Here is an 81,509-nt window from a genome sequence, read left to right on the forward strand (position 1 = left end):
GCTGCTCGCGCTCGGCGAGGGCGAGGTCGGCGGCGCGGGGCAGTTGGCGGCCGAGCCGTTGGTCGCCGTCACCAGCGAGTTCAGCAGCACCGCGTTCGGGTCGTCGTACAGCGAGAACACGAAGGAGCCGCCGAGCCCGTTGCAGTGCGCGTAGTCCATCTTGGCCTGGATGGACCTGGTGTTCTCCCCGGACCAGAAGTTGGTGCCCTCGTAGAAGTAGGCGGCCTGCGAGGCCGGGTCCCAGTAGGTGTCGTTGGCGTTGTCGACGACACCCAGCAGTTCCTTGTACATCCGCACCCCGGCCACGTTGCCGGAGTTCGGCGCCCCCTGCGCGGGCCCACTGGCCGGTTGGAACAGCCCGTGGTTGGCGCCGGCCGCCACGCCCGTCCAGCCGCGGTAGTACAGCGGGACGCCCATGTTCAGCTTGTTGGCCGGGAAGCCGCCGGGGATGCCGTACGAGGGGTCGCCGACCGTGTAGGCCTTGATCGCCTCGTCGATGGAGTACTTGGCGTTGCCCGGCGGGATGTTGTTCGACGGGTCACCGGGGTTCTGGTAGATCGGTGTCTGATGGTTGGTCGGGCCCTGCGTCTCCCAGCCGCCGTGCATGTCGTACGTCATCGGGTCGCCGAAGGTCAGGTACTGGGCGATCTTGTCGGTCTCGACGTGCTGGATCTTGTCCTGGCCGGCGGGCAGCGCGGCGCTCAGTGCGTAGGTCTTGCCGTCGGCGGCGCCCTGGGCGTTGAGCTCGCTGCGGAACTCGGCGAGCAGTGCGGTGAAGTTCTGCTTGTCGTTCGGGGAGGAGTGGTTGCCGGTGTGGCCGCCGCCGCCCGGATACTCCCAGTCGATGTCGAAGCCGTCGAAGATGCCCTTGCCGGTGCCGGGGCCGCCGTAGCCGCCCTGGGCGGGCAGATTGCCCTTGATGAATATGTCGACGCAGGAGGAGACGAACTTCTTGCGGGAGGCGTCGGTGGCGGCCGCGTCGGAGAAGTACTTGGAGTACGTCCAGCCGCCGATCGACAGCAGCACCTTCAGCTTCGGGTACTTGGCCTTCAGTTCCTGGAGCTGGTGGAAGTTGCCGGCCAGCGGCTGGTTCCAGGTGTCGGTGGAGTTGTCGACGCTGTTGCCGTTGGCGAAGGTCTTCGCGTAGTCGGCGTAGTAGTCGCCCGCGCCGTCGCCGGCGTTCGGGTTGTTCTCGTCCTGGGAGGCCGCCGAGTTGGCTTCGAAGCAGGTCAGGTTGGTGGGGTCGATGTTGGCGAAGTCGTACAGCAGGTAGTCGAGTTTCCCGGCCATGCCGTTGGTGTCGACGTTCTTCAGGTAGTAGGCGTTCTGGTAGATCGACCACTGGTCGAAGTAGGCGATCTTCAGGCCGCCGCTGGTGGCGGGGGCGCCGGTGGTGTTGGACGGTCCGGCGGTCGCGGTGGGGGCTCCCAGCAGCGACATCGCCCCGGCGAGCAGGGTGGCGGCCGCGGCGGTGACGGCCCAGATCCTTCTGTTGTTGCGGTGCATGCGGATGTGCCTCTCCTGTCACGTGGGGATGCAGGAACGCCGTCGGACACCCGGTCGGGGAGCGGCAGACGGGGGCAGAACACGGTCGATGCCCGGATCGGGCATGCGTTGCAGCACCACGAGGCGGGCGGTGGGGGCCGCCCGTCATGGGCACGACCCAGATTGGACTGGACCACTGGGGGTGTCAATCGGGTCTGCACCAAGGAATGGCAAAGGCCCGGAGGCTGATGCCTCCGGGCCTTTCGCTACTGAGTAGCGGGGACAGGATTTGAACCTGCGACCTCTGGGTTATGAGCCCAGCGAGCTACCGAGCTGCTCCACCCCGCGTCGGTGAAACCACTGTAGCACGATCACGGGGTGGAACATCAAATCGGTTTTCCCAGCTCAGCCGGTGGGCGACGCCCCCGGCGAACCTGACGGCGCGCCGGACGGCGCCGGCGCAGCACCGCCCGAGCCGTTCTTCGGCTCGGCCGCCAGCGCGGCGTCCAGCGCCTTCTGCAGCGCCTGCTGGGCCTGGCCGTACGCCGCCCAGTCGCCGTTCTTCAGAGCGGTCTGACCGTCGGTGAACGCCTTCTGGGCGTCCGCCAGCGCCTTCGCCAGCGCCGGGTTGTCGCCCGGCGTGGGCGTCGTCGGCGGGGTCGGCGTGGTGCTGCCGCCCGGATCGGCGGGGGCGGTCGGGGTGGTGGCCCCGGCGCCGGCCGAGCCGAGCACCTTGGTCAGCGCCTTGTCCAGGGTGTCCTCCAGCGCCACGTTGTGGTCGCCGTACACCGCCAGCACCTTCTTCAGCACCGGCACCTTCGCGCCGCGCGCCACCAGGTACACCGGCTCGACGTTGAGGATGCCGCCGCCGACCGGCAGGGTCAGCAGGTTGCCGTACACCACGTCCGAGTCGGCGCCGTTGCGCAGCAGGGTCAGCTGGTGGGCGACGTCGGTGTCGGAGTTGAACTTCGCCTGGGTCAGCGCCGGGCCGAGCGCGCCCGATTCGGAGGTGATCCGCAGGATCCGCAGCTTGCCGTAGTCCGGGCCCGGGTCGGCGTCCGCGGTCATGAACGCGGCCAGGTTCTTCCGGCCCGAGGGCACGAACGAGGTGGTCAGCGAGAAGCTGGCCTTCTTCGCGTCCGGCATCCGCACCGTCAGGTAGTACGGCGGCTGCACCTCGTCGGCGTTGACGGTCGGGTCGACCGGCACCTCCCAGATGTCAGTGCCGTTGAAGAACGCCGTGGCGTCCGTCATGTGGTACATCCCGAGCAGGTCGCGCTGCACCTTGAACATGTCCTGCGGGTAGCGCAGGTGCGGCAGCAGCGTGTCCGGGATGTCCGCCTTCGGCTGGACGGTGCCCGGGAACGCCTTCATCCAGGTCTTCAGCACCGGGTCGGACTCGTCCCACTGGTAGAGCGTCACCTCACCGGTGTACGCGTCGACCGTGGCCTTCACCGAGTTGCGGATGTAGTTGACCTCGTTGACGGCGGTCAGGGTGCGGCCGCGCTGGTCGGTCAGCGAGTCCTTGGTGGCATCGCCGAGCACCGTCTTGGACGAGAACGGGAAGCCGTCGGAGGTGGTGTAACCGTCCAGCACCCACACCAGGCGGCCGTTCTCCACCACCGGGTACGGGTCGGCGTCGATCGACAGCCACGGCGCGACCTTCTCCACCCGCTCCTTCGGGGTGCGGTCGTAGAGGATCTTCGCGCCGTCCTTGATCGCCCCGGAGTAGAGGATCTGCGGCTCGGCGAACTTCACCGCGTACGCGGCCCGGGTCAGCGGGTTGTCCAGCGAGACGCCGCTGCCGCCGGTGTACTGGTACGTCCGGTCGGGGTCGGAGTCCCGGGTGTAGTCGATCTCGTCCATGCCGGGGCCGACGATCGAGTACGTGCTGGACTTCTCGCCGTAGTACACCCGCTGCTGGTAGTCGCCCAGCGCCCCGGTGGTCGGCAGCGACTGCTGGGTGTAGACCGGGTTGCCGTTGGCGTCCACCTGGTTGCCCTTGGCGGCGACCACGCCGTACCCGTGGGTGTACTTGAAGTGGTCGTTGATGAAGTTGCGCTGCTGCACGCCCGTCAGGTCCAGCTCACGCACGCCCAGCACGGTGTCCTGGTCGCCGTACCGGTCCACGTCCAGGGTCTTCGGGAACGCGTAGTACTGGCGCAGCGCCTGGTTCTGCTGGAACGTCGGCGACACCACGTTCGGGTCCAGCAGCCGGATGTCGGCCACGGTCTGCGCGTCCTGCTTCAGCTTCTCCGCGTCCGGGGTGACGGTCGGCGAGTACTGGTCCGGCTGAACGTCGGCGATGCCGTAGGCCTGCCGGGTCGCGTCGATGTTCCTCTGGATGTACGCGGTCTCCTTGGCCTGCTCGTTCGGCTTGACCTGGAACTGCTGCACGATCGCCGGGTACAGCCCGCCGACCAGCACCGCCGACAGCGCCATCAGCCCGAAGCCGATCAGTGCCGGCGCCCAGGTCCGCCGCACCGGCGTCAGGAAGAACAGCACCGCGCAGATGATCGCCACGAAGAACAGGATCGTCTTGGCCGGCAGGAACGCGTTCGCGTCCACGTAGCGCAGACCCGTCCAGCCCTCGACGCCCTTGTACGACTCGCTCTTCACCGCCAGCGCGTACCGGTCCAGCCAGTACGCCACCGCCTTCAGCAGCACGAACACGCCCAGCAGCACGGCCAGATGACCCTGCGCCCCGGCACTCGCCCGACGGCCCGGGCCCTGCAGCCGAAGGCCGCCGTACAGGTAGTGCACGGCCGTCGCCGCCAGCAGCGACACGATCACCGCGCTGAACGCGAAGCCCAACAGGAACTCGTACCACGGCAGTTCGAACGCGTAGAACGAGACGTCCAGGTGGAACTGCGGGTCCTTCTGCCCGAACGAGGTGCCGTTGATCCACAGCATCCACGTCCGCCACTGCGCGCCCGCGGCCGCGCCGGCCGCCAGGCCGACCAGCAGCGACAGCCCGATCAGCAGCCACTTGCGGAACGGCGCCACGCCCATCCGGTAGCGGTCCAGGCTCTGTTGCTCCACCGACATCGCCGCCAACGGCGGCCGCAGCCGGTACGCCAGCCACAGGTTGAACCCGACCACCAGCGCCATCAGCAGCCCGAACACCGCGAACAGGCCGATCTTCGCGCCCAGTTGCGAGGTGAACACCGAGCCGTACTTGACCGACTTGAACCACAGCCAGTCGGTCCACAGGCCGGCGAACATGACGAACAGCAGGAACAGTGCCGCCAGCACGCCGACCGTCAGCAGCAGCACCTTCGTCCGGCGCGGCGGCGGCCCGACTCTCGCTCGGAAACCCGGATCGGAACGATCCGGCATCTGGAAGGTCAAGACGCCACCTCAGCTGTTGTTGTCGTTGGGGATGACGGTGCCGCGCCGTGGACGGGCGGACACCGGACTCCAATGCAACTTAAACAGTCTTTACCGGAGTTCCCGGACACTGCGTCGGAGTTGGAGACGGCCCCCCCGGACATGTGAGGATGGCCCCATGTCCGACTCCCCTGACCTGACCTCCGCCGCCTCCGGCATGCCCGCCGCCACCCCCCTCACCCGGGCCGCGCTGGAGATCGACGAGCACGCCGCCACCCTCGGCTGGGACAACCCCGCCCGCCTGTTCGCCCTGGTCGACAACGCCCAGATGCGCAAGGCCAATCCGCGGCTCGCCACCCAGCTCGGCCTGGACGAGAACCCGACCGGCCTCACCCCGGTCGAACAGGAGGAGATCCCGCCGGGCACCGAACTCGACCGCTTCCTGGGCACCATCGCCTGGCCCGACGGCGTGGTCGGCTGCGCCCTGGTCGTCGAACGGCTCATGCTCCCGCCCGGCGCCGAATCCTCCCGCCCGAAGAACGCCACCGAGCAGGAGATCAACGACTGGGTCGCCGGCCACCCCCAGCGCCAGGAAGTCCGCATCACCGCCGCCGTCCTGCGCGACGGCGCCCGCGAGGTCGCACTGCGCCTGCGCGAGAAGGACATCGCCCGCGAGGTCCTCACCGGCCCCGACCTGGTCCCCAACCTCACCCAGGCCCTCCTCGCCACCTTCCAGTAACGAGAGGGTGCGAAACCAGGGAGAGCACCACCAGGGGCGCGGGGAACTGCGCGAAGGGGAACGCACCCGTCAGCAAGATCGCGACACAGGACAATGACCTGCACTTGATCGCGACCTTGCGGAGCAGTTCCCCGCGCCCCTGGTGGTGCAGCCCGCTGCATTTCGCGCCCCGCGTTTCGCGTCAGCGGTTGCAGCTGGGCAGCGCCGCCTTCTCCCCGCTCCGGATGGAGTCGAGGGCCTTGACCGCCCCCGCGAGGTTGTCGACCTTGACCAGCGTGAGGCCGGAGGGCGTGCCCTTCGTTGCCTCGGCGCAATTCTCGGCGGGGGTGAAGAAATACTCGGCGCCCTTGTCCCGCGCGGCGATCAGCTTCATCTGGATGCCACCGATCGGCCCGACCGTGCCGTCGTCGTCGATGGTGCCGGTGCCCGCCACGAACTTGCCGCCGGTGAGGTCGGTGGGGGTGAGCTTGTCGACGATGCCGAGCGCGAACATCAGGCCGGCGCTCGGGCCGCCGACGTCCTGCAGGCCAATGTCGATCTTGAACGGGTAGACGTGGTCGACGCCGGGCGTGATGCCGACGATGGCCCGGTCCTCGCCCTCCGCCTTGCCGGTGGTGATGGAAACCTGCACCTGGTCGGCAGGGTTCGGCGTCGGGCCGGTCTTGGCGTGCGGGATCACCGTGAAGACGGTGGTCTCGCCGGGCTTGTGCTTCATCACCTGCTCGGCGACCTGGGTCCGGCTGGTGATCGCCGTCCCGTCCACCGCGACGATCTGGTCGCCGGCGTGCAGCTTGCCTTCGGAGGGGCCGCCGGAGGTCACCGAGGAGACGATGATCTGCGTGGTGACCGGGATGTCCAGCTGCTTCAGCGCGGCGGTCTTCGCGCTGTCCTCGGAGGAGGCGAACTCCTCCGCGTTCTGCTGCTGGGCCTCCTGGTCGGTCTGGCCCTTCGGGTACACGTTGTCGTGCGGCACCACCAGCACGTCGCCGCGCATCCAGCCGACGATCGCGGAGATCAGGCTGGGCTGGTAGTTCGCCCCGGTGACCTGGACCGTGGTCATGTTGAGGTGGCCGCTGGTCGGGTAGGTGTCGCGTCCGGTGATGGTGATCACCGGGGTGCCGGTCTTGTCCTGCACGCCGAGGGTGTTGTACGTCGGCCCCGGGCTCATCTCGGTGTACGGCACCTTCATCAGGACCGAGGCACAGAGCAGGCCTATCAGCAGCAGGGTGGCGGCGAGCATCGTCGCCGATCGGCGTGGCATGGCACGACAGTACGGGAAGTCCGGGCCGCGATGCACCGCTGTGCGGCCCGCCGATCTGCCCCGCCAGTGCCTCCCGCGAGGCTATTTGCCGCCGGAGCGTCCGCTGCCGGTGCTGCGTTCCATCGCGGCACGGAAGCGTTCGTGTTCGGCGAGCGAGGACGGGTCGGTGATGGAGCGCGGCGGTCGTGCCGCCCATCCCGCCCACACCGAGGCCAGTAGTCCGGCCACTACAGGAATGATCAACCAGGCAAGCGCAGCCATTTTCGAACTCCCCACAGGCTCGTCATGCGTATCAGCAGATTAGCCGCCTACCGGAGGAACGGCGCGTGCGGTGTCCGAGTTACGGTACGGCGTGGCGCGCCCACCGTTCCGAGATACCCCCGAACGGGGAACGAGCGGGGCGCGGAGCGGACACGGGTGGTCAGCAGGACCCCGATCCGACCCATTCCTCCTCGCCGTCGGCGAAAACCTGGTGTTTCCAGATCGGCACCTCGTGCTTGAGGTCGTCGATCAGCCGCCGAGAGGCCTCGAACGCCTCGCCGCGGTGCGGGCAGGAGACCGCGACGATCACCGCGATGTCGCCGATCTCCAGCCGGCCGGTGCGGTGCACCGCCGCCAGCGCCCGGACCGGGAAGTCCGCACAGACCTTCTCGGCGATCCGGCGCAGCTCCCGCACGGCGGTCGGGTGGGCGCTGTACTCCAGCGCCGCGACCGCCTTCCCGCCGTCGTGGTCGCGCACCGTGCCGACGAACAGCGTGGTGCCGCCCGCCGCGTCGTCACCGACCGCCGCGTGCACCTCGTCCAGGGAGAGCGGCGTCTCACGAACGGCGAGCAGCCGGATCGGGTCGTGGTTCTCGGACATGGCCCCCATCATTCCGCATCCGAGCGGGGCCCCGGCAGCGGGTTTCGCACCGCGGAACGGCCGTCCGCGGTGCGAGGGAGCCAGGTCAGATCCGGCGGTGCTTGCGGGCCCGGCGGACCAGCGCCGCCGTGCCGATCAGCGCCACCGTGGCACCGGCCGCGCCCAGGCTGGTGGCGGCCTCCTTGCCGCCCAGCCGGCGCCCGGCCACGGCGTGCTTGCCGGACACCTGGGCGAGCAGTTCGGCCAGCACCTCCTCGTTGGTGTGCTTGGGCCGCCAGCCCGCCTCGTGCAGCCGGCTGCCGGAGACCACCCACGGGTACATGGTGTAGGCGAGATCACCGGCCGGGGCCGGAGTCAGGCCGAGGCGGTGCAGCCGGGCGGCGGTGCCCAGGGCCAGCGAGGCGGGCAGTTCCATCCGGCGGATCCCGGACAGCTCCTCCACGTCCTCCTGCTCCAGCCAGCCGTCGCAGCCGACCGTCACCTCGCCCTCGACCAGGCCGAGCGCCGCGTACTCCAGCGCCGAGGTCAGGTCGTCCAGGTGGCAGAACTGCCAGCACGGGCGGGAGCCGGCCACCACCAGCAGGCGCGGGGCCTCGAAGTGGCGGGTGAGCACGGTGTCGATGCCGGGGCCGACCACCACGGCCGGACGCAGCACGGTGATCTGCAGCCCGGGGTGGGCGCGCGGGGCGCGGCGGGCGAGCCGTTCGATCTCCAGCAGGTCGCCGACCAGCGAGGCCTCCTCGGTGGCCCGCAGTTCGGAGTCCTCGGCGAGCGGGACCTCGTTGTCGGCCAGCGCCCCGTAGACCATCGCGGAGGTGCACAGCACCACGCGGTGCACGCCGGCGGCGGCCGCGGCGGTCAGGACGGTCTGGGCGCCGCGCACGTTGTAGGCGCTGCGGGTGCGCGGGTCGGACTCCATGCCGAGGTCCATCGCCAGGTGCACCACCACGTCCACGCCGGACAGCCGCTCGGCCACCGCCGGGTCGCGCACGTCCAGCACCCGCCAGTGCACGCCGGGGACTTCGCCGCGGCGGTCGTCCACCGCGAGCACCCGGCGCACGTGCGGGGAGCTCACCAGGCGCTGGGCGACGCGCTCGCCGAGCACGCCCGCGGCGCCGGTGACGGCCACGGTGAGCGGTTTGCCGCCGTAGGCTGGAGGCGGCGAACCGGCGTCGGCCGGCACGTCCTCGCCCTCGGTCAGCCCAGAGCGAACGTCCGAAGGCGGGGAACTCACCGGCCATCCTCCACGGTTAGCTTAAGTGCGTACGTACGAGTGTCACGCACTGTCCATCCTGCCCGAGGCTCGGCCCCAGCGGTGCACCCGGCGCGGTCGGCCGCGAGACCATTGAAACCTCCCGGAGCCTCCGGGCAACAGAATTTCCCGCCACACCCGCGTGACGGCCGATCAGATCGAGGACCCCGTGAGCGACCTCCCCTTCGGATTCGGCGTTCCCCCCGAGGAGCCCGAGGACGGCAAGAACAAGGGCAAGAAGGACGGCGAGCAGGGCGACTCGACCCCGCAGCCGTTCGGCTTCGGCAACGGAAACCCCTTCGGGGCGCTGTTCGGCATGGGCGGCGCCGGCGGGGCGGGCGGCGACAACCCGTTCGCCGCGATGATGGGCGGCTTCAACCCCAACGACCTGGGCGCGGCGTTCCAGCAGCTCGGGCAGATGCTCTCGTTCGAGGGCGGCCCGGTGAACTGGGAGCTGGCCAAGAACATCGCCCGGCAGACCGTGGTCGCCGAGCAGCCCGAGGGGAAGACCAAGGACCGCTCGGTGGGCGCCGCCGAGCGCACCGCCGTGGTCGAGTCGGTCCGGCTGGCCGACCTGTGGCTGGACTCGGCGACCGAGTTCCCGTCCACCTCCTCGACGGCCGTGGCGTGGAGCCGCGCCGAGTGGATCGAGGCCACCCTGCCGGTGTGGAAGGACCTGGTCGACCCGGTCGCCGAGCGGGTCGGCAACGCCATGGGCGGCGTGCTGCCCGAGGAGATGCAGGCCGTGGCCGGGCCGCTGATGGGCATGATGCGCTCCATGGGCGGCGCCATGTTCGGCACCCAGATCGGGCAGGCGCTCGGCGCGCTGGCCGCCGAGGTGCTCGGTTCCACCGACGTCGGCCTGCCGCTCGCCCCCGCCGGGAAGGCCGCGCTGCTGCCGCAGAACATCGCCGAGTTCGGCGACGGGCTGAACGTGCCCGCCGAGGAGGTCCGGCTCTACCTGGCCCTGCGCGAGGCCGCCCACCAGCGGCTGTTCGCCCACGTGCCGTGGCTGCGGGCGCACCTGTTCGGCGCCGTCGAGGCGTACGCGCGCGGCATCAAGGTCGACACCTCGCGGATGGAGGAGCTGGTCGGCCAGCTCGACCCGAGCAACCCGGAGGCCCTGCAGGACGCACTGGCCGGCGGCCTGCTGCAGCCCGAGGACACTCCCGAGCAGAAGGCCGCCCTGGCCCGGCTGGAGACCGCCCTCGCCCTGGTCGAGGGCTGGGTCGACGCCGTGGTGCACGCCGCCGCCACCCCGCACCTGCCGCACGCCGCCGCGCTGCGCGAGACGCTCCGCCGCCGCCGCGCCACCGGCGGCCCCGCCGAGCAGACCTTCGCCACCCTGGTCGGCCTGGAACTGCGCCCGCGCCGCCTGCGCGACGCCTCCCGCCTGTGGGCCTCGCTCGCCGACGCCCGCGGCGTCGAGGGCCGGGACGCGCTGTGGAGCCACCCCGACATGCTGCCCACCGCCGCAGACCTGGACGACCCGGACGGCTTCGTGCACCGCGACACCACCGCCGAGGCCGAGGGCGGCTTCGACTTCGACGCGCTGAACAGGCTGCTCGGCGAGGCCGCGGGCGGCGGCGCCGGGAAGCCCGACCTGACCAAGGGCGACGCCGGGTCCGCTTCCGACTCCGACAAGTCCACCTCCGGCGAGGATTCCGGCAAGGATTCCGGCAAGGACGAGGACGGCCGGGAGGGCGACGCCAAGTGACGTCGCTGCACACCGACGCCGTCCGCGCGCTGACCGACTGGGCGCCCGACGACGGCGGCCAGCAGGAGCTGCGCCGCGACTACCTGGCGCACCTGGCGGCCCACCCCGACGGCCTGTGGCGGGCCTGCCTGCCCGGACACATCACCGCCAGCGCGCTGGTGGTCGACCCGGCCGAGGGACGGGTGCTGCTGACGCTGCACCCCAAGGTCGGGAGGTGGCTGCAGATGGGCGGCCACTGCGAGCCCGGGGACGGGACGCTGGCCGCGGCGGCGCTGCGCGAGGCGGTCGAGGAGTCCGGCATCGCCGAACTGGAGCTGCTCGCGGTCGGCGGCCGCACCACGCCGGTGAAGCTGGACCGGCACCACGTGCGCTGCATGGGCAAGGACCGGCCGGAGAACATCCACCTGGACGTGCAGTACGTCGCCCTCGCCCCGGCCGGAGCGCGCGAGCTGATCAGCGAGGAGTCGCTGGATCTGCGCTGGTTCGGCTGGGACCAGTTGCCGGCCGACACCGACCGCTCGGTGCGGGACTTGGTGGCACGGGCCCGGGCGCTGGTCTGAGCCACTCGCTCTCGACCCCCGCGGGCCCTGAAGGGTCCGGCGGGGGTCGTCGTGCGTCGGGCGGACGTCAGGTGTTCCGGGCGCCGGGGATGTGCGGCAGCCGGGCGGCGGAGGCGACGCCCTCCAGGTAGCCGCGGGCCCGCTCGGTGCGGGGGTAGGCGTCCAGCAGGGCCCAGAACCGGGGGCCGTGGTCGGGCACCAGCAGGTGGGCGAGCTCGTGCAGCAGCACGTAGTCCACCACGTACTCGGGCATGCCCTGGAGGCGGTGGGAGAGCCGGATGGTGCGCTCGCTGGGGGTGCACGATCCCCAGCGGGAGTTCTGGTTGGTCACCCAGCGGACCTGCTCGGGCTCGGCGCGGCCGCCCAGGTACAGCCCGGACAGTTCGGCGGCCCGGGCCTGCAGGGCCTCGTCGCCGAGCACTCGGCGCTTCTCCTGCGCGGCCAGCTTGTCGAGCATCTGCGCCACCCAGCGCTGTTCCTCGGCGTGCGACATCCGGGCCGGGATCAGCACCACGGTGCGGTCGCCCTCGCGGTAGGCGGAGACGGTGCGGCTGCGGCGGGCGCTGCGGCGCACCTCGACCTTGCTGCGGTCGATGGCCCGCTCGGGGCCGCGGGCCCGGTCGGCCTCGGTGCTGACATGCGCACCGGGCGCCGCGGTCGTGGACCCGGAGGCTGCCCGGGCACGCCGACGCGACGCCGACCGATGGGAGTCGCGTTCGGCTGCCATGGCATGGACGTTACCCCGTCCTCGCGACAGAAGTCCGGCACCGGGACGGCGCGGCCCCGGGGACCACCCGGGCGCGTTGTCCACAGGCTGTGCACGGTGATGACCGGATTTTCGGTACGGGCCTGTGGACAACGCGCTTTCGTGTCCGGAAGGTCGCGGGCAAGCTGCGGTCACCAGTTGATCCGACGCCTCGACCGGGACGCCGGAGACCGACGCTTGGAGGACCGACATGCGCCCCGTGATCAAGCCCGCCCTGTCCCGGCTCTGGCGGGAGAAGCAGACCCTGCAGTTCGGCACCGTCCGGCGGCACGCCCGCCTGATCGAGGGCGTCGACCGCAAGCTGGCGATGTTCCTGGAACTGATCGACGGCACCCGGGACGGGCCCTCGGTGGTCGCCGCCGGTAAGCGGCTCGGCCTGAGCGCCGAGTACTGCCAGGGCATGCTCGACTCGCTCGCCCGGAGCGAACTGCTGGACGACACCGAGGCCTTGAGCAGGGTGCTGGAGCTGTACCCGCCGGCCCGCCGCGAGTTGCTCGGGCCCGACCTCGCCTCGCTCTCCCTGGTGCACCCCGCCCCCGACGAGGCCGCCGCCGTGGTGCAGGGCCGTGCCACGGCCCGGGTCGAGGTGCGCGGTGCGGGGCGGGTCGGCGCGGCCGTCGGCACCGCACTGGCCGCCGGCGGCATCGGCGAGGTCGCCGTGCTCGACCGCGGCCGGGTCACCGTCCGGGACTGCGCACCCGGCGGCTTCCCTCCGGGGGATGTCGGGCGGCTGCGCGCCACCGCCGCCCGCGAGTTGGTGCACCGCGCCGTCGGCGCCCCGGTCGGCGAGCGCTACCGGCGCCCGCCCGCCACTCCCCCACCGCCCACCCTGGTGGTGCTCGCCCCGCGGGACGGCTCCGCCGCGTACACCGGCGCCGCGGTCGACGCCCAGGAGTTGATGCGCGCCGGCATTCCGCATCTCTACACCGGGGTGCTCGAACACCTCGGCGTGGTCGGCCCGTTGGTCGTCCCCGGGGCCTCCGCCTGCGGCAGCTGCGCCACCCTGGCCCGGCGGGACGAGGACGAGGCCTGGCCCCGGCTGCTCGCCCAGCTGATCGACGAGGGCCCCGGCCGTCCCCGTGCCCCGGCCTGCGACGGCGCGGTCGCCGCCTCCATCGCCGGTCTCGCCGCCCTGCACGTCCAGCTGTACCTGGACGGGGTGTTGCCGCCGAGTGTGGACGGCTGGTGCGAACTGTCCGCGGCCGACGGCATGGTGCGGCGGCTGCGGCTGCGCAGCCACCCCGACTGCGGTTGCCTGTGGCAGTCCGTCACACCCGCCCAAGCGGGCACAATGGCATAGGACATGCCTTCGGGCCCGTCCGGCGAGACTCAGCCGTTCCACCGCACGCCCCTTCCCGGTGCACCGCCTCCGGGGCGCGCGGCCCCGGCCGGGAGAAGCGCCGGACGGGCCCGGGAGTCCACGCACCACCGCCGGCGGGGGGCCGCCGGTCGGTCCGGCTGATCTGGAGGTCCGGTGAGCGATCTACCGCGCAAGGCAGTGACCGGCACGGCGCGACCGGCCGCCCGCCCACGCCCGGCGGCGGCCCGGCGGCGTGTGGCGACGGCTGCTTGGGCGACGGCGGCAGCCGCTGCCGACTGCTCGGTCCGAACGGGGGCGGCAGATGTCTGAGATGCCGCGCAAGGCGGTCTCCCGGACGGCCCGGCTGGCGGCCCTGCCGCTGAGCTTCGCCGGCCGTGCCACGCTCGGCCTGGGCAAGCGGCTCGGCGGGCGTCCGGCGGAGGAGGTCGCGGCTGAGCTCCAGGCCCAGACCGCCGAGCAACTCTTCGCCACCTTGGGCAAGTTGAAGGGAGGGGCAATGAAGTTCGGGCAGGCCATGTCGGTCTTCGAATCGGCCCTCCCGGAGGACGTGGCGGGCCCCTACCGGGCGGCACTGACCAAGCTCCAGGACTCCGCCCCGGCCATGCCGACCCGCACCGTGCACTCCGTACTCGCCGCCGACCTGGGCGACGACTGGGCGGCCAACTTCCGCTCCTTCTCCGACCAGCCGTCCGCCGCCGCCTCCATCGGCCAGGTGCACCGGGCCGTCTGGCAGGACGGCCGGGACGTCGCGGTCAAGGTCCAGTACCCGGGCGCGGGCGAGGCCCTGCTCAGCGATCTCGGCCAACTCGCCCGGCTGGCCCGGATGCTGGGCCCGCTGATCCCCGGGATGGACATCAAGCCGCTGATCGCCGAGCTGCGCGAGCGGGTCACCGAGGAGCTCGACTACCAGCTGGAGGCCGAGTCGCAGCAGCTGCACGCCCAGGAGTTCGCCGACGACGCCGACATCCGGGTGCCCCGGGTGGTCGCCCAGTCCGGGCGGGTGCTGGTCACCGAGTGGCTGGACGGCAAGCCGCTGTCCCAGGTCATCTCCGACGGCACCCGGACGGAGCGCGACCGGGCCGGGCAGCTGCTTGCCCGCTTCCTGTTCGCCGGCCCGGCCCGCACCGGGCTGCTGCACGCCGACCCGCACCCGGGCAATTTCCGGCTCGTCAAGACCGGCCGGGCCGCCTCCAGTTGGCAGCTCGGCGTGCTCGACTTCGGCACCGTCGACCGTCTCCCCGGCGGCCTTCCCCGCCCGATCGGCACCTCCCTGCGGCTCGCCCTGGCGGGCGATGCCGGGGCCGTCTACGACCTGCTCAAGCAGGAAGGCTTCGTCCGCCCCACCATCTCGCTCGACCCGGACGCGGTGCTCGACTACCTGGTGCCGATCATCGAGCCCACCCGCGCCGAGCAGTTCACCTTCAGCCGCGAGTGGATGCGCACCCAGGCCGCCCGAATCGCCGACCCGCGCTCCCCCGCCTACAACCTGGGCAAGCAGCTCAACCTCCCGCCCTCCTACCTGCTGATCCACCGGGTGACGCTCTCCACCATCGGCGTGCTCTGCCAGCTCGGCGCGACCGTCCGCCTGCACGAGGAACTCCTCCACTGGCTCCCCGGCTTCGCCGAGAACGAGGGCGACCAATGAGCCGCTGAAGAAGGTGACGAGGGTGCGGGTGACGGAGCGTCCACAGTGGGAACAGCCGTTCCCGGTGCGGTTCCTGATCGTCGGGGAGGACGAGGAGGACGGCCACCAACTGCTGGTCGGCCGGTGCGCCGCCGTCGAGGGGCTGTTCGCCGACCCGCCGCCGCCACCGCGCGAGGTCCTGGTACTGCGCGGCTGCACGCGGGGCCTGGCGGCGGGGTGGCTCGGTGCTGCCTTGATCACCGGGCGGTCGGGGGCCGGGCGCGAGTACCGGTGGGAGCTGCTGGACGCCGAGATCCTCGTGGTCGGGCCGCACGCCGCCGATCCGACGCTGGTCGACGTGGTGGTCGGGGCGGCGGTCGGCCTGGTGGACGACTTCCGCTTCGCGCAGGACCCGTGCGGACGCTTCGAGTTGCTGGGCAGTCGGAACGAGCGGCTGGCGGCGTGCGCGGAGGTGACGGGGCTGCTGACGGCCCGAGCCGGGCCCGCTCGATCGCCGGTGCGGCTGATCGGCTGTGAGCCCGCCGAGCCGCTGCGGGTGAAGGTGGACAGCGGATACTCGGGCTGGCCTGCCTGCACCGAGCTGTGGGCGCTGGACGACACCGGCCGGGTGATGGCCCGCGTCCACACCGGGCCGGCCATCGACCGCACCTGGCCGTCGGTGCTGCGCGGCGGCCTGCTGGACGTGCAGTTGTCGGTCTCCCCCGAAGATTTGCCGGGCTCCGCGGCCCGCGAGGTCTGGCGGCAGTGGCAGCCGGGGCCGCCCGAACAGCCGGGCAGCTGGCGCGGGTCGAGCGTCGCCGCCAAGGAGGCCTGGCAGTCGCTGGCGCTGAACCGGCTCGAACCCGGTCCGGACCGCCCCGGCGGCGAGTACCACCTGGCGGGCGCGGGTGTCGAGGACTCGACCGGCCTGCACTGCGCCCTGGGCGAGCGGTCAATGGCCCGGGCGGCTACTACGGGCGGGAGTGGAACGGCTTCAAGGACTGTTTCGGCGGCGGCTTCGGGCCGGTCCCGCCGTTCACCCTGGTCTGGCACGACTTCGCCGCGACGGAGCGGGAGTTGGCGAGCGAGGCGGATCCGGCGACCGGACTGAGTTACCCGGAGGAGCTGGCCCGGCTGATGGAGAGCCGCCGGATCCGCGTGATCCGCGCCTGACCGGCCGTCGAGAGCGGCCGCGGCCGACCGCCGGTCAGGAACGTTCGCCCGGCAGCGGCCCCGCCGTCGGCCAGGCCGTCCGGACGCGGGTGGCGAGGGTCGCGCAGAACCGGCCGAAGACCGGGAGGGCGGTGTCCGCGTCGGCGAGGGCGGCGACGGCCCTGAGGCGGTGCGCCAGGCGCCGGCGGGCGGTGGCGTTGCCCCAGGTCCAGTCCGCGTGGTGCAACCGGGCCAACTGGTCGGCGATGCCGCGCTCGGCCTTGGGAACGAGGGCGTCGCCGCGCAGCAGCCAGCCCACGCAGGCGTCGGCGAGCTCGGCGTCGGTGGGGGCCTCGGTGCCGGTGGCGGCGCGCCAGGCGGTGCGGTAGGCGGCCTCGGCCTCGGCGAGTACGTCGGCGGGTGGGGCGGTGGAGCACCAGCAGGTGGGGAAACCGATCCGCAGATAGGCGAGTTCGGCCGCGCCCGGGCCGAGCGAGGACTGCTCGAAGTCGATGAACCGGACGCCCTCGGCGGTGTGCAGGTCGTTGCCGGGGCAGGGGTCACCGTGCAGCAGGGCGTGCCGGGCTGGGGTGGCGGAGAGCCGGGCGAGCAGCGCCTCGGCCTCGGCGCGGGCGCCGGGCGGGGCGGGGACGTCGAGGGCGCGGGCCAGCGCGAGGAAGCAGCCGAGGTCGCGCCCGGTCGGGCCGGTCCAGGCGGGCAGCGCGGTGCCGGGGGCCGTCCCGGCCAGGTCGTCCAGGTCGGCGGGGGCGCTCGCGTGCAGCCCGGCCAGCGCGGCGGCGTAGTCGATCTGCCAGCCGGGGCCGGGGGTGCGGTGCTCCAGGCGTTCCAGCACCACCACGCGAGCGGCGGGGTCGGTGCCGAGCAGGGCGGGCACCACCGGGCGACCGGCGCGGCCGGCCCGCCGGGACGCGAGGGACAGCGCGGCCGCCTCGCGGGCGTAGCGGTCGTCGGCCCCGGGCGAGTCGATCAGTTGCTTCACCACCACCGGGACGCCGGAGAGTTCGGCCCGCCAGACCCGGGAGCGCGGACTGCTGACCAGGCGGCGAACCTTGCGCGGCGAACCGAGTTCGGCGCGCAGCCGCTCGCCGAGCGGAAGGGAGGACCACATGCGGCACATCCTCGCACGCCCCGTTCGAGCAGCGAACGACAGTACGACCCAGCGAAGTTGGGTGGGCAGCGGGCCCGGACGCGCCGATGGCCGGCTCCCCGGCAGGGAGTCGGCCATCGGCGTTCAGGGGTTGGTCACCGGCATGGGCGCGGGGCCGGCCGGCGGGGTGGAGCGTCCGTCACATCAGGGCGACGGCAAGGGCCTTGCGGGCGCGCAGGGAGGCCTGCTCGGCCTTGCGACGCAGTCGCGTCGCGCGCATCACCCGCAGGCCGAGGCGTTGCTCCTCGGCCTCGTGGAGGCGTTCCTGCATATGCGCACGTGCCAGGGATTCTTGGAGGAGATTCATCTCAAGGGTCCTGTTCTGGATCTGGAGTTCAGTGGTCTGCTCGGAGCGGACGGTCGGATCGATGCCGGCGGGGTTCATGTGGTGGTCCTGCTCGTGGTGCGTAGTGGGGAAGGGACGGGACAGTTCGGAGTCGGCCTTGGCGGCCGCGAGACGTACCGAGTCGCGCAGTGCGGTGTCCAGCGGGGGCTGCTCTCCCCGGCGGACGGCTGCGGCTTCGGTGCGGGACCGGGCTGCGGGGTTCACGCCATGACCTCGGTCTTGCGCGGACGGCCACGGGGGCGCTTGCGGGCGACGACGACGCCCTGGACGAAGAGCTCGCCACCCCAGACGCCCCACGGCTCGCGGCGCTCGAGCGCGCCGGTGAGGCAGGCGGCCTTGACGGGGCAGGTGCCACACAGCGACTTGGCGTACTCGACGTCGGCGGGCGTCTCCGCGAAGAAGACCTCCGGGTCGAAGGCCCGGCACGGAATGGGAAGCCCGAGCGAGTCAGCCTCGTCGATGGCGGTGAGCTGCATGAGTGTTACCTCCGGGGGGTCGGCCTGGTCGGCCTTGATGGTCTTGTCGGGTACGGACGGGAGGGGCGGCGGTGTGATGACCGTGGACACTTTGGGCGTCTTCCTCGTCTTCTTGTTGGGTCCGGCCGGGCTCGTTGTTCGAGATCGGCCGGAGGCCCCGTGGGGCCTGGGTAGGTCGTGCGTACCGGACAAAACAGAAGGGCCGCGGAACCCGGTTGCTGGGTTTCCGCGGCCCTGGAGGCACCGCCCTGACGGGTTGCGTCAGGGTCGTTCGCTCCAGGGTCCAGGCCCGCGGAAAGCCTGCTTCCGGACGGCTCCGGCGCCGCGAACGGCGGCCGTGGCCAGAATGATCTGCTGCTTCTGCTGCTTGACTCCGGCACCGCCGACGGCCGCATAGCGCCCATGGGCCGCTTCTGCCGCAACTGCCTTCGGTGCCTTGGTCGGTCGCTCGTCGGACAGCGCAATGCCATCGACAAACATCGACCGGTCACGGGACGAACCCACCTCGACACGGGTGCCCTCAGCATCGCCACGACCACTGACAAGGCAGTGCTCGGCAACCAGCAGGACTCCGGCGTTGCCGCCGGCCACGTCGAGACCCAGACCCGGCACGAGGACGCGCGTGGGCATGGCGAGGGTGGACATCGGGTCGGTCATTTTGGTGATCGTCTTCGTCGACACTGAACTCGCCTCCTCTCGGCGTCTCGCGGTGCCCAGTCCCCCGGGCTCCGATATCTGGTTGATGGTCAGCGCATGCAGAAACAAGCCCTCTGCGAGCGTTGCGGTCTCGTCCCCTTGACCGCTCCGGCAGGCTATTGCGCCGTACACGCGGCGCGCAAACTATTTTTCCGGCGAGTTTTCCGGTGAGTTCTCGGCCTGCTCCGCGGCCTCGCCCCCGGGTGAGTCCGGTACCGGCTCCCCGTCGGGCTCCCCCACGAGCTCCGGACTCTCCCCCGCACACAACAAGAGCACGTCGGAGCCGTACTTGTCCAGCTTCATGGCCCCCACCCCGGAGATCCGGGAGAGCTCCGCGAGGCTGCTCGGCACATCCTCCGCGATGGCCGTCAGGGTGGCGTCGGTGAACACCACGTAGGCCGGGACGCTCTGCTCCTTGGCGCGGGCCGAACGCCACTCGCGCAGCCGCTCGAACAGCGCCTCGTCCATGGTGGACGGGCAGCCCTCGCAGCGGCGGAGCTTGCGCTCGACGGCGTCGGTCAGGGTGCGGTCGCAGACCCGGCACTTGACCGGGCCGCGCACCCGGCGCGCGGCCGGGCGCTCCGCGCCGGGCTCGACGCCCCCGCGCCCGCCGCGGGTGCGCTGGCCGGAGCTGGAGGAGCCGGGGCGCAGGCCGTCCAGGAAGCGGGTGGGCTTGCGGGAGGCGCGGCCGCCCGGGGAACGGGACAGCGACCAGGAGAGGGTGAGGAAGCGGCGGGCCCGGGTGACGCCGACGTACAGCAGGCGGCGCTCCTCCTCGACCTGCTCGTCGGTCTTGGCGTAGATGATCGGCAGCGTGCCCTCGGTGAGGCCGACCAGGAACACCGCGTCCCATTCCAGGCCCTTGGCGGCGTGCAGCGAGGCCAGCGTGACGCCCTCGACGGCGGGGGCGTGCTGGGCGGCGGCCCGGGCGTCGAGTTCGGCGACGTAGGACGCGAGGTCGGCGCGCTCGCCGGCGGCGGCGCGGGCGGTCTCGAACTCCTCGGCAAGGCGCACCAGCGCGTTCAGCGACTCCCAGCGCTCGCGGACGGCGCCGGAGCCGGCCGGGGCGGTGGCGGAGAAGCCGCGGGTGGCGAGCACCGCGCGGACCTGGGCGGCGAGATCGGGCGCGCCGGCGGTGAGCGGGTCGTCGGCGGCCCGGGCGGCGCCCTTGAGCAGCACGCCGGCCTCGCGGACCTCGGGCCGCTCGAAGAACCGCTCGGCGCCCTTGAGCTGGTAGGAGATGCCGAGGTCGGCGAGCGCCTGCTCGTACACCTCGGACTGGCTGTTGGTGCGGAACAGCACGGCGATCTCGCTGGCCCGCACGCCGGTGCCGAGCAGGTCGCGGATCAGCCGGGCGGTGGACTCGGCCTCGGTGGGCTCGTCCTGGTACTCGCGGTAGACCGGCTCGGGGCCGGCCTCGCGCTGGGAGATCAGCTCCAGGCGGTGCTGGGCGGCCTGGCCGCGGGCCTGGGCGAGCAGGCCGTTGGCCAGGTGCACCACCTGCGGGGTGGAGCGGTAGTCGCGCACCAGCTTGACCACCGTCGCCCCGGGGTGGCGGTGACGGAAGTTCAGCAGGTAGTCCGGCGTCGCCCCGGTGAAGGAGTAGATGGTCTGGCTGGCGTCGCCGACCACGCAGAGGCTGGCGCCGCCGTCGCTGCCCGTCCACTGCTCCAGCAGGCGCTGTTGAAGCGGGGAGACGTCCTGGTACTCGTCGACGGTGAAGTGGCGGTACTGGGCGCGGACCCGGTCGGCGATCTCCGGGCGGTCCTCCAGGATGGCGGCGGTGAGCAGCAGGACGTCCTCGAAGTCGATCAGGCCGCGGTCGCGCTTGGTCTGCTCGTAGGCGGCGTAGACCCGGGCGATCTCGGCCGGGTCGCGCGGGGCCTCGCGGCCGGACTTGGCGACCGCGGTCGGGTAGTCGTCGGGGACGACCTGGGTGACCTTGGCCCATTCGACCTCGGCCGTCAGGTCGCGCAGTTCGGTGCGCTGGACGCGCAGGCCGCTGCGGCCGGCCGCCTCGGCGACCAGCTGGACCTTGCGCTCCAGCAGCCGGGGGACCTCGCCGCCGATGGCGCGCGGCCAGAAGTACTGGAGCTGGCGCAGCGCGGCGGCGTGGAAGGTGCGGGCCTGGACGCCCTCGGCGCCGAGCTGGCGCAGCCGGCCGCGCATCTCGCCGGCGGCGCGGGCGGTGAAGGTGACGGCGAGGACCTGGGCGGGCTGGTAGACGCCGCTGCGCACGCCGTAGGCGATCCGATGGGTGATGGCCCGGGTCTTGCCGGTGCCGGCGCCGGCCAGCACGCAGACCGGGCCGTGCAGGGCGGTGGCCACGGCGCGCTGTTCGGGGTCGAGCCCGGCCAGCACGGCGTCCGCTCCGAGGGGGGCGAAGCCGCCGGGGCGGTGCTGCTGGCTGGGGCCACCGAGGCCGGGGAGGTCTTCCTGCATGCCTTCCATCCTCGCAGGCGCGCCGGACAGTCCGGACGGTGTTGTCCACAGCCCCGCTCGGATGATCGGATCGACCCACTGTTACCCGCCCTGGAATGGGGGCGGCCCGCCGGACGTTTGCTCCGTGGGCTGCACGCCCCCGTTCGTCGACCGAAGGAGTCCCTCACCATGTCCGGCACCGTCACGATGTACAGCACGACCTGGTGCGGCTACTGCAACCGCCTCAAGAGCCAGCTGGACCGCGAGGGCATCGCCTACACCGAGGTCAACATCGAGCAGGACCCGGCCTCGGCGGCCTACGTGGAGTCGGTCAACGACGGCAACCAGACGGTCCCGACGGTCGTGGTGGTCGGCGCCTCCGGCGAGCAGAACGTGATGACCAACCCGAGCCTGCGCCAGGTCCAGGCCGCGCTGGTCTGACCCGGTGGGCGGCCGGGGCCCGGTCAGTCGGCCGGGGCCCGGTCGCCGAGTTCGTAGAGCAGCCGGGCCCGGTCGGCGGCGTAGCGGGTCTCCACCACCCGGATCGGTCCGCGCCGGTCGCGGGTGACGCGGGTGTTGACCAGCAGCGGCACGCCGGGGCCGAGCCCGAACCAGGCGGCCTCGGCGGGGTCTGGCATCCGTGCGGTGAGGTGGTCGGTGGCGGCGGTCTCGGTGCGGCCGAGGTCGGCCAGCGTCCGTTCGTCGCCGCCGGGGGTGGGCAGGTCCTCCATCAGCGGGGTGCCGGCGGCCAGTCCGGGCCGGTAGTGGCTGTCCTCGATGGCGTAGGGCTCGTGGGCGACGCGGCAGAGCTGGCGGCGCATCATGACGCTGTCGTCGGGCTGGAGTCCGAGCCAGTCGGCGATGTCGCGGCGGGCCCGGACGGCCCACACCTCGTACTCGAAGCTGAGGTCCAGTCCGGCCGCCCGGGCTTCGGCGGTGTAGGTCTCGGCGCCGGCCGGCAGGGCGCCGCGGCGGTGCGGCCGGGGGTAGACCCGGTGGTCGTGCCGGGTTCGCCGGCGCAGGTAGGTGCCCTTGCCCTGGACGCGCACCACCCGGCCCTCGTTGACCAGGACGTCGATGGCGAGGCGGACGGTGTTGCGGGCCACCCCGTACTGCTCCTCCAGTTCGCTCTCGACGGGGAGTCGGCCGCCGCCCTCCCATTCACCGGAGTCGATGCGGCGGCGCAGGTCGGCGGCGATGCGCTGGTACTTGGGCGGGGTCGCGGCGGCGCGGGGGATCGTCACGCGAGCGAATGTAGCCAGGCCGTTTGTGGCATTTCAGCCGAACCTGGCATCCGCGGTCGCGGATCTGTTCGGGAGGTCCCGGGGATTCCGCCCCGGAAGATTCGAACATTTCCGGTCGGCGGAGCGGGACCCGGTCGGCCCCCGGAGTCGCCCGGAAGCGCGACAGGGGCGCGCGGAATGCTCCGCACGCCCCTGTACCCGGCGCTCTCACCAGCGGGCGGCCGCCGGCAGCGGTTCGCCGTACCAGAGTTCGACCAGGTGCCGGGCGATCGAGATGCCGGACGGCGGCAGGATCTCGCCGGCCGCCATGCCCGCCCGCAGTTCCTCCCGGCTGAACCAGCGGGCCTCGGACAGCTCCTCGCCGTCCACGGTGATCCCGGTGCCGTCGGGGTGCGCCCGGCCGAGGAAGCCGAGCATCAGGCTGGACGGGAACGGCCAGGGCTGGCTGGCCACGTACTCGACCTCGGCGACCCGGACGCCCGCCTCCTCCAGCACCTCGCGGCCGACCGTCTGCTCGATCGACTCGCCGGGCTCGACGAACCCGGCCAGCGTCGACCAGCGGCCCTCCGGCCAGAGCGCCTGCCGGCCCAGCAGGCAGCGGTCCTCGCCGTCGGTGATCAGCATGATCACCGCCGGGTCGGTGCGCGGGTAGTGCTCGGCCGCGCAGGAGGTGCAGCGGCGCAGGTGTCCGGCGCCGGCCTTCTCGGTGCGGTGGCCGCACCGGGAGCAGAAGGTGTGCAGCCGGTGCCAGTGCTCCAGGGCGACGGCGTGCACCAGCAGTCCGGCGTCCCGGTCGGAGAGCGAGCCGCCGACCTCGCGCAGCCCGGCCGGGCGGGCGTCGCCGTCCAGCCGGCCGGGCAGCGACTCGCAGTCCAGCGCGAAGTGGTGGACGCCGTCGTCGTCGGTGCCCAGGAAGTAGCGGTCGCCGTCCTGCGGGGCCTCGAAGGAGGGCAGCAGCACCAGTTCGGTGCCGCTGCCGGTGTCCACCACGAAGGCCTCGCCGCCGGCGATCGGCAGCACCTTGGTGGTGGGGTGGCTCCAGGCCGCGGCCAGCCACGGCTCGTCGAGTCGGCGGTGCGCCGACCGGTCCACCCCGGCGCGGGTCAGCGCGAGGTGCTTGGTGTCAGGGGCGCTGCTCAACTCGTCCATCCCCGTTCGCTTCGGTACGGCAGGTGCGGCTTCGCTTCGGGGCGTGTCCTCACGGCCGGAAGTTCTCCGCGAGGTCGCCCCACAGGTACGCGGAGGTCTCGACGCCCTTGCGGAGCAGGTCGAGTTCCACCTTCTCGTTGATCGAGTGCCAGCCGTCCGAGGGCACCGAGATGCCGAGGAACAGCACCGGCGCGCCCAGCACGTCCTGCAGGTCGGCGGCCGGGCCGGAACCGCCCTCGCGGGTGAACAGGATCTTCTGCTCGAAGGCCCGGCCCATCGCCCGGACGGTGGACTGCAGGGCGGGGTGGTCCAGCGGCGTCAGGCACGGGCGGGTGGCGCCCGGGAAGACGATCTCGTACCGGATGCCCGCCGGGACCTGCGCGGAAACCCAGGCGGCGACGGCCTCCCGGACCTTCTCCACCTCCTGTCCGGCGACCAGTCGGAAGGACAGCTTGAGGTGCGCCTCGGCCGGGACGATGGTCTTGCCGCCGGGGCCGGTGTAGCCGCCCCAGATGCCGTTGACCTCGGCGGTCGGCCGGGCCCAGACCCGCTCCAGGGTGGTGTAGCCGGCCTCGCCCAGGGTGCCGTGCGACTTGGCGACCTTCAGCCACTGCGCCTCGTCGAAGGGCAGTTCGGCGAACAGCGCCCGTTCCTGGTCGGTGAGTTCGACGATGCCCTCGTAGAAGCCGGGCACCGCGACCTTGCGGTCCGCGTCGTGCAGGCCGGCGGCGAGCGCGGCGGCCACGTCGGCCGGGTTGGGGACGGCGCCGCCGAAGGACCCGGAGTGGATGTCGCTGTCCGGGCCGTACAGGTCGATCTGGCAGTCCGCCAGGCCGCGCATGCCGGTGCACACGGTCGGGGTGGTCTCGGACCACATGCCGGTGTCGGAGATGATCACCACGTCGGAGGCCAGCCGGTCGGCCTCGCGGCGCACCAGGGCGGCGAAGTTCGGCGAGCCGGACTCCTCCTCGCCCTCGATCAGCAGCTTGAGGTTGACGGCGGGCGCGGTGCGGCCGGTGGCGGCGAGGTGGGCGCGCACGCCGAGGGTGTGGAAGAAGACCTGGCCCTTGTCGTCGGCGGCGCCGCGCGCGTACAGCCGGCGGCCGATCACGGTGGGTGTGAACGGTTCGGTGTCCCAGCCGTCCTCCTTGGCGGCGGGCTGCACGTCGTGGTGGCCGTAGACCAGCACGGTCGGCGCGCCCTCCTCGCCGGACGGCCACTCGGCGAACACCGCGGGCAGCCCGTCCGTCTCCCACACCTCGGCGACCGGGAAACCGGTCGCGCGCAGCTTCTCGACCAGCCACTCGGCGGAGCGGCGGACCTCTCCGGCCCGGTCGGGGTCGGCGGAGACGGAGGGGATGCGCAGCCAGTCGGCGAGGTCGGCCAGGAAGGTGTCCTCGTGCTGGTCGATGTAGGAGCGGACGGCGCTGTCCGGGGTTTTCGTCATACGGACGACTTTAGTTCGCCCGGGTGGGTCCGTGCCCACGACCTCCCTCGGCCGTGAGCACGGTCACCCTCCCTCTGCCGGGGCCTCAGGCGACCCGGCGGCTCAGGGCGATCTTGGAGCGGGTGAGCAGCGCCGCGAGCAGCACCGCCACCACCGGCAGGCCGATCACCATCGCCGCCAGTTCGATCCACGGGATCGCGATCACCGCCTCTGGGGCCGGCTGGCCCGGCATCGCCCACTTCGCCTGGTCCTGCGCCTGGAAGATGCGCAGCGCGATGGAGGGGACGGCACCGCAGAACAGGCCGAGCACCGAGCCCATCGCGGCGATCACACCGCACTGGAAGCCGGACAGCCGGCGCCGGATGCCGCCGCTCGCGCCGACCGCGGCCAGCGTGGCGAGGTCCTGCTGGGAGTCCGCCGCGGCCAGACCGGTGGCGATGCCGGCCGCGCCGAGCGCCACCAGTCCGGCGAACACCGTCAGGCCGACGGTGATCAGGTCGACGTCCGGGTGGAAGCCCCGCTCGACCGTGATCATTGCGTTGTCGTCCAGCTTGGCCAGCGAGCCGTTGGCCTTCTGGTAGGCCTTGTCGGACGGCTCCGCGGCGGGCATCCAGAGCGAGCCGGCCGCCCGGGTGCCCAGGCCGATCTTCTCGGCGGTCTGGCGGGTCATCATGGCGTTGCCGAACGGCGCCGGGACGTGCACCTCGACCGCGTCCGCCAGCAGGTGACGCTCCGCCGGCCGATAGTTGTTGTCCTCGCGCATCTTCTTCTGGTCGAAGGGGTCGGTGACCAGCAGGTCGACCTTGCTGTTCTCCACGTAGTCGGGCCGGAACACCAGGATCTTGCCGTCGGCGAGGGCCTTCTCGGCGGCCTGGTCACGCACCCCGAACAGGGTGTGCAGCAGGGCCGCATCACCGACCAGGGTCTCGCCGAACATGGTGCTCCGGCGCTCCCCGCGGTCCCGGTTCACCGCGCAGCGGGGGTCGGTGTGCAGGCGCTCGTACTCCTCGGGGGAGCGGGCCCCGTCGGCCGGGCAGCGCTTGGACTCCGGCAGCACGACCTGGACCCAGCCGCAGGGCGCGCCGGGGTTGCACTTGGCGGTCGGCGTCACGTCCCACACGTCGGCGCGCTCGCCGAGGTCGGGGATGTTGCCCTCGACCACCTCGCGCATCATCGGCAGCCGGTTCTGGTCGGCGGTCGGCCCCCAGCCGGCGTACAGCGCGACGGTGTTGGGAGGCGCCGACGGCATGTACTCGCGGCGCTGCTGCTCGGTGCTGCTGGTGGTGTAGATACCCACGGCGACGGCGCCGGCCACGGCGGCCATCACGGCGGCCACCGCCGGGGCGGTGCGGCCGCGGTGGCGCACCGAGTCGCGCAGTGCGAGGCGCGGGCTGAGCGGCAGGTGGCGGCCGAGCCGGCCGAACAGGCCGATCAGCATCGGGGTGCACATCAGCATGCCGATCTCGGCGATCACCGAGCCGCCGAGCAGGCCGTAGACCACGGCGGTACCGGTGGCCGCGCAGGCCAGCGCCAGGGCGGCGCCGCCGCCGATCATGATCAGGCCGAGCACGGCGACGATCCGGCTGGGGGGCTTGCTGCCGCCGCGTCCGGTGAGCGCCACCACCACGTCCTGTCGGGCGGCCTGGACGGCGGGCACCACGGCCGCGAGCAGGCCGGTGACCAGGCCGACCACGACGATCGCCAGCAGGTCGAGCGGCTGCAGGTCGAAGTGGCCGAAGCGGCGTCCGGCGAACTGTTCGGCGTTGTCGCGGAACACCGCGACCAGCAGGATCGCGAGCGCCAGGCCGGTCAGCGCGCCGGTCACACCGAGCACCACACCGCCGCCGAGCACCACGGCGCGCACGTGCCCGCGGTCGCCGCCGCCGGCGGCGAGCAGGCCGAGCTGGCGGCGCGAACGGCGGGCGCCGACCGCGAAGGCCGGTCCGGCGAGCAGCACGATCTCCAGCAGGGCCATGCCGACCACGGTGCCGCCGATCGCGACGGTCACCTTGTCGACGCCGCCGTAGTTCTGCCGCCCGGGCTGCTGGTACAGCGGCACCTCGGAGCGCGCGGGCGGGTGCATCAGGACGGCCTTGGAACTGACCGCGAAGCCGTACTTGTTGAGCTCCAGCACCTTCGGCCAGTCCAGCGCGGCCGCTCCGGCGGGCAGCTGGACCAGCCAGCTTTCGCGGCTCTCCGGGACGGCCGCCCGTTCCGGGTCCGCCTGCGCCAGCGGGGCGATCACGCTGCCGGGACGGGCGAACAGTTCGGCGCGCTTGAGGTCGGCGGGGATCTCGACGACGGCCGTGATGGTGAACGGCGTGGACTCCAGGCCGCGGATCGCGGTGGAGTCGCCGAGCCGCAGCCCGGACTGGTTCAGGAACTCCTGGGTGGCGGCGATCTCGTTCGGCTGGGCCGGGGCGGTGCCGCGGATCCTGTTCACCATGCCGTGCCACACCGGGTCGGCCAGGTCGACCTCGACGGCCTCGGCCGTCATCCGGCCCTCTTTGGTGGTGACCGTGGTGCGCGGTCCGGCGGGCATCGGCACCAGCTTGGTGCCGGCCGGGAGCAGTTCCTTGATCAGGTCGACGGGCTCGGTGCTCGCGCTGCGCTGTTCCTCGGGCGTCTTCGTCCGCGGCTGTCCGTCGGGGCCGGGCCCGCCGGTCTGGGTCTCGTCGTCGGGGTTGGGCGCCTGCAGAACGATGTCGCCGCGCTGGCCCACGGCGATCCGGGCGTCGGCGGTGCCCATCACCCGGGCGACCTTCTCGGCCGGTTCCAGCTGAGCACTGCGGGCGACCACGTCGACGCCGGCCACACCGAGGATCGGCAGGCCGATCATCGCCACCACGAGGGCGCTGCGGCCCTTGGCGCGCATCGCGTCGCGCCGGGCGATCCGCAGGGCCGCCCGCCAGGCGGTCAGCCTCACTGGTCGCCGTCCTTGAGCGCGTTGGCGGCGGCGGTGACCAGCAGGGTTCCGGCGTCCTGCCGGGCGGTCTCGTCGACCAGCCGGCCGTCGCGCAGGAACACCACCCGGTCCGCCCAGGCGGCGTGCCGGGCCTCGTGGGTGACCATCATGGCGGCGGCTCCGGCGTCGCAGCGGGCGCGCAGCACGGCGAGCACGGACTCGCCGGTGGTGGAGTCGAGGGCGCCGGTGGGCTCGTCGGCGAGCACCAGGCGGCGGTCGCCGATCAGCGCGCGGGCGATGGCGACGCGCTGCTGCTGGCCGCCGGACATGTCGTCGGGGAAGCGGTCGGCGAGTTCGGGGATGCCGAGTTCCTCCAGCGCGGCGAGCGCTTCCTTGCGGGCGGCGCGGGCGGATATGCCGTCGAGTTCGCGGGGCAGGGCGATGTTCTCGGCGGCGGTGAGCGCCGGGATCAGGTTGTAGTCCTGGAAGACGTAGCCGACGGAGCGGCGGCGGACGGCGGCGAGCTTCTTGCGGTCGAGGCTGCCGAGCACGATCCCCTCGACCAGCACCTGGCCGTCACTCGGACTGTCGAGGCCGCCGGCCAGGGTCAGCAGGGTGGACTTGCCGGAGCCGGAGGGTCCCATCACGGCGACCAGCTCGCCCGGGTACACCTTCAGGTCCACGGCGCGCAGCGCGTGCACCTCGGCCGCGCCGTGGCCGTGCACCCGGCTCACCCGGTCCAGGTGCAGCACGGGCTGGGCCGGCTTGAGTTGTTCGGTCATCACTCCCCCAGGAGTTTCAGAGGCGGCCGCGTGCGCGGCTCTTGACGGCGCGGCGCTCGGGCGGCGCGGCGACGGGTTCGGCCGTGGCAGCGGCCTGTCGCTCGGCGTGCTGGCCGAGCCGGGATTCGCAGTGGTCCAGCCAGCGGATCTCCGCCTCGGTCTGGAAGATCAGCTGCTCCAGCACCAGCAGCCAGGCCAGGTCCGCGCCGTCGCCGGTGTCGGCGGCCAGTGCCCGGCCCTTGAGCCGGGTGTAGTCCTGCAGTGCCTTCATGCTGTGCCGGCGCTGGCCCTGGACGACGCCGGTGACGTCGACTCCCGGGACGGTCACCGCCATCGCCAGCTTGATCGCCAGTTCGTCGCGCGGCGGGTTGGTGCGCGGCACCGGGGTGTCGAACCAACGGCGCAGTTCCGTGCGTCCTTCGTCGGTGACGGCGTAGAACTGGTGGCCCTCGTCGTCCTCGCCGGCGGACTCGACCAGGCCGTCGCGCTCCAGTCGGCCCAGGGTGGTGTAGACCTGGCCGACGTTGAGCGGCCAGGTCGACCCGGTGCGGGCCTCGAACTCGGAGCGCAGTTGGTAGCCGTAGCGCGGGCCCTGGTCGAGCAGGGCGAGCAGACCGTGACGGATCGACATACTGAGTATGTATACCCGGTATGGACCTGCCCGCTCAAGCCGCCCCTCCGGTCGCACCCACCCGGTACCGTCGGCTCCGTGACCACTCTGCGGATCGCCACGTACAACCTGCTGCACGGCCAGCCGCTCGCCGCCGACGGCAGCCCCGCGCCCTACCCGATCGAGCCGGGCGGCCCGCTGGCCGAGGCCGTCGCCGCGCTGGACGCCGACGTCCTCGCCCTCCAGGAGGTCGACCGCGGCCAGGAGCGCTCCGGCCGCACCGACCAGGCCGCCATCGCCGCCAAGGCGATGGGCGCCGCCGACTGGCGCTTCGCCGCCGCGCTGCACGGCACCCCCGCCCGGTCGGCCGGCTGGGTCACCGACCCGGCCGTGCCCGGCCTCCAGGTGTACGGGCCGGCCGAGGCGGACGACGGCGCCGACCGGCCCTCGTACGGCACGGCGCTGCTGACCAGGCTGCCGGTGCTGCACTGGCGCGCCCGCCGGTTCGCGCCGGCCCCGTTCGGGCTGCCGCTGCGGGTGGCCGGGCGGCGCGGGCTGACCGCGGTGCCGGACGAGCCGCGCGCGGCGCTGGCGGCGGTGCTGGCCGGGCCGGCCGGGGAGTTCACCGTGGTCGCCGCGCACCTGTCGTTCGTGCCGGGCTGGAACGTCGCGCAGCTGGCCGCGATCCGGCGCTGGATCGCCGACCTGCCGCAGCCGTACCTGGTGCTCGGCGACTTCAACCTGATCGGCGCGGTGCCGCGCACCGTGCTCGGCTCGGCGCACGCGATCCAGCGCACCGCCGCCCGCGAGCGCGTCCGCACCGCGCGCCGCACCCGCTTGCAGGGCTGGTACGACCTGGCGCGCACCCCCACCTATCCGTCACACCGGCCGACCGTGCAGTTCGACCACATCCTGGGCATCGGCGTGCCGCGCAGCACGGTCGGCTCGGTGTCGGCGCCGCGCACCGGGGTGTCCGACCACCGGCCGCTGGTGGTGGAGATCGACGTCTAGAAGATCTGCCCGACCGGGGCCTCGGCCTGCTGCTGGACGGGCAGCAGCAGCGGGTCGAACTGGAGCATCAGCATGGCGGCGTCGTCGCCGAGCTTGTGCCCGACGTGGCGAACCACGTCGTCGTGCAGGCGGCGCAGCACCTCGACGGGGCCGCTGTCGGCGAGCAGCGGCAGCCGGTCGGTGAGCGGGTAGAAGGCGCCGCGGTGGTCGCGGGCCTCGATGACGCCGTCGGTGTACAGCAGGATGCGGTCGCCGGGTTCGGTGGTCAGCCGCTGCAACGGGGGGCAGACGTCGCCGGGGTCGAGCACCCCGAGCGGTGGGACGGTCTCGTCGGCGGCCAGCAGCCGGGGCGAGTCCTCGCCGCGCAGCAGGACGGGGGCGGGGTGGCCGCAGTTGGCGATCTCCAGGGCGCCGTCGGGGCGGACCCCGAGCAGCACCAGGGTGACGAACTCCTCCTCCACGCCGGGGTGGTCGTTCTCGTGCAGCGCGCGGTCCAGGCTGACGGCGAGCCAGCCCGCGACCCGGTCCAGCGAGGGTTCCTGGTGGGCGGCCTCGCGGAACGCGCCGAGTACGGCGGCGGCGGTCTCCACGGCGGCCAGGCCCTTGCCGCGCACGTCGCCCATCACGGCGCGCACCCCGTGCCGGGTGTTGACCACCTCGTACAGGTCGCCGCCGATCGAGGCGTGCGCGGCGGCCGCCGCGTAGCGGACCGCGGCCCGGACCGGCCCGACCCGTTCGGGCACCGGACGCAGCAGCACCCGGCGGGCGATCTCGGCGACCAACTGGGCCTCGGCGAGGGCGAGTTCCTGGCGCAGCCGGAGGGTGGCGCTGAGGTGGCCGATGCCGGCGATGAGCACGATCGCGGCGACGGTGGCGGTGTGCACGGACTCCCCGAGCACCCCGTGATAACAGGCCATGCCGAAGGCGCACAGTTCGGCGAGCGCGCCGATCAGCAGCGGGTACCAGGTCCGCCGGGAGACCACGGCGGCGAGGGCGGGGACGGCGGTCAGTGCGGGTTCGACGGTGACCTGGCTGTTGGTCAGCAGGTCGAGGGAGACGACCAGGGCCATGCCGATCAGTGGCAGGGCGTGCGAGGTCTTGGGCCATGTGCCGGTGACGGTGTTGGGTACCGGCCCTGGGGTGGGGCCGTGGAGGACGTCCCTGATCCATCCGGTCGCGCTCAACGTCGGTCTCTCCAGCGGAAGGTGCGGGTGCTGCTCGGCACCTGCGGGTCTGACGGGAGGTCAGGGGGTCGGGGCCCTGACGGCGGCCGGAGTACGGGAGGATGACCGGTTACCGACCCCACAATAGGCACGAAACGTGCAGGGCGCACAGGTTTCGCTTGATCTCGTGACGAGTTGAATGCTCTGAGTGACTCTTTTCTACCTATTCCCGATCAGAAGATCGCTCAACTCTTTTCGGCCAGGAAGTCCTGACGGTGTTTCGATCCGGCCGCTGCGCACGTAGCAGAACGAGGCCGTGACCTGCTCCACCGGAACGCCCGTCTGCTCGGCCCAGGCGAGCCGGTAGACGGCGAGCTGCAGGGGGTCGCCGCTGTCCTCCCGGCCGGTCTTCCAGTCCACCACCTCGTAGCGCGGTGACCCTGCGCCACGGTCCGCGTCCCGGTAGACCGCGTCGATCCGGCCGCGCACCACCCGTCCCGCCAGCACCAGTTGGAACGGCGCCTCGACCCGGTGGGGGGTGCGGCCGGCGTACGGGCCGCGCAGGAAGGCCTCCTTGAGGCGCTCCAGGTCGCGCTCGTCCTCGATCTCGTCGATGTCGGCGTCCAGGCCGGGCAGCGCCTCCGGGCCGAGCAGCAGCGGCTGGTCGAAGCGGGCCTGCACCCAGGCGTGGAAGCGGGTGCCGCGGCGGGCGGCGGGCGCGGGCGGGCGGGGCATCGGGCGGGCGAGTTCGCGGGCGAAGCCGTCCGGGTCGGCGGCCAGCCGCATCAGCTCGGTGGCGGACAGCGAGGCGGGCAGCTCGACCTCCCGGACGGTGCGCCGGGAGCGCTCCAACTCGCCGATCAGCGCCGTCAGGTCGCGGTCCCAGGAGGCCACCAGCCGCATGTCCTCGACGCCCATGGCCTCGGGTTCGGCGGCGGGCGCCCCGGCCAGCCGGTGGCGGACCACGTCCGCGACCCGGCGGCGGGCGTGCTGCGCGGACGGGTCCAGCGGCAGCGGCCAGGGGGTCTCCACGGACACGTCGAACGCCGGGTTCTCGGCGTCCGGAAGCGGTTCCCCGGCCCAGTGCTCGACCTCGCCGTTGCCGGGCCGCTCGGCGTGCGCGCGCAGCTTCAGCAGGAAATCGGACGGCCCGCGCCGGCGCTTCTGCGAGGGCCCCCACCAGTGGCCGGAGGCCAGCAGCAGCGACCGCGGGCGGGTGAACGCGACGTAGCCGAGCCGCAGTTCCTCCACCTCGGCGTGGTGGGCCATCTCCTTCTTGAACAGGCCCATGCCCTTGGCGTTCCACGCCGGGTCGGCGGGCAGTGTGGCGGCGTCGCCGCGCAGCGCGTGCGGCAGCACCTTGCGGGTGGAGGTCCAGCGCTCCCGGCCCTGCCCGGACGGGAAGCCGCCCTTGACCAGGCCGGGGACGGCCACCACGTCCCACTCCAGGCCCTTGGACTTGTGCGCGGTGAGCACCTTGACGGTGTCCTCGCCGCCGGGCAGCCCGGCGTCCAGGCCGCGCTCGTACTCCTGGGCGGCCCGCAGGAAGGCCAGGAAGGCGGCCAGGCCCGGGTCGCCGTCCAGGTCGGCGAAGGACGCGGCGATGTCCAGGAAGGAGTGCAGGGTCTCCCGGCGGCGGGCGGCCAGCGCCAGCGGGGAGGCGGACAGCTCGACCTCCAGGCCGGTGACGGCCAGCACCCGGTGCAGCACGTCCATCAGCGGTTCGGCCAGTGCCCGGCGCAGGTCGCGGATCTCCCGGGCGAAGCGGGCGAAGCGCACCCGCGCCTCCGGGGAGAACGGCAGCTCGTCGGGCTGCTCGGCGTCCACGAAGGTCTCCAGCGCGTCGGCCAGCGAGACCACCTCGGTGGGATCGGTCTCGGCGACGGCGGCGGCGAGCGGGTCCTGGTCGCCGAGCCGGGCGGTGCGCACCAGGTCGGCGGCGCGGCGGCCGAGCAGGGCCAGGTCGCGCGGGCCGATCCGCCAGCGCGGGCCGATCAGCAGGCGCACCAGGGCGGCGTTGGCGGTCGGGTCCTGGAGTACCTCGCAGACGGCCACCAGGTCGGCGACCTCCGGGAGTTGGAGCAGCCCGCCGAGGCCGACCACCTCGACCGGGACGCTGCGCGCCACCAGTGCGGCGTGGATGTCGGGGAAGGCGGTTCCGGCCCGGCAGAGCACGGCGATCCGGCCGGGCGCGGTGCCGGTGCGCACCAGGTGGGCGATCGAGTCGGCGAGCCAGTCCACCTCCTCGGCATGGGTGGGCAGCAGCGCGGCCCGCACGTACCCGTCGAGTTCGGCGCCGGGCGCGGGCCGCAGCGCCTCCACGCCCTCGTGCATCTCCCGCAGCGGGGCGGCGAGTTCGTTGGCGAAGGCGAGCAGCCGGCCGCCGCTGCGGCGGTTCTCGCTGAGCGCGAAGCGGTGCGCGGGGCTGCCGTCGGCCTGCGGGAAGTGGTGCGGGAAGTCGTCCAGGTTGGCGACCGAGGCGCCGCGCCAGCCGTAGATCGCCTGGCAGGGGTCGCCGACCGCGGTGACGGGGTGTCCGGCGCTCCCGGGGCCGCCGAACAGGCCGGCCAGCATGAGGCGTTGGGCGACCGAGGTGTCCTGGTACTCGTCCAGCAGCACCACCCGGTACTGCTCGCGCAGCAGCCGGCCGACCTCGGGGCGCTGCTGGGCGAGGCGGGCGGAGGCGGCGATCTGGTCGCCGAAGTCGAGCAGGCCGAGCTTCTGCTTGCGGGCCCGGTAGTCCTCGACCAGGTGCAGCAGTTCCTGCCGGCCGCGGGCGGCCTTCGGGACGGCCCGCAGGTCCTCGTTGGAGAGTTTCACCGCGGCCAGCGTGTCGAGCAACTCCTCGTCCCAGGCCCGCAGTTGCGAGGGTTCGACCAGGTGTTCGGCCAGTTCGGAGTCGAGCGCGATCAGTTCGGCGACCAGCGAGGAGAAGGTGCCGGTGAGCGCCGGGTAGGGGCCGCGGGCCTGCCGCAGCACCCGGGCGGCGAGCTGGAAGCGGGTGGCGTCGGCGAGCAGGCGGACGTCGGGTTCGATGCCCAGCCGCAGGCCGTGTTCCTTGAGCAGGGTGCCGGCGAAGGCGTGGTAGGTGGAGATCTGCGGGTCGCCGAGCGAGTCGTCCTCGCGCACCCCGGCCCGCAGCAGCGAGGCGCGGACCCGTTCGGCGAGCTCCCCGGCGGCCTTGTTGGTGAAGGTCAGGCCGAGCACCTGTTCGGGGCGCACCGCCCCGGAGCCGACCAGCCAGACCACCCGGGCAGCCATCACGGTGGTCTTGCCGGAGCCCGCGCCGGCCACGATCACGCCCGGGGCCATGGGCGCGCCGATGGCCGCCAACTGCTCGGCGTTGAACGGGATGCCGAGGAGTTCGCGGAGCTGGGCCGGGTGCTGCAACGGCTCAGTCGACGACATGCCGGCCGTCCCGCTGCGCGGAGCAACTGCCGCGGAAGGCGCAGCGGCCGCAGCGCTCGCCCGCGGTGGGGGTGAACCGCTCGGCGAGCACCCGGCCGGCGGTGTCGGCGAGCAGGTTCTCGATCCACGGGTCGCCGTCGGGCGGCAGCTGCCGCTGCACCTTGGGGGCGTCCGGCTCGCCCTTGGCGGGCTCGCGCAGGTGGACCAGTTCGGCGCCGCCCGGGACGGCGCCCTGCTCGAAGCCGGGCAGGCCGTCGAGCGCGCCGCCGCGCACCGCCAGCTGGTAGACGGCGAGTTGGCGGTGCTGGGGCAGCGACTTGTCGGTGGGGATCTGCTTGCCGGTCTTGAAGTCGACCACGTAGGCGCGGCCCACCGAGTCGGCCTCGACCCGGTCCATCGAGCCGCGGATCCGCACCGCGACACCGCCGACGTCCAGGGTGAGGTCGAAGCCGTGCTCGGTGGCGACGGTGGTGCGCTCGCGCTCCAGCACGTGCCAGCGCAGGAAGCGCTCCAGGGCGGCGCGGGCCTCGGTCTTCTCCTGCTGGGACTTCCACGGCGCGTCGAAGGCGAGGGCGTCCCACACGGTGTCCAGGCGCTCCATCAGGACGGCCAGGTCGGCGGGGGTGCGGCCGGAGCCGACCTCGTCGGCGAGGGCGTGCACCACGTTGCCGAAGCCCTGGGCGGCGGAGGCGGTGTGCCCCGCCTTCACGTCCTTCTCCAGGAACCACTGGAGCGCGCAGGACTCCAGCTGCTCCAGGCCGCTGCCCGACAGCCGCACCGGCAGCCCGGGCTCGTGCAGCGGCTCCGGGGCGGCGGTGGCGTCCACCAGGCCCCACCACTGGTCGGGGTGGGCGGCGGGGACCAGCGGGCGGCCCTCCTCGTCGAGGGCGGCGGCGAGGGTGGCGAGGCGTTCGGCGGCGGCCCGGCGCAGCTGCGGGGAGCGGGCCGGGTCGACGGTGACGGCGCGCAGCTCGGCGACCAGCGCGGACACCGCGAGCGGGCGGCGCGGGCGGGCGGTCACGTCGGCGACCTTCACCTGCGGGACGCGCTCCAGCACCCGGCCGGTGCGCGGGTCGAGGGTCTCGCGGTACAGCTCGCGCAGGAACCGGGAGGGTTCGTCGCCGTCCTCGGCGGGGGCCTTGACGGCGGTGACCACCAGGCGTTCCTTGGCGCGGGTCGCGGCGACGTAGAACAGCCGGCGCTCCTCGGCGAGCAGCGCGGCGGCCGACAGCGGTTCGGCGAGGCCGTCGCGGCCGATCCGGTCGGCCTCCAGCAGCGAGCCGCGGCGGCGCAGGTCGGGCCAGAGTCCCTCCTGGACGCCGGCCACCACGACCAGGCGCCACTCCAGGCCCTTGGAGCGGTGCGCGGTCATCAGCCGCACCGCGTCGGGGCGCACGGCGCGCACCCGCAGGGTGTCGGCGGCGATGTCCTGGGCCTCGACCTCGGCGAGCAGGTCGAGCGCGCCGCGGTGGCCGGAGACCCGTTCCTCGGCGCGGGCGGCGGTCTCGAACAGGGCGCACAGCGCGTCCAGGTCGCGGTCGGCGTTGCGGCCGGCCGCGCCGCCGCGCAGCGCGGCCCGTTCCAGGCGTTCGCGCCAGCGCCGTGAGCCGTCCCACAGCTCCCACAGCGCGTCCTCGCCGGACGCGCCGCCGGCCAGCAGTTCGCGGACCTTGCGCAGCAGCACGCCGAGTTCGTAGGCGCGGCGGGCGTACGGGGCGTCCAGCAGGGCGAGCAGTTCGGGCTGCTCCAGCGCCTCGCGGACGAGTTCCTCGGCGGGGCGGACCACGCCGGCCACGCCGTCCTCGGCCAGCGCCCGGCGTTCCTCCTCGCGCAGGGTGCGGCCGAGGCGGCGCAGGTCGGAGCCGTCCAGGGCGGCGAGCGGGCCGGTGAGCAGGGTGTGCGCGAGGTCGGCGGTGAGCGCGCCCTCGCCCTCGGCGCACACCCGCAGGGCCAGCAGCAGCGGGGTGACGGCCGCCTCCTCGCGCAGCGGCAGGTCGTCGCCGTCGATCTCCAGCGGTACGCCGGCGGCGGCCAGCGCGCGGCGGACGCCCGGTATCGACCGGGAGCCGGCCCGCACCAGCACCGCCATCTCGCCCCACGGGACGCCGTCCTCCAGGTGGGCGCGGCGCAGCAGGTCGGCGACCGAGTCGAGTTCGGCGCCGGGCGTCGGGTAGGTGTACACCTCGACGGCGCCGCCCTCGCGGGAGGGCAGCAGGGCGCGGTGCGCGGCGAGCTTGTCGGCGGGGAGGCGGCCCATCGGCATCCGGCGGGCGAGTTCCCGGGAGGCGGCCAGCAGCACCGCGCCGGAGCGCCGGGACACCCGCAGCACCTTGACCTCGGCGGCCCGGCCGTCGGTCTGCCGGAAGGCGTCGGGGAACTCCAGGATGCCGTTCACGTCGGCGCCGCGGAACGCGTAGATCGACTGGTCGGGGTCGCCGACCGCGACCAGGTCGCGGCCGCCGCCGGCCAGCCGCTGCAGCAGCCGCACCTGGGCCGGGTCGGTGTCCTGGTACTCGTCGACGAACACCACGTCGTAGCGGCTGCGCAGCTGTGCGGCGACGTCCTCGCGTTCGGCGAGCAGCACGGCGCGGTGGACGAGTTCGGCGTAGTCGAGGACGCCGCGCAGGTCGAGCACGTCCAGGTACTCGGCCAGGAAGTGCGCGGCGGCGGCCCAGTCGGGGCGCTGGACGCCCTCCGCGAAGCGCAGCAGTTCCTGCTCGCCGAGGCCGAGTTCACGGCTGCGGGCGAGCACCGCGCGGACTTCGTCGGCGAAGCCGCGGGTGGTCAGGCAGGCCCGCAGGTCGAGCGGCCAGCGGATGGTGGCGGTGCCCGCCCTGGCGTCCTCGGCGCCGCCGGCCAGCAGTTCGCGGACCATCACGTCCTGCTCGGGTCCGGACAGCAGTCGCAGCGGCTCGGCGTACTCCTCGGGCGACTGGTGGGCGCGCAGCAGGGCGTAGCAGAACGAGTGGAAGGTGGTGGCCTGCGGGGCGGTGGTGCCGATCCGGGCGGTCATCCGGTCGCGCAGTTCCATCGCGGCCTTGCGGCTGAAGGTGAGCACCAGCACCCGCTCGGGGGCGGTGCCGTCGGCGATCCGCCGGGCGACCGCCTCGACCAGCGTGGTGGTCTTGCCGGTGCCGGGCCCGGCGAGCACCAGCAGCGGCCCCGACGCGTGCTCGACCACCGCCCGCTGGAAGTCGTCCAGCACGGGCGGGTCGGGCTGCGCGAGGGGGCTGCGCACCAGGCGGAACGGTGAGGTCACTGCGGTCCAGGGTCGTACGGCGGTTCAACGGCGGGCGGTGGGTGAGGGTGGGGCCCGCCGCATCGAGCCTACGATCCTGCACCCACAGACCCCTCCGGCGCACGTTCCCCGGTCAGGCTCCTGCGCTGCCGTCCCAGCGGGCCGCCCGCAGATCGACCCGCGGTTCGCCGGCCACCGTGCGCAGCGGGGTACCCTCGGCCCGGTACTCGGGCAGCGCCCGGTGTTCGTGGCCGGGCAGCGGCCGCCCGTCCGCGCGGATCACCCGCCACCAGGGCACCGAGCCGCCGTACAGTGCCATCACCCGGCCGACCTGGCGGGGGCCGCCGCGGCCCAGGTACTCGGCGACGTCGCCGTAGGTCATCACCCGGCCCGGCGGGATCCGCTCGGTCAGGTCGAGCACCGCCTCCGCGTACGGCGGGATCTCGCTCACGTCGTCCGGCTCGGTCATCCGACGTATTCTTCCCCATCCGGTCGATTTCCCGCACCCCCGGCGGGCAATGCGGCACGCGGGATACCGCCCCTGGACCGCACCGGGGTTCCGGGCATGGCAGCATCTTCGGGGCAGTGCGACACGCGAGGAAACAAGACCAGATGACCGGGACGGCTGAATTGAACGTGGACAAGGGCTCCGAGGAGTCCGCCACCGACGGTTCCGCCGAGCGGGGCCACGACGCCCCGCCGGTCGACCTGCGCCACCGGGCGCGGGACGCGCACCACACGGGGGAGGACGCGGTGGCCGCTCAGCTGCCGCCGGACGACGGGTCGGACCGTCCGGGCACACCGGACCGGCCGCCGGAGCGACCGGACCAGCACAAGAACGGGCAACCCGACGGGCAGCCGGCCGAGCCCTCGGAGGAGCCCTCGGACGGGCCTTCGGAGGAGCCCTCGGAGGAGCCGTCGGAGGAGCCTTCGGACGAGGAGCAGCCCGAGGCGGAGGAGCCGGCCGGCGAGTACCTGGCGGTCGACGAGCCGCTGCTGCCGCCGCGCGCCCACCGGCCCTCGGACCTGCTGCGGTTCCTCGCCGGTCTGCTCGGCATCGTCGCGGTGTTCGTGCTCGCGCAGGTGGCGGTCTCCACCACCAGCGGCATCGAGAACGACATCACGGTCAACGCCAAACGCATCCCCGACCTGCTGTCCACGATCTCCGCGCTGGTCTCCTCGATCGCCGTGCTGGCGGTGCCGCTGGCGTTCGCGGTCGAGCGGCTGATCAAACGCGACGGCCTGCGGGTCGCCGACGGCGTACTCGCCTCGGTCCTCGCCTACGGCGTCTCACTGGGCGTCGACTGGTGGGTGGCGGCCAGCGCCCCCGAGGAGATCCGCAACGCGCTGACCCAGTTCCCGCCGGGCCACGAGGAGACCCTCACCGACCCGGTGCACGGCTACCTCGCCCCGGTGATCGCGTACATGACCGCCGTCGGCATGTCGAGCCGGCCGCGCTGGCGGGTCGCGCTGTGGATCGTGGTGATCCTCTCCGGCGCGACCGAGCTGGTCAACGGCTACACCACCCCGTTGTCCCTGCTGCTCACCGTGCTGATCGGCTGGTCGGTGGCGTACGGCACGCTGTACGCGATCGGCTCGCCGAACATCCGGCCGACCGGGCAGCACCTGATGATCGGCCTGCGCAAGGTCGGCTTCACCCCGTCCGCCGCGCACACCGCCCCCGACGGCCCCGGCGGCACCCGCCGCTACCTGGTCGTCCAGCAACACGGGCCGCTGCTCGACGTGCACATCATCGACCGCGAGCAACAGGCCTCCGGCTTCTTCTACCGGGCCTGGCGGCGGCTGCGGCTGCGCTCGGTCGCGGTCCGCCGCAGCCCGCAGTCGCTGCGCCAGGCACTCGAACAGGAAGCGCTGATCGCCTACGCGGCCGCCGCTTCCGGGGCCCGTGCCCCGCAGCTGGTCGCCACCTCCGAGCTCGGCCCGGACGCCGCGATCCTGGTGTACGAGAACGTGGCCGGCCGCACCCTGGACGAGCTCGCCGACGAGGAGGTCACCGACGCGGTGATGACCTCGTTCTGGACGTCGGTGGCCACCCTGCACGAGCGCCGGATCGCGCACCGCCGGCTCACCGGCGAGTCCCTGCTGGTGGTGGACGACCGCACCGGCTGCCTGATCAACCTGTCCGGCGGCGACATCGCGGCCGGCGACCTGACGCTGCGCATCGACGTCGCCCAGCTGCTCACCACCTTCGCGCTGCGCACCGGCCCGGAGCGGGCCGTGGCCGCCGCCACCGAGGCGCTCGGCCCGGCCCGGATCGCCGAGGCGCTGCCGCTGCTCCAGCCGGTCGGCCTGAGCCGGCAGACCCGCGGCGACCTGCAGCGGATGACCAAGGAGCGGAAGGCCGCCGCGCAGGCGCTGGCACTCAAGCAGGTCGCGGCGGGCGAGCGCACCCAGCAGCAGGCCGAGGAGGACATCGCGCAGGCCGGCGAGGACCTGCTGTCCAAGCTGCGCGGGCAGATCCTGCAGATCGCCCCCGAGGCGCCGATGGCCCCGGCCAAGCTGGAACGGCTCAAGCCGAAGACGCTGATCATGGTGGTGGCGCTGACCTTCGCCGCCTACCTGGCGCTGACCACGATCCGGCCGGACCAGTTCAAGGTCTCCCAGATGAACTGGGCCTGGGCGGCGGCCGCGCTGGCCGCCGCCGGCGCCTCGTACGTCGCCGCGGCGATGAGCCTGACCGGTTTCGTCCCGGAGAAACTGCCCTTCGGCCGGACGGTGGCCGCGCAGCTCGCCGGATCGTTCGTGAAGCTGGTCGCCCCGGCGGCGGTCGGCGGCATCGCACTGAACACCCGCTACCTGCAGAAGGCCGGCATCCGCCCGGTCCAGGCGGTCGCCTCGGTCGGCGCCTCGCAGCTGGCCGGGCTCGGCGGCCACCTGCTGCTGCTGTTCGCCTTCGGCCTGATCACCGGCACCCAGACCAACGGCGACCTGGGCGCCTCCCGGGCGGTGATCATCGGGGTGCTGTCCGCCGCGGTGCTCGCCCTGGTGGTGGCCGCGGTCGCCCCGCTGCGCCGGTTCGTGGTGACCCGGGTCCGCTCGCTGTTCTTCGGCGTGATCCCGCGGATGCTCGACCTGATGCAGACCCCACGCAAGCTGATCACCGGCTTCGGCGGCATCGTGCTGCTGACGCTGTCCTTCACCGCATGCCTGGACGCCTCGGTGCAGGCCTTCGACGGCGGCGCGCACGTCACCTACGCGGCCGTCGCCGTGGTGTTCCTGACCGCCAACGCGGCCGGTTCGGCGATCCCCACCCCGGGCGGCATCGGCCCGGTCGAGATCGCCCTGATCGGCGCCCTGACCGTGGCCGGCGTCCCCGCCACCGCGGCCACCCCGGCGGTGTTCCTGTACCGCCTGCTGACCTTCTGGCTCCCCGTCCTGCCCGGCTGGATCGCCTACAACGTCCTCCAGCGCAAGGGCGCGCTCTAGGGCCTAGCTCTTCGGGTACGCGGCGGCGATCCGGGCCAGCATCTCCTCCCAGGGCGTCGGCGTCAGGCCGAAGGTCTCGCGGGTGGCGGTGTCGTCGAGCACGAACGGGCGCTCGAACTGGTAGGCGGTCTCCCGGGCGGCACGGATCGTCGGGTTGACCAGGCCGAGCAGGGCGAGCACCGGGCGTGGGATGCCGGTGACCTTCGCGGCCGGCCGCCCGGCGGCGGCGCACAACTCGGCGATCACCTGCCGCTGGCTGCGTGGCGCGTTGCTCGGCACGTGCCAGGCCCGGCCCCAGGCGCGCTCGTCGGCGCCGACGGTGACCAGCAGGCGGGCGACGTCCTCCGGGGCCGTCCAGCTGTGCGGCGCGTCGGGGTCGCCGAGGACCTGCACGGTGTGGCCGGCCAGGGCGCGGGAGAACGCCCGGTCGTCGAGCGCGCCGAGCGCGTTCGCCGCCAGGTAGTCGGAGCCGCGCACCTCGGTGACCCGTACCCGCCCGGCCTGGTGCGCGGCCAGCGCGTCGCGCCACATGGTGGCCCGCACCTCGCCCTTGGTGGAGACCGGCCGCAGCGGCGTGCCGGGGCTCATCGGCCCTTCCACCACGCCGTAGCCGTACAGGTTGGAGACGGTGGCCAGCACCGCGCCGCCGCGCTCGGCGGCGGCGAGCAGCGAGGCGGCCAGCGGTGGCCAGACCTCTGGCCAGCGGTGGTAGGGCGGGTTGGCGCAGTTGTAGAGGACCTCGGCGCCCTCGGCGACGGCACCGAGCGCCTGCTGGTCCGACGCGTCCAGCTGCTGCCGCCGCACGCCTTCCAGCGGGGCGGCGGAGGCGGCGCTGCGGGTGACCACCACGACCTCCTCGCCGCGCTCGGCGAGCAGCCGTGCGGTGGCCGAGCCGACCGGCCCGGCCCCGACCACCACGTGCTTGCCCATCGGACTCCCCCGCTCTCTCGAACATCCGCGCCACTGCCGACGCAGGTGTGCTGTTCCGCACCCATGGTCACGCAAAACCGCCCGACCGGGGGAATTCCCCTGGTCGGGCGGTTCGCTGAATGCCTGTCAGCGCACGGCGCGGCGTTGGGCCTTCGTCAGTAGACGGGCTTCTCCGGCTCGATCTGGTTGACCCAGCCGATCACGCCGCCGCCCAGGTGCACCGCGTCCGCGAAGCCCGCGGACTTGAGCACGGCCAGCACCTCGGCCGAGCGGACACCGGTCTTGCAGTGCAGCACGATCCGCCTGTCCTGCGGCAGGTCCTGCAGGGCGTTGCCCATCAGGAACTCGTTCTTCGGGATCAGGCGGGCGCCCGGGATGTTGACGATCTCGTACTCGTTGACCTCGCGGACGTCGATGATGTCGATGTCCTCGCCGCTGTCGATCCACTCCTTGAGCTGCTTGGAGGTGATCGTGGAGCCGAGCGCGGCGGCCGAGGCCTCCTCCGAGACGACACCGCAGAACGACTCGTAGTCGATCAGCTCGGTGACGGTCGGGTTCTCGCCGCACACCGCGCAGTTGGGGTCCTTGCGGACCTTCACCGAGCGGTACTGCATCTCCAGGGCGTCGTAGATCATCAGCCGGCCGACCAGCGGCTCGCCGATGCCGGCCAGCAGCTTGATCGCCTCGTTGACCTGGATCGAGCCGATCGAGGCGCACAGCACACCCAGCACGCCGCCCTCGGCGCAGGACGGGACCATGCCCGGCGGCGGGGCCTCCGGGTACAGGCAGCGGTAGCACGGGCCGTGCTCGGCCCAGAACACGCTGGCCTGGCCGTCGAAGCGGTAGATGGAGCCCCACACGTACGGCTTGCCGAGCAGCACCGCGGCATCGTTCACCAGGTACCGGGTGGCGAAGTTGTCGGTGCCGTCGACGATCAGGTCGTAGCCGGAGAAGATCTCCATCACGTTGTCGTTGTCGAGGCGCTCCTCGTGCAGCACCACGTTGACCAGCGGGTTGATCTCCTTGACCGAGTCGCGCGCGGACTCGGCCTTGGAACGGCCGATGTCGGACTGGCCGTGGATGATCTGGCGCTGCAGGTTCGACTCGTCGACGGTGTCGAACTCGACGATGCCGAGCGTGCCGACACCGGCGGCGGCCATGTACATCAGGGCCGGCGAGCCGAGGCCGCCGGCGCCGACGCAGAGCACCTTGGCGTTCTTGAGCCGCTTCTGCCCGTCCATGCCCACATCGGGGATGATCAGGTGGCGGGAGTACCGGCGGACCTCTTCGACGGTGAGCTCGGCGGCCGGCTCGACCAGGGGTGGCAGCGACACGGGGACTCCGATGGTCGTCAGTTTCTCGTTCGACTACGCCAACAGTGTCACGTGCCGGGGGTATTCCAAGACAGCAGGTCCACTTTCTGAGATGGCCGGCGTCGGATGGCGAGACTTCGCACCCGGCGCCGAACCCCCTGGTCAGGCCGCGCCCGCCCCGATCAGACCCGGCAGGCGGTCTCCAGCCAGACGTCCCCGAGCGACTCCTCCAGCGGCACCTGTGTCCGCCATCCGAGACGGTCCCGGGCGGTCCGGACGTCCGCCTGCCGCCAGTGCACCGGCTCGGCGGCGGCCCGCGCCTCGGCCGCCCGGGCACCCTCCGTGGCCGTCTGCTGCGCGGGCAGCACCACCTGGCGGGCGTCCTCGCTGATCGTCCCCTCGAAGCCGGACGCCCGGACCAGCAGGTGCGCCGCCTCCCGCGCCCGCACCGCGTGGCCGCTACCGATGTTGATCACCCCGGTGGCCGCGGACACCGCCGCCGCCTGGATCGCCCGCGCCACGTCCCGGACGTCCACGAAATCCCGGTAGCCGGACAGGTCCGGCATCCGCACCTGGGCCTCCTCCTGCTCCAGCGCCCGCCGCAGGCCCTCCGCCAGCCGCCCGAACAGCGAGGCCGTCGGCGACCCCGGGCCGACCACGTCGAACACCCGCAGCACCAGCGCGTCCAGCCCCGAACTCAGCACCAGCTCGGTGCCCGCCAGCTTCGACACCCCGTACGGCCCGACCGGACGCGGCTCCGCGCCCTCCGGGATCGGCCCGCCCGGCTGGGTCGGCCCGTACTCGGCGGCCGACCCGACGTGCACCAGCCGGGCGGGCTCCCGGCTGCGCCGGATCGCCTCGCAGACCGTCGCCACCGCCAGCGTGTTCGCCCGGATCAGCGCCCGGGACGTCCCGTACGTCGCCCCCGCGCAGTTGATCACCACCTGCGGGGCGACCGCGTCCAGGAACCGGGCCAGCGCGCCCGGACTGCCCGCGGCCAGGTCGAACCTGATGTCGGCGGAATCGCCCCGGCCCAGCACGGTCACCTGGAGCCCCTCCTCCGCCAGCAGCCGGTCGGCGACCCGCCGGCCGATGAACCCGTCGGCTCCCAGCAGCAGCACCCTCATCGGGCCCAAGTCCTTCCATCAGGCCCGGCACCGGCCGGGCAACGAGATTCGATCGACAAGTCGGAGTACGCCCCCGGCCGGGTGCTCAGCGGCCAGGCGTGCCCGGCCAGCAGGACGGCCGGGCCGAGCGCGGCGGCCAGCACCGGGCCCGGCGGCGGCGCCCCGAGCCAGTGCGCGGGGCCGGGCAGCGAGAGGACGGCGGCGCCGGTCGCGGCTGTCAGCACGGCGACCGCGGCGGTGCCGGGCCGCCCCGCGCCGCGCACCACACCGGCCAGCAAAGGCAGCACGCCGCACACCAGCAGCGCGGCCCACGCGGTACCGCCACGCCCACCGACCCCCGCCCGGGCGAGTACCGCAAGCACCGCCAGCTGCGCCAGCACGGCCAGCGGCAGGACGGGGCGCAGCCGGGAGCGGAACTCCCGCAGCGTGGCGAGTGCCGTCTGCCGCTGCCCGAACCGGCGCAGCCGGGCCGCGCCCCACCCGGCGCTCGCACCACCGAGGGCGACCACCAGCGCCGTGCCGGGGGCGGCGGCGCAGAGCAGGGCGAGCAGCAGTCCGCTGCCGGCGCCCTCGCCGAGCGCGGCCCAACGGGAGGACCACCAGGACGACCGGCGCCCGGCCCGCACCGGATCGTCGAGCAGCCCGTCGTCCGGCTGCCACCCGACGACCGCCCCCGGCGGCGCCGCACCCGACGGGACGGCGACCAGCGCGTGCCCGCCCGCGCCGGCCAGCACCGCCAGCACCCCGCCCGCCACCCCGCCGAGCGCGGCGGCCGGCAGCAGCGGCAGCAGGTGGACGGCTGCGCCGCACAGCGCGGCGGGCAGTCGCCGCGGGGCCGGAGCGGGCGCCAGCGGTTCGGGGGGCGGCGGGCGGCGCGGCACCCGGGCGTACAGCTCCTCGGCGAGGCCGAAGACGTCGGCGTGCCGGTAGCGGGCGGCGCCGTCGGCGGCCAGGCCGGCGTCCTCCAGGGCGGCGGCGATCTCCAGCGGGTCCACCGCCCGCTCGCACAACTCGCGGTTGGCGTCCAGGAGTTCACGCACCGGGTCGGCTGATGGCGAAGAGGCGGTCACACGGCCTCCGCGAGCGCGGGCAGCGAGGTCCCGCCAGCCGCCACCCAGTACTCGGCGGGCCGGGCGAACGGCCGCGCCGGAACGCCGGGGCGGGCCGGGAACGCCGGGTGGCGGGAGATCAGTTCGAGGTAGATCTCGCGGAACGCGCCGACCACGGGCTCGACGCCGAAGCGTTCCTGCGACCGCAGCCGACCGGCCAGCCCCAGCCGGGAGCGCCGCTCGTGGTCGCGCAGCAGCGCCAGGCAGGCCCCGGCGAGGGCGCGCGGGCTGCGCGGCGGCACCAGCAGCCCGGTCGGGCCGAGCACCTCGCGGGCCACCCCGACCTCGGTGGCGACCACGGCCCGGCCGCTGAGCATGGCGTCGGCGAGCAGCCGGGGGCTGCGCTGGGCGAGCGCGCTGAACACCACGGCACTGCCCGCCGCCCAGGCCGCGGCCAGGCTCTCCGGCCGCCCGGCGAACTCGACGGCCCCGGCGACGCCGAGCCGCTCGGCGATCGCCTCGCAGTGCGCCAGGTAGCCGGGCGCGCCCTCCTCGCCGTACATCCGCAGCCGGGCGTCGGGCAGTTCGGCGCGGACGTGCGCGAAGGCGTGCAGCATCAGTTCGGGGTCGCGGCCGGGTTCCAGCGCGCCGGCCCAGACCAGGGTGGGCGCCTCGGGTTCGGCCCCGGCGGCGGCCCGTCCGGTGGCGGGGGTGCCCTCGTGGATGACCCGGGTGCGGGCGGGGTCGCCACCGCAGTGCCGCTGCCACTGCTGGTCGTAGGCGCTGCCGGGGGTGAGCACGGCGGCCTGCCGGTAGGTCTCCTCGGTGAGCTGCCGGAAGAACGACAGCAGCAGGGCCCGCACCGGCCAGCGGTAGGGGGCGGAGCGGTAGCCGCGGTACTGCTCGCGCAGGTGCAGGCCGTGCTCGGTGACCACGAACGGGACGCCGTGCACTTCGCGGGCGACCAGCGCGGGCAGTGCGGCCGGCCCGCCGCCGACCACGTGGCACAGATCGGCGCCGCCGAGCCCGGCCGGGCCGGTGCCGTACCAGGGCGCGGACAGCGGCCGCAGGCACTGTTCCAGCAGGTCGGCCGCGACCAGCACGTCGCAGACCTGCGGCTGGCCGCCGGCGGTGTCGGCGCCGGGCATCCGCCAGATCCGCTCCAGCGCGCGGTGCGCGTGGCCGGAGGCGAGGAACGCGGGCAGCGCCTCGTCCTCCCGCCCGAGCGCGGCCAGCCGGTACAGCGCGGGCCCGAACCCGGCCCGCTCCCCGGGCATCACCAGCGCGCGGACCAGCTCCTCGTACGCCCGCACGTAGGCCCGGCGGCGCAGCGCGGCCGGCCCGCGGCCACCCGGGCGGCGCCCCCACATGGGCAGTTCGTGGACGCCGTGCAGGCCGCGCACCCCGGTGGGCGGTGCGGGACGATCGCCGGGGAGCAGCCGGTAGAGCCGGAACTCGTGCTCGGGCAGGCCCTCGACCAGGCGGCCGCACCAGCCTCCTCCACCACGCTGCGCGTTGGTGTGACCGCCCTCGGTGAGCAGAGCTATGCGCACGACGCCTCCTGAGCACGAGCGTTTCGACGGGTTCCGGCCCTACGACACAGGAAGTGCGTCCGTGCTCGACGGCCCTCCGGCCGGCGTTCGCTCCCCCGCGTCCGCCACCGTCGCCGTCTCGCCCCCCACACCTGTTCGGTCCGACAACACGACGGTAGAGCGCCGGGCCGGACCCCTTGGGGGCCCGGCCCGGCTTGCCACCTGATCGAGTGAACGGCCGTGACCTCGCGCGTCTCGGCCGCGTTCTCGCCCGAAGCGCCCGGTGCACCCAGTGCGCCCGAAGCGCCCGGTGCGCCTCACCGGCCGTCAGCGTCCGTCGTCGGCCTCCACGAGCAGTTCGCGCACCGCGCGGGCCACCGGCTCGGGGTGCTCCAGCATCGCCACGTGCCCGGACTCGGGCAGCACCAGCAGCCGGGCGTCCCGGAACGCGGCGCAGGCCCGCCGGGCGGAACGGTAGGAGACCAGCTTGTCCTTGAGCCCGTACACCAGCAGTACCGGTACCTCGACCTGCCGGGCCTGCCGCCACAGCGACTGCTCGCCGCGCTCGGTGTAGGCGCTGACGATGCCGCGCGCGGACCCGGCCAGCGCCTGCAGCGCGTACGGCAGCGCGGTACGGCGCCGGTACTCGGCGACGGCGCGGGCCCGGCGGTGCGCGGGGATGCCCTCGGGGTCGCCGTAGACCAGCCGCAGCAGTTCGGCGGTGGCGCTCTCCGGGTCGCTGGCGGCGCCGCGGCGGCGGAGCAGTTCGGCCACGCCGGGGACGGCCAGCAGCCCGGTGGGCCAGGCGGTGCGCTGCGGGGGCAGTTCGGGCAGCGCCGGGGAGATCAGGGTGAGGCTGCGCACCAGGTCGGGGCGGAGCGCGGCGAGCCGGACGGAGACCGCGCCGCCGAGCGAGTTGCCGAACAGGTGGACCGGTCCGCGGCCGGTCTCCTCCAGGTAGCCGATGACGGCGCGGACGTGGCCGGAGACGCTCAGGTTGCCGTCCAGCGGCGGCGCGGACCAGCCGAAGCCGGGCAGGTCGACCGCTTCGCCGTCGACGTCCTCGGAGAGCTGTTCGAGCAGCTCCAGCCAGTTGTCGCCGGAGCCGCCGAGCCCGTGCACGAACAGGGCGGGCGGGAGTCCTTCGCGGGGTTCGGTGTGGCGGCTGACGGCCACTGCCGCTCCGGGCACCTCGACGGTGCGGTAGGGCTCCAGGGCGGCGAGAGGATGCTGGGCGGCGCTCATGGAGGACGATGGTAGTGAGGACGGCCTGCCACCGGCGCGATTCGGGCCGGTCCCGACCCGTTACTGGGTCCGTCCGGACCTGTGGACACCGCTGGTCCGGGCCGTATTGTGGGCTCCCGACAAGGGCGGTGGTGCGCTTTACTCGGCTTCACCCGCGCAACAGCGGGTTACCGAAAAGTAGAATCAACACCTTGCAGCCCATCGCAGACCGTGAAGTGAGGAGCGCCGTGACGGCCATCCAGGAGGCGCAGGAGCGTCCGCGCGGTGCCCGCCTGCCGCGAAGCGCCCGCCGTGAACAACTGCTCGGAGCCGCCCAGGAGGTGTTCGTCGCCCAGGGCTACCACTCGGCCGCCATGGACGACATCGCCGAGCGGGCCGGCGTCAGCAAGCCGGTCCTGTACCAGCACTTCCCCGGGAAGCTGGAGCTCTACCTCGCGCTGCTGGACAAGCACTGCGACGCCCTGGTGGACGGCACTCGGGCGGCGCTGGAGGCGACCAACGACAACAAGCAGCGGGTCGCCGCCACCATGGAGGCCTACTTCCACTACGTCTCCAGCGAGTCCGGCGCGTTCCGGCTGGTCTTCGAGTCGGACCTGACCAACGAGCCGGCCGTGCGCGACCGGGTCGAGCGGGCCACCGACCTGAGCGCCACCCTGGTCTCCAAGGTGATCGCCGAGGACACCGACCTGCCGGAGGCGGAGGCCAAGCTGCTCGCGGTCGGCGTCTGCGGCATGGCCCAGATCACCGCCCGGTACTGGCTGTCCCAGGAGTCCGAGATCCCGCGCGACGAGGCGGTCCGGCTGATCGCCAGCCTGGCCTGGCGCGGCCTGAAGGGCTTCCCGATGCACCCGGCCCCGGAGGGCTCCGGCGCCACCGGCGAGTGAGCGCCGATTCGGCCCTGAGCGGACCGACCCGGGACGTTCGCCTCCCAGCCGCTCCCCTGCCTTAAGGTGAAGCCCGTACGGCGCGCCGCCCGCGAACGGCGGTTCGAGCGCGCGCGGCCAGCTACCGGAGGGACGGAAGCCGTGGAGGTCAAGATCGGCGTGCAGAACGCGAACCGGGAGATCGTCCTGGAGAGCGCGCAATCTGCCGAAGAGGTCGCGGACGCGGTCGCCAAGGCCCTGGACGGCAGCGCCAAGGTGCTCACGCTGTCCGACGAGCACGGCCGCAAGGTGATCGTCCCGGCGGACCGCCTCGCTTACGTCGAGATCGGCGAGCCGTCCGTCCGCAAGGTCGGTTTCGGCACGCTCTGAGCACACAGCACGGCGCCCCGTTCCCCCACCTGGGGGGACGGGGCGCCGTGCTGTGTACCGGAGGCCCCGGGCGGGTAGGCGGTGGGTGCTCCAGCGCCGCACAACCCCGGGAGGCAGCCGTGTGGGAGACGACCGCGTTCGTCCTGATCGGCTTCGCCGTCGGGTTCGGTGCCCTGCTGGCCCGGCCCGGGCTGTTCCCCGGGTCGCGCGCGCTGCCGGTCGGCACCGCCCTGGTGTCCGCCGTGCTGGCCGGGCGGCTCACCCACTACGTGATGGACGGGCACGCCCCGGCGGTGCAGCTGGCGGTGTCGGCCGTGGTGGCGGTCCTGCTGGTGTCGGTGCCGGCCCGGCCGGACCTGTCGCCCCGTCGGCCCGGCGGCGGGCACCGCCACGCCTGACGACCGCTCAGGACGCCAGACCGAGCGCGGCCATCCGCTTGGTGTGGGCCTCGGTGATCCGGTTGAACATCTTGCCGACCTCGACCAGGTCGAAGCCGCGCACGTGCGCGCCGCCGACCAGCAGGTTCGACAGCGCGTCCCGCTCGGCGACCACCCGCTGCGCCTGGCTGAGCGCCTCGCCCATCAGCCGCCGGCCCCACAGCGCGAGCCGGCCGCCGACCCGCGGGTCCTCCTCGATCGCCTGCCGCACCCGGTCCACCGCGAACTCGCCGTGCCCGGTGTCGGCCATCACCCGCAGCACCAGGTCGCGGGTGTCGTCGTCCAGCCGGACCGCGACCTCGCGGTAGAAGTCGGTCGCGATGGCGTCGCCGACGTACGCCTTGACCAGGCCCTCCAGCCAGTCGGACGGGGCGGTCATCCGGTGGAAGGCCTCCAGCGGCTCGACGAACGGCTCCATCACCGCGACCGGGTCGGCGCCCACCTCGGCCAGCCGGTCGTGCAGCAACTGGTAGTGCTGGAACTCGGCGGAGGCCATCCGGGCCAGCGCGGCCTTCTCCGCGATGCCGGGCGCGAACTTGGCGTCCTCGGCGAGCCGCTCGAAGGCGCTCAGCTCGCCGTACGCGAGCGCGCCCAGCAGGTCGAGCACCGCCGCGCGGTACTGCGGGTCGGCGGCCCGGGCCGTCCAGGGCCCGATCGAGTCGGTGATCCCGTCACCGGGTTCCTGAGTCTCCATGGCACCTGACCTTAGTGGTCCCGACGGGTGCGAGGACCGCCCGCCGCCGTCCCGCCACCCGGGCGCGGCCGGTCGGAGTATTCGCCGTCACGTGTTCGAGTCGTCGCTTGACTGTATGGTAGGTAGCGAGGCCAGGTGTAACCCCGCGCGGCCCGTCCGTTCAACGGCAGGCCGCGCAGTCGTACCCGGTGGCGTTCCGCCGCCCGGTGCACCGCACCCGGCGCTCACGTACGCGGATGCCCGGTCGGAGACCCGATCGGCTCCGACCTGGCCCGAGCCTCGGGCCCAGGCACCGCATCAGGCCGAGCGAGGGCCGCCGCGGACCGCGCCGCGATGCGCCGGGCCGCACGCCCCCGTCAACGGGACGCCCTCCCCCGCGCCGCCCGCCCGACGCGCCCCTCACCGGGCAGCGCGGGCACGGCAGGACGCGCTCGAACTCGGCCCCTCCACACGGAAGAGGCAGCACCCTGTCCACCACCGCCGAACCCACCAAGACGACCTTCCGGGAACTCGGAATCCTCCCGGAGACCGCCGAAGCCCTGGAGGCCGTCGGCATCGTCCACCCCTTCCCCATCCAGGAGATGACCCTGCCGGTCGCACTGACCGGCCACGACGTCATCGGCCAGGCCAAGACCGGCACCGGCAAGACCCTCGGCTTCGGCCTCCCGCTGATCGAGCGGGTCGTGGTCAAGGCCGACGTCGCCGCCGGCCGGGCCACCGCCGAGCAGCTCACCGACAGCCCGCAGGCGCTCATCGTGGTGCCCACCCGCGAGCTGTGCACCCAGGTCACCAACGACCTGCAGACCGCCGGCAAGGTCCGCAACGTCCGCGTCCTCGCCGTGTACGGCGGCCGCGCCTACGAACCGCAGGTCGAGGCCCTGAAGAAGGGCGTCGACATCGTCGTCGGCACCCCCGGCCGCCTGCTCGACCTTGCCGGCCAGCGCAAGCTCGACCTGTCCCAGGTCCGCGCGCTGGTGCTGGACGAGGCCGACGAGATGCTCGACCTCGGCTTCCTGCCCGACGTCGAGAAGATCATCACCATGCTGCCCGCCAAGCGGCAGACCCTGCTCTTCTCCGCCACCATGCCCGGCCAGGTCATCTCGCTGGCCCGCCGGTACATGAGCCAGCCCACCCACATCCGGGCCGCCGCGCCGGACGACACCGGCACCACCGTCGCCAACATCGAGCAGCACATCTTCCGTGCCCACTCGCTCGACAAGGTCGAGATGGTCTCCCGGATCCTGCAGGCCGACGGCCGCGGCCTCGCGATGATCTTCTGCCGCACCAAGCGCACCGCCGCCGACGTCGCCGACCAGCTCACCAAGCGCGGCTTCGCGGCCGGCGCGGTGCACGGCGACCTCGGCCAGGGCGCCCGCGAGCAGGCGCTGCGTGCCTTCCGCAACGGCAAGGTCGACGTCCTGGTCTGCACCGACGTCGCCGCCCGCGGCATCGACGTCGAGGGCGTCACACACGTCATCAACTACCAGTGCACCGACGACGAGAAGACCTACCTGCACCGGATCGGCCGCACCGGCCGGGCCGGCGCCTCCGGCACCGCCGTCACCCTGGTCGACTGGGACGACATCCCGCGCTGGCAGCTCATCAACAAGGCGCTGGACCTGCCGTTCAACGACCCGGAGGAGACCTACTCCACCTCCCCGCACCTGTACGAGCTGCTCCGCATCGCCCCCGGCACCAAGGGCATCCTGCCCCGCTCCGAGCGCACCCGGGCCGGCCTCGCCGCCGAAGAGGTCGAGGACCTCGGCGAGACCGGCGGCCGCGGCCAGCGCTCCGGCCGCACCGGTGGCGGACGCGGTGGACGCGGCGCAGCCCCCGAGACCCCGGCTCCCGCCGAGCGTCCGGCCCGCCGCAGCCGCGAGCGTCGCCGCACCCGCGGCGGCAACTCCCTCGCCACCGGCACCAACGCTCCGGCCGCCCCCGAGGTGACCACCGCCGAGCAGCCCGCCGCGCCCGCCGCGCCCGCCCCGGGCGAGGGCCGCAGCTCGCGCCGCCGCAACCGCAACCGCCGCAACTCCGCTGCCGCCGCCCCGGCCGTGGTCGAGACGGCCGCGGTCGAGACGGCTGCGGTCGAGACGGCTGCGGTCGAGACGGCTCCGGCGCCGGTGATCGAGGCCGCCCCGGTGGTCGTCGCGGAGCCGGTCGCCGAGACCCCGGCGGTCCGGGCCCCGCGCAAGCGCACCCGCAAGGCTGCCGCCGCCCCGGTGGTCGAGGTCGTCGTCGAGGCCGCCCCCGCCGAGCCGGTCGCCGAGACCCCGGCCGCCCGCACCCCGCGCAAGCGCACCCGCAAGGCTGCCGCCGCCCCGGTGATCGAGACGGTCGCCGAGGTCGTCGTCGAGGTCCCGGCCCCGGTGGTCGTCGCGGAGCCGGTCGCCGAGACCCCGCGCAAGCGCACCCGCAAGGCTGCGGCCGCGCCGGTGGTCGAGGAGACGGTCGAGGCCCCGGCGCCGCGCAAGCGCGCGACCAAGAAGGCTGTCGCCGCTGTCGAGGTCGTCGCCGAGGAGGCCGCCCCGGCGCCCCGTAAGCGCGCGACCAAGAAGGCTGCCGCCGCCGAGGTCGTCGCCGAGGAGGCCGCTCCGGCCCCGCGCAAGCGGGCCACCAAGAAGGCTGCCGCCGCCGCCGAGGTCGCCGCCGAGGAGGCTGCCCCGGCGCCGCGCAAGCGGGCCACCAAGAAGGTCGCCGCCGCCGCCGTCGAGACCCCGGCAGAGGAGATCCCGGCGCCGCGCAAGCGGACGACCAAGAAGGCTGCCGCCGCCGAGGTCGTGACCGAGGAGGCTGCCCCGGCCCCGCGCAAGCGGGCCACCAAGAAGGCCGCCACCGCCGAGGTCGCCGCCGAGGAGGCCGCCCCGGCGCCCCGTAAGCGGGCAACCAAGAAGGCCGCCGCCGCCGAGGTCGTGACCGAGGAGGCCGCCCCGGCCCCGCGCAAGCGCGCCACCAAGAAGGCCACGGCCGAGGAGATCCCGGCCCCGCGCCGGACCCGCAAGACCGTGGAGCAGTAACCCGCACCACCTCACCCGCCGGGGAGGGCCCGACCACCACCAGGTCGAGCCCTCCCCGTCGGCATTCCCACCCGCACAGGCCCCGCGCGCCGCCTGGCAGGGCCAGCGCCGTGCTGCCCCCCGATTCGCCGTCGGCTGCCGGACACCTGCCGCGCAGGGTGGCTCACCATGCCCCGCCCCGGGCAACAGCCGCCGAGCCGCGCCTCGGTGGCCGACGGGGCGCGCAGCCATCGACAGCGGACGCGCCACCTGGCAGGGCCGGAGCCATGCTGCGCAACAGTCGGCCCCGCTCCGCCCGACCCCGCGTCAGCAGTGGCCCCGTGCGCGTCGCCGCCCCGCCCATCCGGCCGTCGCCCCGGCCCCGTCCGACGGCCCTCGGCGTTTCGTCCCGCTCTGCCCGTGGCAGCCGGATGCGTGCTGCGTAGGGTGGCTCCGGGTTTTCGGGTGATCTGCCGGGAGGGCATGGAGTTATGAGTACGCCGCCGTTCTTGAAGCTGCCGGGGTGTGTGCGGGCCGTCCGGGTCGGTGGGCTGGCGGCGTTGCGGGGGGAGCCGGTGGGGGCGGTGCGGGGGACGGCGTTGCTGGTGCCGGGGTTCACCGGGAGCAAGGAGGACTTCATCGCGTTGCTGGAGCCGCTGGCCGAGGCCGGGTTCCGGACCGTCGCGGTGGATCAGCGCGGCCAGTACGAGTCGGGCGGCCCGGACGGCCCGGAGGCGTACACGGTGCAGGCGCTGGGTGCGGATGTCCGGGCGCTCTCCGCGGAGCTCGGGGCCGGGGGCGAGCCGCTGCACCTGCTGGGGCATTCGTTCGGCGGTCAGGTGGTGCGGGAGGCGGTGCTGTCGGCGTCCGACGAACTGCCGTGGGAGTCGCTGACGCTGATGTCCACGGGTCCGGGGGCGATCGATCCGGCGGAGGCGGCGCGGACGAGGCTGCTGCTGGACGCGCTGGAGTCGATGGACCTGGAGTCGATCTGGCAGGTGATGCGGCAGATGGACGGTGAGCGGGTGCCGACGCTGGATCCGGAGATCGCGGAGTTCCTGCACCGTCGCTGGCTGGCGAACCTGCCGCAGGCGCTGAAGGTGGCGGCGGCGCACCTGGTGGCGGCGCCGGACCGGGTGGACGAGTTGGCGGCGGTCGGGCTGCGGACGCTGGTGCTGTCCGGCGAGCGGGACTACGCCTGGCCGGTCGAGGAGCAGTCGCGGATGGCGGAGCGCCTGGGCGCGCTGCGCACCGTGGTGCCCGGCGCGGGGCACTCGCCGAACGCGGAGCGCCCGGCCGAGACGGCCGCGGCCCTCGCCGCGTTCTGGTCCGCGCAGGAGGTGTAGCGCGCGGCGCGCCGATTTCCCGGCGAATCCGGGCCACCAGCAGGCTTTCTGACGGTTTGTCAGAAGTCGGCTCCGGTTTTCGCGCGACAAGGATCGTTAGCTCGGGTAATATTTGACTCAGTCCGGAATCAGAACCTACGACGGCCGCACCCTCCTCCGGCCGTCGAAATCACGGATTTACCGGCGGGCAACCGCCAGGTAGCAGCGTCGCGGCACAGTGAGACAGGGGCATCGTCGCCTCCTTCCGGCTGCCGCACCGTAAGTGCCGCTGAAGAAGTCCTGCTTGAGAGTGGGGGGAGCGACAGGTGACTGCACCTGCCGGACGTCCGACCCAGCCAGTGCCGGCGAGCCATCGCGCGATGGCCTACCGCCGGCCGAGTCCGCCTCGGAGCCCGAGGGCGGGAAGGGAGAGGCCCATGCGTTTCGAGATCCTTCGCCTGGATCACGCCGGAGCGGAGACCGATCGGCTGATCGCCGACGCGGCGACCGTCTCCGAGTACCTGAGGACCGCCGCGCAAACCGGCGAGCGCCTGTACATCCGGCCGTGCAAGGCCGTGTGACCGGACGCGGACGAGCCGCCGAGCCGTCCGACGTTCCGATACCCGGCTGACGCCCCGTCACCACAGGAGACCCCTGGGACGACGGGGCGTCAGTGTGTTCGGGGGCCGCGACCTGCGGGGGTTTGGCGCCGGGTCACCCGGGACATCAACCCTGCCGGACCCGGGCCGTTGCCGGGGCGGCTCGTGGCGGACTCCTTCCGGGTGATCGTCCTTGACGCAGCAGTCCGGAGGGAGGACCGTTGTCGGTTATGAGGGGCGAGCCAAGCTGTCCGCGATGTGCCGGTCGGGTCCGCGCCCCCGGCCTCTTCTCCGACACCTGGCAGTGCGACCGGCACGGTGCCGTGCACCCGATGCAGCCGGTGCTGCCCCCCAGTGTCGAGGCGTTGAACGTCGCCGTGAACCGCTCGCAGGTGCCCGTCTGGATGCCCTGGCCGCTGCCGGTCGGCTGGCTGTTCACCGGGATCGCGCACGCGGGTGACGATCTGTCGGGTGCGCGCGCCACCGCCGTCGCCTGCTCGGGGCCGGCCCCGCTCGGCGGGTTCGGCGAACTGGTGCTGGTGGCCGAGGAGCTGGGCATCGGCCTGGGCGCCCGCTACGCGGGGTTGGACGGGCCGGACCCGGGCGACTCGGTGGCGCTGTACAAGCCGGCGGACGCCAAGCTGATGGCGGCCGGCCGGCCGACCCCGATGTTCCACGTCCCCGGCGCCCCGGACGACCGGGCGGTGTACGTCGGCGAGGCGCGCGGCCTGTGGCTGTGGGCGATCGCCTGGCCCGAGCAGTCAGCGCTGTTGATGCACGACGAGCTGGTGCTGACGGACCTGCGCGACGCGGGGGCCGAACTCGGCCTGCTGCCCTGCGGGGCGCTCTCCCCCCGCCTGCTCGGCTGACCCACTCCCCCCGCCCCGCGCGGCTCCCTATCCTGGGCGGCATGCGTATCGATCTGCACGCCCACAGCAATGCTTCGGACGGCACCGACTCCCCGGCCGAACTGGTCGCCAACGCGGTGGCCGCGGGCCTGGACGTGGTGGCGCTGACCGACCACGACACGGTGGCGGGGTACGGCGAGGCGACGGCCGCGCTGGCCGGGACGGGGCTGACCCTGGTGCCGGGTGCCGAACTCTCCTGCCAGGTGGGCGGGATCAGCATGCACCTGCTGGCGTACCTGTTCGACCCGGCGGAGCCGGCCTTCGCGGCCGAGCGGGAGCTGGTGCGCACCGACCGGTTCCGGCGCGGGCGGGCGATCGTGGAGCGCTGCATGGAACTGGGCGCGCCGATCAGCTGGGAGCAGGTGCAGCGGATCGCCGGGGCCGGCTCGGTGGGCCGTCCGCACATCGCGTCCGCGTTGGTGGAGGCGGGCGTGGTGGCGAGCGTCTCGGACGCGTTCACGCCCGAGTGGCTGGCCAACGACGGGCGGGCGGACGTTCGCAAGCACGAGACCGACCCGGCGCTCGCGGTGCGGCTTGTGCGGGCGGCGGGGGGCGTACCGGTTTTCGCTCACCCCGGAGCGGACAAGCGCGGCCGGACGGTTTCGGACCAGGTGATCGTCGATCTTGCGGCGGCCGGGCTGGCCGGGCTGGAGATCGACCACACCGACCACGACGAACCGACCCGGGCCCGACTCCGCACTCTGGCAAGCGAGTTGGGACTTCTGGTGACGGGCTCCAGCGACTACCACGGCAGCCGCAAGACCGTCCGGCTGGGCGAGTTCACCACCGCCCCAGAGGTGTACGAAGCACTGGTGGCACAGGCGACCGGAGCCAAGCCCATCACTGGGTGAAACACCCCGGCGCGTCCCATCGCACCCGAACGACGGAACGCCCAGAATGCCCGCCATGAACGACGCCATCGACGGCAAGGTCTTCGGCTCACTGTTCGTCACACTGTTCGTGATCATGGATCCACCGGGCATCATGCCGATCTTCCTGGCACTCACCTCCGGCCGGACGCCGCAGGTGCAGCGCCGGATGGCCTGGCAGGCCACGCTGGTGGCACTCGGGGTGATCACCGTCTTCGGGCTGTTCGGGCACCAGATCCTCGACTACCTGCACGTGTCGATCCCGGCGCTCCAGGTGGCCGGCGGGGTCCTGCTGCTGCTGATCGCCCTGGATCTGCTGACCGGCCGGATCGAGGAACCCACCCAGACCAAGGACGTCAACGTCGCCCTGGTCCCACTGGGCACCCCACTGCTGGCCGGGCCCGGGGCGATCGTCGCGGTCATCCTGGCCGTGCAGGGAGCCAGTACCACGACGCAGCACCTGGCGCTCTGGTCGGCGATCGTGGCCATGCACCTGATCCTCTGGGTGACCATGCGGTTCTCACTGTCGATCATCCGGGTGATCAAGGACGGCGGTGTGGTCCTGATCACCCGGCTGTCCGGCCTGCTGCTGTCGGCGATCGCGGCGCAGCTGGTGGCCAACGGGGTGTTCGCCTTCATCGCGGACAACGCCAAGTGACGGGCCGACGAGGGCTCAGTCCAGTGGGACGCCGCGGCGGTTCGGGTCGCGCAGGTCGGTGCTGTGCTTCAGCCAGCGCTCCTCCAGCGCGCCCGCGCCCTGGACGCGCTTGAACGCGGCCTCGTTGGGCGTCATCGGCAGCAGCGGCAGGAAGCGCACCGCCTCGGCGGGGGCCGGGAGTTCGAGGTCCTCGACCAGGCCGCCGGGCTCGGCGGCCAGCACCGAGGTGAACGGGGCGCCGGTCCACAGCGGGGAGCCCAGGTCGAGCGAGCCGCCGGGGGCCACCACCAGGCCCTCCACCTGTGGGCTGGCGGCGAACACCACCAGCGCCCGGTGCACCTCGTCCCGCCCGCCGCGCACGGTGAGCACCAGTTCGGCGCGCGGGCCGCGCACCGGGTCGGCGACCGGCGAGGACGGGTCGGCCATCGGGGCGGCGGACATGCCGAGCGTCGCGTAGCGGACCAGGCCCTCGGCGTCCGGGCCGAAGCGCAGCACCTCGATCCGGTCCGCGCCGACGAAGGTGACCGCGGCGCGGCCCGAGGGTTCGCCGAAGGTGCTGATCAGCCGGGCCTCGACGGCGGCCAGGACGGTCTGCCGGGTCGGGCCTGAGCCGTGGCCCGGGCCGGCGTCGGGATCGGAGAAGTCGCCGAAGAGCGGGAAGTCGTGCGCCATGCCGCGACCTTAGCGCGCGCGGCGGCGGGCCGACTTTGGCGCGACCTTTACCCGGCGGAGGCCGAACTCCGGGGCCCGGCACGGGGAAGAGCTGTTAATGTGAGCGGTCGGCCTTGTGAATACGAACCAGGGCCGCGACGGCCCCCGCGTGGGCCCCGGCGTGGAGGAGGTGGTCACGGTGGACAGCAGTCGACCATGCAGTACCGGCAGCTCTCTCCGGCCCACCCTGGCCCGCCGCCTGCACGGCTGACCTGGGCTCACACGCAGCGTGGCGTCCGGCCGGGAGAGCACCTTCCCCGGGGTCGAGCCGTCGAAACCCGCCCAGCAACGGTTTTCTGACGCATCATCGGCTCCGGCGTGTCCACCGGTGTTTCCCGCCGTCGCGTTCGCCCTGCCCTGCCGGGGCGCGCGCCGGTCCGGCCCAAGGAGTCCGCGCCATGTCGATGATCAACAACCTGCGCGCCGCCGTCGTCCGTCCGACCCGCCGCCGGGCCGGTGACGACCTCGGACTGCCCCCCGGCACCACCCCGTCCTCGGTGGTGGACTGCGCCGTCTACCAGCAGGGCAAGCGGATCGGCGAGACCTGCAGCCCGCGCGAGGCCGCCCGACAGGTGAAGGCGGCCCACCAGAACGGTCCCGGCTCGTTCAGCTGGATCGGCCTGCACGAGCCCACCGGCGCCGAGTTCGAGGGCATCGCGCAGCGCTTCGGTCTGCACCCGCTGGCGGTGGAGGACGCGGTGCACGCGCACCAGCGTCCCAAGGTCGAGCGGTACGACAACATGCTGTTCGCGGTGTTCAAGACCGTGCGCTACATCGAGCACGAGCAGCTCACCCCGACCAGCGAGGTGGTCGAGACCGGCGAGCTGATGGTGTTCGCCGGCCCGGACTTCGTGATCACCGTCCGGCACGGCGCGCACTCCTCGCTGCGCGCCCTCCGGCTCCGCCTGGAGGCCGACGCGGAGGGCACCGGCCTGCTCGCCGAGGGCCCCGCGGCGGTGCTGCACGCGATCGCCGACCACGTGGTGGACAACTACCTGCTGGTCGCCGAACGCCTGCAGACCGACGTGGACGAGATCGAGTACGGCGTGTTCGCCAACCGCGGCGGCAGCGGCGCCGATGTCGGCCGGGTCTACCAACTCAAGCGCGAGGTACTGGAGTTCAAGCGCGCCGTCACCCCGCTGCTGCGGCCGATGCTGCAACTGTCCGAGCCGGTCGCGCGGCTGGTCGACCCGGAGATGCAGAAGTACTTCCGGGACGTCGCCGACCACCTGGCCCGGGTCAGCGAGCAGGTGCAGGGCTTCGACGAACTGCTCAACTCGCTGCTCCAGGCCAACCTGGCGCAGGTCTCGGTCGCCCAGAACGAGGACATGCGCAAGATCACCGCCTGGGCGGCGATCTTCGCCGTCCCCACCATGATCACCGGCGTGTACGGCATGAACTTCGAGCACATGCCGGAACTCCAGTGGACGTACGGCTATCCGACCGTGCTCAGCGTGATCGCCCTGATCTGCGTCGGCATGTACCGGGGCTTCCGCCGCAACGGCTGGCTGTGAGGGGCCTCGGGTGGGGCGTCAGCGGCGCTCCGCCCGGGCCACCAGCACCAGGCCCAGCAGGATCATCCCGACCGCCGGGTAGGCGGCGACCGGCGGCCACTGGCCCAGCCACACCGCCGCGATCAGCGCCGCGCCCGGGGTCTCCAGCAGGATCGCCGTCGAGGTGACCGACGGGCCCAGCGTGCGCACCACCCGGTTGCTCAGCGAGTGCCCGAGCAGCTGCGCCGACACCATCAGCAGGACGATCTGCCACCACGCGGCGGCCGGCCAGCCCGACAGCCGGGTGTCCGTCAGCAGACACACCACCAGCAGCGCCACCGCACAGGTCGCGTAGCAGACCAGGGTGTACGCGGTGGTCGACAGCGTGCGCCGCACCTCCGCGCCCAGCAGCACGTACCCGGCCGCCGCCGCGCCCGCGGCCAGCGCCAGCCCGTCCCCGAGCAGCGCCCGCGGCGAGACCGACAGATCGACGCCGGTCAGCACCAGAACGCCCGCGAACGCCAGGCCCACGCCCAACCACACCAGCCGCGGCGCGCGCACCCCGAACAGGCGCATCAGCAGGATCGTCCACAGCGGAGTGGTCGTCACCAGCGCGGTCGCGGACGCCACCGACGTCATCCGCAGGCTGGGCATCCACAGCCCGAAGTGCAGCGCCAGCAGCACGCCCGCCCCCATCGCCAGCAGCAACGCCCGCCGCGAGATCCCGCGCAGCTCGGCCCGGTGCCGCCACAGCGCGTACGGGCCCAGCACCGCCACCGACATGCTGTTGCGCCAGAAGGCGATCGCCAGCGCGGGCGCGGCCGTCGCACTGATCAGCGGGGCGGACAGCGAGATGCCCGCGATCGACACCGCCAACAGCAGCAGGTCGGTACGCGGCAGCACCGGCCGCCGATCGACCACCGCGGACGCGGCGGGGGCGTTCATGGTGGTGGGCACGGCTCTCCTTCGGCGGAACGGGGGGGCAGGCTACACCGTAAGGTCTGTCTGCCCGTCATGGCACTGTCGTCCCGGGGGATGGACCCGTCCCCGGACGGCCAGGCCGTACGCTGTGCGGCATGGAGCGTACGACGACCGCGAGCCCGGCAGATTTCCTCGACCGGGCCCTGGTGGAGGAGTCCGCCAAGAAGTCCGGCCTGCTCTGGGTGCAGCCCGCCGGGCAGCCGCACGCCCGTCCGCTCTGGCACGCCTGGTACGACGGCGCCGTGATCGTCGTCGGCGACGGCGCCGAACAGCCCCTGCACGGCCTCACCGCCGGCGCCACCGCCACCCTCACGCTGCGCAGCAAGGACAAGGGCGGCCGACTGGTCACCTTCCCCGCCACCGTCACCGCCGTCGCCCCCGGCACCCCCGCCTGGGACGGCGCCGTCGAGGAACTCAAGGGCAAGCGCCTCAACGCTCCCGACACCGACACCATCGGCGACCGCTGGGCCCGCGAGTGCCGCATCCTCCGCCTGGAGCCCACCGGCCCCCTCACCCCCCACCCCGCCGACGCCCTCACCGCCACCCCCATCCCCACCCCGGCCACCACCCGCAAGCCGATCCCGGCCGGCCTCCCGAAGCTCCTCTTCAAGAAGAAGCACAAGAGCTGAAGCAAAGACAGGGGCGCGTGGGGGTACCTCCCGGCCCGCCAGGGCTGGGGGAGAACGGCGCAAAGCGGAAGGCACCCGTCAGAAGGCTCGCGGCACCCCATTGACCTGCCGCCCGACGCGCCCCCGCAGCACGCCCCTCCGCGTCCGCGCAGACTGGTGCGAAGGCAGGGCCGCGAGGCGGAAGGCGCCCGCCGGAAAGCTCGCGGCACCCCATTGACCTGCCACCTGGCGCGACCCCCGATAGATTTGCGGGGTTGTGTCCGTTTCCCCCCGGGGAGGGAGTCGTATGGCGGGGCCAGGCAGCCGGGTGTTCATCTCTCACCTCTCCGGGGTCGCGGTGTTCGACCCGAACGGCGATCAGGTGGGCCGGGTCCGCGACGTCGTGGTCTCGTTGCGTCTCGGTGGCAGCCCGCCCAGGGTTCTCGGGCTGGTGGTGGAGGTGATCGGCCGCCGCCGGATCTTCCTGCCGATGACCCGGGTGACCAGCCTGGAGTCCGGCCAGGTGCTCTCCACCGGGCTGCTGAACATGCGTCGCTTCGAGCAGCGCCCGTCGGAGACCCTGGTTCTCGCCGAGCTGCTCGACCGCACCGTCACCCGTACCAAGACCGCCGACGAGGTGACCGTGCTGGACGTCGCGATGGTGCAGACCCGCCTGCGCGAGTGGGAGATCGACAAGGTCTTCGTCCAGGTCGGAAGGCCTTCCCGGCTGCGCAAGGCCAAGGGCGAGCAGTTGCTGCTCGACTGGTCCGCCGTCACCGGCTTCTCGCTCGCCGAGGAGGGTCAGGGTGCGGCCAACCTGCTCGCCACCTTCGAGCAGTTGCGCCCGGCCGACCTGGCGAACGTCATGCACCACCTGTCGGCGAAGCGTCGCGCGGAGGTCGCGGCCGCTCTCGACGACGACCGTCTGGCGGACGTCCTGGAGGAGCTCCCCGAGGACGACCAGGTGGAGATCATCGGCAAGCTCAAGGAGGAACGGGCCGCCGACATCCTGGAGACCATGGACCCGGACGACGCCGCCGACCTGCTCTCCGAGCTGCCCACCGAGGACGCCGAGCGGCTGCTGCGCCTGATGGAACCCGCCGAGGCGGCGGAGATGCGCCGGCTGCTCTCCTACGAGGAGGACACCGCGGGCGGCCTGATGACCACCGAGCCGATCGTCCTGGAACCCGACGCCTCGGTCGCCGAGGCGCTCGCCCGGGTGCGGGTCTCCGACACCAAGCCGGCGCTGGCCGCGCAGGTGTACGTGTGCCGCCCGCCGAACGAGACCCCGACCGGCACCTACCTGGGCACCGTGCACTTCCAGCGGCTGCTGCGCGAACCCCCGTACACGCTGGTCGGCTCGATGGTGGACGACGACCTCGACCCGCTGCCGCCGAACACCCCGCTCCAGCTGATCACCTCCTACCTGGCCACCTACAACCTGGTGGCGGCGCCCGTGGTCGACGAGGACGACCACCTGCTGGGCGCGGTCACCGTGGACGACGTACTGGACCACCTGCTGCCGGACGACTGGCGCGAGGGCTCGGTGCACATCCCCACCGCGGAGGTGCCCGATGGACAGTGACCGCAAGCGTCAGCACGACTCGCCGGGCCAGCGGATCCAGGGCGAGCTGCGGGAGCTGCGCCAGCTGCGCGAACTGCGGGCCCGCGAGCAGCGGGTCCGCCGCGAGGAGCGCCCCGGCCAGGCCCCGGGCTCCCGCTCCCGGCTCGACCAGCCGCGCACCGGCCGCCCGGGCCTGATCCGCCTGCCCGAATGGGACGCGGAGGCGTTCGGCAAGCTCTCCGAGCGGATCGCCCGGTTCCTGGGCACCGGCCGGTTCATCGTCTGGATGACGGTGGTGATCATCGCCTGGGTGGCGTGGAACACCCTGCTCCCGCCCACCGTGCGCTTCGACAACTACCCGTTCATCTTCCTCACCCTGATGCTGTCGCTCCAGGCCTCGTACGCGGCCCCGCTGATCCTGCTCGCGCAGAACCGCCAGGACGACCGCGACCGCGTCAACATGGAGCAGGACCGGGCCCGCAGCGACCGCAACATCGCCGACACCGAGTACCTGACCCGCGAGGTCGCGGCGCTGCGGCAGGGCCTCGGCGAGGTCGCCACCCGCGACTTCATCCGCTCCGAACTCCAGTCGCTGCTCAGGGAGATCGACGAACGCCGGGAGCCCGTCGAGCCGCTGTGACCCGCGGCACGCTACCGGCGAGTCGGGGGCGGGGCGCAGCGCCGTACCATCAACACATGGCCAACGAGACAGAGGTGGCGGCCGGGGTGACGGAGCAGTCCGTCCAGGAAGCCCTGGCGACCGTCCACGACCCGGAGATCAACCGTCCGATCACCGAGATCGGCATGGTGAAGTCCGTCGAGATCGGCGACGGCGGTGCGGTGAAGGTCGCGGTGTACCTCACCGTCTCGGGCTGTCCGATGCGCGAGACGATCACCCAGCGGGTCACCGATGCGGTGTCCGCCGTTCCCGGCGTCACCGCCGTCTCCGTCGAACTCGACGTGATGAGCGAGGAGCAGCGCCGCGAGCTCTCCCAGCTGCTGCGCGGCGGTGCCCCGGAGCGGGAGATCCCGTTCGCCAAGCCCGGCACGCTGACCAGGGTGTACGCGGTCGCCTCCGGCAAGGGCGGCGTCGGCAAGTCCTCGGTGACGGTCAACCTGGCGGCGGCGCTGGCCGCGGACGGCCTGAAGGTCGCCGTGGTGGACGCCGACATTTACGGCCACAGCGTGCCCCGCATGCTGGGCGTCGAGGGCCGGCCCACCCAGGTGCAGGACATGATCATGCCGCCGGCGGCGCACGGCGTGAAGGTCATCTCGATCGGCATGTTCACCCCGGGCAACGCCCCGGTGGTGTGGCGGGGCCCGATGCTGCACCGTGCGCTGCAGCAGTTCCTGGCCGACGTGTACTGGGGCGACCTGGACGTCCTGCTGCTCGACCTGCCGCCCGGCACCGGCGACATCGCGATCTCGGTCGCGCAGCTCGTCCCGAACGCCGAGATCCTGATTGTCACCACCCCGCAGATGGCCGCCGCCGAGGTCGCCGAGCGGGCCGGCACGATCGCGCTGCAGACCCACCAGAAGATCGTCGGCGTCATCGAGAACATGTCGGGCATGCCCTGCCCGCACTGTGACGAGATGATCGACGTCTTCGGCACCGGTGGCGGCCAGACCGTCGCCGAGGCCCTCACCCGCACCGTCGGCGCGACCGTCCCCGTCCTCGGCTCCATCCCGATCGACGTCCGCCTGCGCGAGGGCGGCGACGACGGCCGCCCGGTCGTACTCTCCGACCCCGACTCCCCGGCCGGCGCCGCCCTGCGCACCATCGCCGGCAAGCTCTCCGGCCGCCAGCGCGGCCTCTCGGGCCTCTCCCTGGGCCTGACCCCGAAGAACAAGTTCTGACGGACTCTCAGCACCACGAGTGGCCCCGGGCACCCGCCCGGGGCCACTCTGCTGGAACCGCGCCGGGTGGCGGGACTGTCCACCCGGCGTGGACAGACGCGAAGACGGTGTGGACAGACGCGGAATCGGTTGCCTGGCGGCGGTGCTGCTGACAGCGGCAGCGGTGCTGATGCTGCTCAGCGCGGGCTGCACGATCGAGCTGGAGGGGCCGCCGGAGCTGAATCCGGGCCTCCACGACAACCGGACGTTCCTGGCGCTACTGGCTCTCGAAGGGGGACTCCTCCTCCTGGTGGCCGGCCTGGGCCTGGGCGTGCTCGGCCCCGGCCGGGTGGTCAGCCGGATCGCGGTCGTGGTGGTGGCCGTGCCCCTGCTGGCGTTCGGGGTGTTCCGGGTGACGGTGCTGATCCCGATGCTGCGCTGCCACGGAAACTCGATCGCGCAGGTGGCGGAGGGGTCCTACCGCTGCTACGACCGCTAACGGCCGTCGTACGACTCCAGGTCGGGAACGGTGGTGAAGCCGATGCCGTACGCGGAGACCGAGCGGCCGTAGGCGCCGATCAGGACGCCGGGGGCCTCGCCGGCCAGGACCCAGCCGTATTCGGACTCGCGGTAGCGGAAGGGCTGCGGGGCGCCGTTGACGGGGAGGGTGAGGGAGGACCAGGCGGGGCCGTCGAGGTCGTCGGCCAAGTCCCAGGCGAGGGTGGACTGCTGGTCGAGCCAGTGCTGGCGCAGGGTGCGGTCGAGGTTGCCGGGCCAGGTGGCGGCGAGCAGTCCGGCGCCGGCCAGCCAGGCCGCGGAGGAGGCGGAGGTGGCTTCCAGGGTGCCGGTGTTGTCGGCGCTGCGGCGGACCTCGCGGCGGGCCACGGTGACCACCATCGCGAAGCGCCGGGTGTCGCGCGGCTCGGGTCCGCGGGCGGGTTCGTCGCCGTGGCCGAGGGTGCCGTAGTCGGGGATGTCGCTCTGCGCGGCGCGCGGGCTCTGGCCGGTGCCGACCTGGCCGAGCCAGCGGCGGCCGGTCCAGCCCTCGTCCAGGCCGTACCAGGGGAAGTCGGCGGCGCGGTAGGCGACGAGGGGGTCGGCGGCGGGCCGACGCGTCGCGGCGGGGTCTGCGGTCGTTTGCGTGGCGTCCACTGCGGGCCTCCTCGGCTGTGCTCCTGCCACGGGTGGGCTCCATGGTGGCGCACCGCGGCCCCTCTGTCCGGGAAAACCGGGCCGGACACGGCCTGGCGTGACGGACCGCACAGCGCGCGCCCTCGGGGAGGTAGTGGACACGATAGCGGCGCGAACGACAACGCCCCGCCTGCCGGGCGGGGCGTCGGGGACGAGGTCCGGGTCGGGCGGGGAGCCTCGGTCAGGTGGCGTCCGGGTCGAACGGCGGGCGCTCACCGGCCGCGAGGGCCGGTCCGCTGCTCAACGGGGAGGCCGGCTTGGAGAAGTCGACCGAGGCACTCGGGGTGCGGGTCGGCTCGCCGTTCAGCGCGGACTTGAGGTCGACGCTGTCCTTGAGGTCCTTCAGTCCGAGCGGGTCGTCACCGTCGCCGAGCAGCTGCTTGCGGACGAAGGTCTTCGGGTTGAGGTCCTCGAAGTCGAAGTTCTGGAACTCCGGTCCGAGTTCGCTGCGGATGTCCTCCTTCGCGTTGTCCGCGAAGGAGCGGATCTTGCGAATGAACCCCATGGTGTCCTGAATCAGCTTCGGGAGCTTGTCCGGCCCGAAGATCACGATGGCCATGATCACCATCGTCAGGACCTCGAGTCCGCCTATGTCTCCGAACACCTGAACTCCCAGCACCCGACAACGCTGAACCAAGGGTAAACGCGGGCGGCCGCTCCCCGGTCTTCCTCAGGTGAATCCGTGGTAAAGACCACCCGGGCGACCGGCGTCGACGGCGTGCCGGTGAAGGCAGGCTAGCGCAGGACCTGGAGCTGGTCACCGCTGGGCGACGGCTGCGGGCTGGCCTGCAGCCGGGAGCGCATCGGAAAGTCCGGGGCGTCCATCTGCTGCTGCGCGTTGACGGGCACGATCGCCCCGCCCACGGGGGTGACGCTGGTGGGCTGCCGGTTGGGGCCGCTCTGGCCCGTGGTGAGGCCGCCGACACCGCTCAGGGTGACCGCGGCGACCGAGAACGCCCCGGCGGCGGCGAACACCAGCCGGCGCCCGCGCGCCGAAGCCGGGCGGGGAGTGGGCAGCTCGCCGAGCGCGGCCAGCGGACGCGGCGCGGCAGACGGGCGGGAGCCGAACAGGCCGGCCCGCGGGTCGATCCCGGGTATCGGGGCCTCGGCGCCCAGCGCGCCGCCGCCGAAGCCCGCGCCCCGGCCGAAGGAGCCGCCGGTGAGCCGGCTGCCGCCGAACACGGCACCCGACGGCCCATCAGGGCCCGACTCGTCCTCCGGCAGCGCGGCCACGGCCAGCAGCCGGGCCATCAGCGCCGCGGACGGGCCGGGCGCGCCGGCGCCGCTGAGCGTCCGCTTGACCGCGCGGGCGCCCTCCGCCTCGGCCAGGCACTCCGGGCAGGTCGCCAGGTGGGCCTGCACCCGCTCGCGGGCGTCGTGGCCGAGTTCGCCGTCCAGGTAGGCGGTGAGGCGGTCGCCGAGGTGGTGGTGCTCCTCGGCCGCCGGCTCGACCGGGCGGATCGTCACGGGCCGCAGCTCGGCCGCCGCCGGGGACTGCTCGACGGCGCGGCGCAGCGACGCCCAGCGCGAGCGGCCGGTGGCGTCCGCGCGCTCGGGGGCGTGTTCGCTCATGACCCCCTCCGGTCGCTTCCGCCCGGTTCGGCGCCGACCGCCACGGGCTCGGCGGAGCCGCCCCGGCGCGAACGGCCCGCGGCGGCGTTCGGCGCCCGGTGCTTGAGGGCGGCGCGCAGGTGCGAGCGGCCACGGTGGATCCGGCTGCGGACGGTGCCGAGCTTCACCCCGAGGGTGGCGGCGATCTCCTCGTAGGAGAGGCCCTCGATGTCGCACAGCACCACGGCGGCACGGAACTCCGGGGCGAGGGTGTCCAGCGCCTGCTGCACGTCCGCGTCGAAGTGGGTGTCGCTGAAGTGCTGGGCGGGGCTGGGCTCACGGCTGGCCAGGCGCTCTGCCGCGTCCTCGGCGAGGGCGTCGAAGCGGATCCGCTGGCGGCGGCGCACCATGTCCAGGAACAGGTTGGTGGTGATCCGGTGCAGCCAGCCCTCGAAGGTGCCGGGGGTGTACGTGGACAGCGAGCGGAAAACCCGGACGAAGACCTCCTGGGTGAGGTCCTCGGCGTCGTGCTGATTGCCCGTCAGCCGGTAGGCCAGGCGGTAGACCCGGGCGCTGTGCGCCTCGACGATCTCCTCCCAGCTGGGCGGCGTCCAGCTCTGCGCGTCGGGCCCCTCCGCGAAGGACGCGAGCGTACCGGGGGCCTCGGCCACCGAGTCGTCGGCTGCGGTCGTCTTGTCCAGGGGGGAGTGCACAGACTGGTTCATCACGGGCTTCGGCGTACGGGCCGACGTGGTGCCGCGGACGTGCCGCTGCACAGGGACGTCGCCCTCGGCCACACCTCCTCGGTCGGCTCTTCTGCCCAGCAGAGCCACCACCATATCCACCTCACACGTCAAGCCCGGATAAGAGCGGTCGAACAGCGGCCGCCGCAGGCGGTCCGGCCACCTACGACAACTCAACGGCCAGCCGTCGAACGCGGTTCCCGGACGGCCAGTAGTCTGTCGCTGGAATTTGTCGACTTCCATCGACATCGGCGCTCCGGAAGAGGAAGCCATCACCGAGTTCGGGCCCCAGCGAGCGGCCCTCGCCGACACCTACGTCGGCGAGGACGCGGTGCTGACCTACGCCCGGGCCCAGTCGGCCCGCACCGGCATACGCGCGATCGGCCCCAGCGGCGGCGCGGCCCTGCGCCTGCTGGCCGCCGCGCTCGACGCCAAGGCCGTGGTCGAGATCGGCACCGGCACCGGCGTGTCCGGCGTCTACCTGCTGCGCGGCATGCGGCCCGACGGCGTGCTCACCACCGTCGACTCCGAACCCGTCCGCCAGCAGTACGCCCGCGAGGCGTACCTGGCCGCCGGCTTCGCCGCCAACCGGGCCCGCTTCATCCCCGGCCGGGCCCGCGACGTGCTGCCGCGACTCGCCGACGGCCAGTACGACCTGGTGTTCTGCGACGGCGACCCGGCCGACTCCGGCTTCCACCTCACCGAGGCGATGCGGCTGCTCCGGCCGCGCGGCGTGGTCTGCTTCGAGGGCGTCTTCCAGGAAGGCCGGCTCGCCGAACCCGAGGCCGACGACCCGCAGATCCGCGCGGTGCGCGACCTGGTCGCCGACATCCGGGAGAGCGACATCCTGCTGCCCGCCCTGCTCCCGGTCAGCGACGGCCTGCTCTGCGCCGTCAAACGCTGACCCCGCACCAGCACGCGGAACGGGCCCGCTCCCCGCAACCGGGGGACCGGGCCCGTCGAACACTCCCGGAACGCCCGGGACGTGCGAGTGGCTACCTGCCTGGGTCAGCCGCAGGCCTTCTTCAGGGCCTCGCCCAGAGCATCCGCCTCGTCCGGCGTCAGCTCCACCACCAGGCGCCCGCCCCCTTCGAGCGGAACTCGCATGATGATGCCCCGCCCCTCTTTGGTGACCTCCAGCGGGCCGTCACCCGTCCGCGGCTTCATGGCCGCCATGCTCGTTCCCCTTCCTGCAACCGTTCAGGTACGCACCGGCAGTCCGTCCACCGCCGGTATCGAACGCATTGATCGGAAGCCATTATCCCGCATGCGACCGCTCGATGACCAACATCACTCTCTCCGCCAAGCCTCCCGAACCCGCATCAAAGCGCCGATAACCAGCCGGAAGCCGCATCCCGCCGCACTCCGACACGCCCGCCGGGCGTGCGCCACCTCACACTCCCCCACCCGGCCGCACTCCGGCATGCTGTGCCCACGACAGCCCACCGCGACCCGGGAGCCCTCACCGATGTCCGACACCGTGCGCTACCACCGCGACGGCGCCCTCGCCGTCCTCACCATCGACCGCGCCGACGCCATGAACGCCCTCGACGTCGCCACCAAGGTCGCCCTCCGGGACGCCGTCACCACCGCCGCGGCCGACCCCGAGGTGCGGGCCGTGCTGCTCACCGGCGCCGGCAACAAGGCCTTCTGCGTCGGGCAGGACCTCAAGGAACACCTCGGCCTGCTGCGCCACCAGCAGGAGACCGGCGAGGGCGCGCTGCGCACCGTCGCCGAGCACTACAACCCGCTGGTCCGTGCCCTCGCCGGGATGCGCAAGCCCACCGTCGCCGCCGTCAACGGCATCGCGGCCGGCGCCGGCGCCTCGCTCGCCTTCGCCTGCGACTTCCGGATCGTCGCCGACACCGCCGGCTTCAACACCTCCTTCGCCGGCGTCGCCCTCACCACCGACTCCGGCGCCTCCTGGACCCTCCCCCGGCTGGTCGGCCACGCCCGCGCCACCGAACTCCTGATGTTCCCCCGCACCGTCCGCGCCGACGAGGCCCTCGCCCTCGGCCTCGCCACCCGCGTCGTCCCCACCGCCGAACTCGCCGCCACCGCCCACGAGTTCGCCCTCACCCTGGCCAACGGCCCGACCGTCGCCTACGGCGCGATCAAGGAGTCGCTGGCGTACGGGGCGTCCCACTCCCTGGACGAACTCCTCGACAAGGAGGAGGAGTTGCAGACCATGGCCGGCAGCAGCGAGGACCACCGCATCGCGGTGGACGCCTTCGTGGCCAAGGAGAAGCCCACCTTCGTGGGCAAGTAACTCTCAAAGGGCGAAGCTCTCTTCACCCCACTCTCACCCCGCGCCCCGTCAGGGGCGCTGGGGTCCCCCCAGCCGAAGGCGAGGGGGCGGAACTGCGCGAAGGGGAACGGCGCCCTCGGTGAGGTCCGTGGACGGCGGGCCCGTGGCTGCCCGGGCGGGCGCCTACCGCGCGTGGCAGTCGGCCAGGTGATCGTTCACCAGCCCGCAGGCCTGCATCAACGCGTAAGCCGTCGTCGGCCCCACGAACCGGAATCCGTTCTTCTTCAGCGCCTTCGCCAGCGCCGTCGACTCCGGCGTCACCGCCGGCACCTCCGCCAGCGTCTTGGGCGCCGGCCGCCCCGGATCCCCGGCGTGGCTCCAGATCAACGCGTCCAGCCCGCCGTCGAGTTCACGCGCGGCGCGGGCGTTCGCGAGGGTGGCGACGATCTTCGCCCGGTTGCGGATGATCCCGGTGTCGGCCATCAGCCGTTCCACGTCGTCGTCCCCGAACTCCGCGACCTCCGCGATCGAGAAGTCCCGGAACGCCGCCCGGAAGCCTTCGCGTCGCCGCAGGATGGTGATCCAGGACAGCCCGGACTGGAACGCCTCCAGCGAGATCCGCTCGAACAGGGCCTGGTCGCCGTGGACCGGCCGGCCCCACTCGGTGTCGTGGTAGACCCGGTAGTCCTCGGAGGAGTCGCCCCACCCGCAGCGCAGCAGCCCGTCCTCGCCGAGCACCGCACCGGTCACGAGCGGTCGCTCTTCTCGGAGTCAGCAGGGCCTTCCGCAGGCTTCTTCTCCAGCATGGCCGTGAACGACTCCAGCCCGGGCAGCGGCTCCCCGGCCGCGTCGCCCGTCGCCTCCACCGAGCCGCGCACCGCGCCGACCGCCTCCAGTTCGGCGATCTTCGCGTCCCGGAGGGCGAGTTCCGCGCCGAGGCGGTCGAGGACGTCGTCGACCTCGTCCATCCGGTAGCCGCGCAGCGCCATCGGCAGGCGCAGGTCGTCGACGTCGGTGCGGCTGAGCGGGCGGTCCTGCGGGAGGCGCACGGTGAGACGGTCGTGCTCCGCCTCGGGGAGGGATCCGCCGCCGCCCAGTGCCACCAGCGCGGCACCGCCGACCACCACGGCCATCGCAACCACGATCACCCAGAACACGAGCGTCCTCCGTCAGTCCCCGGCAGTTCCGGCTCCGGCAGTTCCGGCCCCGGCAGTTCCGGTCGGCTTCGGCCCGCGGGCGGGATCAGGTGGGATCATGGTCCCGTACAGGCCGGGGCCCATCATTGCACCCGGGAGCGCTGAGGAGGAGACAACGGTGGCACTACGCCTCGGCACGCGGGAGTTCGGCCCGGACGAGCTGGTCATCATGGCGATCGTCAACCGCACCCCGGACTCGTTCTTCGACCGGGGGGCGACCTTCGCCGACGAGGCCGCGTTCGCCGCGGCGGACCGGGCGGTGGCCGAGGGCGCGGCGATCCTGGACATCGGCGGGGTGAAGGCCGGGCCGGGCGAAGAGGTCACCGTCGAGGAGGAGTTGCGGCGCACGGTGCCGTTCGTGGCGGAGCTGCGCAAGCGCCACCCGGACGCGGTGATCAGCGTGGACACCTGGCGGCACGAGGTCGGCGAGGCGGTCTGCGAGGTCGGTGCGGACCTGCTGAACGACGCCTGGGGCGGCTTCGACCCGAAACTCGCCGAGGTCGCGGCCCGGTACGGCGCGGGTCTGGTGTGCACGCACGCTGGCGGCGCGGAGCCGCGCACCCGCCCGCACCGGGTGGGGTACGAGGACGTGATGGCGGACATCCTGCGGGTGACCGTCGGGCTGGCCGAGCGGGCGCTCGAACTCGGGGTGCGCCGCGACGGGCTGATCATCGACCCGGGGCACGACTTCGGGAAGAACACCCGGCACTCGCTGGAGGCGACCCGCCGGCTGCCGGAGATGACGGCGACCGGGTTCCCGGTGCTGGTGTCGCTGTCGAACAAGGACTTCGTCGGCGAGACGCTCGACAAGCCGGTGGACGAGCGCCTGCTCGGCACCCTGGCCACCACCGCGGTCTCCGCCTGGCTGGGCGCGCAGGTCTACCGGGTGCACCAGGTCGCGGAGACCCGTCAGGTGTTGGACATGGTGGCGTCGATCCGCGGCACGCGTCCCCCGGCGGTCGCCCGCCGGGGGCTCGCCTGACCCTTTGCCCGCCCGGGCTACGCGGGCGTGCCCTGCGGCTTGCGGGCCGCTTCCAGGACCTTGAGCACGTCGGCGACCTCGTCGGTCACGTGGAACAGGTCGAGGTCCTCCGGGTTGGCCTTGCCCTGGGCGACCAGGGTGGACCTCAGCCACTCCACCAGCCCGCCCCAGTAGGAGCTGCCGAACAGGATCACCGGGAACCGGGTGACCTTGTTGGTCTGCACCAGGGTGAGCGACTCGAACAGCTCGTCCAGGGTGCCGAGCCCGCCGGGGAGCACCACGAAGCCCTGGGAGTACTTCACGAACATCGTCTTGCGGACGAAGAAGTAGCGGAAGTTCAGGCCCAGGTCGACGTACTCGTTCAGGCCCTGCTCGAACGGCAACTCGATGCCGAGGCCGACACTCAGCCCGCCGGCCTCGACAGCGCCCTTGTTGGCCGCCTCCATCGCACCGGGGCCGCCGCCGGTGATCACCGCGTACCCGGCCTCGGCGAGGGCCCGGCCGATCTCCACCCCGGCCTCGTACTCGGGCGTACCGGCCTGCGTCCGGGCGGAGCCGAACACGCTGATCGCGCTGGGCAGTTTGGCGAGCGCCCCGAAACCTTCGACGAACTCCGAGGTGATCCGCAGCACCCGCCACGGATCGGTGTGCAACCAGTCGGTCGGCCCGGTGGTGTCCAGCAGGGCCTGGTCCGTCGTCTTCGTCTCGACCTGGTCCCGCCGCAGCAGCACCGGCCCCTTGCGCTTCTCGGGCCACGGCTTCTTCCTGGCCCTGCGGACGGGTTCATCTCCGTTGGCTGTCATGACGAAACCCTACGCCTGACAAGGCAACTTTCCGAGGAACAACGGGAAACGGCTGCCCGTCCGCCAAAGGCCGCGGGGCGCCTACTCGGTGAGCCAGGCGCGCAGGCGGGCCTCGACCTCGGCGATCGCGCTCAGCGAGCAGTGTTCCTCGCGCTTGTGGGCCAGATTCGGGTCCCCCGGGCCGTAGTTGACGGCGGGGACGCCGTGGGCGGAGAAGCGGGCGACGTCGGTCCAGCCGAACTTGGCCCGCGGCTCGCCGCCGACGGCGGCCAGGAAGGCCTGGGCGGCGGGCTGGGAGAGGCCGGGGAGGGCGGCGGGTGAGGCGTCCACGATGTCCAGGTGGTAGCCGTCGAAGACCTCCCGCAGGTGGGTCTCCGCCTGCTCCAGGGTGCGGTCGGGGGCGAACCGGAAGGCGACGTGGATCCGGCACTCGTCGGGGATGACGTTCCCGGCGACGCCGCCGTCGATCCGGGTGGCGTTCAGGCCCTCGCGGTACTCCAGGCCGTCGATGACGACCCGTCGGGGCTGGTACTCGACCAGCCGGCGCAGCACTTCGGCGGCCTTGTGGATGGCGTTGTCACCGAGCCAGCTGCGCGCGGCGTGGGCGCGGACGCCGGTGAGCGTGATGTCGGCGCGCAGGCTGCCCTGGCAGCCGCCCTCGACGACGGCGCCGCTGGGCTCCATCAGGACGGCGAAGTCGGCCGCCAGCCAGTCGGGGTGGGTGGCGAACAGGTGGCCGAGGCCGTTGCGTTCGGCCTCCACCTCCTCGCAGTCGTAGAACACGTAGGTGACGTCGTGGTTGGGCTCCGCCACCGTCGCGGCGAGCCGGAGTTGGACCGCGACGCCGGACTTCATGTCGGACGTGCCGCAGCCGAAGAGCAGGTCGCCCTCGACGTGCGAGGGCACGTTGTCGGCGATCGGGACGGTGTCCAGGTGCCCGGCGAGCACCACCCGCGCGGCCCGGCCGAGGTGGGTGCGGGCGACCACGTTGTTGCCGAACCGGTCGACGGTGAGGTGCGGGTAGGCCCGGAGCGCGGCCTCGACCGCATCGGCGAGGGCGGTCTCCTCGCCGCTGACGGACGGGAAGTCGACGAGGCGGGCGGTCAGCGTGCCGCCGTCGAGGGTCAGGTCGAGGGGCTCGTTCGGGCTGCTCATGGCGGCCACCCTACCGAGCGGCCGGGTGGCCCGAAGGCCGGGACGCAACCGCACGGACCCGTACGGCCGTCCGAGCGGTTACGGTGTCCGCGAACGGCGCGGGCTCGGAAGCGGACCGCTGCGACAGGACGACGGACGACGAGGAGAGGGGCCAGCGTGGCCACAGACGCCGAGTACTCGGAGGGGGGCGCCGGGGAGCGCCGTCGGCGGCCGTGGCGGCGGATCCTGGTGGGGCTGCTGGCGCTGGCGGTGGTCGGCGGCCTGGTGGTGTGGCTGAACCGCGACAAGATCACCGTCCCCGACGAGGGCTGCAAGGTCACCGCCACGTCCGGTTCCGGGTCGCTGGAGCTGGGCGCGGCGGCGAACGCGGCGACCATCACGGCGGTGGCGATGTCCCGCGGCCTGCCCGAGCGGGCGGTGACGATCGCGCTGGCGACCGCGATCCAGGAGTCCAAGCTGCGCAACCTGGAGGGCGGCGACCGGGACTCGGTGGGCCTGTTCCAGCAGCGCCCGTCGCAGGGCTGGGGCAGCGTCGAGCAGATCATGGACCCGGTGTACGCGACCAACAAGTTCCTGGACGCGCTGGTGAAGGTGAACGGCTACGCGCAGATGCCGCTGACCGACGCCGCCCAGCAGGTGCAGCGCAGCGGCTACCCGCAGGCGTACGCCAAGCACGAGAACAACGCGACGCTGCTGGCCACCGTGCTGATGGGCCGTGAGCCGGCCTCGCTGAACTGCGTGGTGCACCAGCTGCCGCAGCCGGACGCGGCGGCCCCGCCGGCCACCGCCGTGTCGGACCGGGTGCGCCGGGAGTTCGGCAAGGCCGTGACGGTGGCGACCGCCGACAAGGCGGCCAAGGACCCGCGCGAGGTGCTGGCGTTCACCCCGCAGCCGACCGCTAGCACCGCGAGCGCGGGCGGCACCCAGCAGACCGGCTGGGCGCTGGCGCAGTGGTCGGTGGCGCGGGCGGCGGACCTGGGCATCGGGCAGGTCGCCTACGAGGGCAAGGTGTGGCGGGTGGACCGGCCCAACGACGGCTGGAAGCCGCTGCCGAGCGCCCCGCCGGACCGGGTGCTGGTGACGCTGGGCGCGCCGGCGAAGAAGAAGTGACGGCGTCGGCGGTGCGTTGACGAACAGGTGCCCGGGTGACGGCCCACCGGGTGATTCACGTCAACTCCCGCTGACGGCACGGCAGTCGGCGGGCCGCCGACACGCCGGTCCACGGACCGGGTGACGGTTTCCGCTCCCGCCAAGGGAAGTGACGATTCTTCAGCGGTCGCATCGTGGACGATCCGCCCGGTTTGCCGGAAAGCGGATCGTCCGATCTTTGCAAACCCTTGACCTTGACCGGCCGAAACCTTCCCGGTGCTCTTGCGGTCATACACGTCGCCCGCGGGGCGAGCCGGACAGCCGGCCGTCCGCCCGGCGGACCGTAGACCTCACCTCTTAGGAGCACCATGTCCCTCCCCCTGACGCGCCGGATCGCCCAGGCCGCGCTGCTCGTCGCCGCCACCGCGGCGCCGCTCGCGGCCGCGGGTGCCGCCTCCGCCACCGAGGTGGTCCCGCAGACCGACCTGGGTGCCGGAGTGACCAAGCTGGCCGACGTCCCCAACTCGGGCGACACGGTGCAGGGGGCGTCCCACGAGCTCGGCCAGATGGTCGGCACCACCGGCGCCGCGACCCTCGCGGCGGGCGGCCCGGCGGCCGGCGACGCGGCCGGCAGCACCGTCGCGCACGCCCTGCCCTCCACCGACGAGGCGCTCGGCCACCTCGGCCCGGCCGCCAAGGCCGACCAGCTGACCGGCGCGCTCGGCACGCTGTCCGACCGGGTCGTCCCGGCCGTCGAGCAGAAGGTCGGCCCCGCGGTCACCGACAAGGTCCTCCCGGCCGCCCACAAGGCCACCTCCGCCCCGCTCGGCACCGTCGCCAAGAACCTGCCGGTGGACCGGCTGACGCACAGCCTGCCGGCCGCCGAGAAGCTCGCCCCGGTCGTCGGCGCCGTCCAGTCGCTGCCGGTCACGGGCGCCGTCGCGGGCCTGACCGAGCACGAGTCCGCCAACCGCCTGGGCGCGATGCCCGCGATGGGCGGCGGCAACAGCCCGCTGGGCAGCCTGCTCGCCGGCACCCCGCTGGGCGGGCTGCTCGGCGGCCTGAGTGGCGGCGCCGGTCAGCTGCCGATCGGCTGATCCACCGCACACGCCGAAGGGGCGGAGCCGACCGGCTCCGCCCCTTCCGCACGCCTGGCCCGGCGTCAGCGCTTCAGCCGCTCCACAGCGGCGGCCACCCGCTCGTCGGTGGCGGTGAACGCCACCCGCACGAAGCGGTCGCCCGCCGGGCCGTAGAAGTCGCCGGGGGCCACCAGGATTCCCAGCTCGGCAAGTTCGGCGACGGTCTCCCAGCACGGCCGGTCCTGGGTCGCCCACAGGTACAGGCTCGCCTCGGAGTGCTCGATCCGGAACCCGTACGCCTCCAGCGCGGCCCGCAGCGCACCGCGCCGCTTCGCGTACCGCTCCCGCTGCTCGGCGACGTGCCCGTCATCGGCGAGCGCGGCCGCGGTGGCCGCCTGCACCGGCGCGGGCACGATCATGCCGCCGTGCTTGCGGATCTCCAGCAGCTCCCGGACCACCACCGCGTCACCGGCCACGAACGAGGCCCGGTACCCGGCGAGGTTGGAACGCTTGGACAGCGAGTGGACGGTGAGCAGCCCCTCGTGCGAGTCGCCGCACACCGACGGGTGCAGCACCGACACCGGCTCGGCCTCCCAGCCGAGTTCGAGGTAGCACTCGTCGCTGACCAGCAGCACCCGGTGCGCCCGGGCCCACTCGACGGCCCGGCGCAGCTCGTCGGCGCCCAGCACCCGTCCGGTCGGGTTGGACGGCGAGTTCAGCCAGAGCAGCCGGACCTTGCTGCCGTCCAGCTCGTCGAGGTCCCCGTACGCGACCGGCTCGGCACCGCAGAGCAGCGCGCCGACCTCGTAGGTGGGGTAGGCGAGCTTCGGGTAGGCGACCTGGTCGCCGGGGCCGAGCCCGAGCTGGCCGGGCAGCCAGGCCACCAGCTCCTTGGAGCCGACGGTGGGCAGCACCGCCCCGGGGCCGATCTCGGCGCCGAGGCGGCGGTTCAGCCAGCCGGCGATCGCCTCGCGCAGGGCGAGCGGGCCCCACACGGTCGGATAGCCGGGCGTGTCGGTGTGCGCGGCCAGGGCCTGCTGGATCAGCTCCGGCACCGGGTCCACGGGGGTGCCGACGGAGAAGTCGCACAGCCCGTCCGGGTGGCTCTCGGCGGTGCGCTTGTACGGTTCGAGCTTGTCCCACGGGAAGACCGGCAGGCGGTCGGATACGCGGCGCGCCGCCCCCGGGTGTCCCGGGAACGGCGCGTGCGTGCTGTCGTTGGTGCTCACAGCGTGGATGCCACCGATCAGTGGTCGGCGTTCTGCGGGGGCAGGGCCGCGATGAACGGGTGGTCGCGCTCGATCAGGCCGAGCTTGGAGGCGCCGCCGGGCGAGCCCAGGTCGTCGAAGAACTCGACGTTCGCCTTGTAGTAGTCCTTCCACTCCTCCGGGGTGTCGTCCTCGTAGAAGATTGCTTCGACGGGGCACACCGGCTCGCACGCACCGCAGTCCACACACTCGTCCGGGTGGATGTAGAGGGAGCGCTCACCCTCGTAGATGCAGTCGACGGGGCACTCCTCGATGCACGCCTTGTCCTTCACGTCGACACAAGGCTGCGCGATGACGTAGGTCACGCTGTCGTTCCTCCTCGGAAGGGCTGCCGCCCTACTGTTTACTCGGTCGCGCGGTGCGCGCGGCGTCGTCGTCGATGCCCGCCCCTAGTATCGCGGGTCGGGGGACGCAAATGCACAGGAGGTGCGGTTGATGGCTGGCGGAGTACCGCTCGAGGCCCGTCCGGAGGTCCGGATAGACCCGTCTGACGTGGGAAGACGCGTCTCGGTGCGGCGGGTTGACGGCGTGGCGGACGGGCGGCCGGTGTTCCGCGATGCGATCGGCGTGCTCACTGCTTGGGACGGCGACGGGTTGACGGTCGAGTCCCGGCGCGGCGTGTCGGTGCGTTTCGCCGCCGATCTGCTGGTCGCGGGCAAGCCGGTGCCGCCGTTCCCGGCCCGGAACGTCCCGATGCCCGACATCACCCCGACCGAACTCCAGCGCACCGCGGCCCGCGGCTGGCCCGCTGTCGAGCAGCAGCCGCTCGGCGACTGGGTGCTGCGTGCCTCCGCCGGCTTCACCCGGCGCGCCAACTCGGTGCAGGCGCTCGGCGACCCCGGCCTGCCGCTGGACGAGGCGCTGGAGCGGGTCCGCGACTGGTACGCGGCCCGTGGCCTGCCCGCGCACGTCGAGGTGGTGGACGGCGCCTCCCCGTCCGACCTGACCGCCGAACTCGACCGGCTGGGCGCCCAGTTGGCCCCGACCGTGGTCCGCAGGGCGCGGCTCGGCGGACTGACCCGGGCGGCCGCACCGGAGAGCTGGCGGCAGGTCCGGCTGTCCCGCGCGGCCGACCGGAACTGGCTGTCGCTGTACCGCCGGGTGGGCGACGACCCGGCCCTGGAAGCCGCCGCGCAGACCGTCCTGCACGGCGGGCCGTCGGTCTGGTTCGCCCACGTGCCCGGCCCGGACGGCGCACCGCTGGCGATCGGCCGGATGGCGGTGGACGGCGACTGGGCCGGATTCTCCGCGATCGAGGTCGCCCCCGCCGCCCGCCGCCGCGGCCTGGCCACCACCGTGATGGCGGCACTCGCCGCACGCGCCGCCGAGGAGGGCGCCACCGGCGCCTACCTGCAGGTCGAGGCCGACAACCACGGCGCACAGGCGCTCTACGACCAGCAGGGCTTCACGACCAGTCACACTTACCACTACGCCCGCCTTCCCCAGCGGTAGCGTGCACCACCTGAACCGAGCCACGAACCGCTGCTGAACCGAAGGCCGCAGTGACCGAGCAGAGCAGAAACCGCTTCCGAGCCGAGGCTCGGGCCGAAAACCCCGACCCGGTGCTGCTGTGCCTGCTCGCCGCCGCCGAGCACACCCTCGGCGACCCCGGCGACAGCGCCGAACCGCCCGACCTCGACGCCGTCCTGAGCGCCTGCCGGACCGCCCTGGACCGGCACGCCGCCGCCATCCGCCAGGCCGTCGCCGAACGCCGCCCGCGCGGCCCCGAGGAGACCGCCGCGCTCCTCGCGGCGGTGCTCGGCGGCCGGGAACGCTTCCACGGCCGCCAGTCCGACTACCGGCGGCTGGAGTCCTCCCTCCTCCCCGAGGTGCTCCGTCGCCGCCGCGGGCTGCCGATCATGCTCTCCCTGGTCTGGTCGGCGGTCGCCGACCGGGCCGGCCTGACCGTCCACGGCATCGCGCTGCCCGGCCACTTCATCGTCGCGGTCGGCGGCCCCGGGGACAGCGAGGACTACGTCCTCGCCGACCCGTTCCACGGCGGCCGCCTGCTCGACATCCCCGACGTGGAACGCCTGGTCGCCGCGTCCGGCCACCGCTACTCCCCCGAGCTGCTCACCCCCGCCCAGCCGCTCGACACCGTGCTGCGGGTCCTCGGCAACATCCGCCACTGGGCCGCCGAACGCCCCGAACACGCCCGCACCCAGCTCTGGGCCACGGAACTCGCCCTCCTCCTCCCCCGCCACCCCGCGCAACTCCGGCTGGAGCGGGCGGAGTTGCTGGTCAAGACCGGCGACTTCCTGGGCGGGGCGGCGGAGATGGACGCGTACGCGGAGATCCTGGACGCGTTCGACCCGGAGAGCGCGAGGCGAGTCCGCGACGAGGCCAAGTCGGCGCGGCACCGGCTCAACTGAGGCAGACAGACGCGAAACCAGGGAGAGCACAACCGGGGGCGGGGGGGGGGGGGGCCCCCCCCCCCCCCGGGGGGGGGGGGGCCCCCCCCCCCCCCCGCCCGGCCCCCCCCCCCCAACCACCCCC

The 81,509-nt window shown here is 73.4% G+C and carries 73 protein-coding genes and 1 tRNA gene (1 of these 74 cut by a window edge); 31 read left to right on the top strand and 43 right to left on the bottom strand.

Annotation, left to right across the window (positions count from 1 at the left end; genetic code table 11):
- The 3 genes from ACZ6R9_RS07770 to ACZ6R9_RS07780 all read right to left on the bottom strand — a co-directional run.
- Positions 1-1,506, bottom strand: partial view of a glycosyl hydrolase family 18 protein gene (locus tag ACZ6R9_RS07770; RefSeq protein WP_465537114.1) — the 5' portion only. The gene continues 504 nt to the left of window position 1, outside the view; the window shows 1,506 of its 2,010 coding nt (coding positions 1-1,506); the start codon lies at positions 1,504-1,506; the stop codon falls past the left edge of the window.
- Between the two features lie 253 nt (positions 1,507-1,759).
- Positions 1,760-1,833 (bottom strand) — tRNA-Met (locus ACZ6R9_RS07775).
- Positions 1,834-1,890: 57 nt separating this feature from the next.
- Positions 1,891-4,824, bottom strand: a complete 2,934-nt coding sequence (locus ACZ6R9_RS07780) for a UPF0182 family membrane protein (RefSeq protein ID WP_465537688.1) — start codon at positions 4,822-4,824, stop codon at positions 1,891-1,893.
- 169 nt (positions 4,825-4,993) lie between these two features.
- Between ACZ6R9_RS07780 and ACZ6R9_RS07785 the strand changes: the two genes are divergently transcribed.
- Positions 4,994-5,554, top strand: coding sequence for a PPA1309 family protein (locus tag ACZ6R9_RS07785; protein ID WP_380487332.1), 561 nt, complete (start codon positions 4,994-4,996; stop codon positions 5,552-5,554).
- A 181-nt stretch (positions 5,555-5,735) separates the two neighbouring features.
- On the opposite strand, the gene ACZ6R9_RS07790 is transcribed toward ACZ6R9_RS07785, so the two are convergent.
- From ACZ6R9_RS07790 to ACZ6R9_RS07805, 4 genes are all read right to left on the bottom strand, one after another.
- Positions 5,736-6,815 carry a YlbL family protein gene (locus ACZ6R9_RS07790; RefSeq protein WP_380487334.1) on the bottom strand — a complete coding sequence of 360 codons (1,080 nt, stop codon included), beginning with the start codon at positions 6,813-6,815 and terminating at the stop codon, positions 5,736-5,738.
- Positions 6,816-6,896: 81 nt separating this feature from the next.
- Entirely contained in the window at positions 6,897-7,076 is a 180-nt protein-coding gene (locus ACZ6R9_RS07795; RefSeq protein WP_380487337.1) for a hypothetical protein, read from the bottom strand.
- 160 nt (positions 7,077-7,236) lie between these two features.
- Positions 7,237-7,677, bottom strand: coding sequence for a molybdenum cofactor biosynthesis protein MoaE (locus ACZ6R9_RS07800; protein WP_465537116.1), 441 nt, complete (start codon positions 7,675-7,677; stop codon positions 7,237-7,239).
- Positions 7,678-7,762: 85 nt separating this feature from the next.
- A complete protein-coding gene (locus ACZ6R9_RS07805; RefSeq protein ID WP_465537118.1) occupies positions 7,763-8,911 on the bottom strand; it encodes an NAD-dependent epimerase/dehydratase family protein in 1,149 nt (382 codons plus the stop codon).
- A gap of 187 nt (positions 8,912-9,098) precedes the next feature.
- Here ACZ6R9_RS07805 and ACZ6R9_RS07810 point away from each other — a divergent pair, with 187 nt between their 5' ends.
- Both ACZ6R9_RS07810 and ACZ6R9_RS07815 read left to right on the top strand, forming a co-directional pair.
- A complete protein-coding gene (locus tag ACZ6R9_RS07810; RefSeq protein WP_380487344.1) occupies positions 9,099-10,646 on the top strand; it encodes a zinc-dependent metalloprotease in 1,548 nt (515 codons plus the stop codon).
- A complete protein-coding gene (locus tag ACZ6R9_RS07815; RefSeq protein WP_465537120.1) occupies positions 10,643-11,206 on the top strand; it encodes an NUDIX hydrolase in 564 nt (187 codons plus the stop codon). Before ACZ6R9_RS07810 ends, ACZ6R9_RS07815 begins: the two co-directional genes overlap by 4 nt.
- 67 nt (positions 11,207-11,273) lie before the next feature.
- Here ACZ6R9_RS07815 and ACZ6R9_RS07820 read toward each other — a convergent pair whose 3' ends face one another.
- Positions 11,274-11,933, bottom strand: a complete 660-nt coding sequence (locus ACZ6R9_RS07820) for a M48 metallopeptidase family protein (protein WP_465537123.1) — start codon at positions 11,931-11,933, stop codon at positions 11,274-11,276.
- Between the two features lie 229 nt (positions 11,934-12,162).
- On the opposite strand from ACZ6R9_RS07820, the gene ACZ6R9_RS07825 reads away from it, so the two are divergent.
- The 3 genes from ACZ6R9_RS07825 (at position 12,163) to ACZ6R9_RS07835 (ending at position 16,028) form a co-directional block, all read left to right on the top strand.
- Positions 12,163-13,272: a ThiF family adenylyltransferase gene (locus tag ACZ6R9_RS07825; protein WP_380487350.1), complete on the top strand. Its 1,110-nt coding sequence runs from the start codon at positions 12,163-12,165 to the stop codon at positions 13,270-13,272.
- Between the two features lie 322 nt (positions 13,273-13,594).
- On the top strand, positions 13,595-14,938 hold the full coding sequence (locus tag ACZ6R9_RS07830) for an ABC1 kinase family protein (RefSeq protein WP_380487352.1): 1,344 nt from the start codon (positions 13,595-13,597) through the stop codon (positions 14,936-14,938).
- Positions 14,939-14,966: 28 nt separating this feature from the next.
- Positions 14,967-16,028, top strand: coding sequence for a barstar family protein (locus ACZ6R9_RS07835; RefSeq protein ID WP_465537125.1), 1,062 nt, complete (start codon positions 14,967-14,969; stop codon positions 16,026-16,028).
- 96 nt (positions 16,029-16,124) lie between these two features.
- On the opposite strand, the gene ACZ6R9_RS07840 is transcribed toward ACZ6R9_RS07835, so the two are convergent.
- The 5 genes from ACZ6R9_RS07840 to ACZ6R9_RS07860 form a co-directional block, all read right to left on the bottom strand.
- A complete protein-coding gene (locus ACZ6R9_RS07840; RefSeq protein ID WP_380487356.1) occupies positions 16,125-17,198 on the bottom strand; it encodes a phosphotransferase family protein in 1,074 nt (357 codons plus the stop codon).
- Between the two features lie 178 nt (positions 17,199-17,376).
- Entirely contained in the window at positions 17,377-17,787 is a 411-nt protein-coding gene (locus ACZ6R9_RS07845; RefSeq protein WP_380487358.1) for a hypothetical protein, read from the bottom strand.
- Positions 17,784-18,149 (bottom strand): WhiB family transcriptional regulator, encoded by a 366-nt coding sequence (locus ACZ6R9_RS07850; protein ID WP_369880316.1) that lies wholly within the window; start codon positions 18,147-18,149, stop codon positions 17,784-17,786. Before ACZ6R9_RS07850 ends, ACZ6R9_RS07845 begins: the two co-directional genes overlap by 4 nt.
- Before the next feature lie 171 nt (positions 18,150-18,320).
- On the bottom strand, positions 18,321-18,740 hold the full coding sequence (locus tag ACZ6R9_RS07855; RefSeq protein WP_465537128.1) for a hypothetical protein: 420 nt from the start codon (positions 18,738-18,740) through the stop codon (positions 18,321-18,323).
- A gap of 159 nt (positions 18,741-18,899) precedes the next feature.
- Positions 18,900-21,197: an ATP-dependent DNA helicase UvrD2 gene (locus tag ACZ6R9_RS07860; RefSeq protein WP_465537129.1), complete on the bottom strand. Its 2,298-nt coding sequence runs from the start codon at positions 21,195-21,197 to the stop codon at positions 18,900-18,902.
- A gap of 168 nt (positions 21,198-21,365) precedes the next feature.
- On the opposite strand from ACZ6R9_RS07860, the gene ACZ6R9_RS07865 reads away from it, so the two are divergent.
- On the top strand, positions 21,366-21,617 hold the full coding sequence (locus ACZ6R9_RS07865; protein WP_380487365.1) for a mycoredoxin: 252 nt from the start codon (positions 21,366-21,368) through the stop codon (positions 21,615-21,617).
- Between the two features lie 23 nt (positions 21,618-21,640).
- Here ACZ6R9_RS07865 and ACZ6R9_RS07870 read toward each other — a convergent pair whose 3' ends face one another.
- The 6 genes from ACZ6R9_RS07870 to ACZ6R9_RS07895 form a co-directional block, all read right to left on the bottom strand.
- Positions 21,641-22,420, bottom strand: coding sequence for a GntR family transcriptional regulator (locus tag ACZ6R9_RS07870; RefSeq protein WP_380487367.1), 780 nt, complete (start codon positions 22,418-22,420; stop codon positions 21,641-21,643).
- A 207-nt stretch (positions 22,421-22,627) separates the two neighbouring features.
- Positions 22,628-23,569, bottom strand: coding sequence for an NAD(+) diphosphatase (gene nudC, locus ACZ6R9_RS07875; protein ID WP_380487369.1), 942 nt, complete (start codon positions 23,567-23,569; stop codon positions 22,628-22,630).
- A 49-nt stretch (positions 23,570-23,618) separates the two neighbouring features.
- Complete coding sequence (locus ACZ6R9_RS07880; protein WP_380487370.1) at positions 23,619-25,016, bottom strand: dipeptidase; 1,398 nt, start codon at positions 25,014-25,016, stop codon at positions 23,619-23,621.
- Positions 25,017-25,101: 85 nt separating this feature from the next.
- Positions 25,102-27,942 (bottom strand): FtsX-like permease family protein, encoded by a 2,841-nt coding sequence (locus ACZ6R9_RS07885; RefSeq protein WP_465537132.1) that lies wholly within the window; start codon positions 27,940-27,942, stop codon positions 25,102-25,104.
- Complete coding sequence (locus tag ACZ6R9_RS07890) at positions 27,939-28,703, bottom strand: ABC transporter ATP-binding protein (protein ID WP_380487375.1); 765 nt, start codon at positions 28,701-28,703, stop codon at positions 27,939-27,941. Before ACZ6R9_RS07890 ends, ACZ6R9_RS07885 begins: the two co-directional genes overlap by 4 nt.
- Positions 28,704-28,719: 16 nt before the next feature.
- On the bottom strand, positions 28,720-29,334 hold the full coding sequence (locus ACZ6R9_RS07895; RefSeq protein ID WP_380487376.1) for a PadR family transcriptional regulator: 615 nt from the start codon (positions 29,332-29,334) through the stop codon (positions 28,720-28,722).
- Between the two features lie 78 nt (positions 29,335-29,412).
- Here ACZ6R9_RS07895 and ACZ6R9_RS07900 point away from each other — a divergent pair, with 78 nt between their 5' ends.
- Entirely contained in the window at positions 29,413-30,324 is a 912-nt protein-coding gene (locus tag ACZ6R9_RS07900) for an endonuclease/exonuclease/phosphatase family protein (RefSeq protein WP_380487378.1), read from the top strand.
- Here the strand turns inward: ACZ6R9_RS07900 and ACZ6R9_RS07905 are convergent.
- From ACZ6R9_RS07905 to ACZ6R9_RS07920, 4 genes are all read right to left on the bottom strand, one after another.
- Positions 30,321-31,508 carry a PP2C family protein-serine/threonine phosphatase gene (locus ACZ6R9_RS07905; RefSeq protein ID WP_380487380.1) on the bottom strand — a complete coding sequence of 396 codons (1,188 nt, stop codon included), beginning with the start codon at positions 31,506-31,508 and terminating at the stop codon, positions 30,321-30,323. The two genes, ACZ6R9_RS07900 and ACZ6R9_RS07905, sit on opposite strands and share 4 nt — an antisense overlap.
- 198 nt (positions 31,509-31,706) lie before the next feature.
- On the bottom strand, positions 31,707-34,895 hold the full coding sequence (locus ACZ6R9_RS07910) for a UvrD-helicase domain-containing protein (protein WP_465537135.1): 3,189 nt from the start codon (positions 34,893-34,895) through the stop codon (positions 31,707-31,709).
- Positions 34,882-38,154 (bottom strand): ATP-dependent helicase, encoded by a 3,273-nt coding sequence (locus ACZ6R9_RS07915; protein ID WP_465537136.1) that lies wholly within the window; start codon positions 38,152-38,154, stop codon positions 34,882-34,884. The genes ACZ6R9_RS07910 and ACZ6R9_RS07915 overlap by 14 nt, the downstream gene beginning before the upstream one ends.
- Before the next feature lie 112 nt (positions 38,155-38,266).
- A complete protein-coding gene (locus tag ACZ6R9_RS07920; RefSeq protein WP_380487385.1) occupies positions 38,267-38,602 on the bottom strand; it encodes an MGMT family protein in 336 nt (111 codons plus the stop codon).
- A 143-nt stretch (positions 38,603-38,745) separates the two neighbouring features.
- Between ACZ6R9_RS07920 and ACZ6R9_RS07925 the strand changes: the two genes are divergently transcribed.
- Positions 38,746-41,580, top strand: coding sequence for a lysylphosphatidylglycerol synthase domain-containing protein (locus ACZ6R9_RS07925; RefSeq protein WP_380487388.1), 2,835 nt, complete (start codon positions 38,746-38,748; stop codon positions 41,578-41,580).
- 3 nt (positions 41,581-41,583) lie between these two features.
- Here ACZ6R9_RS07925 and ACZ6R9_RS07930 read toward each other — a convergent pair whose 3' ends face one another.
- From ACZ6R9_RS07930 to ACZ6R9_RS07955, 6 genes are all read right to left on the bottom strand, one after another.
- A complete protein-coding gene (locus tag ACZ6R9_RS07930; RefSeq protein ID WP_465537139.1) occupies positions 41,584-42,510 on the bottom strand; it encodes an NAD-dependent epimerase/dehydratase family protein in 927 nt (308 codons plus the stop codon).
- 155 nt (positions 42,511-42,665) lie between these two features.
- A complete protein-coding gene (gene moeZ / locus ACZ6R9_RS07935; protein ID WP_380487393.1) occupies positions 42,666-43,844 on the bottom strand; it encodes an adenylyltransferase/sulfurtransferase MoeZ in 1,179 nt (392 codons plus the stop codon).
- A 161-nt stretch (positions 43,845-44,005) separates the two neighbouring features.
- Positions 44,006-44,950 (bottom strand): NAD-dependent epimerase/dehydratase family protein, encoded by a 945-nt coding sequence (locus tag ACZ6R9_RS07940; RefSeq protein ID WP_380487394.1) that lies wholly within the window; start codon positions 44,948-44,950, stop codon positions 44,006-44,008.
- Positions 44,947-46,020: a hypothetical protein gene (locus tag ACZ6R9_RS07945; RefSeq protein WP_465537142.1), complete on the bottom strand. Its 1,074-nt coding sequence runs from the start codon at positions 46,018-46,020 to the stop codon at positions 44,947-44,949. The genes ACZ6R9_RS07940 and ACZ6R9_RS07945 overlap by 4 nt, the downstream gene beginning before the upstream one ends.
- Positions 46,017-47,552 carry a DUF3492 domain-containing protein gene (locus tag ACZ6R9_RS07950; protein ID WP_465537144.1) on the bottom strand — a complete coding sequence of 512 codons (1,536 nt, stop codon included), beginning with the start codon at positions 47,550-47,552 and terminating at the stop codon, positions 46,017-46,019. The genes ACZ6R9_RS07945 and ACZ6R9_RS07950 overlap by 4 nt, the downstream gene beginning before the upstream one ends.
- A gap of 306 nt (positions 47,553-47,858) precedes the next feature.
- Positions 47,859-48,776: an alpha/beta fold hydrolase gene (locus ACZ6R9_RS07955; RefSeq protein ID WP_465537146.1), complete on the bottom strand. Its 918-nt coding sequence runs from the start codon at positions 48,774-48,776 to the stop codon at positions 47,859-47,861.
- Between the two features lie 227 nt (positions 48,777-49,003).
- Here ACZ6R9_RS07955 and ACZ6R9_RS07960 point away from each other — a divergent pair, with 227 nt between their 5' ends.
- The 3 genes from ACZ6R9_RS07960 to ACZ6R9_RS07970 all read left to right on the top strand — a co-directional run bounded on the left by ACZ6R9_RS07960 (position 49,004) and on the right by ACZ6R9_RS07970 (position 50,427).
- Positions 49,004-49,660 carry a TetR/AcrR family transcriptional regulator gene (locus ACZ6R9_RS07960; protein ID WP_465537148.1) on the top strand — a complete coding sequence of 219 codons (657 nt, stop codon included), beginning with the start codon at positions 49,004-49,006 and terminating at the stop codon, positions 49,658-49,660.
- 141 nt (positions 49,661-49,801) lie between these two features.
- A complete protein-coding gene (locus ACZ6R9_RS07965) occupies positions 49,802-50,029 on the top strand; it encodes a DUF3107 domain-containing protein (RefSeq protein WP_465537150.1) in 228 nt (75 codons plus the stop codon).
- A gap of 119 nt (positions 50,030-50,148) precedes the next feature.
- Complete coding sequence (locus tag ACZ6R9_RS07970) at positions 50,149-50,427, top strand: hypothetical protein (RefSeq protein ID WP_465537151.1); 279 nt, start codon at positions 50,149-50,151, stop codon at positions 50,425-50,427.
- A gap of 7 nt (positions 50,428-50,434) precedes the next feature.
- Here ACZ6R9_RS07970 and ACZ6R9_RS07975 read toward each other — a convergent pair whose 3' ends face one another.
- Positions 50,435-51,160, bottom strand: a complete 726-nt coding sequence (locus ACZ6R9_RS07975) for a ferritin-like fold-containing protein (RefSeq protein WP_380487407.1) — start codon at positions 51,158-51,160, stop codon at positions 50,435-50,437.
- A gap of 581 nt (positions 51,161-51,741) precedes the next feature.
- Between ACZ6R9_RS07975 and ACZ6R9_RS07980 the strand changes: the two genes are divergently transcribed.
- The 6 genes from ACZ6R9_RS07980 to ACZ6R9_RS08005 all read left to right on the top strand — a co-directional run bounded on the left by ACZ6R9_RS07980 (position 51,742) and on the right by ACZ6R9_RS08005 (position 58,515).
- Positions 51,742-54,177, top strand: a complete 2,436-nt coding sequence (locus tag ACZ6R9_RS07980; protein ID WP_465537153.1) for a DEAD/DEAH box helicase — start codon at positions 51,742-51,744, stop codon at positions 54,175-54,177.
- A gap of 470 nt (positions 54,178-54,647) precedes the next feature.
- Complete coding sequence (locus tag ACZ6R9_RS07985) at positions 54,648-55,502, top strand: alpha/beta fold hydrolase (RefSeq protein ID WP_465537155.1); 855 nt, start codon at positions 54,648-54,650, stop codon at positions 55,500-55,502.
- Positions 55,503-55,918: 416 nt separating this feature from the next.
- Complete coding sequence (locus tag ACZ6R9_RS07990; RefSeq protein ID WP_380487414.1) at positions 55,919-56,062, top strand: hypothetical protein; 144 nt, start codon at positions 55,919-55,921, stop codon at positions 56,060-56,062.
- 248 nt (positions 56,063-56,310) lie between these two features.
- Positions 56,311-56,949, top strand: coding sequence for a DUF6758 family protein (locus ACZ6R9_RS07995; protein WP_380487417.1), 639 nt, complete (start codon positions 56,311-56,313; stop codon positions 56,947-56,949).
- 41 nt (positions 56,950-56,990) lie between these two features.
- On the top strand, positions 56,991-57,839 hold the full coding sequence (locus tag ACZ6R9_RS08000) for a PHP domain-containing protein (protein ID WP_380487419.1): 849 nt from the start codon (positions 56,991-56,993) through the stop codon (positions 57,837-57,839).
- A 55-nt stretch (positions 57,840-57,894) separates the two neighbouring features.
- Positions 57,895-58,515 (top strand): MarC family protein, encoded by a 621-nt coding sequence (locus ACZ6R9_RS08005; protein ID WP_380487422.1) that lies wholly within the window; start codon positions 57,895-57,897, stop codon positions 58,513-58,515.
- 15 nt (positions 58,516-58,530) lie between these two features.
- Here ACZ6R9_RS08005 and ACZ6R9_RS08010 read toward each other — a convergent pair whose 3' ends face one another.
- The gene (locus tag ACZ6R9_RS08010) at positions 58,531-59,187 is read right to left on the bottom strand and encodes a suppressor of fused domain protein (protein ID WP_380487423.1); all 657 of its coding nucleotides are present in this window, start codon (positions 59,185-59,187) and stop codon (positions 58,531-58,533) included.
- A 437-nt stretch (positions 59,188-59,624) separates the two neighbouring features.
- Here ACZ6R9_RS08010 and ACZ6R9_RS08015 point away from each other — a divergent pair, with 437 nt between their 5' ends.
- Entirely contained in the window at positions 59,625-60,740 is a 1,116-nt protein-coding gene (locus tag ACZ6R9_RS08015) for a magnesium and cobalt transport protein CorA (RefSeq protein WP_380487426.1), read from the top strand.
- 18 nt (positions 60,741-60,758) lie between these two features.
- On the opposite strand, the gene ACZ6R9_RS08020 is transcribed toward ACZ6R9_RS08015, so the two are convergent.
- A complete protein-coding gene (locus ACZ6R9_RS08020; protein ID WP_380487475.1) occupies positions 60,759-61,664 on the bottom strand; it encodes a DMT family transporter in 906 nt (301 codons plus the stop codon).
- Between the two features lie 131 nt (positions 61,665-61,795).
- On the opposite strand from ACZ6R9_RS08020, the gene ACZ6R9_RS08025 reads away from it, so the two are divergent.
- The 5 genes from ACZ6R9_RS08025 to ACZ6R9_RS08045 all read left to right on the top strand — a co-directional run bounded on the left by ACZ6R9_RS08025 (position 61,796) and on the right by ACZ6R9_RS08045 (position 66,207).
- Positions 61,796-62,329 (top strand): pyridoxamine 5'-phosphate oxidase family protein, encoded by a 534-nt coding sequence (locus tag ACZ6R9_RS08025; RefSeq protein WP_465537159.1) that lies wholly within the window; start codon positions 61,796-61,798, stop codon positions 62,327-62,329.
- 286 nt (positions 62,330-62,615) lie between these two features.
- On the top strand, positions 62,616-63,893 hold the full coding sequence (locus ACZ6R9_RS08030; protein ID WP_465537161.1) for a magnesium transporter MgtE N-terminal domain-containing protein: 1,278 nt from the start codon (positions 62,616-62,618) through the stop codon (positions 63,891-63,893).
- Positions 63,883-64,512 carry a DUF1003 domain-containing protein gene (locus ACZ6R9_RS08035; RefSeq protein WP_380487433.1) on the top strand — a complete coding sequence of 210 codons (630 nt, stop codon included), beginning with the start codon at positions 63,883-63,885 and terminating at the stop codon, positions 64,510-64,512. The genes ACZ6R9_RS08030 and ACZ6R9_RS08035 overlap by 11 nt, the downstream gene beginning before the upstream one ends.
- Before the next feature lie 56 nt (positions 64,513-64,568).
- The gene (locus ACZ6R9_RS08040) at positions 64,569-65,729 is read left to right on the top strand and encodes an Mrp/NBP35 family ATP-binding protein (RefSeq protein WP_380487434.1); all 1,161 of its coding nucleotides are present in this window, start codon (positions 64,569-64,571) and stop codon (positions 65,727-65,729) included.
- Between the two features lie 109 nt (positions 65,730-65,838).
- A complete protein-coding gene (locus ACZ6R9_RS08045) occupies positions 65,839-66,207 on the top strand; it encodes a hypothetical protein (protein ID WP_465537163.1) in 369 nt (122 codons plus the stop codon).
- Here the strand turns inward: ACZ6R9_RS08045 and ACZ6R9_RS08050 are convergent.
- From ACZ6R9_RS08050 to sigE, 4 genes are all read right to left on the bottom strand, one after another.
- Positions 66,204-66,860, bottom strand: a complete 657-nt coding sequence (locus ACZ6R9_RS08050; RefSeq protein ID WP_465537165.1) for a hypothetical protein — start codon at positions 66,858-66,860, stop codon at positions 66,204-66,206. The genes ACZ6R9_RS08045 and ACZ6R9_RS08050 overlap by 4 nt on opposite strands.
- A gap of 220 nt (positions 66,861-67,080) precedes the next feature.
- Positions 67,081-67,503: a sec-independent translocase gene (locus ACZ6R9_RS08055; protein WP_380487440.1), complete on the bottom strand. Its 423-nt coding sequence runs from the start codon at positions 67,501-67,503 to the stop codon at positions 67,081-67,083.
- A gap of 131 nt (positions 67,504-67,634) precedes the next feature.
- Positions 67,635-68,471 (bottom strand): anti-sigma factor family protein, encoded by an 837-nt coding sequence (locus ACZ6R9_RS08060; protein WP_380487442.1) that lies wholly within the window; start codon positions 68,469-68,471, stop codon positions 67,635-67,637.
- Entirely contained in the window at positions 68,468-69,175 is a 708-nt protein-coding gene (sigE, locus tag ACZ6R9_RS08065; protein WP_380487445.1) for an RNA polymerase sigma factor SigE, read from the bottom strand. The genes ACZ6R9_RS08060 and sigE overlap by 4 nt, the downstream gene beginning before the upstream one ends.
- Before the next feature lie 247 nt (positions 69,176-69,422).
- Between sigE and ACZ6R9_RS08070 the strand changes: the two genes are divergently transcribed.
- Positions 69,423-70,097: an O-methyltransferase gene (locus tag ACZ6R9_RS08070; RefSeq protein ID WP_380487447.1), complete on the top strand. Its 675-nt coding sequence runs from the start codon at positions 69,423-69,425 to the stop codon at positions 70,095-70,097.
- 104 nt (positions 70,098-70,201) lie between these two features.
- Here ACZ6R9_RS08070 and ACZ6R9_RS08075 read toward each other — a convergent pair whose 3' ends face one another.
- Positions 70,202-70,369, bottom strand: a complete 168-nt coding sequence (locus ACZ6R9_RS08075; protein WP_014137929.1) for a DUF3117 domain-containing protein — start codon at positions 70,367-70,369, stop codon at positions 70,202-70,204.
- Positions 70,370-70,661: 292 nt separating this feature from the next.
- On the opposite strand from ACZ6R9_RS08075, the gene ACZ6R9_RS08080 reads away from it, so the two are divergent.
- A complete protein-coding gene (locus ACZ6R9_RS08080; protein ID WP_380487449.1) occupies positions 70,662-71,462 on the top strand; it encodes an enoyl-CoA hydratase/isomerase family protein in 801 nt (266 codons plus the stop codon).
- Between the two features lie 162 nt (positions 71,463-71,624).
- Here ACZ6R9_RS08080 and ACZ6R9_RS08085 read toward each other — a convergent pair whose 3' ends face one another.
- Both ACZ6R9_RS08085 and ACZ6R9_RS08090 read right to left on the bottom strand, forming a co-directional pair.
- Positions 71,625-72,191, bottom strand: coding sequence for a DNA-3-methyladenine glycosylase I (locus tag ACZ6R9_RS08085; protein ID WP_380487451.1), 567 nt, complete (start codon positions 72,189-72,191; stop codon positions 71,625-71,627).
- A complete protein-coding gene (locus tag ACZ6R9_RS08090; protein WP_380487454.1) occupies positions 72,188-72,598 on the bottom strand; it encodes a DivIVA domain-containing protein in 411 nt (136 codons plus the stop codon). The genes ACZ6R9_RS08085 and ACZ6R9_RS08090 overlap by 4 nt, the downstream gene beginning before the upstream one ends.
- 208 nt (positions 72,599-72,806) lie before the next feature.
- Here ACZ6R9_RS08090 and folP point away from each other — a divergent pair, with 208 nt between their 5' ends.
- On the top strand, positions 72,807-73,619 hold the full coding sequence (gene folP / locus ACZ6R9_RS08095; protein ID WP_465537690.1) for a dihydropteroate synthase: 813 nt from the start codon (positions 72,807-72,809) through the stop codon (positions 73,617-73,619).
- Positions 73,620-73,636: 17 nt separating this feature from the next.
- Here folP and ACZ6R9_RS08100 read toward each other — a convergent pair whose 3' ends face one another.
- The gene (locus ACZ6R9_RS08100; RefSeq protein WP_380487456.1) at positions 73,637-74,422 is read right to left on the bottom strand and encodes an LOG family protein; all 786 of its coding nucleotides are present in this window, start codon (positions 74,420-74,422) and stop codon (positions 73,637-73,639) included.
- 81 nt (positions 74,423-74,503) lie between these two features.
- Positions 74,504-75,577 carry a succinyl-diaminopimelate desuccinylase gene (gene dapE / locus ACZ6R9_RS08105; protein WP_465537169.1) on the bottom strand — a complete coding sequence of 358 codons (1,074 nt, stop codon included), beginning with the start codon at positions 75,575-75,577 and terminating at the stop codon, positions 74,504-74,506.
- Between the two features lie 156 nt (positions 75,578-75,733).
- Here dapE and ACZ6R9_RS08110 point away from each other — a divergent pair, with 156 nt between their 5' ends.
- Entirely contained in the window at positions 75,734-76,687 is a 954-nt protein-coding gene (locus ACZ6R9_RS08110) for a VldE C-terminal domain-containing protein (RefSeq protein ID WP_465537171.1), read from the top strand.
- A gap of 347 nt (positions 76,688-77,034) precedes the next feature.
- Entirely contained in the window at positions 77,035-77,763 is a 729-nt protein-coding gene (locus ACZ6R9_RS08115) for a hypothetical protein (protein ID WP_380487463.1), read from the top strand.
- A 65-nt stretch (positions 77,764-77,828) separates the two neighbouring features.
- On the opposite strand, the gene dapC is transcribed toward ACZ6R9_RS08115, so the two are convergent.
- Together dapC and fdxA are read right to left on the bottom strand one after the other, a co-directional pair.
- Positions 77,829-78,974, bottom strand: coding sequence for a succinyldiaminopimelate transaminase (dapC, locus tag ACZ6R9_RS08120; RefSeq protein ID WP_380487465.1), 1,146 nt, complete (start codon positions 78,972-78,974; stop codon positions 77,829-77,831).
- 17 nt (positions 78,975-78,991) lie between these two features.
- Positions 78,992-79,318, bottom strand: coding sequence for a ferredoxin (gene fdxA, locus ACZ6R9_RS08125; RefSeq protein WP_030061559.1), 327 nt, complete (start codon positions 79,316-79,318; stop codon positions 78,992-78,994).
- 130 nt (positions 79,319-79,448) lie between these two features.
- Between fdxA and ACZ6R9_RS08130 the strand changes: the two genes are divergently transcribed.
- Complete coding sequence (locus ACZ6R9_RS08130) at positions 79,449-80,465, top strand: GNAT family N-acetyltransferase (protein WP_465537174.1); 1,017 nt, start codon at positions 79,449-79,451, stop codon at positions 80,463-80,465.
- Between the two features lie 50 nt (positions 80,466-80,515).
- Positions 80,516-81,385: a transglutaminase family protein gene (locus tag ACZ6R9_RS08135; RefSeq protein ID WP_380487469.1), complete on the top strand. Its 870-nt coding sequence runs from the start codon at positions 80,516-80,518 to the stop codon at positions 81,383-81,385.
- Positions 81,386-81,509: the final 124 nt, after the last annotated feature.

The organism is Kitasatospora sp. NPDC048662, assembly GCF_055587065.1.

What these genes read in the sequence shown, in the direction of transcription:
- ACZ6R9_RS07780 (WP_465537688.1), bottom strand. Translation starts at nt 4,824, where the DNA reads ATGCCGGATCGTTCCGATCCGGGTTTCCGAGCGAGAGTCGGGCCGCCG.
- ACZ6R9_RS07785 (WP_380487332.1), top strand. Translation starts at nt 4,994, where the DNA reads ATGTCCGACTCCCCTGACCTGACCTCCGCCGCCTCCGGCATGCCCGCC.
- ACZ6R9_RS07790 (WP_380487334.1), bottom strand. Translation starts at nt 6,815, where the DNA reads ATGCCACGCCGATCGGCGACGATGCTCGCCGCCACCCTGCTGCTGATA.
- ACZ6R9_RS07795 (WP_380487337.1), bottom strand. Translation starts at nt 7,076, where the DNA reads ATGGCTGCGCTTGCCTGGTTGATCATTCCTGTAGTGGCCGGACTACTG.
- ACZ6R9_RS07800 (WP_465537116.1), bottom strand. Translation starts at nt 7,677, where the DNA reads ATGTCCGAGAACCACGACCCGATCCGGCTGCTCGCCGTTCGTGAGACG.
- ACZ6R9_RS07820 (WP_465537123.1), bottom strand. Translation starts at nt 11,933, where the DNA reads ATGGCAGCCGAACGCGACTCCCATCGGTCGGCGTCGCGTCGGCGTGCC.
- ACZ6R9_RS07825 (WP_380487350.1), top strand. Translation starts at nt 12,163, where the DNA reads ATGCGCCCCGTGATCAAGCCCGCCCTGTCCCGGCTCTGGCGGGAGAAG.
- ACZ6R9_RS07830 (WP_380487352.1), top strand. Translation starts at nt 13,595, where the DNA reads ATGTCTGAGATGCCGCGCAAGGCGGTCTCCCGGACGGCCCGGCTGGCG.
- ACZ6R9_RS07840 (WP_380487356.1), bottom strand. Translation starts at nt 17,198, where the DNA reads ATGTGGTCCTCCCTTCCGCTCGGCGAGCGGCTGCGCGCCGAACTCGGT.
- ACZ6R9_RS07860 (WP_465537129.1), bottom strand. Translation starts at nt 21,197, where the DNA reads ATGCAGGAAGACCTCCCCGGCCTCGGTGGCCCCAGCCAGCAGCACCGC.
- ACZ6R9_RS07865 (WP_380487365.1), top strand. Translation starts at nt 21,366, where the DNA reads ATGTCCGGCACCGTCACGATGTACAGCACGACCTGGTGCGGCTACTGC.
- nudC (WP_380487369.1), bottom strand. Translation starts at nt 23,569, where the DNA reads ATGGACGAGTTGAGCAGCGCCCCTGACACCAAGCACCTCGCGCTGACC.
- ACZ6R9_RS07880 (WP_380487370.1), bottom strand. Translation starts at nt 25,016, where the DNA reads ATGACGAAAACCCCGGACAGCGCCGTCCGCTCCTACATCGACCAGCAC.
- ACZ6R9_RS07890 (WP_380487375.1), bottom strand. Translation starts at nt 28,703, where the DNA reads ATGACCGAACAACTCAAGCCGGCCCAGCCCGTGCTGCACCTGGACCGG.
- ACZ6R9_RS07895 (WP_380487376.1), bottom strand. Translation starts at nt 29,334, where the DNA reads ATGTCGATCCGTCACGGTCTGCTCGCCCTGCTCGACCAGGGCCCGCGC.
- ACZ6R9_RS07910 (WP_465537135.1), bottom strand. Translation starts at nt 34,895, where the DNA reads ATGTCGTCGACTGAGCCGTTGCAGCACCCGGCCCAGCTCCGCGAACTC.
- ACZ6R9_RS07920 (WP_380487385.1), bottom strand. Translation starts at nt 38,602, where the DNA reads ATGACCGAGCCGGACGACGTGAGCGAGATCCCGCCGTACGCGGAGGCG.
- ACZ6R9_RS07925 (WP_380487388.1), top strand. Translation starts at nt 38,746, where the DNA reads ATGACCGGGACGGCTGAATTGAACGTGGACAAGGGCTCCGAGGAGTCC.
- ACZ6R9_RS07930 (WP_465537139.1), bottom strand. Translation starts at nt 42,510, where the DNA reads ATGGGCAAGCACGTGGTGGTCGGGGCCGGGCCGGTCGGCTCGGCCACC.
- ACZ6R9_RS07940 (WP_380487394.1), bottom strand. Translation starts at nt 44,950, where the DNA reads ATGAGGGTGCTGCTGCTGGGAGCCGACGGGTTCATCGGCCGGCGGGTC.
- ACZ6R9_RS07955 (WP_465537146.1), bottom strand. Translation starts at nt 48,776, where the DNA reads ATGAGCGCCGCCCAGCATCCTCTCGCCGCCCTGGAGCCCTACCGCACC.
- ACZ6R9_RS07975 (WP_380487407.1), bottom strand. Translation starts at nt 51,160, where the DNA reads ATGGAGACTCAGGAACCCGGTGACGGGATCACCGACTCGATCGGGCCC.
- ACZ6R9_RS07980 (WP_465537153.1), top strand. Translation starts at nt 51,742, where the DNA reads ATGACCCTGCCGGTCGCACTGACCGGCCACGACGTCATCGGCCAGGCC.
- ACZ6R9_RS07985 (WP_465537155.1), top strand. Translation starts at nt 54,648, where the DNA reads ATGAGTACGCCGCCGTTCTTGAAGCTGCCGGGGTGTGTGCGGGCCGTC.
- ACZ6R9_RS07990 (WP_380487414.1), top strand. Translation starts at nt 55,919, where the DNA reads ATGCGTTTCGAGATCCTTCGCCTGGATCACGCCGGAGCGGAGACCGAT.
- ACZ6R9_RS07995 (WP_380487417.1), top strand. Translation starts at nt 56,311, where the DNA reads ATGAGGGGCGAGCCAAGCTGTCCGCGATGTGCCGGTCGGGTCCGCGCC.
- ACZ6R9_RS08000 (WP_380487419.1), top strand. Translation starts at nt 56,991, where the DNA reads ATGCGTATCGATCTGCACGCCCACAGCAATGCTTCGGACGGCACCGAC.
- ACZ6R9_RS08005 (WP_380487422.1), top strand. Translation starts at nt 57,895, where the DNA reads ATGAACGACGCCATCGACGGCAAGGTCTTCGGCTCACTGTTCGTCACA.
- ACZ6R9_RS08010 (WP_380487423.1), bottom strand. Translation starts at nt 59,187, where the DNA reads ATGGCGCACGACTTCCCGCTCTTCGGCGACTTCTCCGATCCCGACGCC.
- ACZ6R9_RS08015 (WP_380487426.1), top strand. Translation starts at nt 59,625, where the DNA reads ATGTCGATGATCAACAACCTGCGCGCCGCCGTCGTCCGTCCGACCCGC.
- ACZ6R9_RS08020 (WP_380487475.1), bottom strand. Translation starts at nt 61,664, where the DNA reads ATGAACGCCCCCGCCGCGTCCGCGGTGGTCGATCGGCGGCCGGTGCTG.
- ACZ6R9_RS08025 (WP_465537159.1), top strand. Translation starts at nt 61,796, where the DNA reads ATGGAGCGTACGACGACCGCGAGCCCGGCAGATTTCCTCGACCGGGCC.
- ACZ6R9_RS08030 (WP_465537161.1), top strand. Translation starts at nt 62,616, where the DNA reads ATGGCGGGGCCAGGCAGCCGGGTGTTCATCTCTCACCTCTCCGGGGTC.
- ACZ6R9_RS08035 (WP_380487433.1), top strand. Translation starts at nt 63,883, where the DNA reads ATGGACAGTGACCGCAAGCGTCAGCACGACTCGCCGGGCCAGCGGATC.
- ACZ6R9_RS08040 (WP_380487434.1), top strand. Translation starts at nt 64,569, where the DNA reads ATGGCCAACGAGACAGAGGTGGCGGCCGGGGTGACGGAGCAGTCCGTC.
- ACZ6R9_RS08060 (WP_380487442.1), bottom strand. Translation starts at nt 68,471, where the DNA reads ATGAGCGAACACGCCCCCGAGCGCGCGGACGCCACCGGCCGCTCGCGC.
- sigE (WP_380487445.1), bottom strand. Translation starts at nt 69,175, where the DNA reads ATGAACCAGTCTGTGCACTCCCCCCTGGACAAGACGACCGCAGCCGAC.
- ACZ6R9_RS08075 (WP_014137929.1), bottom strand. Translation starts at nt 70,369, where the DNA reads ATGGCGGCCATGAAGCCGCGGACGGGTGACGGCCCGCTGGAGGTCACC.
- ACZ6R9_RS08080 (WP_380487449.1), top strand. Translation starts at nt 70,662, where the DNA reads ATGTCCGACACCGTGCGCTACCACCGCGACGGCGCCCTCGCCGTCCTC.
- folP (WP_465537690.1), top strand. Translation starts at nt 72,807, where the DNA reads ATGGCGATCGTCAACCGCACCCCGGACTCGTTCTTCGACCGGGGGGCG.
- ACZ6R9_RS08100 (WP_380487456.1), bottom strand. Translation starts at nt 74,422, where the DNA reads ATGACAGCCAACGGAGATGAACCCGTCCGCAGGGCCAGGAAGAAGCCG.
- dapE (WP_465537169.1), bottom strand. Translation starts at nt 75,577, where the DNA reads ATGAGCAGCCCGAACGAGCCCCTCGACCTGACCCTCGACGGCGGCACG.
- ACZ6R9_RS08115 (WP_380487463.1), top strand. Translation starts at nt 77,035, where the DNA reads ATGTCCCTCCCCCTGACGCGCCGGATCGCCCAGGCCGCGCTGCTCGTC.
- ACZ6R9_RS08130 (WP_465537174.1), top strand. Translation starts at nt 79,449, where the DNA reads ATGGCTGGCGGAGTACCGCTCGAGGCCCGTCCGGAGGTCCGGATAGAC.